Genomic DNA, 114,865 nt, shown 5'->3' on the forward strand with positions numbered 1-114,865 from the left:
CTGGTCTTCCCGAAACTCGCGCTCGGCCTGTCCGGCTTCGAGACCGGAGTCGCGGTCATGCCGCACGTCGAGGGCGAGACCAGCGACACCGAGGAGAAGCCGACCGGGCGGATCCGCGGCGCGAAGAAGCTGCTGACCACCGCCGCCGTGATCATGAGCGTGTTCCTGATCGTCACCAGCTTCATCACCACCGTGCTGATCCCGCCGAAGGAGTTCCAGCCGGGCGGCCAGGCCAACGGCCGCGCCCTCGCCTACCTGGCCCACGAGTACCTCGGCAACGCCTTCGGCACGGTCTACGACGTCTCCACCATCTGCATCCTGTGGTTCGCCGGCGCCTCCGCCATGGCCGGGCTCCTCAACCTCATGCCGCGCTATCTCCCGCGCTACGGCATGGCCCCGCACTGGGCGCGGGCCGTCCGCCCCATGGTGATCGTCTTCACCCTGATCGCGTTCCTGGTCACCTGGATCTTCGACGCCGACGTCGACGCGCAGGGCGGCGCGTACGCGACCGGTGTCCTCGTCCTGATCAGCTCCGCCGCCATCGCCGTCACCATCGCCGCCCGCAAGGCCGGCCAGAAGCACTGGACCATCGGCTTCGCCGTCATCTCGGCCGTCTTCCTCTACACGACCGTCGTCAACGTCATCGAGCGCCCCGACGGTGTGAAGATCGGCGCCTGCTTCATCGCCGGCATCATCCTGGTCTCCCTGCTCTCCCGGCTCGCCCGCGCCTTCGAGCTGCGGGTGACCAGCATGGCCATGGACGACATGGCCGAACGGTTCGTACGGGACATCGCCAGCCGGCGGATCCGGTTCGTCGCCAACGAACCCGACAAGCGCGACGTCGCCGAGTACCGCGAGAAGATCGAGCAGATCCGCGCCGACCACGACCTCCCGGTCCAGGAGGACGTCGTCTTCCTTGAGGTCACCGTGCGCGACCCCTCGGAGTTCGAGTCGGTGATGAACGTACGCGGAGAGGTCCTGCACGGCCGCTACCGCGTCCTCACCCTGGAGTCCGCCTCCATCCCCAACGCCCTCGCCGCCCTGCTGCTGTACGTCCGCGACAGCACGGGCCGTATCCCGCACATCTACTTCGAGTGGACCGAGGGCAACCCCTTCACCAACTTCCTGCGCTTCTTCCTCTTCGGCCAGGGCGAGGTGGCGCCGGTCACCCGGGAGGTCCTGCGCGAGGCCGAGCCCGACCGGGCACGACGGCCGCGGGTGCACGTCGGCTGAGCCGCGCCGCGACAGCGCCGGGACCTTTGGGGCACGTCCGACACACCGGAAAGGGGTGAGAGGCCGGTAAGAAGGCCGTTCGTGGACCCGCTCACCAGGTCGCATGCCGCCAACGGCTTGGCAGACTGGTCGGGTGCCCCAGAACGTACTGCTCGCCGAGGACGACCGCGCCATCCGCCATGCTCTGGAAAGGGCACTGACACTGGAGGGCTACGAGGTGACGGCCGTGGCCGACGGGGTGGAAGCGCTCGCCCAGGCCCACCGCACACCACCGGACGTCCTCCTCCTGGACGTCATGATGCCCGGCATCGACGGCCTCCAGGTGTGCCGCGTGCTGCGCGCCGAGGGCAACCGCACCCCGATCCTGATGCTCACCGCGCTCGTCGAGACCGCCGACCGCATCGCGGGCCTCGACGCGGGCGCCGACGACTACGTGGTCAAGCCGTTCGACGTCGAGGAGGTCTTCGCCCGGCTGCGCGCCCTGCTGCGCCGCACCGGGACCGGAGCCGACGACGACGCGGCGGCGCCGCCCGCGCCCCGGGAGCCCCAGACCTCCAGCGGTCAGGTCTCCGCGGCCGGGCTGCGCATGGACATCCAGGCACGCCGGGCCTGGCGCGGGCAGCGCGAGCTGGAACTGACCCGGACCGAGTTCGAGCTGCTCGAACTGCTCGTCCGCAACGCGGGCATCGTCCTCGACCACTCCACGATCTACGACCGGATCTGGGGCTACGACTTCGGCCCCGGCTCCAAGAACCTCGCCGTCTACGTGGGCTACCTGCGGCGCAAGCTCGACGAGCCGGGCGCACCGGCGCTGATCCACACCGTTCGGGGCGTGGGATACGTCCTGAGGGAGGACTGAGTGCGAAGACGGCTGCGGCAGGTGTCCTCCCTGCGGACCACCTTCACCGTGTCCTTCGCGGCCGTCGCCGCCGCCGTCACGGTCCTGGTCGGATTCCTGAGCTACGACGCCGCCGCCCGGCTGGTGCGGGTCGACCAGCAGACGGTCTTCGCCGAGGTGGTGCAGGACCTGCGCGACCAGGTGCGTGAGGACGCCCTGCAGACAAGCGACTTCGCCTCCTCCGACCCCGACCACGACGGACCCCTCGACGACATCATCCGGCCCAGCCGCACCGACGTTCAGGTGCTCGGGCCCAAGGGCGCGATCGTCGACCGCGGTGTTCCGCCGCTGCCCGTGGACAGCCACGACCGGGCGATCGCCGACGACCGCACCGCGGGCAAGGTGGAGGAGCACAAGGACGTCAGCGTCGCCGACGACCGCTACCGGCTGGCGACCGTCTCGCTCGGCGGCGGACGGGGCGCGGTGCAGGTCGCCCAGCAGTTCAGCGACACGGAGGATCTGCTCCGGGTGCTCCAGCGGCGGACCGTCCTGCTCGTCGGGGCCGTCGTGATCGCCGCGGGGCTGTTCGGCTGGTGGCTGGCCCGGCGCATCACCCGGCGTCTGGTCCGGCTCGCCGGGGCCGCCGAGGACGTGGCGCGCACCGGTCGCCTCGGCATCCAGGTGCCGGTCACCGGGTACGACGAGGTGGCCCGGCTCGGCCGGTCCTTCGACCGGATGCTCGGGCGCCTCGCCCAGTCCGAGGAGGACCAGCGCCGCCTGGTCCAGGACGCCGGACACGAACTCCGCACGCCGCTGACCTCGCTGCGTACGAACATCTCGATGCTCCGGCGGATCGACGAACTGCCGCCCGACGCCCGTGAGGAGATCGTCGCCGATCTGGCCCTGGAGTCCCGGGAGCTGACCGACCTGGTCAACGAACTCGTCGCCCTCGCGGCCGGCCAGTCGGACACCGAGCCGGTACGGCGGCTCGATCTCGCCGATCTGGCCGAGGACGTCGCGATCGTCGCCCGCCGCCGCACCGGCCGGGAGATCACCGTCCACGCCGTCGGCGACACCGAGGTCGACGGCCGCCCCAGCGCCCTCCAGCGGGCGGTCTCCAACCTGGTGGAGAACGCCACCAAGTTCGACCGGGGCGGAACGGAGCCGATCGAGGTCGTGGTGACGGGGCCCGCCCCGCAGGCCGGCGCGGGGCACTCCGGCGACACCGGTGCCGGCACGGGCTCGGGCCCTCGCCGGGGGCCGGTGCGCGTCGAGGTGCTCGACCGCGGCCCCGGAATCGGCGACGACGACCTCGTCCGCGTCTTCGACCGCTTCTACCGCGCCGCCGACGCCCGCAGTCTCCCCGGTTCGGGCCTCGGCCTGTCGATCGTCCGCGAGGTCTCCACGGCCCACGGCGGCACCCCGTTCGCGTACCCCCGGAAGGGCGGCGGCACGGTGATCGGCTTCACGGTGGAGAGCTGAGGGCCGATTCCAGCCCCTCCGTCGGCTTCCCGGCCGCGGGCCGGAGTTCAGCCCCTCCGCCCCGCCCTTCGACCGCAGGGGCAGGATTCAGCCCCTCCGGCGTTCGAGGAACGGGGTCCGGGGCGGAGCCCCCGGGTACGGGAAGGGCAGGGGCGGCGGGGGCGAGAAACCCCGCCTATACCCGCAGCGCCGCGAGCTGTTCCTCGAACGGGACCACCTGGAAACCGTCCGCCCGACCGGGCACGGCCTGGGCCGGGACAGCCGCCTCGGGCGCAGCCTGGACCGGAGTCGAGGTCGCAGCCGGAGCCGGAACCTGGGCCGAGGCCGGGGAACCGGACGGCGAGGGACCGGAGAGGGCGGCCATCAATGCCGCCAACTCACCCGCCGCCCGCTCCACACGGGCGGCCAGCCCCTCCGCTCCCCAGTCCTCCGACGCCGCGTACACCCCGGTAGGCACGATCACCGCCCGCAGATACGCGAACAGCGGCCGCAGCGCGTGTTCGAGGACCAGCGAGTGCCGCCCGGTCCCCCCGGTCGCCGCGATCAGCACGGGCTTGCCCGCCAGGGCGTCCTTGTCGAGCACGTCGAAGAAGGACTTGAACAGCCCGCTGTACGAGGCGGAGAACACCGGGGTGACGACGATCAGCCCGTCCGCGGACGTCACGTCGTCGATCGCGGCGGACAGCGCCCGCCCGGGGAAGCCGTTGGTGAAGTTGTGCGCGATCTCGACGGCGAGGTCGCGCAGTTCGACGACGCGGACGTCGACGGGACCGGGCGCCCGGCCGGCGGTCGCGGCCGCCAGCCGGTCGGCCAGCAGCCGCGTGGACGACGGGACGCTCAGCCCCGCCGAGACGACGACGAGCTTCATACGGCGGTCACCTCCTCCTTGGCGGCGGCCACCCGGGCCGCGTGGGTCGGCGCGTCCGGCACGTCGGCCGGCCGCCCCTTGGCGAACTCCTCGCGCAGCACCGGCACGACCTGTTCGCCGAGCAGATCGAGCTGTTCCAGGACGGTCTTGAGCGGCAGCCCGGCGTGGTCCATCAGGAACAACTGGCGCTGGTAGTCACCGGCGTACTCGCGGAACGCCAGCGTCTTCTCGATGACCTGCTGCGGCGAGCCGACGGTCAGCGGGGTCTGCTCGGTGAAGTCCTCCAGCGACGGGCCGTGCCCGTAGACCGGCGCGTTGTCGAAGTACGGCCTGAACTCCCGTACGGCGTCCTGCGAGTTGGGCCGCACGAAGACCTGGCCGCCGAGGCCGACGATCGCCTGCTCGGCCGTGCCGTGCCCGTAGTGCGCGTACCGCTCGCGGTAGAGCTCGACCATCTTCCTGGTGTGGTCGGCGGGCCAGAAGATGTTGTTGTGGAAGAAGCCGTCGCCGTAGTACGCGGCCTGCTCGGCGATCTCCGGCGAGCGGATGGAGCCGTGCCAGACGAAGGGCGCGACCCCGTCCAGCGGGCGCGGCGTCGCCGTGAACGACTGGAGCGGCGTACGGAACTTGCCCTCCCACGTCACCACGTCCTCGCGCCACAGGCGGTGCAGCAGCGCGTAGTTCTCGACGGCGAGGTTGATGCCCTGCCGGATGTCCTGCCCGAACCAGGGGTAGACGGGCCCGGTGTTGCCGCGCCCCATCATCAGGTCGACCCGGCCGTCCGCGAGATGCTGGAGCATCGCGAAGTCCTCGGCGATCTTCACCGGGTCGTTGGTGGTGATCAGGGTCGTGGACGTGGACAGGACCAGCTTCTCGGTGCGCGCCGCGATGTAGCCGAGCATGGTGGTCGGGGACGACGGCACGAACGGCGGGTTGTGGTGCTCGCCGGTCGCGAAGACGTCGAGGCCGACCTCCTCGGCCTTCAGCGCGATGGCGACCATGGCCTTGATGCGCTCGTGCTCACTCGGCTCCCGGCCCGTGGTCGGGTCCGGAGTCACATCGCCGACGCTGAAGATCCCGAACTGCATGGTCGCTCACCCTCCATTTTGTTGACTGTTCAACTATACCCTCGAACCACCACCTCCCTCCAGGTATTCCGCGCCCACCCGAGCCGGCCCCGCGACACCGGGAAGACCCGCCCCCGGGACGACCCCGGTCACCCACGCCGTCACCGCCGGCGAATCCCGCTTGACCGGGCCGCACTCCATGCCCGACATTTATCTGCGTGACACAGACACTGCATGACACACATGAAACGGGGCACCCTTCCGCCCGCATCCGCTGGGCGATCCTCGCCGTCGTCCTCGCCGCCGACGTCCTGGACCTCCTCGACGGCACCATCACGAACATCGCCGCCCCGACCATCGCCCACGACCTCGGCGGCGGCACCGCCCTCATCCAGTGGCTCGGCGCGTCCTACGCCCTCGCGCTCGGCGTCCTGCTCGTCCTCGGCGGACGGCTCGGCGACACGTACGGCCGCCGCCGGCTCTTCCTGACCGGCCTCGCCGGCTTCACCGCCGCCTCCCTCGCCTGCGGCCTCGCCCCGACGCCGGGAACCCTCGTCGCCGCCCGCCTGGCCCAGGGCGCCTTCGGAGCGCTCGTCATCCCCCAGGGCTTCGGCATCATCGGCGCGACCTGGCCGAGAGACCAGATCGGCAAGGCCTACAGCCTGTTCGGGCCGGTCATGGGCCTGTCCGCCGTCGGCGGCCCGATACTCGCCGGACTCCTCATCGACGCCGACCTCGGCGGTCTCGGCTGGCGCCCGATGTTCCTCGTCAACATCGTCCTCGGCGGCGCCGCGCTCCTCGCCGCCGTCCGACTGCTCCCCCGCGACACCGGCGACCGCACGACCACCGTCGACATCCCCGGCTCCGCCCTCCTCGGCGCCACCATGCTCGCCCTGCTCGCCGGCCTCATCCAGGGCTCGGCCCACGGCTGGGGCGCGCTTCCCGTCCTCCTCCTGCTCACCGGCCTCGCGTTCTTCGCCGCGTTCTGCCACCGCCAGCGCACCGCGCCCAGCCCGCTGATCCGGCCCTCCCTCCTGCACAACCGCGGCTTCACCTCGGGACTGGTCCTCGGCATCGTCTTCTTCGCCGCGGTCGCCGGCCTCCTGTACGTCGTCTCCCTCTTCCTCCAGCAGGGTCTCGGCCGCTCCCCCGCCGCCGCCGCGCTCGCCCTGACACCCCTGTCGGCGGGCATCGTCATCGCCTCGATCGCCTGCTACCGCCTGATCGGCCGCCTGGGCCGCCGCCTCGTCCTCGTCGGCTTCCTCGTCACCCTCGCCGGGACGGCCCACCTCCTGGCCCTGATCACCGTCTCCGGCACGGACACCGGGGGCTGGGCCCTCGTCCCCCCGCTGTTCGTCGTCGGCCTCGGCATGGGCGCCTGCTTCGGCTCGCTCTACGACGTCACCATCGGCGACATCACACCCGCGGAGGCCGGCAGCGCGGGCGGCTCACTCGGCGCGGTCCAGCAACTCGCCAACGCGATCGGCGCCGCCGCCGTCACCACCGTCTACTTCCGGACCGACGGCGGCACGGCCCACGCCACCACCGTGAGCCTCACCGTGGTGGCCGCCCTCACCCTCCTGTGCTGCCCCCTCGTACGGCTGCTGCCGCTCAAGGCACCGGAGCAGCACCACTAAGGGCACCCGAGCCGCCCGCTCACCGCCCCCGAGGACCGGGCGGAGCACGCCGTCGAGAGAGGACGGAGGAGGAGGTCCCGCCACGGACCGCGTGCGCTACGGCCCGGCGTCCGGGGCTTCCCGGAAGTCCCCGGACCGCAGCCGTGCGATCTGCTCGGCGCTGAAGTCGACCGTGCGGCGCATATGCCCGATGATCAGGGTGACCTCGGCGTCGTCGAGCCCGTCGAACAGGCCGTACCAGCCGCCGCCCAGCCGCTCCCACATCCGCCCGAACTCGGCGATCTTCTCCGGCACCGTCGACACCAGCACCCGCCGGCGGTCGACCGCATCGCGCTCCCGCACGACATAGCCGGCCTTCTCCAGCCGGTCCACCAGCCGCGTCGCCGACCCGGTCGTCAGCCCGGTCATCCCGGCGATCCGCCCGGTGGTCACCGGCCCCGCCTCCAGGCTGAGCAGGTTCACGCACTGCACATCCGTCGGATGCAGCCCGACGTGGTCGGCGAGGGCCTGGTTGAACAGCGCGTACGAAGCCATGTACCGCCGCGACACGACCGCCAGCTCCGCCAGCAGCCGCTCCCGCGCTTCCCCAGCCATACCGGCCCCTTCCACCGCGCCAACAGAAATCGTACGGCCCCACCTATCCTTGCCCCAGACACCCCAGACACCCCAGACACCCCAGACACCCCAGGCACCGCCAAGGAGCAGCCGTATGACCCCCGCCGCCGCGTCCCGTATCGCCGTCATCACCGGTGCAAGCAGCGGAATCGGCGCCGCGACGGCCCGGCAGCTCGCGGCCGAGGGCTACCGCGTCGTCCTCACCGCCCGCCGCAAGGACCGCATCGAGGCGCTGGCCGAGGAGATCACCGCGGCCGGCGGCCAGGCGACCGCGTACGCCCTGGACGTCACCGACCGCACCGCGGTCGACGAGTTCGCGACGGCGTTCAGGACGATCGGTGTGCTGGTCAACAACGCGGGCGGCGCGCTCGGCGCCGACCCGGTCGCGACGGCGGACCCGGCCCAGTGGCGCCAGATGTACGAGACGAACGTCATCGGCACCCTGAACGTCACCCAGGCCCTCCTCCCGGCGCTCACCGCCGGCGGCGACGGCACGATCGTCGTCCTCTCCTCCACGGCGGGCCACGGCACGTACGAGGGTGGCGGCGGCTATGTCGCCGCCAAGCACGCAGAGCACGTCCTCGCGGAGACCCTGCGCCTGGAGATCGTCGGCACGCCCGTCCGGGTCATCGAGGTCGCCCCCGGCATGGTCAGGACCGACGAGTTCGCCCTGACCCGCTTCGGCGGCGACGCCGAGAAGGCCGCCAAGGTCTACGCGGGCGTGGCCCAGCCCCTCACCGCCGACGACGTCGCCGAGACCATCACCTGGGCCGTCACCCGCCCCAGCCACGTGAACATCGACCTCCTCGTCGTCCGCCCCCGCGCCCAGGCGTCGAACACGAAGATCCACCGAGAGCTGTGACACCCGATCCGGCGTCACCCCCGGAGCGGCCGACGCCCCCGGACGGCGAACAGGCCCGCCTCGCCCTGGAGAAGAAGCGCGAACGGTACGTCTGGTACTACCTCGCCTACTTCCTCTTCGGCATCCACATCGTGGCCTTCGTCATGATCTACGCGGTCCTGCACGCGAAGTGACCGCACCGGGCGGCGGGCGGTTCCGCGCAGCGCTCGTCGGCACCCACGCGAAAGGGTCCGAGCCGTCAACGGCTCGGACCCTTCGGGCGGTTCAGGACCTCGCGCGCGTCAGCCCTTCACGCAGACGACCTGCTTCAGCTTCGCCACGACCTCCACGAGGTCACGCTGCTGCTCGATGACCTGCTCGATCGGCTTGTAGGCGCCCGGGATCTCGTCCACGACGCCGGAGTCCTTGCGGCACTCCACGCCCCGCGTCTGGTCCTCCAGGTCCTTCGTCGAGAAACGCCGCTTCGCCGCGTTGCGGCTCATGCGCCGACCCGCGCCGTGCGAGGCCGAGTTGAAGGACATCTCGTTGCCGAGGCCCTTCACGATGTACGACCCGGTCCCCATCGAGCCCGGGATGATGCCGAACTCCCCGGCCCGCGCGCTGATGGCGCCCTTGCGCGTGACGAGCAGGTCCATTCCGTCGTAGCGCTCGATGTTGACGTAGTTGTGATGGCAGCTGACCTCCGGCTCGAAGGTCGGCTTCGCCTTCCTGAACTCCTTGCGGACCACGTCCTTCAGGAGCGCCATCATGAGCGTGCGGTTGTGCTTCGCGTACTCCTGGGCCCAGAACAGGTCGTTGCGGTACGCCGCCATCTGGGGTGTGTCCGCGACGAAGACGGCGAGGTCACGGTCGACCAGGCCCTGGTTGTGCGGGAGCTTCTGGGCGACACCGATGTGGTGCTCGGCCAGTTCCTTGCCGATGTTCCGCGAACCGGAGTGCAGCATCAGCCAGATGGAACCGGTCGTATCCGTGCAAACTTCTACGAAATGATTTCCGGATCCGAGCGTTCCCATCTGCTTAATGGCCCGGTCCTGACGGAACTTGACCGCTTCGGCCACCCCGTCGAACCGTCCCCAGAAGTCGTCCCACCCGGCGGTGGCCAGGCCGTGGAAGCCGTCCGGGGTGACCGGGGAGTCGTGCATCCCGCGGCCCACCGGGATCGCCTCCTCGATCTTCGAGCGGAGCCGCGAGAGGTCGCCCGGCAGGTCGTTGGCGGTCAGCGAGGTGCGGACCGCGGACATCCCGCAGCCGATGTCGACACCGACCGCGGCCGGGCACACCGCGTCCCGCATCGCGATGACCGAGCCGACCGTCGCGCCCTTGCCGTAGTGGACGTCCGGCATGACGGCCAGCCCCTTGATCCACGGCAGGGTCGCCACGTTCTGGAGCTGACGGAGGGCGACGTCCTCGACCGAGGCCGGGTCGGCCCACATGCGGATGGGAACCTTCGCCCCCGGCACCTCTACGTACGACATATCGTCCTCTATCCCCAGAAAACCAACAGAAGTCTTAAATCGCAAAACCGGCGCCTAGGTCGACGTATGGGACAACGGACCGGCGTCCACGGCTGTGCGTGCGATACACATTGTCTCCAGGGGTCGCCCCCGTGCGGCAACCCAATAACCACAGGACACCCGGGCCGAAGCGCCGTCGGGACCGTCGAGAGGAGCCTGACCGTGCAGCGGAAGGCGTACGTTTCGGGCGCCGCCGTGCTCCTCGCGGCATTGCTGGCGGGCTGCACGGGCGGTACGGGCGTGGGGAGTTCGGCTCCGGACTCCAAGGGTGGCGACACCGGCACCACGGCCCCGGCCGCCCAGCCGGGCAAGTACCGCACCCTCCCGGAGGCGTGCGGCGCGGCCGATCACGACACGCTCGACGAGCTGCTGCCGGGCATCCGGCAGACCTCCGACGAGACGCAGCAGGAGAAGGAGTACGCGGGCGACGCCACGCTCACGTACGACACGGACCGGCGCGACGGGTGCAACTGGAAGGTGGATTCCGCCTCGGCCACCGATCACCTCTTCGTCGACTTCGAGCGCGTGGTCTCGTACGACAGCGCGGTGAGCGACGAGAGCAAGGCCGAGGAGCTGTACGGCGCCAAGCAGACGACGGCCGACCTTCCGGCGCCCGCCGCGTCCGCCACCGGCGAGGCCGGTCCGAGTCCGAGTCCGAGCGGCAGCGCCACCACTCCGGGAGACGACAACACCGGTGCCGGCGGCGACAACGGAGACGCCTCGGGCGACCCGGGCGCCCCGTCCGCCTCCGCCTCGCAGACTCCGGCCGAACTCCAGCCGCGCGTCCTGGACGGTCTCGGCGACCAGGCGTTCATCGACGACAAGCTGAGCACCGGCTCGTCGACCGGCCGGCAGCGCACGGTGACTGTGGTGTTCCGCACGTCGAACGTCATCGTGACGATCGAATACGCCGAGCAGCCGACGGCTTCCGCCGAGGCCCCGGACAGCAAGGAAATGCAGGACAGGGCGTGGAAACTGGCCCGGAAGCTGGCCGACAAGCTCAACGGCTAGCGGCCCGACGGCCCCTGGGGCGCCCCGGCGCAAACCCCCCGAACGGGAACCGCCCGGATGCCTCACCGCGTACCGTGGCCCCTCGGACCCGACCGGCCGCACGCCCCATGTGCGGTCGTACCACGAGCCACGAGCGAAGGAACCATGCACCGACCAGTACAGCGAGTAGGCCGAGAACCGCGACTCACCCGCATCCTTGTCAGCGCAGCAGCCGTCCCGGTGATGCTCGTCGCCGCGGGCTGTTCCTCGGACTCCGGCTCCGGTGGCGACGCACAGCAGAGCGCGAGCGCGGCCCCCGGTGCGACGGTGTCCGCGAGCGCCTCGGCCGACGCCGTCCAGCCCGCCCGCTACGCGGCGCTTCCCAAGGCCTGCTCGGTGCTGTCGAAGAAGACACTGGACGAACTGGTCCCGAAGGCCCCCAATTCGGGCAAGTCGGGAAAGTTGGACGACCCGGCGCAGCGCGGCAACTGCAACTGGAGCAGCCTCGACAACAACGGGGTGAAGGGCTCCCAGTTCCGCTGGCTGAACGTGGCGCTGCTGCGTTTCGACTCGGACGCGCGGAGTGAGGGCAACTCGCAGGCGCACACGTACTTCGAGAAGCAGGTGGCGGGCGCGCAGTCGGTGGCGGGCGCGGTGGGCGCCAAGTCGGAGCCGGTCGCCGGGACGGGCGCCGAGGCGACGGCCGTACGGTACGGCCTGAAGAAGAAGGAAGGCGCCTTCAAGCAGCAGACGATCGTGGCGCGCGTGGAGAACGTGGTCGTCACGGTCGACTACAACGGTGCCGGTCTCGCGGGTGAGAAGACCCCGGACACGGCCGGCCTGCTGAAGGCGGCCGAGAAGGCCACGAAGGAAGCGGTGGCGGCGGTGTCCACCACGAACGGCGACGCTGGTGCGGCGAAGGGGGCCTCGCCGGATCCGGGGTCCTCGTCGAAGGCGCCGTCCCGCTCCGCGTCGCCGTCGGCCTCACCGTCGAAGAGCGCCGCCAAGAGCGCGTCCAAGGCCGGCTCCGGGACGGATCCCGAGGCCGGCACCGGCAGCGCCTCGCCGTCGCAGTCCGCGGCGAAGAGGAGCTGACCCGGTCATATCGGGATCCGGGGCTCAACTCGCCGCCCCGGAAGGACAGTTACTGGGGCTCGGTCCTCTCGGGGACCGGGCTCCGCCCATACCGCGCATCCGTACGCCACACACATGTGCCACTCTGTTGCGCGCAACAACAAGCAAGGGGAGGGGAGTACAGGTGGCCGCGCCCATACAGCTGACACGGATGCACAAAATTCTCATCGGCGTGGTCGTCGCCGGTGCGCTGGTCATCGCCGGGATCGGCTTCGCCGGTTCGTACGCGGCGGTCCGTGAGCTGGCGATCAAGAAGGGCTTCGGGAACTTCTCGTACGTGTTCCCGATCGGCATCGACGCGGGTATCTGCGTCCTGCTCGCTCTGGACCTGCTGCTGACCTGGATCCGCATCCCGTTCCCCCTGCTGCGCCAGACGGCGTGGCTGCTGACGGTGGCGACGATCGCCTTCAACGGCGCGGCGGCCTGGCCGGACCCGCTGGGTGTCGGCATGCACGCCGTCATCCCGATCCTGTTCGTGGTCTCCGTCGAGGCGGCCCGCCACGCGACCGGCCGCATAGCCGACATCACCGCCGACAAGCACATGGAAGGCGTCCGCCTCACCCGCTGGCTGCTTTCCCCGGTCCCCACGTTCCTGCTGTGGCGCCGGATGAAGCTGTGGGAGCTGCGCTCCTACGAGCAGGTCATCAAGCTGGAGCAGGAACGTCTCGTCTACCAGGCCCGCCTGAACTCCCGCTTCGGCCGCGCCTGGCGCCGCAAGGCCCCCGTGGAGTCCCTGATGCCGCTGCGCCTGGCGCGCTACGGCATACCCCTCTCGGAGACGGCCCCGGCAGGTCTGGCGGCGGCGGGCATCGAGCCCGCACTCCTGCCCCCGGCACCCGCACCGGTCCAGGCGCCCGTTCCGGCCGCCACCGGCCCGGCGCCCGAGCACCTGGAGCTGGAGTCGAACGGCACCGCCGGTCAGCAGCAGCCCCAGTACGGCCGGCAGGGCGGTCCGTACGAGGAGCAGTACGAGGACCGGCGCCGGGGCCAGTACCCGGGGCAGGCGGAGGAGCCGGTCAGGAGCCCGTGGTTCGCCGCGCCCGACCCCCAGGAGATCCCGTACGACGGCGGCTACGACCCGTCTTTCGCGCAGGAGGAGCAGTACCAGCAGTGGTACGCCGAGCAGGAGTCGCAGGCGTACGAGCCCGGTCCGGAGGAGACGGGCACTTTCCCTATCCCGGCGGGACCCGGCCGCACGCGCCAGCTGGGTGAGGGCGGCGGCCCGGAGCAGCTGCCCATCCCGTCCCCGCGCGAGGAGCAGTCCCCGCTGGCCGACGAGAAGTCCCGCGAGGAGAGCTTCTACCAGGTGTTCCGCCAGTCGATAATGCCCGGCCAGGGGCTGCCGACGAAGGGTGAGTTCGGCGGCAACGTCGAGGCCACCTACGGGGTGACGCTCACGGACAGCGAGCTGAGGCGCTACATGAACCGCTTCCAGAACCGTTTCAACACGGAGCTGGAGGAGGACCACATCGCGTAGGGCACGTCGGCGCGCGATTGTCCCGGCGGGTGAATGTCCCGCCGCGTGAGTGTGCCGACGTATGAGGTCGTGAGGTTGTACGAGGAAGGGGCCCCCGGTAGTCACCGGGGGCCCCTTCCTCGTACTCCGTAAAACGGTGTGCGGTTACGCGCTGAGCAGCTTGCGCACCCGGTCCTGTCCGACGGCGAGCAGCAGCGTGGGCAGGCGCGGCCCGGTGTCGCGGCCGACGAGCAGGTGGTAGAGCCGGGCGAAGAAGGTGCGCTGGGCGACCTTGATCTCGGCGGGGAGTTCCTTGGCGGTGGCGTCGGCGGGGAAGCCCGCCTGGACCTTGGGAACTCCGTAGACGAGGTGGGTGAGGCCGTCCAGGGACCAGTTCGCCTCCAGTCCTTCGAGGAGCAGGCGCAGCGACTCGCGGCCCTGGTCGTCGAGGGACTTCAGGAGCTCGACGTCGGGTTCGCCGCGCACGACGGTGCGCTCCTCGGCGGGGACCTGGGTGTTGATCCAGGTCTCGGCCTTGTCGAGGCGGGGGCGGACCTCGTCGAGGGAGGCGAGCGGGTTCTCGGGGTCGAGCTCGCTCAGGATGCGCAGCGTCTGGTCCTCGGCGCCGGCGGTGATGTCGGCGACGGAGGCGAGGGTGCGGTACGCCATCGGGCGGGGGGTCCTGGGCAGGTCCCCGGCGGCGGTGCCGACGGCACGGGTGTACGCGGCGGCGTCGGCCGGGAGGACCGAGCCCTCGGCCACCTTGCCGGCGAGCTTGTCCCACTCGTCGTAGAGCCGCTGGATCTCCTGGTCGAAGGCGATCTTGAACGACTGGTTGGGGCGGCGGCGGGCGTACAGCCAGCGCAGCAGTTGCGGCTCCATGATCTGGAGCGCGTCGGCCGGGGTGGGGACCCCGCCCTTGCTGCTGGACATCTTGGCCATGCCGGAGATGCCGACGAAGGCGTACATCGGTCCGATGGGCTGCTTGCCGCCGAAGAGTCCGACGATCTGGCCGCCGACCTGGAAGGAGGATCCCGGGGAGGAGTGGTCGACACCGCTCGGCTCGAAGACGACGCCCTCGTAGGCCCAGCGCATGGGCCAGTCGACCTTCCAGACCAGCTTGCCGCGGTTGAACTCGCTGAGCAGGACGGTCTCGGCGAAGCCGCAGGCGGAGCAGGTGTAGGACAGCTCCGTCGTCGTGTCGTCGTAGCCCGTGACGGTGGTCAGGTCCTTCTCGCACTGCCCGCAGTAGGGCTTGTACGGGTAGTACCCGGAGGCGGAGCTGCCGTCGTCCTCGGCGGCGGCGCCCGATCCCTCGGCCGCTTCGAGCTCGGCCTCGTCGACCGGCTTCTGGCCCTGCTGCTTCTTGGCGGGGGCCTTCTTGGTGCGGTACTGGTCGAGGATCGCGTCGATGTCACCGCGGTGCTTCATCGCGAACAGGACCTGCTCGCGGTAGGTGCCCGCGGTGTACTGCTCGGTCTGGCTGATCCCGTCGTACTCGACGCCGAGCTCGGCGAGCGCCGCGGTCATGGCGGCCTTGAAGTGCTCGGACCAGTTCGGGTACGCCGAGCCGACGGGCGCCGGGACGGAGGTCAGCGGCTTGCCGATGTGCTCGGCCCACGACTCGTCGACGCCCGGGATGCCGGCCGGAACCTTGCGGTAGCGGTCGTAGTCGTCCCAGGAGATCAGGTGGCGCACGGTGTGCCCGCGGCGGCGGATCTCGTCGGCGACGAGGTGCGGGGTCATGACCTCGCGGAGGTTGCCGAGGTGGATCGGACCGGACGGGGAGAGCCCGGACGCGACGACAACAGGTTTGCCCGGGGCCCGACGCTCCGACTCCTCGATGACCTCATCCGCGAAACGGGAGACCCAGTCGGTGGTCTCGGTGCTCTGAGCCACGATGCGCACGTCCTTCTTCCTCAATACGCCGGTACGGCTGACGCGACCATTCTCCCAGCTCGGGCCTCAACCGCGAAAACGGCTTTTCACCGCGTGGGATACTGGCTTTCCTTGTACTCAGAGTCTCCGTATTCAGAGTCTCCGGAACCCGAGCAGAAACGGCAGCCACTCCATGGCCTCGGTCACGTCCCTCACCGCTTCCGTCCATCAGCGCCTCGCGGACGCCCTCTCGGCAGCTCTGCCCGAGGCCGGTTCCGCTGACCCGCTGCTGCGCCGAAGCGACCGGGCCGATTTCCAGGCCAACGGGATCCTGGCCCTCGCCAAGAAGGCGAAGGCGAACCCGCGCGAGCTGGCGACGCAGGTCGTGTCCCGGGTCGAGTCGGGTGACGTGATCCAGGACATCGAGGTCTCCGGGCCCGGCTTCCTGAACATCACGATCACCGACCGGGCGATCGTGTCGAACCTGGCGGAGCGGTACGCGGACGGTGAGCGCCTCGGGGTGCCCCTCGCGGCGAACCCCGGCACGACGGTGATCGACTACGCGCAGCCGAACGTGGCCAAGGAGATGCACGTCGGGCATCTGCGGTCCGCGGTGATCGGTGACGCGGTGGTGCAGATCCTGGAGTTCACGGGCGAGTCCGTCGTGCGCCGGCACCACATCGGCGACTGGGGCACGCAGTTCGGCATGCTCATCCAGTATCTGATCGAGCACCCGCACGAGCTGGACCACAAGGGCGGCGAGGTCTCCGGCGAGGAGGCCATGTCGAACCTGAACCGGCTCTACAAGGCGGCGCGGACCGTCTTCGACTCCGACGAGGAGTTCAAGACGCGGGCGCGGCGCCGGGTGGTGGACCTCCAGGCGGGTGAGCCCGAGACGCTGGCCATGTGGCAGAGGTTCGTGGACGAGTCGAAGATCTACTTCTACTCGGTCTTCGACAAGCTGGACATGGAGATCCACGACGCCGACGTGGTGGGCGAGTCCGGCTACAACGACATGCTGGACGAGACGTGCCGGCTCCTGGAGGAGTCGGGCGTGGCGGTCCGTTCGGACGGCGCGCTGTGCGTGTTCTTCGACGACGTGAAGGGCCCGGACGGCAACCCGGTGCCGCTCATCGTGAAGAAGTCGGACGGCGGCTACGGCTACGCGGCGACCGACCTCTCCGCGATCCGTGACCGCGTCGTCAACCTGAAGGCCGACAGCCTGATCTACGTGGTGGACGCCCGGCAGTCCCTGCACTTCAAGATGGTCTTCGAGACCGCGCGCAGGGCCGGCTGGCTGAACGACGACGTCAAGGCCCACCAGCTCGCGTTCGGCACGGTGTTGGGCAAGGACGGCAAGCCGTTCAAGACGCGTGAGGGCGAGACGGTCCGGCTGGTCGACCTCCTCGACGAGGCGATCGACCGGGCGACGGCCGTCGTGCGGGAGAAGGCCGAGAAGGTGGGCCTGAGCGAGCGGGAGATCGAGGAGAACGGCCGGTACGTCGGCATCGGCGCCGTGAAGTACGCGGACCTGTCCACCTCGGCCGTGCGGGACTACAAGTTCGACCTGGACCAGATGGTCTCGCTGAACGGTGACACGTCCGTGTACCTCCAGTACGCGTACGCCCGTATCCGGTCGATCTTCGGCAAGGCCGGCGACCGTGCGCCGCTGGCCCACCCGGAGCTCGAACTGGCCCCCGCGGAGCGGGCGTTGGGTCTGCACCTGGACCGGTTCGGCGAGACGCTGGAGGAGGTCGCCGCCGAGTACGCCCCGCACAAGCTGGCGGCGTACCTGTACCAACTGGCCTCGCTCTACACGACGTTCTACGACCAGTGCCCGGTCATCAAGCCGGCTCCGGCGCAGGAGGTCGCGGAGAACCGGCTGTTCCTCTGCGACCTGACGGCCCGCACGCTGCACCAGGGCATGGCCCTGCTGGGCATCAGGACGCCCGAGCGGCTCTGATCACGGCTTTCGTGAAGAGCCCCGCACCCAGGATCACCGGGGTGCGGGGCTCTTCGCCGTCCGGGGGCGCTCCCGCGGTGCCTCCCGGGTGAACGCGCACCACAACAACGCCTCGCCACCCCCTCCATGTCTCGCCGGAGGCCCGGGCCGTGTTCCCCGGAACCCGGTGGGAAGCGGGCCGCCCGTTGTCAGTGGTGGCCCCTACAGTCACCGGCATGGCGACTCTTCCCAATCCGCTGCCGCGGCTGGCGGCAGACCCGACCGGGCGCACGCTCGGGCTTCAGCTCCCCGCGGGGAGACTCATCGACACGACCCATGACGGGACGTGGCACGAGCCCCTGCTGTGGCACGCCGAGGAGCGGCCCGCCCCGGGGGACCGGACCGCGTTGAGTCCCGCGCGGGCGTCGGGCCTGCTGCCCGTACTCCTGGACGTCGGTGGCGCGCAGCAGGGCCCCGAGGAATGGGAGTTGATGCCCGACGAGATGTCGTACGCCGGGGACCACGACGCCGACGAGGTGCTGGCCGACTTCTGGGAGCAGTACGCGGCGGACGAACTCGACGGCGACAAGGAGTACGCGAGCAGGGAGGTCGTGGAGAGTCTCTTCGGCAAGCCGGACCCCTACGACGCGACCGTCGCGCCGTACGGCCCCACGTGGCCGGGACTCGCCGCCGCCACACCGCTGGAGGCCGATCCGGAAGCCCGCGCGGCGGAGATCTCCGACGCCCTCGCGGACCGCGGCTCGTGGCTGAAGGAGCCGCGCCTGGCCCTCGTTCCGGCGCGCCGCAGCGCGGACATCCCTGCCGCGCTCGGCTGGACGGGCCCGCTGAACCACGAGAACGACGTGGCGCGCCTGTGCGCCGTCCTCCGCTCCTGGGAGGACCGCTTCGGGATACGCGTGGTGGCGCTGACCTTCGACCAGTTGGTGGTGTCCGTCGCGGCGCCGCCGACGACCATGGCGGAAGCCGAGGCCGTCGCCGCCGAGCACTTCGCCTTCTGCCCGGACAACATCACCCAGGGCCACCACCCGACCCTGCGCGCGTACGCCGAGCGGGAGGTGCTGAACGAACGGCTGTGGACCTTCTGGTGGGACTGACCTCTTCGTCCGGCCTCCCGGACTGAGCCCTTCGACCGGCCTCCCGGACTGAGCCCTTCGTCCGGCCGCCGGGACTGAGACCTTCGTCCGGGCGCCGGGACTGAGACCTTCGTCCGGGCGCCGGAAAACTCGTCGGCCCGAAGCGGGAACTCGAAAGCGGGCTTCGGCGGACAACGGGTGACCCTGCCCCCGTCTTCGAGGAGATCCATGCGACCGAGAGGCGACCGATGACCGTCTCACCGAGCGTCGGAGTCCACAGTCCCCCCACCGCCGCTGCCGCCGCCGGTTCGGACAGCGGTGTCGGAGCGGGCGAGGACGGTGACTCCGACGCCTCGGTGATCGAACGGTCCTGGGACGAACCCGACGTGTTCGCCGAGCTGTTCCACCGCTACGCCGACGACATCCACCGGTACGCGGCCAGGCGGCTCGGCACGGAGGCGGCCGACGATCTGATGGCCGAGACCTTCGTGATCGCCTTCCAGCGGCGGCGCCGTTACGACCTGTCGAGGCCGCACGCGCGCCCTTGGCTGTACGGCATCGTCACGCGTCTGATCGGCGGCCACCGGCGGGCCGAGTCGCGGCGTCTGCGGGCGATGACGCGAGTCGCCTCCGCGGCTCCCGCCGACGGGGGCGGCGGCGAGCCGCTGGCGGAGCGGGTGGCCGCACGGATCAGTGCCGAGAGCACCCGCGGCGCCCTTTGGGCGGCCCTGGCGAAACTGCCCGCGCGCCACCGTGACGTCCTGCTGGTCGTCGCCTGGGGAGACCTTGAGTACGCGGAGGCCGCCGAGGCCCTGGGCATACCCCTGGGCACGGTGCGCTCGCGGCTGCACCGGGCCCGGAAGAAGCTGCGCGAAGCCCTGGGCGGGTCGGATCCGACAGCCTTTCGAGAGGACCAGGAGGAACCCCGCCGTGGATGACCTCACCCTTGTACGCGACCTCGGGGGCGACCAGCCCTCGCCGACCGACCGGGCGCGCGCCGTCGCCTTCGCCCGGCTGCGGAACGCCATCGGCGAGGAGACCCGCGCCGGGGGCAAGGCACTCGACCTGCAGCCGCCCCTCACGCGGCGGCTGCTGTTCCGTGCGGCGATCGCGGCCACCGGCACCGCGGCGGTGGCCGGCACGACCGTCCTCGCCGTCCGCGCCGGGGGACCGCGGTTGACCACGCTCAACGCCGCCCAGGTACTGCGCAGGGCCGCGGACCGGTCGCGTGCGGATGACAACGGTATGCCGATCCCTCGCGACGACCAGTACATGTACTCGAAGGAGATCACCCATCGGACCTACGACCGGGGCGGGCGCAAGATGCGGCTCGTCGACGAGTGCTGGTTGTCGGTGGACGGCTCCAAGACCACCCGCTACATCTACAACGGCAGGATTCAGGACGACCCACCACTGGGCAAGCACGAGGTGCAGTCGATCCCCCTCCAGTACGCGAAGCTGAAGAAGTGGCCGACCGACCCGGACGAGCTTCTCAAGTGGTTCCGGGGCGGCGGGGCCCCTGCGAAGGATCCGCAGCTGGACATGGGGGCGTACTTTGAAGCGTGCATGTTCCTGCGGGGTCCCCGGGTCCTGCCTCCGGGATTGCGGGCCGCCGCGTTCGAGGCCCTCTCGAAGATGCCCGCCATCAGGATCGACCATGACCGGGTGAACGCGCTCGGCCGGCACGGCATAGGGATCTCCTACCCCAAGACGTCGATGGGTTTCCTCTTCGACTCGAAGACCTACGCCTACCTCGGGATATTCGAGCGGGGACACTCGGACAAGAACGGGGGGTTCTCACAGGTCAGAGGCGTCGTGGTGCAAGGAGTGGTGGACAGGATCGGCCAGCGGCCGACCGTCCGGGACACGGTCCGGACAACTCCATCCACCTCAACCTCCGCGTCTCCGTCTCCGTCTCCGTCTCCGTCACCGAGCGACGCGACCCCGTCCGCATCCACGTCCCCCGGCTCCGCGACCCCGTCTCCTGCCTCCCCGTCCCCGTCGCCCACCTCCGCGACCCCGACCCCGTCCGCTACTTCCCCAACCCCTTCCCCAGCCTCCGCAGCCCCTCGGCGATCTCCTCCGGCGTCTGGGTGACGAAGCACAGGCGCAGGGTCGACGTCTCCGGTGTGCCCGCGTAGAAGGGCGCGCCGGGCACGTAGGCCACGCCCTGGTCCACCACCGGGCGGAGCAGGGCCGTGGTGTCGTACCCCTCCGGCAGTCGCGCCCAGAGGAACATGCCGCCTTCCGGACGGGTCCAGGTCGACCCGTCCGGGAGGGCGCCGCCGATGCCCGCGAGCATGGCGTCCCGGCGTTCGCGGTAGACGGCCGCGACCTGGGCCACGTGGGAGTCCAGGTCGCGGTCGGCCAGATAGCGGGCGGCGGCGAGCTGGTTGACGGTCGGGGTGTGCAGATCGGCGGCCTGCTTGGCGACGGCGCACGCGCGCCGCAGTGCCGCGGGCGCCCGCAGCCAGCCCAGCCGCATGCCGGGTGCCATCACCTTGGAGAAGGAACCGAGCAGCACGGTCCGGTCCCCGGCGCCCTCGTGGGAGGCGATCCACGGGACCCGCTCACCCTCGAAGCGCAGCTCTCCGTACGGGTCGTCCTCGACGATCCACAGTCCGCGCGCGGCGGCGACGCGGGCGACGGCGGCCCGGCGCTCGGCCGGCAGGGTGCGCCCGGTCGGATTCTGGAACGTGGGAACGGTGTAGAGCAGCTTCGGGCGTTCCCGGGCCACCAGTTCGTCGAGCGCCTCGGGGTCGATTCCGTCGTCGTCGCCGGGCACGGCCAGCACCCGCGCTCCGGCGAAGGCGAACGCCTGAAGTGCCGCCAGATAGCAGGGACTTTCGACGAGGACGGTGTCGCCCGGTTCCAGCAGGGCCGTGGCGAGCAGCGACAGCGCCTGTTGCGAGCCGGTGGTGACGAGGATGTCGTCGGGCCCGGTCGGCAGTCCGCGCGCGCCGGTCCGCCCGGCGAGGGCCGCCCGCAGCGACGGTTCGCCCTCGGTCGTCGAGTACTGAAGGGCCCGTTCGGGTTCCTCGGCGAGGACGTCGCGGTACGCGGCCGCGATACCGGTCGCGTCGAACAGTTCCGGGGCGGGCAGCCCGCCCGCGAAGTTGATCACCTCGGGGCGGGCCGTGACCGCGAGGATGTCCCGTACCGGCGAACCCCCGATCGCGGCGGCCCTCGCGGCGAGCGGGGGCACGGGGGCGGTCGCGGCTGCGCGGTCGGTGACGGTCACGGTGACGGCTCCTTGTCCTTCTGTCCTTGCGGACGGCCCGTCCGGCCGGGGCCGGCTCGTGCCCGCACCCTAGGCCGACGCCTGTCGTCCACACCCGTCAATTCCGGTATACGGACGGGCAGTCCGGGCGGGAGTCGACCGTGCCCGATCACCCGGTGGCGGCCACCTCCCACTCGCTGCTGCCCAGGGGATGGTCGTACGCCGGTCTGCCCGTGTTCCCGCTCGTGCGGAACGCCTTACCGTGGTCGTCGACGCGTACCGTGCCGCTCTTCGTCCCGCTGGACCAGTCGAGTTCCAGGTACCAGCTCACGTCGTGCGCCCGCGCGTCAGCGACCACGTAGAAGACCTCGGGGTCGGACTCGCTTACCTTGTACGGGAAATCCCGTTGCCCGTTCTTGAGCGCGGTCACGGGCTGCCCCGCGTCGAGGTCCACGCTGAACGCCTTCGTCTGCACCCCGCTGCCGCAGCCCACGCCCATCGCGTAGTCGTTCCAGGCGAGCGGCACGCCCTTCTGCACCACCCGCACGTGCAGCGCCTCCAGGACGACGGTCGCCCTGCCCGTGCCCTGCACGGTCAGCGCGACCATCTGATCCCCGCTCGCGACCCCGCCGAGCGCGGTGACCCAGCCCCGCGCGTCCGACTCGTTCGGCGGCGGCGGGGGCACCTGCGCGGCGTCCCGGTTCACCAAGTAGTGCTGGCCGCACGGGCCGTCCCACTTGTACCCGTCGGCCACGACGGCCGGTGCGCCGGCGCCGTCCTCGGCCGTGCCCGCGCCTGAAGTGCCGTGCCCGGTCGGGGTGTTCTGGGGGACGGGTCCGCCGATCGACGAGACGGACACCTTGGGTCCGCCGCCCGGGGAGGCGGACGCCGAGGCCGACCCGTGGTGGGCACCGGCCGTCGCCTCGGCGCCCCGCGTGCCTGCGGAGTTCTGGATACCGAGGGCCACGGCCTCCCCCTTGGAGTCGTCCCCTCCGCCGGACCCGAAGTGCAGGGCCAGCGTGGTGGACACGATCGCGGTCACCACGACGGCGACGGCACCGGCGAGCAGCAGAGTCCGTCGGCTCCGCTTCACCGGCTCCCGCGCCGAGACGGATTCCGAAACCGGCACCGACTCGGACTCGGACTCGGACTGCGGCAGTCGCGCAGGCTCCGGCTCCAACTCAGGTACGGACACCGATTCCGGGTCCGGGGCCGAAGCGGGAGACGGGGTCGGGTCCGGATCCCCGGCCGGGACCGAATCCGAGGTCGAATCCGCGGCCGTTGCGGGGGCCGTTGCGGGTGCCGGGGCCGTTGCTGGTGCCGGGGCCGGAATCACGGCCCTCTGCAACTGCCCCTCCCCCGGCACGGAACCCGTCGGGCTCCCGGCCGCCGCCCCGTCACCCGGGGCGGCGTCCGCCCCCGTGGCCGTGTCCGGCCGGGGCCCCGCGACCGGGGTCTTCTGCCTCCGCAGCGCGTCCGCGAGGACCCAGCTCCGGTGCAGTTCGATCAGCTCCTCCGGAGTCGCCCGGCACACGCGCGCGAGACGCTCCACGGGGGCGTAATCCGTCGGTACGGCATCCCCGTTGACGTACCGGTGCAACGTGGACGTACTCACGTGCAGCCGTTTGGCGAGCACCCCGTAGCTGAGCCCGGACCGGGCCTTCAACTCCCGCATGAGCGCCGCGAACTCGTCCCCCACCACCGTTCCTCCATCCCCCGTGTCCCGGAACGCGTTCCAGGGCGACACTGTTTTCCCAGCTCAGACCCTGTGCGAACGTTCCGGCGTCCCGAACACCCCGGCGATGGTGGCGGCCGGGACGCAACACCGCACAAGCTTCGGTCATCCAAGCACGCCGCTCCCGCCGTCCGGTCGAGCGGCCGACCCACCAGCGACATCCCAGGGGGATCACTCATGTCCGCACGCACCGCCCGCACCACCCGGACCGCCCGCACCCGCTTCCTCGCCGCCACGACGCTCGCACTCGCCGCGCTCACCCTCACGGCGTGCAACGACGGCAACGGCGTACGCGGCGAGGGTCCGTCCGACACCTCCGTGTCCTCGGCGCGGCCGACCGCACCGGCGACCGACGCGGGCACGACGGCGAAGCCCGCGGGCAGCGGCACCACGGGCTCGACGGGCAGTTCGACGGGCGGCTCGAAGGGCACGTCCACCGCCGCCGCCTCCACGCAGGGCTCCGGCAAGAAGAACGGCACCGGCTCCAAGACCGGCTCCACCGGGCAGACCGGCACCAGGAACGTCGCCTGCGACGGTTCCACGACGAAGACCACCGCGACCGCGGTGTCCCGTCCGCTCAACCACCTGCTGCTCACCGTCACCAACACCGGTACGCGGAACTGCGACCTGACGGGCTATCCGATCGCCCGCTTCGGCGAGGCCCAGTCCGTCCCGCCGGTCGCGGAGCAGACCCACCCGCAGGCGGTCGTGACCCTCGCTCCCGGCGAGTCCGGCTACGCGGGCGTGCTGCTCTCGGCCGCCGACGGCAGCGGGGGCAACGGCTACACGGCCAAGACCCTGGAGATCGGCTTCGGCAAGGGCCGCGGCGCGACCCCGGCCCTGCCCGCGAAGGGCGTCTACGTGGACGACAAGCTCACGGTGACGTACTGGCAGCAGGACCTGGACGCGGCGCTCGCGTACTGAGCGCGACGCGTACGCGGACCTCGCCGCGGACGGGGGCGCGTGGCCGTCGACCGCTTCCTGCGCTGACCGGCCCGGTCGGCGCACCCCCGGCAGCCGGTCCGAGTCACCACCCCGGCCGGCTGCCGGGACCGGCACGGGCGCCGGGACCGGGACCGGTGCCGACGGTTCCTCCGGGCCGGGCGCTAGCGGAGGTTGCGGGCGACCTCGGTCGCCCAGTACGTGAGGATGTTCTGGGCGCCGGCCCGCTTGATGCCGGTCAGGGTCTCCAGGATCGCCTTGTCCCGGTCGATCCAGCCCTTCTCGGCGGCGGCCTCGATCATCGAGTACTCACCGGAGATCTGGTAGGCGGCGACCGGCACGTCCACCGCGTCGGCGACCCGGGCGAGGATGTCGAGGTAGGGGCCCGCGGGCTTCACCATCACCATGTCGGCGCCCTCCTCCAGGTCCAGCGCCAGCTCCCGCAGGGACTCCCGGGCGTTCGCCGGGTCCTGCTGGTACGTCTTGCGGTCGCCCTTCAGCGAGGAGCCGACGGCCTCCCGGAAGGGGCCGTAGAAGGCGGAGGAGTACTTGGCCGTGTACGCCAGGACGGCCACGTCCTCGCGGCCGATCTGGTCGAGGGCGTCACGGATGACACCGATCTGCCCGTCCATCATCCCGCTGGGGCCCACGACATGGGCGCCCGCGTCGGCCTGCACCTGGGCCATCTCGGCGTACCGCTCCAGGGTCGCGTCGTTGTCGACCCGCCCCTGGTCGTCGAGCACACCGCAGTGCCCGTGGTCGGTGGTCTCGTCGAGGCACAGGTCGGACATGACGAGCAGTTCGTCGCCGACCTCGGCGCGGACGTCGCGCAGGGCGACCTGCAGAATCCCGTCCGGGTCGGTGCCGGGCGTCCCGACGGCGTCCTTCTTCGCCTCCTCGGGAACCCCGAACAGCATGATCCCGGAGACCCCGGCCTCCAGCGCCTCCACGGCCGCCTTCTTCAGGCTGTCCCGCGTGTGCTGCACGACCCCGGGCATCGAGGAGATCGGCACCGGCTCGCTCACACCCTCGCGGACGAACGCCGGGAGGATGAAGTCGGCCGGGTGCAGCCGGGTCTCGGCGACCATCCGGCGCATGGCGGGCGTCGTACGCAGCCGCCGCGGACGCGTACCGGGAAAGGATCCGTACTTCGTCATACCGTCTACGCTACGCCCGTCACGGGGGCACCTTTACCGACTCGGCGTCGGAGCCCGAGGGGCCTCCGGGGCGGGAAGGCGGTCGGGCGTTCGGGGCACGTCAGTCATGGCTCCAAGGCCGTGGCGTGCAGACATCCCAGGCGAATCGCCGAAGCCGCGCCTGCTCGATGTGGGCGGCCGTGTCTCCGTAGCTCTTGTTGAGATGACGCCCCAGGACCACGACGGCGACGCTCCCGGCGCCGGCTGCTCTGAGCGCGGCGGCAGCGGACTGTGCATGGTTTCCGGTGACCCAGGTGTCGTCGATCAGCAGCACGTTCTCACCCCACAGCGCTGACGAAGCGTAACGCGCGAGCGATACCTCGCGGCCGAGAGCAGCGGCCTTCGGTGCCGGTACGAGAAGGTCGCGGTAGCGCTCGCGCGTGACACCGACCATGTCTGCGGCCATGTCGCGCAGGGGATGATCCGCTCGGTCGCTCGTGCTGGGCACTGTCGTGACGGTGTCGAAGCCAGGGACCCGGCATTGATGGGCGATACAGCGTTCGTGCCGGGAGAGGAAGCGCCACAGAACAGCCGCGAGTCCCGTACGGAAGTACCGCTGTTGGGCGCCCGGAGCGTTTTTGTAGCGCCAGAGTTCGTTGGCGTACTGCTCCCCCTTCAAGGCCAAGCTGATCGGGACCACGGTGTCGGCGACGCCCACCCCGAGCACCGTGCCCGCCTGGTTGCACCGCCAGCAGGTCGGATATCCGACTCCGGCCGGGCCCCGGCAGATCTGGCACACACCTGGGCCGGGCGGCAGCGGATGAATGAGGAAGTTGGCATAACGGTCCGACAGTCCGACGACGGTCGCCATCCAGGCAGCGCCCCTATGTCCAGGTCAGCTCGCCCGTGACCGGGACGAGGGAGTCCAGTCGACGGAATACGTCCTCGGGACCGTCGATGACGGTGGTATTGGGTCGTGCCGCGTACTCCCTCGCCCATTCGTGGGTCAGGAGGGAACGCATGAGGAAGACCCGACGACCGTGTTCCAGCGCGAGGCGGGCCTGCATTCGGGCGCCACTGCGGTAGGCCGCCTCGATGACGACGGTGGCCAGGCTGTAGCCGCTCATCACCGCGTTCCGCATCGGGAAGGACGTCTTGGACGGGGGTGTGTCCGGCCAGAACTGGGAGATCAGCAGTCCACGCTCGGCGATCTCCTGCTGAAGCCGTGCGTTCTGCGCGGGGTAGGCGTGACGCAGGCCGGTGCCGATGACGGCGACGGTACGCCCGTCCACCGCGAGAGCGGACCCGTGGGCGGCGGTGTCGATTCCGGCGGCAAGACCACTCACCACGGTGACGCCACGCTCGGCAAGGCCACCCGCGATCGCACGAGCGTGGGCGACACCCTCGGGGCTGGGGGTACGGGTTCCGACCACAGCGACCCGCAGGTCCGCTTCGGCAGAATTACCGCGCAGGAACAGGAACGGCGGACGCTGGTGTACCAGTCTGAGATAGAGGGGGTAGTCCTCGTCGAGGATCGTGACCAGCCGCATGCCCTCGCGCTCCCAGGCAGCGATCTCGGCTGCGACCTCGTCCAGATTCGCCGACGGACCAGTGTCGAAGAGTGCGCCCTGCCCCGAGGCGTCCAGCGCGTTCTCCAGCACTTCGAGGGCGCTGCCGACAGTCTCGATCTGATCCGTGAGGTCAGGCCAAGAGCGATCGCCGCGCCGCAGCAGGGCGACGAGGGCGGCGCGCTCCAGCTCCTGGTCCATGCGGCAAGTATAGGAAGGCCGTACGAGCCGGGCGGCTGAACATGAGTTGCCGCTTCGGAAGAGGGCGTTCCCTTGGCGGCCGGTCGCAACCCGGTGTCCTGTCTTCATCACGGAGCCATTTCCTCTCAGGGAGCTCAGACGAGGGCCGGCACGGTCACGGGAGCCACGGGAGCTTCGCCGGGCCGGGCGGCACGGCAGTCACGGCACCACGCTCCTCGGAACGGTGCCCTGAAGGGCCTCTCGCAGCCGCCTTCGCAGTCCGGCATGGCGGATGAACGGGGCGGCTGCTGATTCAGGAGCGGCCCGCCCCCACCGGCCTCCGGAGGGGACGGCAGCGCCGGTGGAAGCAGGTCCAGCAGGCGCTTGCGGAGGAAACCGGCCGGGTGCCGCACATGGAGGGGAAGGCCGTCGGTCAGGGCGTGGATCACCGACGCTCTGCCGAGACCGTTCTCGAACCAGGCGACGACCAGGGGAGCCAGCCGCCGCACCTCCCGCCCGGACAGCGTCAGCCGGATGTCGGTCCGACGCAGCCCGGCGAGCAGCGCTTCGGCCGCGGCGCGGAGCGGCACCGACTCGGCGGGGGCGGCGGTCGTCTCGGGGGGCTCGGCCTCGGTGGTCCGCTCCGCCTCGGCGACAGATCCGCCGACGTGTGCGACCTCGGCTGCAACGACCGGCTCGGACACGGCCTCGAAGGGCGAACCGCCGGAAGGGGTGAGGTCCAGAACGGCGAGGCCCGGGGCCGACGCAGCCGTGATCCTCGGGGATGCCTGCGGCGCCGAGGCTGCCGGGGCGACGGCCGTTTCCGGCTCTCCCTCCCGCCGGGCGCGGGTGAGCGAGGGGGCGTGGTAGGCGTACGTACGCGTGACCACCTGCCCGGAGGGGAGCCGTTCCCGGACCCGCTCGACATAGCCGCGCGCCTCCAACTCCCGCAGCGCGCAGCCGATTCGGGCGCGCCCCTCGGGGAAGCGCTCGGCGAGGCTGCGGATGTCGACCCTCGCGCCCTCGGGCAGCGACAGGATGTGCACGGCGATCCCGATCGCGGTCGCGGAGAGGCCTCGGTGCTGGGCGAGATGGTTGCCGACGATCGTGTACCGGTCGGGCTGGTACTCACGTACGTGCGTGACACCGGAGCGGGTGTCGTTGCGCCGTACTCCCTGACTCGGGAGCAGGGCATCGATAAGCTTGGTGACAGCCATGGGGAAGAGGTCTACTTCCTCGTTGGTCAGGCCCTCGCACTGGGATTGCCGTCCCGGCGGGGGCCGAAGCATGTGTGGGGACGTGGAGTTGTGGACGTTGCCTGCGGTGAGCGTGCACGTCCGGACCGGCCGCGCGCCACCCGCACCGGCCCGATTCACCCGCCCGTGTGACATGAGCCGGGTTTGGTTGGTTGGTCGGTTTTTCCCCCGGGTTCTTAGGTCTTTTACCGTCCGCCGCCCCGAAGCACCCGCCACCGAAGTACCCCTCACCGGGCTCCGGTTCGGGCGTCACCGGCCAGGCCCGAGATCGAGTTCCGCCCACACTGCCTTGCACGGCACCGGCCCCTGCCGCACACCCCAGCGGTCCGCGAACTCCCCGACGAGCAGCAGCCCGTAGCCGGACTCGGCCGGACCTCCGGCGGTGGCCCTCACCCGAGTGGGCCACCGTTCGCCCCTGGCGTCGGCGACCTCCACGCGCAGCGTCCGGGGAGCGAGGACGGACAGCGTGAGACGGAAACTCCGGCCGGGGACGCGGCCGTGCAGGACTGCGTTCGCGGCGAGTTCGGCGACGACGAGCCGGGCCGGGTCCAACGGCAGCCCCCAGGCGTGCAGTTGCTCGGCGGCGAGCAGTCGAGCAAGGCGGGCGCCCCGCCGGGAGGTTCAGATCCTGGACATTCGCTATGGAATCATCCGGGCACAGGCTCTCGCCCCTCGGGATTCAGTGGCCTTCATCGAAACGGTGCTGGGAGACATGACCCGCAAACCTGCACAGGAAAACGGACCGGCTCTGGAGTGGATAAAGAGCAGCTACAGCACTCCTGACGGCCCCGACTGCGTCGAAGTGGCCTGGAGGAAGAGCAGCTACAGCACGGCTGATGGTCCCGACTGCGTCGAGGTGGCCGCGGCCCACGTCCGCATCCTCATCCGTGACTCGAAGAACCCCGCCGGCCCCCGCCTCGCCCTCACCCCGACCGCCTGGGCGGCCTTCCTGCCGTCCGTCTGACCGGGCGTACGACGAAGAACGCCCCGCCGTCTCCCGTAGGAGGCGGCGGGGCGTGCTCACCTGTTTCAGGTGGTCCGGCGCCTGCGCGATCCCGGACGCCGCTCGCTCGGCCGGGTGACCGGGTCCCCGGCGTCCAGCGCGGCGGCGCGGCGGCGCAGACCGAAGTCCGCCAGGGCCTCCGCCAGCTTGTGCACGGAAGGTTCCGGAGCCATCACGTCGACCCGCAGCCCGTGCTCCTCGGCCGTCTTGGCCGTCGCGGGGCCGATACAGGCGATCACCGTCACGTTGTGCGGCTTGCCCGCGATGCCGACCAGGTTGCGGACCGTGGACGACGAGGTGAAGAGCACCGCGTCGAAGCCGCCGCCCTTGATCGCCTCGCGGGTGTCCGCCGGCGGCGGCGACGCGCGCACGGTGCGGTACGCCGTGACGTCGTCGACCTCCCAGCCCAGCTCGATGAGCCCGGCGACGAGGGTCTCCGTGGCGATGTCGGCCCGGGGCAGGAAGACACGGTCGATCGGGTCGAAGACCGGGTCGTACGGAGGCCAGTCGTCCAGGAGGCCCGCGGCCGACTGCTCGCCGCTCGGCACCAGGTCCGGCTTCACGCCGAAGGCGATGAGCGCCTTCGCGGTCGACTCGCCGACCGCCGCGACCTTGATGCCCGCGAAGGCACGGGCGTCGAGCCCGTACTCCTCGAACTTCTCCCGCACGGCCTTGACCGCGTTCACCGAGGTGAAGGCGATCCACTCGTAGCGGCCCGTCACCAGACCCTTGACCGCGCGCTCCATCTGCTGGGGCGTGCGCGGAGGCTCGACGGCGATCGTCGGCACCTCGTACGGCACGGCCCCGTACGACCGAAGCTGGTCGGAGAGCGACGCCGCCTGCTCCTTCGTACGCGGCACGAGCACCTTCCAGCCGAACAGCGGCTTGGACTCGAACCACGACAACTGGTCGCGCTGGGCGGCGGAGGAACGCTCACCGACCACGGCTATCACCGGGCGGCCACCGTCCGGGGACGGCAGCACCTTCGCCTGCTTCAGCGTCTGCGCGATCGTGCCGAGCGTGGCCGACCAGGTGCGCTGGCGGGTCGTCGTACCGGCGATCGTCACCGACATCGGGGTGTCGGGCTTGCGGCCGGAGGCCACCAGCTCGCCCGCGGCCGCGGCCACGGAGTCGAGCGTCGCCGACACCACGACGGTGCCGTCGGAGGCGCCGACCTCGGTCCAGCAGCGGTTCGAGGCGGTCCGCGCGTCGACGAACCGTACGTCCGCACCCTGCGCGTCCCGCAGCGGCACACCCGCATAGGCGGGCACACCGACGGCGGCCGCGATACCGGGCACCACCTCGAACGGAACGCCCGCGGCGGCGCAGGCCAGCATCTCCTCGGCCGCGTACGTGTCGAGCCCGGGGTCACCGGACACGGCACGCACGACCCGCTTGCCGCCCCGCGCGGCCGTCATGACAAGATTGGCAGCGTCCCTCGACGCGGGGTCACCAACGGTTGTTGACGTGCTGTCAACAACCGTCAGCTGAGGCGTGCCTGTGCTCTGGTACGGAACCGGCGAAGTGCCCGGATCCGTGTTCAGGACGGCGACGCCTTGTCTGGCGTGAACGCGCACCACGTCGAGCACCTCGTGCTCGGCGACGAGGACGTCCGCGTTCGCCAGCGCCTCCACGGCGCGCAGTGTCAGCAGCCCTGGATCTCCGGGTCCGGCACCCAGGAAGGTGACGTGCCCGTGGACCGGACCGGCGGGAAAGTTGGTGGGGCTCACAGTGCTCGCTCCCCCATCAGACCGGCCGCGCCCTTGGCAAGCATCTCGGCGGCGAGTTCACGGCCGAGCGTCATCGCTTGGTCATGTGTCTCGGGCACGGGACCGGTGGTGGACAGCTGCACCAGCGTCGAGCCGTCGGTCGTACCGACGACGCCGCGCAGGCGCATCTCCTTGACAACCTGCCCGTCGGCCAGAAGGTCGGCGAACGCACCCACAGGTGCGCTGCAACCGGCCTCCAGGGCGGCAAGCAGGGATCGCTCGGCGGTCACGGCGGCCCGGGTGAACGGGTCGTCGAGCTCTCCGAGCGCGGCGACGAGGTCCGCGTTGGACGCGGCACACTCGATCGCCAGTGCCCCCTGGCCGGGGGCGGGCAAAACGGTGTCGACCGACAGGAAGTCGGTGACCTCGTCGATCCGGCCGATCCGGTTGAGTCCGGCGGCGGCGAGCACGACGGCGTCGAGCTCCCCGGCGTGGACGTACCCGATGCGGGTGTCGACGTTCCCCCGGATGGCGACCGTCTCGATCGTCATGCCGTGGTTGCGCGCGTACGCGTTCAGCTGGGCCATACGGCGCGGCGAGCCGGTGCCGACGCGGGCGCCGTCCGGCAGCTCCTCGAAGGTCAGCCCGTCGCGGGCGACGAGTACGTCGCGCGCGTCCTCGCGTACCGGCACGGCGGCCAGCGCGAGGCCCTCCGGCTGCGCGGTCGGCAGATCCTTGAGGGAGTGCACGGCGAAGTCGACCTCCCCGCGCAACAATGCCTCCCGCAGCGCGGTCACGAAGACGCCCGTGCCGCCGATCTGCGCGAGGTTCTCGCGGGAAACGTCGCCGTACGTCGTGATCTCAACGAGCTCGACGGGCCGTCCGGTCACCTTGCTCACGGCATCCGCCACCTGCCCGGACTGGGCCATGGCGAGTTTGCTGCGCCTGGTCCCGAGCCTCAAAGCCTGCTCACTCATGCTCGCCCTCGGTTCTTGGCGTTCTCGGTGTTGTTCTCGGCCCGCGAGACGGCGGCGACCGTCTCCGGGTCCAGGTCGAACAGGGTCCGCAGCGCGTCCGCGTACCCGGCACCGCCGGGCTCGGCGGCGAGTTGCTTGACCCGTACGGTCGGCGCGTGCAGCAGCTTGTCGACGACGCGCCGCACGGTCTGGGTGATCTCGCCGCGCTGCTTGTCGTCGAGGTCCGGCATCCGTCCGTCCAGCCGGGCGATCTCGTTCGCGACGACGTCGGCGGCCATGGCGCGCAGCGCCACGACGGTGGGGGTGATGTGCGCGGCCCGCTGGGCGGCGCCGAACGCGGCCACCTCGTCGGAGACGATCCGGCGCACCTGGTCCACGTCGGCGGCCATCGGCGCGTCCGCGGAGGCCCCGGCCAGCGTCTCCAGGTCGACGAGCCGCACACCGAGCAGCCGGTGCACGGCCGCGTCGATGTCACGGGGCATCGCCAGGTCGAGCAGCGCGAGCACCGGCGCGGGGCGGGGTGCCTCGACGACGGGTTCGGGCCGGCGGCGCTCGGGGATGCGGCCGACCGTGGCGACGGTGGCGGCCAGCGCGGTGATCAGGTCGGCGTCGGCCTCGGCGTCCTCGTCGGGCGTACGACGGCTGTCGCGGCGCTCGACGGTTCCGGTGCCCTTGTCCACCCAGGCGGCGTGCTGCTCCAGGGTGGCGGCGTCCATGCCGGCGACGGCGGCCTCGCCCATGACGGAGAAGCCGGTGGCGCCCTGCACGGCGGACAGGTCCAGCGGGCAGGCGTCCTCGGCGCCGGCGGGCGCGAGGTGACCGGCCGGTCCGGCCGAGGTCTCGCGCAGGGCCGCGGGTGTTCCCGTACGGCCTTCGACGGAGGCCGCGACGGTCTCGGCCGTCAGGACGATCCCGGTCGCTCCGGTGCAGGAGACGGCGATGTCGGCACGTGTCAGCTCGACCGGCACCGATGCCATCGGTACCGCGCGGGCCAGCACGTCCGTGTCGTCGCCGCCGTTGAGGATCTCGGCGAGGCGCTCGGCGCGGTCGGGGGTGCGGTTGGCGATCACGATCTCGCCGACGCCGACACGCGCGAGCGTCGCGGCGGCCAGCGAGGACATCGAGCCCGCGCCGATGACGAGGGCCTTCTTGCCCTTGGCCCAGGCCTCGACGGCCCGCCCGGCGGACAGTTGCTCCAGGCCGAAGGTGACCAGGGACTGTCCGGCGCGGTCGATACCGGTCTCGGAGTGGGCGCGCTTGCCGACCCGCAGTGCCTGCTGGAAGAGATCGTTGAGGAGGCGGCCCGCGGTGTGCAGTTCCTGCGCGGTGGCGAGCGCGTCCTTGATCTGGCCGAGGATCTGGCCCTCGCCGACGACCATCGAGTCCAGGCCGCAGGCCACCGAGAAGAGGTGGTGGACGGCCCGGTCCTCGTAGTGCACGTACAGATGGGGAGTGAGCTCTTCCAGGCCGACCCCGCTGTGCTGGGCGAGGAGCGTGGACAGCTCGGCGACGCCCGCGTGGAACTTGTCCACGTCGGCGTACAGCTCGATGCGGTTGCAGGTGGCGAGCACCGCGCCCTCGGTGGCCGGCTCGGCGGCGAGGGTGTCCTGGAGCAGCTTGACCTGGGCGTCCGGGGACAGCGCGGCGCGCTCCAGGATGCTGACCGGGGCGCTGCGGTGGCTCAGTCCGACGACGAGGAGACTCATGCCGGCATCACGGCGGGAACATCCCCGTCGGGCCCTTTGCCATTGTTCTCCCGCTCGGCCGGGGCGGCGGCACCGGCCTGCGCCTCGGCCTCCTCGCCGGCCTTGCGCTGCTCGTGGAAGGCGAGGATCTGGAGCTCGATGGAGAGATCGACCTTGCGCACGTCGACGCCGTCCGGGACGGTCAGGACGGTCGGCGCGAAGTTCAGGATGGAGGTGACCCCGGCGGCCACCAGGCGGTCGCAGACCTGCTGGGCGGCTCCGGCCGGGGTGGCGATGACACCGATCGAGACACCGTTCTCGTCGATGATCTTTTCCAGCTCGTCCGTGTGCTGGACGGGGATGCCGGCGACGGGCTTCCCGGCCATCGCGGGATCGGCGTCGATGAGCGCCGCCACCCGGAATCCGCGGGAGGCGAACCCTCCGTAATTGGCCAGTGCCGCACCGAGGTTGCCGATACCGACGATCACGACCGGCCAGTCCTGGGTCAGGCCCAGTTCGCGGGAGATCTGGTACACGAGATACTCGACGTCGTAGCCCACACCACGGGTCCCGTAGGAGCCGAGGTAGGAGAAGTCCTTGCGCAGCTTCGCGGAGTTGACCCCCGCCGCAGCCGCGAGTTCCTCGGATGAGACCGTGGGTACCGAGCGCTCCGACAGTGCGGTGAGGGCTCGGAGGTACAGCGGAAGCCGGGCGACGGTGGCCTCGGGAATTCCTCGGCTGCGGGTCGCCGGTCGGTGAGTTCGGCCAGTTGCCACGGTGCTCCTGCGGGTAGAGCGGGGCTGCAGGCGGTCACACGTTCCCAGACCGCCCCGTCGAATGCAGGCTATGTCTTTGTGAACGCGTGCACAAAGACGGTGTCCGATTTGCCCGGCCAACGTGACCGGGGTCACGCATGCCCGGCGCGCCCGTATGGAACCGGCGCGCGGACCGCTTAGTTCCGCACTTGAAGGGGGCAAAACCGCACACTCTCCTCAACGAATCCCGCCCCCGAGACCAATCGCCGTCGATCCTAGGCGACTTTCCCGGCCACCCGGGCTGCTCCGTCAGGTCACAAGTCGGGACACATCACGGGTGCGGTGGGCGTCCCGACGCACAACTCACCGTGCGAGGGCTTTGCGAAGGCGTTCCTCGTCCACGCGCCAGAACGTGTGCTGCGCGCCGTCCACCAGCACGACCGGGATCTGCTCCCAGTACTCACGGTGCAGTTCCTCGTCCTCGGTGATGTCCTTCCCCTCCCAGGGGACCCCGAGATCGGCACACACCTTCTCGATCACTACCTGTGCGTCATCACACAGATGGCACCCGGGCTTCCTGATCAGTGTGACCAGACGCTCCTCGGGCGCCCTGCTCTCCGTACGGCGGTCGCTGCGCCGGAACATGGGACTCATATGCGCCATTCTCCCGCCCCGGACGCCCGGGTGGGCACCGCTCCTCGCTTTACGCGACGACGGGCCCTCGCGCGGTGCCGACGCGCCGCGGCGCGGGCGAATCGGCCGGTCCTTTAACGGCGTGGTCGCGGAGAGTTCACAGCGCCGAATCCTCTCGACTCCGGAAGCACCGAACAGACTGGCTATGCTCACGACATGGCCGCTCTCGGATGGCTCACTCCCCGTAGGCGCTCCGCCACCGCGCGGAGCGTGTTGGCAGGCGAGGCCTCGGCAGAGGCAGCGCGCAAGTCCTCGCAGGAACTGCAGGAACTGGAAGAACTGGCGCCTCCGGACGCCGTGGAGGAACCCGACTTCCCGGTGCTCGGCGACGACAGGGCCGCCGCGTTCTTCGATCTCGACAACACCGTGATGCAAGGTGCTGCCCTCTTCCACTTCGGACGCGGGCTGTACAAGCGGAAGTTCTTCGAGACCCGCGACCTCGCACGGTTCGCCTGGCAGCAGGCGTGGTTCAGGCTCGCCGGTGTCGAGGACCCGGAACACATGCAGGAGGCGCGCGACTCCGCGCTGTCGATCGTGAAGGGCCACCGGGTCTCCGAGCTGATGTCGATCGGCGAGGAGATCTACGACGAGTACATGGCCGAACGGATCTGGCCCGGCACCCGCGCGCTCGCCCAGGCGCACCTGGACGCCGGCCAGAAGGTGTGGCTCGTCACGGCGGCGCCGGTGGAGATCGCCACGGTGATCGCCCGGCGGCTCGGCCTCACGGGCGCCCTGGGCACGGTCGCGGAATCGGTGGACGGGATCTACACCGGCAAGCTGGTCGGCGAACCCCTGCACGGTCCGGCGAAGGCGGAGGCTGTACGGGCGCTGGCGGCCGCGGAGAGCCTGGACCTGTCCCGCTGCGCCGCGTACAGCGACTCGCACAACGACATCCCGATGCTCTCGCTGGTCGGGCACCCGTACGCGATCAACCCGGACTCGAAACTGCGCAAGCACGCGCGGGACTTCGACTGGCGGCTGCGGGACTACCGCACGGCGCGCAAGGCCGCGAAGGTCGGGATTCCCGCCGCGGCCGGCGTGGGCGCGGTGGCCGGCGGCACGGCCGCCGCGATCGCGCTGCACCGGCGTCGCCGGTAGTTCACCTCCGGCCTTCGCGGGTCCGGGCTCCGGCCTTCGCCGGTCCGGGCTCCGGCCTTCGCCGGTCCGGACGGTGGGCTTCGCCGGTCCGGGCTCCGGCCTTCGTCGGTCCGGACGGTGGGCTTCGCCGGTCCGGACGGTGGGTGGGGCGGGGCCGTGCCGGTACATCCGCCCGCATCCGAACGGATCCCACCGGCGTTGCGACGTGGGCGTCGGTGATGATCCGTCCGGCCTGCGGGCATTTGATGTACCGGCACGGCCCCTTCCGTGCGTACCCGGCCGCGGGCGCATCGTGGCGGCCCACCATTTCCCCCGGCCGGGGAAATTCAGCCGCTCCGGCGTTCGAGGAGCGGGGTCCGGGGCGGAGCCCCGGGTACGGGTCGGGTAGGGGCGGAGGGGGCGAAAACCTGTCCGGACCTGGGACGGGAGCGCGGCTCCGCGAGGCAATCACATGGTCCTACCCACGCCGTGGGCGACTCAGTCACGCCCTCCGCAGGCGGGCACAACACGCTCTGCACTCAGACGGAACATGAACCGATCTGATCAACAAGCGGTCACCGTGCGGCACTTGAACAGGCATCGATTCGTCTCAGAAGCGACGTAATCGATGATTTTAGCAACTGGGTGTAGCGCTGCCTGTACGAAGCGTTATTCTCCTCAGACGCAAACCGGTACCCCTCCGTCGTCACGACGGGTGAAAGGTCCCGCACTGCACGTGATGGAAGCTCTGCCTCTGGGAGTCCCGTGTACTCACACGTCGGGGTTGACGCCTCGGGCCTGGCTACGCTGCGCGCAACGGTCCTGGACCGTCTGCGCGGCTTCGTCCCCACCGCGTACGCCGTCCCCGCCTTCGCCCTCCCCGCGCCCGTCGGACCTTGCTATGCCCTGGCCGACGGCAACGCGGCGGTCGGCAGGCGGGGCCGCTCAGGCTCGGCCACCACCGCACGCCGTCCGGCCGCGGACAGTGACAGCGCCCGGATGATGGATCTCGTGGAGCGCGCCCAGGCCGGCGAGGCCGACGCCTTCGGACGGCTCTACGACCAGTACAGCGACACCGTGTACCGCTACATCTACTACCGGGTTGGAGGTAAGGCGACCGCCGAGGACCTCACCAGCGAGACCTTCCTGCGGGCGCTGCGACGGATCGGCACCTTCACCTGGCAGGGGCGCGACTTCGGCGCCTGGCTCGTGACCATCGCCCGGAACCTGGTCGCCGATCATTTCAAGTCCAGCCGCTTCCGGCTGGAAGTGACCACCGGCGAGATGCTCGACGCCAATGAGGTCGAGCGCTCCCCCGAGGACTCCGTCCTGGAGTCCCTCTCGAACGCCGCTCTGCTGGACGCCGTGCGACGGCTCAACCCTCAGCAGCAGGAGTGCGTGACACTCCGCTTCCTCCAGGGGCTCTCGGTCGCCGAGACCGCCCGGGTGATGGGCAAGAACGAGGGGGCGATCAAGACCCTCCAATACCGGGCCGTACGCACCCTGGCCCGGCTCCTGCCCGACGACGTCCGCTGAATCCGCTTCCACCCGCAATGATCCGGCACAGTCAGCGACGCCCAACTCACCTTCTGTAAAAGTCTGTTGACTTCGCGGTCCGATCATCCGTCGTCCGTAACCCAAGTGCCGTGACGCTCGTTGTGCGGGATACAGGCTCCCTGTGGTCACGCCTTGGCCATCACCGATCACCCGATCGCGTGGATACGGCCAGGGGGTGCAACCCTCAGGACCCCCTGGGGAGTCGACCGTCATGACGAGAGGAGGTGCCGCCAGTGATCGCGAACGTATCGGCCCACCGGCGGGCGGACGCCTTCGCCCAGGCCCTGGAGGAGTTCGACCAGGGCACGGCGGCCGAGCAGCCCGATGGGTCGGCACCGTCCCGGGCTGCTGCGGAACAGACCGGGCAAGGGCTGCTGTTGGCCCTCGCCACCGGTCTCGGCGAGCTGCCCAAACCGGAGCTGGACCCCGAGGTCAAGATCGTGCAGCGAGCCCAGCTCGTCGCCGCGATGGAGGCCATGCTGCTGGAAGGCACCGCCGCCGGAGGCGAGGGTCCGGACCGTGCTCTGCCCGAGCAGCGGTCCCGGGCCAAGGGCACGCACCGGGCGACCGGACTGGGGAAGCTGCGGCCCCGGTCCCGGCTGTCCAAGGGGCTCGCAGCGGGCGGGCTCACCGTCGGCGTGGCCGCCGGCGCCTTCGGCGGTGTCGCCGCCGCGAGCACCGACGCCCTGCCCGGCGACTCGCTCTACGGGCTCAAGCGCGGCATGGAGGACATCAAGCTCGATCTCGCGCACGGCGACAGTGACCGGGGCGAGCTCTATCTCGACCAGGCCTCGACCCGCATGAGCGAGGCCCGCCGACTGATGGAGCGGGGCCGCTCGGGACACCTCGACCACGAGTCCCTGGGCGAGGTCCGCCGCGCCCTGTCCGGTATGCAGCACGACGCCTCCGAGGGCCACCGGCTGCTGCACGAGGCGTACGAACGGGACGGCTCACTGGGCCCCATCCAGGCCCTGTCCGCCTTCGCCCAGTCGCACCGCGAGGCCTGGGGCACACTGCGCGACCGGCTGCCCGTGCAGCTCGGTGACGTCAGTGACCAGGTCTCGTCCGTGTTCGAGGCCATAGACCAAGAGGTCGATCCGCTGCGCTCACTGCTGCCGAGGACGCCGGCCCCCGAGGGCACCGGCCGTCACCGGGGCCGGAGCGAGGAGTCCACCGGTTCCCCGGGCACGGACTCACCGGAGCCCAGCGCCACCAGCGGCTCCGCGAGCGGGAGCCACAGCGGCGCGAGCAGCGGCAAGCCGAAGCCCTCCAGCTCGGGCAGCAGCGGCGAAGGCCTGCTCGGTGGCAACACCGGCGGTCTCCTCGACCCGCCGAAGGACGACACCAGTTCCTCGCCGTCCAGCAGCGGGAGCAGCGCCACGAGCAAACCCGACGTCACACTGCCGCCCCTGCTGCCCGGCCTCCTGCCGGGCCTCGGGATCGACACCGAGAACAGCGACTGACCAGGCCACCGCGGTACGTCGATGGGGGCGCCCTCCTCGGGAAGGGCGCCCCCATCGACGTACGGGCATATCAGGACATGATCAGCAGAACCGTAACTGCATGATCAGAAGAAAACGGACCTGCGCTGGACCAGCAGCTTGTACAGGGTGTGCTGGATCTGCTCCCTGACCTGGTCGGTCAGGTTGAACATCAGCATCGGGTCCTCGGCCGCCTCCGGCGGATAGCCGTCCGTGCGGATCGGCTCGCCGAACTGGATCGTCCACTTGGTGGGCAGCGGGATCGCGCCGAGCGGGCCCAGCCACGGGAACGTCGGGGTGATCGGGAAGTACGGGAACCCGAGCAGCCGCGCGAGGGTCTTCGCGTTGCCGATCATCGGGTAGATCTCCTCCGCGCCGACGATCGAGCACGGAATGATCGGGGTGCCCGCGCGCAGCGCCGTCGAGACGAAACCGCCCCGGCCGAACCGCTGGAGCTTGTAGCGCTCGCTGAAGGGCTTTCCGATGCCCTTGAACCCCTCCGGCATCACGCCGACCAGTTCACCGCGCTCCAGCAGCCGCTCGGCGTCCTCCGCACAGGCCAGGGTGTGACCGGCCTTGCGTGCCAGCTCGTTGACGACCGGCAGCATGAAGACCAGGTCGGCGGCGAGCAGGCGCAGGTGCCTGTTCTCGGGGTGGTTGTCGTGGACGGCGACCTGCATCATCAGGCCGTCCAGCGGAAGGGTGCCCGAGTGGTTGGCGACGATCAGGGCGCCCCCCTCGGAGGGGATGTTCTCGATGCCCTTCACCTCGACGCGGAAGTACTTCTCGTACAGCGGCCGGATCAGCGACATCAGGACCTGGTCGGTCAGCTCCTGGTCGTACCCGAACTCGTCGATCTCGTAGTCGCCCGTGAGCCGGCGGCGCAGGAAGGCCAGGCCGCCCGCGATGCGCTGCTCCAGGCCCGTACCGCCCTGCTGGGGCCCTCGGGACGGCTGTTCCTCATGTGTCACAGGAACATCATCCTGCGGGACGGTCCGTCCCGGCAGGGGCTGGACCTCGCGTACCACCACGGGCTCGCCCTTGCGCCGGCTCCCCGCGGACCGGCGCCGCGGCGGGCGCTGCACAGCAGCTCCGCGCGAGCGGTCGTCGTCGAACGGAATGACCTTGGCGTCCGCCATCGTTGATGCGCTCCTCAGTTGGCGCTCTGCGTCGGGGGATTGCCGCCGCCCGCAAGAGACAGTGCGGCGATCCGGTCCACGACCCCCGCGACGGCCTCCGGGGGCAGGAGTCCGGGCCCCCTGCTGTGGGCGAAGTCCGCGAAGGTCTCCGCCGTCGTGTACTTCGGCTGGTAGCCCAGGGTTTCGCGCATCTGGACCGTCGCGACCACCCTGCCGTGGGTGAGCAGCCGGAGCTGCTCCGGCGAGAAGTCCGTCACCCCCAGGGTACGCACGGCCGTACCGGCCCAGCTCAGGGCCGGCAGCAGCAGCGGGACCGTGGGCCGGCCGAGCCGCCGCGCGCACTGCGAGAGCAACAGGACGCCGTCCCCGGCGATGTTGAACGTGCCGCTGTTGAGCGTGCCCCGCTGCGGCTCGTGCGAGGCGAGCCGCAGCACCTCGATGACGTCGCCCTCGTGGACGAACTGGAGCCGCGGGTCGTAGCCGAACACCGTCGGCAGCACCGGCAGCGAGAAGTACGAGGCGAGCGGCGAGTCCGCGCTCGGGCCGAGGATGTTGGCGAAACGCAGCACGCACACGGCGACGTCGGGCCTGCGGCGCGCGAAGCCGCGCACATAGCCCTCGACCTCGACCGTGTCCTTCGCGAAGCCGCCGCTGGGCAGCGACTTGGGCGAGGTGGTCTCGGTGAACACGGCCGGGTCGCGGGGCGCCGAGCCGTAGACGTTCGTACTGGACTTCACGACCAGCCGCTTGACCGTCGGGGACTTCTGGCAGGCGCCCAGTAGCTGCATGGTGCCGATGACGTTGGTCTCCTTGACCGTGGTCCGGCTGCCGGAGCCCAGCGCCGTGCCCGTCACGTCCATGTGCACGACCGTGTCGACGGAGTACTCGGCGAGCACCCGCGCGATGGTGGGCTGCCGGATGTCGGCCTGTACGAAGTCGGCGCCACCGATGTGATGCTCGGGAGGCACCGCGTCCACGGCGATCACCCGGTCCACCTGCGGGTCACGCTGGATCCGTCGTACGAACCGGCCCCCAAGCTGTCGGGCCACCCCGGTCACGAGCACGACCTTCCCCAAGATCAGCGCCTTCCTTCCAGAACTGGACGTAACTCCGCTCGTACCTGCCGCGTTCCCCGTGTGCGGCCAACTTAGCGGGTCGATGTTGCGCTGTGATGACCGCCCGATGCACGAAGTGACGACAGCCGTGGGCGTACGACCAGACCAAGCCATTCGGCCTACAGCCGGACACGACGCTCGTGGCCGAACATGTTCGACTTCCGAGCGGTTTTTCGGTGTTGTTCTCCTCGGGTACCACCGGGACCGAGTGTGAACCGAGTGTGTCACCACCGCGTCGGCGCCTCGGCCGGCACTCCCGCCGCCGCCCCTGGTGACCCCTCCGCCGACCCGCCGGACCGTTGCCGACCCGTCGGCCCCGGGCCGTCCGCCCGGCCCCTCGGAGGCCCTCCGGGCGACCTTTCCCCGGGTGGCCCATTCGTGGCCGGATATGCCTGTGGCCCCCCACCTGCTGGTGAGAGGCCACAGTACGCGTTTCCGCGCGTCGCTTACTTCTTGTTACGACGCTGAACGCGAGTGCGCTTGAGCAGCTTGCGGTGCTTCTTCTTCGCCATCCGCTTGCGCCGCTTCTTGATAACAGAGCCCACGACTACCCTCGCTCACTTCTCTTTACTCGGTGCTGGGCTGCATGGGCCCACACGACCTATGAGGGGCCAGCCTACCCGTCCGAGAGCCAGGGTCGTAATCGAGGTGTTTCCGGGAGATCGCGAACGGTCTCCCGGAACGCCGTCAGGCGGTCTCCACCCCCACATAGCTCTCACGGAGGTACTCGTGAACCGCTTGCTCCGGTACCCGGAAGGACCTCCCCACCCGGATCGCCGGCAGATGACCGCTGTGCACCAAGCGGTACACGGTCATCTTCGACACTCGCATCACCGAGGCGACTTCCGCCACGGTAAGGAACTGAACCTCGTTCAGAGGCCTCTCGCCTGCAGCCATGACACACCTGAACCTTCCGCACTCGACGGTCACCGGCTTCCCCTTCCGGTGACTCTTCGTCGTTGCGTGCTCACTCCCCAATGTAGGGGCGGGTGATGCGAGTGGGGAAGAGGGGATGCCATCGGCCGCCTACTGTGACAGACACGCTCGATTGAGTACATAGCGAGTAAGCGGTCGGTAGTAATCAGACCGCACAGCGTCATCAAGCGGAACGACGACGGACACCCGCCCCTCTGCCTCCCCGACGAACAGCGCGGGATCGTCCGTATCGGCGAGACCGATGGCCTCGAACCCCAGCTGACCTGCTCCGCAGACCCATCCGTGGTCTCCGATGACCAGCTCCGGGAGGGGCCCTCCGGACTCGGCCGCGGCCGCCAGAACGGTCCGAACCGGGAGCGGCGAATGGGTGTGTGCGCCGGTCGCACGACCGGCGGGCCCGGTCTCGGGTTCGCGCACCAGCGCGACACCTTGTACGTAGTCGAGGTTGTACGTGCGTAGACCGAACCGGGTCGTTATGTCGATAGAGCTACCCTGCGCGGGGGTGAGGACGGTACATCCCGCCGCCGACAGAGCGTCCGCGAGCGCGGCGTAGAAGGTGATCAGCCGGTGCGGATGACCCGTACCGAGAAGCACAGGGTGACGATGACGGGCGGCCGCGCCGAGCCGTTCCGCGAAGGCGTCGAGAGCGGCCAGCGTCAGCTCCGGGTCGATCACATCATGCCCCGAGGTGTGCGAGGGATCGGCCGAGACCCCGCACTTGTCCGCCATCAACTCGATCAAGTCCCGCTGCCGCCACGTCCATTCGGGATCGAGTCCGAGCAGCAGACGGGGGTCGCGAGCGGCGAAGAGCCGATAGCTGCGCAGACTGTCCTCGCGCGCGGTGGCCACGGGCCCGGCCAGCCGTGCGGCCAGCAGATGTGCACGCAAAGCTCCGGTGCTCAACACGTCAGCGATGCTGACGCATCCGCCGAGACCTTATGCCCAAAATGCCGAATATGCCCCACAGTTGGGCTAAGAGTCCGGCGGACGGTACCGAGACGGGCGCCGGGCAAGGCCCCCGAGGGGCGGTCCCGCGCGCCCGCAGCGGGCTCTACGGCAGCAGCCCGCGCAGCGGGAACACGGCCTTGCGGGTCGCCAGAACCGCCTGGTCGAGGCGGTTCGCCGGGTCGTACCCCGACTCCCAGCCCGTCCAGGACACCGGCCACCGCCCGTCCGTCATCCGCATCGGCGCGGGCTGCCGCGTGCGGGCGAAGACCTCCTGCCGCCAGCTCTCCGGGATCTCCGTCTCCGGCTCGATCGGACGGCCCGCCGCCAGGGCCACGAGATGCGTCCACGAACGCGGTACGACCTCCACCACCGCGTACCCGCCACCCCCCAGCGCGACCCAGCGCCCGTCGGCGTACTCGTGCGCCAGGTCGTGACAGGCCACCTGCACGGCCCGCTGCGCGTCGAGCGAGACGGCGAGGTGCGCGAGCGGGTCCTCGAAGTGGGTGTCCGCGCCGTGCTGGGTGACCAGCACCTGCGGCCGGAAGTCCGCGATCAGCTCGGGCACCACGGAGTGGAAGGCCCGCAGCCAGCCCGCGTCCCCCGTCCCGGCCGGCAGCGCGATATTGGCGGCCGAGCCCTCGGCGCCGCCGCCCCCGGTCTCCTCGGGCCACCCGGTCCCCGGGAACAGGGTCCGCGGATGCTCGTGCAGCGAGATCGTCAGGACCCGCGGGTCCTCCCAGAAGGCCGCCTGGACGCCGTCACCGTGGTGCACGTCGACATCGACGTACGCGACCCGCTCGGCGCCCAGTTCCAGCAGCCGGGCGATCGCCAGCGCTGCGTCGTTGTAGATGCAGAACCCGGAGGCGCCGCCGGGCATCGCGTGGTGCAGACCGCCCGCGAAGTTCACCGCGTGCAGCGCGTCCCCGCGCCACACCGCCTCCGCGGCCCCCACGGACTGCCCGGCGATCATCGCGGACACCTCGTGCATCCCGGCGAACGCGGGGTCGTCCATGGTCCCGAGACCGTACGACGGATCCGCCGACTCCGGATCGGCGGACGCGGCCCTGACCGCCTCCACATAGTCCTCGCGGTGCACCAGCCGAAGGGTCGACTCCCCGGCGGGCTTCGCCGAGACGACGTCGAGGTCCCGGTCGAGCCCGAAGGCGTCGACGAGTCCCCGGGTCAGGGCGAGCCGGACCGGATCCATCGGATGGTCCGGACCGAAGTCATATCCCGTTACTGCCTCGTCCCACATCAGCTGTGCGCGGCCGCTCATGCACGTCACCGTATCGGTCCGGTTCGGGAGCGAACGAACGGGCGTACCCGAGGGTCGCCAGGACCAGCACCATCGGTACGAGCATGGCGCCGCGGTAGTTCCAGGCGTCGCCCAGCGCGCCCACCAAGGGCGACCCGATCAGGAACCCGACGTAGTTGAAGATGTTCAGCCGCGCGATCGCCGTGTCCGACGCCCCCGGGAACAGCCGCCCGGCCGCCGCGAAGGTCTGCGGCACGATCACGCAGAGCCCGAGGCCCAGCAGGGTGAATCCCAGCATGCCCACCCACGCCCCCGGCGCGACAGCCACCACCCCGAACCCGAGCGCGGCGACCACGGCGCCCAGCCGCACCACCGCCACGGCCCCGAACCGCCGCACCCCGAAGTCCCCGACGGCCCGCCCGACCAGCGTCATCACCATGTAGACGTTGTACGGAACGGTCGCCAACTGCTCCGAGCTGCCCAGCACGTCCTGCAGATACTTCGCGCTCCAGTTGGAGACCGTCGAGTCCCCGATGTAAGCGAACGTCATCACCAGGCACAGCGGCAGCAGCAGCTTGAAGACGAGAGGACCGGCACCGGCACCGGCCGCCCCGTCCTCCGCGCCTTCCGTGCCGTCCGCGGCCGCGCCGCCGTCGACGTACCACCGGCTCCCCACCAGAGCTAGCGGCAGCAGGACCAGCACGACCGGCAGATACGACACGAAGAGCGGCAGATGCCAGTGCGCCCCGACCCACGCGAGCGAGGCGCCCACGATCCCGCCCAGGCTGTACGTGGCATGGAAACCGAGCATGATGCTGCGGCCGTACGACCGCTGGAGACTCACCCCGAGCATGTTCATCGAGGCGTCGAGACCGCCGACCGCGAGGCCGAAGGCGGCCAGGGCGACCGCCACCTCGACGAGCTGGTCACCGGCGCCGACACCGAGCAGGGCCAGCAGCACGACCGGCTGCGACCACCGCAGGATGCGGCTGGGGCGTATGCGCTTGACCAGGTGCTCGGTGGTGACGCTGCCCACCCCGGCGAGGATCGGAACGGCCGCCAGGAACGCCGGCAGCAGGGCGTCGGAGATCCCGTAGCGGTCCTGGATGGCCGGGATACGCGTCACGAGCAGCGCGAAGGCGGCACCCTGAGCGAAAAAGCTGAACGCCAAAGAGGCCCTACCGCGCCGCAGCACATCTGTCATGGCGGCGAGCGTAGGGCCCCGGCTTACCGGTGGGTAGATCAAGCCGAAGGTGAATTTTGCTCAGCTCTTCGGAGGGGTGTCGTGGAGAGGGCTGTAGAGGGGGCCGTTCAGCCGTCCGTCCGGGACCCGGCGGCGAGTTCCCGCTCCAGCATCCTCTCCATCGGGACGACCGCGAAGCGCCCGCTGATCAGGAAGGCGAGGACCATCGAGGCGACCATGACGACCGTGCCGAGCCAGACCATGGTCTCGACCGGCAGCGTGTAGGCGCCCACGATCCGCGCGACGCACTCACCGAGCAGTACCGTGCCCCACACCAGTGAGAAGGTCCGCTCGGCCTTCTGGAACCGCTCGTTGCCGGCCGCCAGCCGGTCCCAGGCCGCGCTCCTGGCCGCGTCGCCCTTCACGAGGAACGGCTTCATCCCCGCGGTCATCATCGGCCGCCCGAGCTTCACGGACATCAGGACTCCGATGCCGATCGCGCTGCTGACCCCGCTGTCCTTCGCCAGCATCAGCCGCGGGTCACCGGCGACCAGACTGAGGGCGAGCCCGACCACGTTGACGAAGAGGATCAGCCCGGCCAGGGCGTTGACCCTGCGCTCCTTCACCACGCTCCACACGGTCCGCACGGCCGGCACGACGCTGCTCCAGCCGAGCGCCGCCAGGGTGCTCATCCCGAACCCGTTCTTGAGCAGGTAGTACGACCCGACGGGCACCGCCACGTCCACGATCAGCGGCAGGAAGCTCGGCCGGGGGCCGGCGGTCCCCGCCGGCACGGACGTCGTCGTCACGCCGGCCGCGGCGTCCGTGGCGGTCCGTCCGGTGCTGGTCTCGGTGGCGGTGATGCTCATGATCGGGTCCCCTCGTCGTCACTGTGTACGTCCCGTTTCGATGTACTCAGCTTCGCCGTCGGACCCCGTCCACCGACAGAAACGATCGTCCGGAGCTCGGCATGACAAATGTCAGCGTCCGACGATGCGTGCCGTCATACCAGCAGGTCAGCCAACTCCCCCATGTCGGCGAAGAGTTGGGTGGCACCGGTCAGCCTGTCGGCTGGCGTCATCGCCGTGAACCCGTACACGTCCATCCCGGCGGCGTTGGCCGCCCGCACCCCCAGCGGGCTGTCCTCGACGACGGCACACCGCTCCGGTCGTACGCCCATGCGCTCGGCCGCGTGGAGGAACAGGTCGGGGGCCGGCTTGCCCCGTCCGACGTCCTGCGAGCTGAAGGCGCGGCCCTCGTCGAACCATCGGTCGAGCCCGGTCGTCCGGTGTCCGACCCGGATCCGCTCATGGCTCCCGGAGGAGGCCACGCAGTACGGCACCCCGTCCGCGGCCAGCTTCTCCAGGACCTGCCCGGCCCCGGGAACCGGCTTCAGCTCCCGCTCGAAGGCGGCGAAGACCCGCGCGTGGAACACGTCGTCGAAGTCGTCCGGCAGCCGTCGGCCGGTGCGTTCCAGGACCAGGTCGTGGACGCGGTGCATGGCGGAGCCCATGTAGTCCCGCAGGGAGTCCTCGTACGAGGTGGGATGACCCAACTCGGTGAGGTACGCGGCCAGAAGGGTGTTGGAGATCGGCTCACTGTCCACGAGGACGCCGTCGTTGTCGAAGATAATCAAGTCGTAGCGCATAACAAAGACCCTAAACGCAGAAAACCCCCGTGACCGGTTTCCCGGTACGGGGGTTTTCTTCAAAATTTGTTCGGCGGCGTCCTACTCTCCCACAGGGTCCCCCCTGCAGTACCATCGGCGCTGTGAGGCTTAGCTTCCGGGTTCGGAATGTAACCGGGCGTTTCCCTCACGCTATGACCACCGAAACACTATGAAACTGTCAACCGGAGCCGTGGCATAGCTACGACGGTTGTTCGTGGTTTCAGAACCAACACAGTGGACGCGAGCAACTGAGGACAAGCCCTCGGCCTATTAGTACCAGTCACCTCCAGCGGTTGCCCGCCTTCCAGATCTGGCCTATCAACCCAGTCGTCTACTGGGAGCCTTAACCCCTCAAAGGGGGTGGGAATACTCATCTCGAAGCAGGCTTCCCGCTTAGATGCTTTCAGCGGTTATCCCTCCCGAACGTAGCCAACCAGCCATGCCCTTGGCAGGACAACTGGCACACCAGAGGTTCGTCCGTCCCGGTCCTCTCGTACTAGGGACAGCCCTTCTCAATATTCCTACGCGCACAGCGGATAGGGACCGAACTGTCTCACGACGTTCTAAACCCAGCTCGCGTACCGCTTTAATGGGCGAACAGCCCAACCCTTGGGACCGACTCCAGCCCCAGGATGCGACGAGCCGACATCGAGGTGCCAAACCATCCCGTCGATATGGACTCTTGGGGAAGATCAGCCTGTTATCCCCGGGGTACCTTTTATCCGTTGAGCGACGGCGCTTCCACAAGCCACCGCCGGATCACTAGTCCCGACTTTCGTCCCTGCTCGACCCGTCGGTCTCACAGTCAAGCTCCCTTGTGCACTTACACTCAACACCTGATTGCCAACCAGGCTGAGGGAACCTTTGGGCGCCTCCGTTACTCTTTAGGAGGCAACCGCCCCAGTTAAACTACCCATCAGACACTGTCCCTGATCCGGATCACGGACCCAGGTTAGACATCCAGCACGACCAGAGTGGTATTTCAACGGCGACTCCACACGGGCTGGCGCCCGCACTTCACAGTCTCCCACCTATCCTACACAAGCCGAACCGAACACCAATATCAAACTGTAGTAAAGGTCCCGGGGTCTTTCCGTCCTGCTGCGCGAAACGAGCATCTTTACTCGTAGTGCAATTTCACCGGGCCTATGGTTGAGACAGTCGAGAAGTCGTTACGCCATTCGTGCAGGTCGGAACTTACCCGACAAGGAATTTCGCTACCTTAGGATGGTTATAGTTACCACCGCCGTTTACTGGCGCTTAAGTTCTCAGCTTCGCCACCCCGAAGAGTGACTAACCGGTCCCCTTAACGTTCCAGCACCGGGCAGGCGTCAGTCCGTATACATCGCCTTACGGCTTCGCACGGACCTGTGTTTTTAGTAAACAGTCGCTTCTCGCTGGTCTCTGCGGCCACCCCCAGCTCACCGAGTAAATCGGATCACCAGTGATGGCCCCCCTTCTCCCGAAGTTACGGGGGCATTTTGCCGAGTTCCTTAACCATAGTTCACCCGAACGCCTCGGTATTCTCTACCTGACCACCTGAGTCGGTTTAGGGTACGGGCCGCCATGAAACTCGCTAGAGGCTTTTCTCGACAGCATAGGATCATCCACTTCACCACAATCGGCTCGGCATCAGGTCTCAGCCTTAATGTGTGACGGATTTGCCTATCACACGGCCTACACCCTTACCCCGGGACAACCACCGCCCGGGATGGACTACCTTCCTGCGTCACCCCATCACTCACCTACTACAGGTCTGGACCGTCGGCTCCACCACTCCCCCTTGCCCGAAGGCTCCGGGGCGGCTTCACGGACTTAGCATCGCCTGGTTCAATGTTTGACGCTTCACAGCGGGTACCGGAATATCAACCGGTTATCCATCGACTACGCCTGTCGGCCTCGCCTTAGGTCCCGACTTACCCTGGGCAGATCAGCTTGACCCAGGAACCCTTAGTCAATCGGCGCACACGTTTCTCACGTGTGTATCGCTACTCATGCCTGCATTCTCACTCGTGAACCGTCCACCACTGCCTTCCGGCGCGGCTTCACCCGGCACACGACGCTCCCCTACCCATCACAGCGGGCGTTGGCCCTATTGCTGCAATGACACGACTTCGGCGGTACGCTTGAGCCCCGCTACATTGTCGGCGCGGAATCACTAGACCAGTGAGCTATTACGCACTCTTTCAAGGGTGGCTGCTTCTAAGCCAACCTCCTGGTTGTCTGTGCGACTCCACATCCTTTCCCACTTAGCGTACGCTTAGGGGCCTTAGTCGATGCTCTGGGCTGTTTCCCTCTCGACCATGGAGCTTATCCCCCACAGTCTCACTGCCGCGCTCTCACTTACCGGCATTCGGAGTTTGGCTAAGGTCAGTAACCCGGTAGGGCCCATCGCCTATCCAGTGCTCTACCTCCGGCAAGAAACACACGACGCTGCACCTAAATGCATTTCGGGGAGAACCAGCTATCACGGAGTTTGATTGGCCTTTCACCCCTAACCACAGGTCATCCCCCAGGTTTTCAACCCTGGTGGGTTCGGTCCTCCACGACCTCTTACAGCCGCTTCAACCTGCCCATGGCTAGATCACTCCGCTTCGGGTCTTGAGCGCGCTACTGAATCGCCCTATTCGGACTCGCTTTCGCTACGGCTTCCCCACACGGGTTAACCTCGCAACGCACCGCAAACTCGCAGGCTCATTCTTCAAAAGGCACGCAGTCACGACGCACTGAGTAAACTCAATGCGCGACGCTCCCACGGCTTGTAGGCACACGGTTTCAGGTACTATTTCACTCCGCTCCCGCGGTACTTTTCACCATTCCCTCACGGTACTATCCGCTATCGGTCACCAGGGAATATTTAGGCTTAGCGGGTGGTCCCGCCAGATTCACACGGGATTTCTCGGGCCCCGTGCTACTTGGGTGTCTCTCAAACGAGCCGTTGATGTTTCGACTACGGGGGTCTTACCCTCTACGCCGGACCTTTCGCATGTCCTTCGCCTACATCAACGGTTTCTGACTCGTCTCACAGCCGGCAGACTGTGAAAGAGAGATCCCACAACCCCTTGCATGCAACCCCTGCCGGGTCTCACACATACAAGGTTTGGCCTCATCCGGTTTCGCTCGCCACTACTCCCGGAATCACGGTTGTTTTCTCTTCCTGCGGGTACTGAGATGTTTCACTTCCCCGCGTTCCCTCCACATACCCTATGTGTTCAGGTATGGGTGACAGCCCATGACGACTGCCGGGTTTCCCCATTCGGAAACCCCCGGATCAAAGCCTGGTTGACGGCTCCCCGGGGACTATCGTGGCCTCCCACGTCCTTCATCGGTTCCTGGTGCCAAGGCATCCACCGTGCGCCCTTAAAAACTTGGCCACAGATGCTCGCGTCCACTGTGCAGTTCTCAAACAACGACCAACCACCCATCACCCCGAACCAGTAGTTCGAGTGCACTGGGGCCGGCACTGAAGGCAGCCTTTCGGCCGTACCTTCAGACACCCAACAGCGTGCCCGACCCTCTTCCCGCTTCCCTCATTCTTTCCACGCCCCGAAGGACAGTACTGGAAGGAGAAGACAGTCAAGAGTGCCGAATAATCAACGTTCCACCCATGAGCAACCACCGTCGAACGTGTGCCGACGTAATGGCCCTGGACCACCAAGCAAGCTTGGCGGCCTAGATGCTCCTTAGAAAGGAGGTGATCCAGCCGCACCTTCCGGTACGGCTACCTTGTTACGACTTCGTCCCAATCGCCAGTCCCACCTTCGACAGCTCCCTCCCACAAGGGGTTGGGCCACCGGCTTCGGGTGTTACCGACTTTCGTGACGTGACGGGCGGTGTGTACAAGGCCCGGGAACGTATTCACCGCAGCAATGCTGATCTGCGATTACTAGCAACTCCGACTTCATGGGGTCGAGTTGCAGACCCCAATCCGAACTGAGACAGGCTTTTTGAGATTCGCTCCGCCTCGCGGCTTCGCAGCTCTTTGTACCTGCCATTGTAGCACGTGTGCAGCCCAAGACATAAGGGGCATGATGACTTGACGTCGTCCCCACCTTCCTCCGAGTTGACCCCGGCAGTCTCCTGTGAGTCCCCATCACCCCGAAGGGCATGCTGGCAACACAGAACAAGGGTTGCGCTCGTTGCGGGACTTAACCCAACATCTCACGACACGAGCTGACGACAGCCATGCACCACCTGTACACCGACCACAAGGGGGGCACTATCTCTAATGCTTTCCGGTGTATGTCAAGCCTTGGTAAGGTTCTTCGCGTTGCGTCGAATTAAGCCACATGCTCCGCTGCTTGTGCGGGCCCCCGTCAATTCCTTTGAGTTTTAGCCTTGCGGCCGTACTCCCCAGGCGGGGAACTTAATGCGTTAGCTGCGGCACCGACGACGTGGAATGTCGCCAACACCTAGTTCCCACCGTTTACGGCGTGGACTACCAGGGTATCTAATCCTGTTCGCTCCCCACGCTTTCGCTCCTCAGCGTCAGTAATGGCCCAGAGATCCGCCTTCGCCACCGGTGTTCCTCCTGATATCTGCGCATTTCACCGCTACACCAGGAATTCCGATCTCCCCTACCACACTCTAGCTAGCCCGTATCGAATGCAGACCCGGGGTTAAGCCCCGGGCTTTCACACCCGACGTGACAAGCCGCCTACGAGCTCTTTACGCCCAATAATTCCGGACAACGCTTGCGCCCTACGTATTACCGCGGCTGCTGGCACGTAGTTAGCCGGCGCTTCTTCTGCAGGTACCGTCACTTTCGCTTCTTCCCTGCTGAAAGAGGTTTACAACCCGAAGGCCGTCATCCCTCACGCGGCGTCGCTGCATCAGGCTTTCGCCCATTGTGCAATATTCCCCACTGCTGCCTCCCGTAGGAGTCTGGGCCGTGTCTCAGTCCCAGTGTGGCCGGTCGCCCTCTCAGGCCGGCTACCCGTCGTCGCCTTGGTGAGCCACTACCTCACCAACAAGCTGATAGGCCGCGGGCTCATCCTTCACCGCCGGAGCTTTTAACCCCCGCCCATGCAGGCAGGAGTGTTATCCGGTATTAGACCCCGTTTCCAGGGCTTGTCCCAGAGTGAAGGGCAGATTGCCCACGTGTTACTCACCCGTTCGCCACTAATCCCCACCGAAGTGGTTCATCGTTCGACTTGCATGTGTTAAGCACGCCGCCAGCGTTCGTCCTGAGCCAGGATCAAACTCTCCGTGAATGTTTACCGGTAATCCGGTGAAACATCATGAGAGCGGAACCGGAGGGAGGAATAATCCCTTCGGTTCACAGCGTCCTCGCTGATGCGCCTACCGGAACAATGCCCGGCAGGACTTTTTCAAAGGAACCTCGTCCCGACCGATCGGCCGGAGACGGGGTATCAACAAATCTGGCGTTGATTTTTGGCACGCTGTTGAGTTCTCAAGGAACGGACGCTTCCTTTGTACTCACCCTCTCGGGCTTTCCTCCGGGCGCTTCCCTTCGGTCTTGCGTTTCCGACTCTATCAGACCGTTTCCGTATCCGATTTCCTCGGCGCTTTCCAGGTTCCCGCTTCCGCGTTTCCCTTTCCGGCGATTCCGACTCTATCAGATCCTTTCGGGCCTGACTCCCAGTCAGCGGGGTTTGTCTTCCCGGCTGTTGGGCCGTTCCGACGAGTGAGACATTAGCGGATTCCTGGCTCCCGAGCTAATCGGGGTGGCGTTCTTTCGAACGCGGAATCCTCATTTCGCAAACACGCATGAAAACGAGCCGACGACGAGTCGTCGATCGTTGAATGGTGGTGCGGAATGGCTGTCCGGGGACCGACCGGAGTCGACGCTCACGTCGGACAACTCGGAGAACACTACGGATGGGCAGGAGTCGTGTCAACTTGGGTCCGGACGGGCCACCCCAGGCGTACGGTGAGTCCATGACTACCCATACGTGCACCCAACTGTGGTGGGCCGCCTGACGGCGGCCGTACACACGTATGTACCCAACGGCCGCCGCCCTCGGCGGCCGTTTTTGTGTCTCCCCCTGGGGGCCGGCCGGTGGGCGCGGCGGTCTCGACCAGGAGGTGGAGAGATGACGCGGATCTTCAGTGGGGTCAAGCCGACCGGGCATCTGACGCTCGGGAACTATCTGGGAGCAGTACGCCGCTGGGCGGACGTCGATCAGCACCGGGCCGAGGCCCTGTTCTGTGTGGTCGATCTGCACGCACTGACCGTGGACCACGATCCGGGGCGGGTTCGCAGGCTCAGCAGGCAGGCGGCGACGTTGCTGCTGGCCTCGGGGCTCGATCCCGAGCTGTGCACCGTGTTCGTACAGAGTCATGTGGACGAGCACGCGCGGCTGTCGTATCTGCTGGAGTGCGTCGCGACCGACGGGGAGATGCGGCGGATGATCCAGTACAAGGAGAAGGCCGCGCTGGAGCGCAAGCGCGGGGGAAGCGTGCGGCTGTCGCTGCTGACGTATCCCGTGCTGATGGCGGCCGACATCCTGGCGTACGGGAGCGACGAGGTGCCGGTCGGGGACGACCAGACGCAGCATGTCGAGCTGACCCGGGATCTGGCGGTGCGGTTCAACCAGCGTTACGGCCATACGTTCGTAGTGCCTCGGGCGACTCGTCCCGAGATCGCGGCGCGGGTCATGAATCTGCAGGAGCCGACGTCGAAGATGGGGAAGAGCGACGACGTCGGACCGGGCGTCATCTATTTGCTCGATGAGCCGGACACCGTGCGGAAGAAGATCATGCGGGCCGTGACGGACAGCGGGCAGGACGTCGAGTACGACCCGAAGGGACGGCCCGGGGTCTCGAATCTCCTGGAGATCCTCGCCGCGTGCGAGGGCGCGGACCCCGAAGCCCTGAGCGGTGTCTACGAGTCGTACGGCGCTTTGAAGAAGGACACCGCCGAAGCCGTGGTCGAACTCCTCAGGCCCCTGCAGGAGAGGCACAAGCATTTGTGCGCGGATCCTGTGTATGTGGAGGGGGTGTTGCGGGACGGTGCGCGGAAGGCCAGAGAGATGGCGCGACCGACCGTGGACGCGGCCTATGGGGCGATCGGGTTGCTGCCGCCCGCGGCTTGATGATCGGGGCTGACACCGAGCGGGTGGAGTGAGCCGCTGGGAGTGAGGACCGACGGTCGTCCTCGGTCCCGGTCGGCCCTCGGTGTCGAGGGCCGACCGGGGCGGGCGCGGGTCAGCTGTTGCCGGAGGCGAGTTCGCGGCTGCGGTCGCGGGCTGCTTCCAGAGCGGCGATGAGCGCCGCGCGGACACCGTGGTTCTCCAGTTCGCGGATCGCGTTGATCGTGGTGCCCGCGGGAGAGGTGACGTTCTCACGGAGCTTCACGGGGTGCTCGCCGCTGTCGCGGAGCATCACGGCGGCGCCGATCGCGGACTGGACGATCAGGTCGTGGGCCTTGTCCCGGGGCAGGCCGAGCAGGATGCCCGCGTCCGTCATGGCTTCGACCAGGTAGAAGAAGTACGCCGGTCCCGAACCGGACAGGGCGGTGCAGGCGTCCTGCTGGGACTCGGGGACGAGGAGGGTCTTGCCGACGGCGCCGAAGATCTCCTCGGCGTACGCGACGTGCTCGGCGGTGGCGTGGCTGCCCGCGGAGATGACGGACATCGCCTCGTCGACGAGGGCGGGGGTGTTCGTCATGACACGGACGACTGGGGTGCCGGCCGCCAGTCGCTCCTCGAAGAAGGAGGTGGGGATGCCTGCCGCGCCGCTGATGATCAGGCGGTCGGCGGGGATGTGCGGGGCGAGTTCGTCGAGGAGGGTGCCCATGTCCTGGGGCTTGACGGTGAGGATCAGCGTGTCGGCGGTCTTGGCCGCTTCCGCGTTGCCGACCGGGGTGACTCCGTGGCGTTCCTGGAGTTCCTTGGCCCGCTCCGGCCGACGGGCGGTGACCAGGAGATCCGCGGGGGCCCAGCCTGCTCGGATCATTCCGCTGAGCAGGGCTTCGCCGATCTTGCCGGTGCCGAGGACTGCGACTTTCTGAGGCATGGTTGCGGGTGCCCTCCGGGGGTTGAGTCGTCCGCGTTCATCCTCCCACCGGGGTCATGGGGCCGGGCGCGGTGTCCGGTGGGCGGACGGCCTGAGCAGTCGTGCCGTACGGAGTCCTACGGCGTCCTCCGTCGGACGGCGTCCTACGGCGTCCTCCGTCGCAGAGTCGCCGCTCCGAGTCCCAGGACCAGCAGCGCGCTTCCGGCGACGATCAGTGTGTCGCGTACGAAGGTCGCGGTCATGTCGGTGTGCTGGAGGACCTCGTTCATGGCGTCGACCGCGTAGGACATGGGGAGGACGTCGGAGATGGCTTCCAGGACGGGGTGCATGTCGGAGCGCGGGGTGAACAGACCGCAGAGGAGCAGTTGCGGGAAGATCACCGCCGGCATGAACTGGACGGCCTGGAACTCGGAGGCGGCGAACGCCGACACGAAGAGGCCGAGGGCCGTTCCGAGGAGGGCGTCGAGGAGGGCGACCAGGAGCAGGAGCCAGGGGGAGCCCGTGACGTCCAGGCCGAGGCCCCAGACCGCGAGTCCGGTGGCCAGCGCCGACTGGATGATGGCGAGCGCGCCGAAGGCGAGGGCGTAGCCGGCGATCAGGTCGCCCTTGCCCAGGGGCATGGCGAGGAGCCGTTCGAGGGTGCCGGAGGTGCGCTCGCGCAGGGTGGCGATCGAGGTCACCAGGAACATCGTGATCAGCGGGAAGATCCCGAGGAGTGATGCGCCGATGGAGTCGAACGTGTGAGGGCTGCCGTCGAAGACGTAGCGGAGCAGGAACAGCATCAGGCACGGGACGAGGATCATCAGCGCGATGGTGCGCGGGTCGTGCCGGAGCTGGCGCAGGACGCGTGCCGCGGTCGCCGTGGTGCGGGAGACGTTCAGCGCGCTCGGGCGTGGGGCCGGTGCCGGCTGCCCGGGTGTGCCCGTGCTCGCGGCCGCGGTCGGCGGAGTGGGGCTCGTGGGTGCGGTGGGGCTCATCGTGCGGTCTCCTCGCGCGAGTGGGAACCGGCGGACCGGGCCTCGTCGCCGGAATCCGGGAGCTCGGAGGCGGGGGGCTCCGTGGCAGGGGGCTCCGTGACAGGGACTGGTGACTCCGGGGCTGCCGGGGCTTCGGGGGCGGCGGGGTTCCGCGGTGAGTTCGTGACGGTGGTGGTGGTACTGGTCGTGGTGGTGGTCGTGGGCTGGTGCGCGACAGCGACCGCCTCGTCCACGAGGTGCAGGAAGGCCGCTTCGACGGTGTCGGACCCGGTCCGTTCGCGGAGGGCTTCGGGGGTGTCGTCGGCGAGGATCCCGCCTTCGCGCATCAGGAGGAGCCGGTGGCAGCGCTCGGCTTCGTCCATGACGTGGGAGGAGATCAGGAGGGTCGTGCCGCGTTCCTCGGCGATGGCGTGGAAGAGGTTCCACAGGTCCCGGCGCAGAACCGGGTCGAGGCCGACGGTCGGTTCGTCGAGGACGAGGAGTTCGGGGGTGCCGAGGAGGGCGACGGCCAGGGAGACGCGGCTGCGCTGGCCGCCCGAGAGGTTGCCGGCGAGGGAGTCGGCGTGGGAGGCGAGGTCGACGTCCGCGATGGCCCGGGTGACGTCGGCGTGGCGGCGTTCGGAGGCGGCCCGGCCAGGGTCGAGGATCGCGGCGAAGTAGTCGAGGTTCTGGCGGACGGTCAGGTCGTCGTAGACGGAGGGCGCCTGGGTGACGTAACCGATGCGGGAACGGAGTGCGGAGTCGCCTGCGGGGAGGCCGAGTACTTCCAGGGTGCCGCCGACTTTGGCCTGCGTGCCGACGGTCGCGCGCATGAGGGTGGACTTTCCGCAGCCGGAGGGGCCCAGTAGGCCGGTGATCTGGCCGCGCGGCACGGTGAAGCCGAGTCCGTGCAGGACGGTGCGGGTGCCGCGGACGACGGTGAGGCCTTGGGCGCGGACTGCGGGCGGGGCAAGGGGCACGGGAGTTCCTGTGTGGTCGGGTGGACGTGGGCGAATAATCATCACTCGATGAATATTCCTCTCGTGAGGTGCGCCGGTCAAGAGTCATGGCGTGCCGGCGGGGTACGGGAGCGGCGGCCGTCGGGGGCGCGGCGGGGGCGCGGGTACGGCGGGGGCGCGAGGGCGCGAGGGCGCGGCGACAGCATGGGTGGGCGGCGACGCGGGGGCGGGCGTACTCCAGTCGGGAACTGGGCGGGCCCGGCATGGCGATCCGTGCGCGGCGGCGCGGGCGGGCGACGGGCGTACTTCCGCCGGGAACCGGGCGGGCGGCGGCTCGGCGATCCGCGTGCGCGGCCGCGGCGCGGGCGGGCGACGGGCGCACTTCCGCCGGGAACCGGGCGAGCCCGGCACGGCAATCCGCGTACGCGGCGGCGGCGCGGGCGCGCGGCGGGCGCACTTCCGCCGGGAACCGGGCGAGCCCGGCACGGCAATCCGCGTGCGCGGCGGCGGCGCGGGCGCGCGGCGGGCGTACTTCCGCCGGGAACCGGGCGGGCTGCGGCATGGCGGTCCGCGTGTGCGGCGGCCCTCGACGCGGGGGCCGCCGCGGGATCACGAGCTGATCGCCACCAGCAGCTCCACGACGTAGGTCTCCTCCACGAACCCGTCCGGGAACGCCTGCAGAAGGTGGTTCCGCTCCTCTGCGAAGAACGGACCGGTGGCCTCCTCGCCGAGGACCAGGAACTGCGAGTGGCTGCCGACACTGGCCAGCCGGGTCCCGATCGGGATACGCCGGCTCCAGCGGACCTGGCGGCGGTCGAAGGAGAGACGGCCGCTGGGGTCGGCGGACTCGAACTGGGCGGCGCGGGCGGCACCGGCGCTCTTCTCGGCCTCCGGGTCCCAGCCGAGGAAGCGCGCGCCACGCCGGGCCGCCGCCTCGATCCACGGGACGTCGAGCGCCTCGGTGTTCCACCAAAGGGTCAGCGCCCCGCCGGGACGCAGCACGCGCAACGCCTCCGGCACCGAACGGCTCGGGTCGGTCCAGTGCCAGGACTGGGCGTAGGTGAGGAAGTCCGCGGAGTCGGCGGCGAGGGGCAGGGCGTCGCCGCTGCCCCTGACGATCGGGATACGGGGGTGGGCGCGACGGAACTCGGCGGCCATGCCGGGACCCGGTTCCACGGCGAGGACGTCCGCGCCACGCGCGTGGAGGAGCCCGGTCGAGATCCCGGTGCCCGCGCCCACGTCGACGACCTTGGCACCGGCCAGTGGGCGGGCCGCGAGGGCTTCGACGGTGTCGAACAGGGCCGGCGGATACGACGGCCTGTTCGCGGCGTACTGCGCCGCGGCGGCGTTGAAGGAGTGCGCTCGCGCGGAATGCTCGGGGGCGCCGGGAGAGGGGGCGGCGAAGGAGGAAGGGGGCATGAGTTCATCGTCGCGGGTGGCGCGGGCCGGGGTAGGAGATTTTCCTGCCGCGTACGCGACGTTCTGCTTGCTTTCCCGCACGCCGTCCCGCACGCCTTCCTGCGTGCCTTGCTGCGTGCCTTGCTGCGTGCCTTGCTGCGTGCAGCCACACCTACAGGGCTCGGGACCGTGGAGCCGTCGGGGTCAGGAGGGGCGGCGTTTCTTCGAGGGGTTGCCGGCGCGGCGGGCGGTGCGGCGGGTGTACTGGTCCTTCGCCACCTCGTACTCCTCGCGGTGGAGCTTCTCGCCCGGGGCCTCGGTGAGGGAACGGAAGCAGTAGGCGAGGAGGGAACCGACGAAGCCGATGGCGAGCAGACCCCTGAGGGATGCCTGGCGGTCGGGGTCGGGGCGCTTGGTGAACGCCTCCGAGGTGTGGCGGAACGCGAGGGCGCTGCACACCGCGAACATCACCACGACCAGTACGCTCACGGGCGTACCGACATCCGCGATGACCAGGCCCTGATAGGCGAAGCGGAGCACGAAACTGGCGGCCACCGCGGCGGCCAGGGAGCCGACGGCCACGCCGATCCGACGGCCGGTGTAGCCGCCGTCGTGCTCCACCCAGGTCGTCCCGAAGAAACGCAGGGGCTCGGGCTGGGGCCCCGCGGGGGTACCGGTTCCGGTGCTGGTCTCGTCGCTCACCCGACGATTATCGCTCCGGTCCCGGCTCCTCCGGCCGCCGCGGGTGCCCTGGGGCCGTGGCGTCGGTCAGGAGCACGCCGGAGCGACATAGCCGTCGCTGCCCGTATGCACGTACGCGTCCGACACGAACTGGCCGTTCGAGATGTTGTCCCAGATGTTCGTGGTCCCGTAGTAGCCGCTGACTGTGTCCCCGGGGCACTGACAGTAGATGGGGACACTCGAGCCCTCGGGCAGATCGCGGACAATGCTGAAGTGCACACCCGGGCCGCTGCGGACATGCAGAATCGCACCCGGCGCGATGGGGTACGTACGCAACGTTGCCGAGGCCTGGGACGTGGCCCCTGCCACCATCAGAAGCGCCGCGGTGGCCCCTCCGACCAGCATGGCCCGTCTGGCCGACACGATCTTCACAGTCATTCCCCTTTGTCGTCAGGAGCACTTGACGGCGACGTAGCCGTCGCTTCCCGTATGCACGTACGCGTCCGACACGAACTGCGCGTTGGCGATGTTGTCCCAGATCGTCGAGGTCCCGTACGGGCCGGTGACGGACTCTCCCTGGCACTGGCAGCGGATGGGGACACTCGAACCGGCCGACAGCGTGCGGACGATCGGATAGTGAGTGCCCGGGCCGCTGCGGACGTTGACGTTGTGGCCTGGTGCGAGCGGGTAGGTGAGGAGCGCCTCGGCCGACAGCGGCTCGGCTTCCGCCGACTCCGTCGAGCCTGTGATGGCGACGTCTTCCACGGCCATATCGATCTCCCCCGTTGATTGGTTCACGCCAAAAATATGCTGCGCGCCGAGGCTAGCAAGCCGTCGAGGTTTCGCACGAAGGATCGACTAGGCTCTGCGCGTCGCGCATGCGGTCGATCCCACGGGGGTGAGTGATGCCGCCACAGCGCAGCACCGGTACGGACTCGGAAGCGGAACATCCGCGCTACGCCGGGCAGTACCTGCTGGAGGCGAGACTGGGCTCCGGTGGCATGGGAATCGTGCATCTGGCGCGGTCCGCCTCCGGGTTGCGGCTGGCCGTCAAGGTCGTGCACGCCGAGTTCTCGCAAGACCCCGAGTTCCGGGGGCGGTTCCGTCAGGAGGTCGCGGCCGCGCGTCGGGTCAGCGGTGCCTTCACCGCGCCCGTGGTGGACGCCGATCCCGAGGACGAACGCCCTTGGATGGCAACCCTGTTCATACCCGGGCCGACACTCGCCGAACACGTGAAGCGGAACGGCGCGCTGTCCTCGGCCCGGTTGCGCCATCTGATGGCCGGACTCGCCGAGGCCCTGAGGGACATCCACCGGGCCGGGGTCGTCCACCGTGACCTCAAGCCCAGCAATGTCCTGCTGGCGGAGGACGGGCCGAAGGTCATCGACTTCGGCATCTCCCGTCCGTCCGACAGCGAACTCCGCACGGAGACCGGCAAATTGATCGGCACTCCGCCGTTCATGGCACCGGAGCAGTTCAGCAGGCCACGGCATGTCGGGCCGGCCGCCGACGTGTTCGCCCTCGGCTCGGTGATCGTGCACGCGGCCACCGGGAGCGGGCCGTTCGATTCGGACAGCCCCTATCTGGTCGCCTATCAAGTCGTCCACCACGAACCGGACTTGACCGGCGTGCCGGAGGACCTGGTCGACCTCGTGTCGCGCTGCCTCGCCAAGGAGCCCGAGGACCGGCCCACGCCGGACGAGCTGATGACCGCGCTGCGTTCGGTCTCGGCCTCTTACGACACCCGGGCCTTCATTCCCGAACAACGCACCGGGGAAAGGAAGTCGGCGCCGCCTGCGCGGAAAGTGGCGCTGCGGCCACGCCACGAGCGTCCGGAAGGCGCCGAGGACCTCACCCACGTGGCCGCCCGGACGAGAGGCGGACGGCGATGGCGGCTGCCCGCCGTCCTTGCCCTGACGGGACTCGCCGCCGCTGTCGTCGCCGCGGGCGCCTTCGTACGGTTCGGCGGGACGGAGACTCCCGCGGCGGAGAAGCGCGTGGTGCAACCGTCGAAGAGCGACGGCTTCGCGCCCTGGGACGTGAAGCTGACCGCCGTAGGCGCCAAGGCCACCGGCCAGCCGCGATGCGCCTACGGTGCACACCGGTTGTACTGCGCCCGGCCCGGCGCGCTGGCCATCGCGGTCGATCCCGCGAACGGCAAGGTTCTCTGGTCGCGACCGGACCCGGGATGGCGGAGCGACGACGTACCGAGCGCACCGGTCCTGTCCGGCGGGCTGCTCCAGATCCTCAGCAAGGGCGGGCACCGGCTGACAGCGCTGGATCCGGCCACGGGAAAGACCCGCTGGGACCGTGACACGACGCGCTACGACGGCGGGATCGCCCACGTCGGTGCCGTCGTCCTGCTCACCGGCCACGACTCCGAAGTCACCGCTCTCGACGCCACGACCGGCAAGAAGTTGTGGCAACACGCCCTCCCTGGACAGTCGTTGCCGAGATTCTCGTCGTACGGGGACGGAGTCGCTTACGCCGTCTCACCGGACGGGAGCCGGACCCGGGTGACGGCGGTCGATCCCGAGACCGGCGTCGTGAGCTGGCAACGGCGCCTGGACCAGGCGCTGAACCTCGTGCACGCCCGTGCCGGGGTGCTCTGGTTCACTTCCACGAACAGCCACCAGTACACCGACGCCGTCGTGCGCTACGACGTCACCCACCGGACGGCCAAGCGCGTCAGGCTGCCCCTGCCGCTGCCCGGAGCGCAAGCAGTCGTCCACGGGGACACGGCGTATCTGCTGGCCGACGGCGGAGCACTGGTGGCGGTGAACACCCGGACCTCGGCCCAGTCGTGGCGGGTGGAGACCTCCGTGAGCTGGTCGTCGGCCCCCACCGTGTCCGGCGACCGCCTCTACCTGAGTGCCGCCGACGGACGGCTCCTGGCGGTCGACACCGCCCATGGCGCGCTGCTCGGTCAGACCAGGGCGCGCCTCGGCGGCGAGCGGGGTTCGCTGGTCAACGCCCTCCCGTCCCCCGTCACCGCCGACAACCACATCTACGCCACCGCCCCCGACGGCACCCTCTTCGCGGTCGACGGGCGGGATCCCTCGGGCTGGTGAGACGTGAAGGGGCCGCCCCGGCAGGGACGGCCCCTTCACACAGCTTCACCGGCCCGGGGCCGGGCGACCTAGCCCAGCTTCGAGACGTCCCGGACCGCGCCCTTGTCCGCGCTCGTCGCCATCGCGGCGTACGCGCGAAGGGCGGCGGAGACCTTGCGCTCGCGGTTCGCGGGGGCGTAGACGCCGTTCAGGGCCTCGCGACGGGTGGCCAACTCCTCGTCGGAAACGAGGAGTTCGACCGAGCGGTTCGGGATGTCGATGCGGATGCGGTCGCCGTCCCGGACGAGGGCGATCGTGCCGCCGGACGCGGCCTCCGGGGACGCGTGGCCGATCGACAGGCCCGAAGTCCCGCCGGAGAAGCGGCCGTCGGTGATCAGGGCGCAGGTCTTGCCGAGGCCGCGGCCCTTGAGGAACGAGGTCGGGTAGAGCATCTCCTGCATACCGGGGCCGCCCTTGGGGCCCTCGTAGCGGATGACCACGACGTCGCCGTGCGTGATCTGCTTCTTGAGGATCTTGTCGACGGCCTCGTCCTGGGACTCGCAGACGACCGCGGGGCCCTCGAAGGTCCAGATGGACTCGTCGACGCCCGCCGTCTTCACGACACAGCCGTCGACGGCCAGGTTGCCCTTGAGGACCGCGAGTCCGCCGTCCTTGGAGTAGGCGTGCTCGGAGGAGCGGATGCAGCCGCCCTCGGCGTCCTCGTCCAGCGCCTCCCAGCGCTCGGACTGGGAGAAGGCCTCGGACGAGCGGACGCAGCCGGGGGCCGCGTGCCACAGTTCGATCGCCTCGGGGGACGGGGAGCCCGCGCGCACGTCCCACGTCTTCAGCCAGTCGGACAGGGACGGGCTGTGGACGGAGTGCACGTCCTCGTTGAGCAGGCCCGCGCGGTGCAGCTCGCCGAGCAGGGCGGGGATGCCGCCGGCTCGGTGCACGTCCTCCATGTAGTACGTGCGGTCCTTGGCGACGTTCGGGGCGACCTTGGCGAGGCACGGCACGCGGCGCGAGACGGCGTTGATCTCGTCCAGACCGAACGGGACGCCCGCCTCCTGGGCGGCGGCCAGCAGGTGCAGGATCGTGTTGGTGGAGCCACCCATGGCGATGTCGAGGGCCATGGCGTTCTCGAACGCCGCGTGCGTCGCGATGTTGCGCGGCAGGACCGACTCGTCGTCCTGGTCGTAGTAGCGCCGCGTGATGTCGACGACCGTGCGGGCCGCGTCCTCGTACAGGCCCTTGCGGGCGGTGTGGGTGGCGAGGACCGAGCCGTTGCCGGGCAGGCTCAGGCCGATGGCCTCGGTCAGGCAGTTCATCGAGTTGGCGGTGAACATGCCGGAACAGGAGCCGCAGGTCGGACAGGCGTTCTCCTCGATACGGAGGATGTCCTCGTCCGAGATCTTGTCGTTCACGGCGTCGGAGATCGCGTCGACCAGGTCGAGCGTACGGACCGTGCCGTCGACCAGGGTGGCGCGGCCGGACTCCATGGGGCCGCCGGAGACGAACACCGTCGGGATGTTGAGGCGCAGGGCAGCCATCAGCATGCCGGGCGTGATCTTGTCGCAGTTCGAGATGCAGATCAGGGCGTCGGCGCAGTGCGCCTCGACCATGTACTCCACCGAGTCGGCGATCAGATCGCGGGACGGCAGGGAGTACAGCATGCCGCCGTGTCCCATCGCGATGCCGTCGTCGACCGCGATCGTGTTGAACTCGCGGGCGATGCCGCCGGCCGCCGTGATGGCCTCGCTGACGATCCGGCCGACCGGCTGGAGGTGGGTGTGGCCCGGCACGAACTCGGTGAAGGAGTTGGCGACCGCGATGATCGGCTTCCGTCCGATGTCCGCGCCCGGTACACCGGAGGCGCGCATCAGGGCGCGTGCGCCCGCCATATTGCGGCCATGGGTGACTGTGCGGGACCTCAGCTCGGGCATCGTCGCTCGCTCCTTCGGGGAGGTATGAGGAGGGTTATGACTGAAGTCGAGCGTACGCCGGTGCTCCAGGATCCGGACAGGCCGTCCGCATCTCGGGAAACTTATCTCGACCAGCGACCACCCTCGCATGACATACGAGCAGGTCAGCGGCCTTGAGGGCCGACGGGACCGCGTCGACGACGAGCCCGCTCGCTCATGGGTTCGCCGGGTTCGTCACAGGTTCACCGGGTTCGCCACGGACTCGCCCTGGTTCTCCCGGGTTCGCCGATCTCCTCCCGGGTTCTCAGGGTCTCAGGGTCTCAGGAGTCGCCGATCTCCTGGGGCTCTCGGAGTTCTCGGAGTTCGCAGGGGCTCAGGAAACCGCCGAGCTCCTCACGGGTTCGTCAGGTGTCCCTGCACCACGGGCGCCACCCCGGCCACGACACGTTCCAGGTCCACGGAGGCCAGCGGCTCGACCTTGATCACATAGCGCAGCATCGCGACCCCGACCAGTTGGGCCGCCGCCAGCTCCGCGCGCAGTTCCGCGTCGGGGGCGTCGAGCCGGGCCGCGATCCGGCGGAGCAGCTGCGCGGCGACGAGCCTGCGGAAGACGGCGGCGGCGGTGTCGTTGTTCACCGCCGAGCGGACGATCGCCAGCAGCGGCGTACGGCTCGTGGGGTTCTCCCAGACTCCGAGGAAGAAGCGGGTCAGGCGCTCCCCGACTCCGCCGAGAGGCCCCTCGACGATCGTGTCGATCGTGTCGGGGGCGCCGATGGCGGGGGCCATGGCTCCCTCGACGGCCGCCTCGAAGACCTGCTCCTTGGTGCCGAAGTAGTGGTGCACGAGCGCTGAGTCGACCCCCGCGGACTTGGCGATACCGCGGACCGACGTCTTCTCGTACCCGCGCTCGGAGAACTCCTCGCGGGCCGCCTCCAGGATGCGGTCGCGGGTGGCGGGGCCCGCCTCCGTCTGCGTACGGGTCGGGCGTCCCCGGCCGCGACGGGGGGCGGCGTCCGTCACCTGCGGGGCACCTTCACGGCGGAGGCGAGGTGGAGCCGGGTGAAGGCGAGCGCCTCCGCCAGGTCGGCCTCGCGCTCGGCACTCGACATCGCGCGGCGGGTGTTGACCTCGATGACGACATGGCCGTCGAAGCCGGACAGGGCGAGCCGGTCGAGCAGTTCGGCGCAGGGCTGGGTGCCGCGGCCCGGGACCAGGTGCTCGTCCTTGTTGGAACCGTTCCCGTCGGCGAGGTGGACGTGTCCGAGACGGTCGCCCATGCGGTCGATCATCTGCAGGGCGTCGGTGCGGGCGGTCGCGGTGTGGCTGAGGTCGATCGTGAAGTGCCGGTAGTCGTCCTTCGTCACGTCCCAGTCCGGGGCGTACGCGAGCATCTCGCGGTCGCGGTACCGCCACGGGTACATGTTCTCGACGGCGAACCGGACGTCCGTCTCGTCGGCCATGCGCCAGATCCCGGTCACGAAGTCACGGGAGTACTGGCGCTGCCAGCGGAACGGGGGGTGGACCACGACCGTGCTCGCGCCGAGCTTCTCGGCTGCCGCACGGGCACGCTGGAGCTTGATCCACGGGTCGGTGGACCAGACCCGCTGGGTGATCAGCAGACAAGGGGCGTGGACGGCGAGGATCGGCATCCGGTGGTAGTCGCTGAGGCGGCGCAGTGCGTCGATGTCCTGGCTGACGGGATCGGTCCACACCATGACCTCGACGCCGTCGTACCCGAGGCGCGCGGCGATCTCGAAGGCCGTCGCGGTCGACTCCGGGTACACGGAGGCCGTGGACAGGGCGACCTTCGCATCCGGGATGCGCACCACTGGTTCTGCCACGAGGGACAGCGTACGGGGTGCTTCCGGCGGTTGGGGGACGGGCGGTGAGCCCGGCCGAGGGGCTCCCGCGGGGCCGTCGGAGAGGCTGGGGCGGCCTCTGGCCTGGACCGAGTTGGCCCTCCGGCGCGGGTCCGGCCCGCGGGGTGTCGGGCCCGGCCGGAACGCCGCCGTGATCGATGCCACAGCCGCCCCGGGTTCGGGGGCCCATGGTCGGCAGCCCGTTCGCGCGAGCGCCCGTCGCGACCGCCGGCCGGGGCCGCGCGTGGTCGGCGCCGCGCGTAGTCGGCGCCGCGCGTAGTCGGCGCCGCGCGTAGTCGGCGCCGCGCGTAGTCGGCGCCGCGCGTAGTCGGCGCCGCGCGTAGTCGGCGCCGCGCGTAGTCGGCGCCGCGCGTAGTCGGCGCCGCGCGTAGTCGGCGCCGCGCGTGCTCGGCGCCGCGCGTGCTCGGCGCCGCGCGTGCTCGGCAGGGGCGCGTGCTCGGCAGGGGCGCCGAGTGATCGACGGCGGGGCTCTCCCATCGCGGGAGGCCGTCGAGAGGAGGCCTGCCACCGCGGGAGGATCCGCCTTCGGCGACCGGCCCGCGGTGGGGCCGGGTCCGTCGTTCGGCGGCCGGCCCACGTGGGGCCAGGGCAGTCGCCGCCCCCCGCACCCCTTGACCGCGTCCCCCAGGACCCCTACCCGTCGCCGCCCGAGCGGGCAGCCCACCACCGCCGGACGAGCCGCCGCCCGGCGACCGGCCCACGTGGGGCCAGGGCAGCCGCTCCCCGCACCCTTGGCCGGGTCCTCCCAGGACCCCTACCCGTCGGGGTCCTCCCAGGACCCCTACCCGTCGCCGCCCGGTCGGATCCCGCGTTACTCCGACGCCATCTGGTCCAGGCGGCGCAGGATGACGCCTTCGCGCAGGGCCCAGGGGCAGATCTCCAGGGTCTCCACGCCGAAGAGGTCCATGGCGCCCTCGGCGACCAGGGCGCCGGCGAGGAGCTGGCCGGAGCGGCCCGGGGAGACGCCCGGCAGTTCGCCCCGCTCCTCGTTCGTCATGGACGTGAGACGCGGGACCCAGTCCTCCAGGGAGCGGCGCTTGAGCTCGCGCTGGACGTACAGGCCGTCCGTGGAGCGTGCGGCGCCGGCGATCCGCGCGAGCTGCTTGAACGTCTTGGAGGTCGCGACCACGTGGTCCGGAGCGCCGAAGCGGCTGAACTCCCCGACCGTCCGGGCGATCTGGGCCCGTACATGCCGGCGCAGGGCCCGCACGTCCGCCGGATCGGCCGGGTCGGTGGGCAGCCAGCCCGCGGTCAGCCGGCCGGCCCCGAGCGGCAGCGACACCGCCGCGTCCGGCTCCTCGTCCATGCCGTACGCGATCTCCAGGGAGCCGCCGCCGATGTCGAGGACGAGCAGCTTGCCCGCCGACCAGCCGAACCAGCGGCGGGCCGCCAGGAAGGTGAGCCGGGCCTCCTCCGCGCCGGTGAGGACCTGCAGCTCGACATCCGTCTCGGCCTGCACCCGGGCGAGAACCTCGTCGGCGTTGGTGGCCTCGCGCACGGCCGAGGTCGCGAACGGCAGCAGGGCCTCGACTCCCTTGTCCTCGGCGGCCTCCAGTGCGTCCTGGACCGTCTCGATCAGCTTGTCCACGCCTTCGGGGCCGATCGCCCCGCTCGCGTCGAGCAGTTGGGCGAGCCGCAGATCGGCCTTGTGCGAATGCGCGGGCAGCGGCCGGGCGCCGGGGTGGGCGTCCACCACCAGCAGATGCACCGTGTTCGAACCCACGTCGAGGACACCGAGTCTCATGTACGGAACGCTACTGCCCCCACGGCGATTCACGTGGGGCGGGGCGAAAGCCCACGTGGAAGGCCGCTCTCCGGGAAGCCGCCGGAGCGTCCTCGGAACGGGCGGAAGCGACTTACCCTGGACGCGTGCCAAAGACGAAAAAGGCGAAGCCAGACAAATCAGCCGCGGGTCCTTCGCAGGCGAAGGCCACCAAGTCCAAGAAGCCCGTGAAGAAAAGCGACGAGAAGGGGCTCGACTTCGCTCGCGCGTGGGTGGAGTTCCCTGATCCGGCCGATGACGAGCAGGTCTTCCGGTGCGATCTGACGTGGCTGACCTCTCGCTGGAACTGCATCTTCGGAAGCGGCTGCCAGGGCATCCAGGCGGGTCGCGCCGACGACGGGTGCTGCACGCTGGGGGCCCACTTCTCCGACGAGGACGACGAGAAGCGGGTGGCCGGGCATGTGGCCCGGCTGACGCCGGAGATCTGGCAGCACCATGACGTGGGGGTGGAGACGGGCTGGGTGTCCAAGGACGAGGACGGCGACCGCCAGACCCGCCCGTACGAGGGCTCCTGCATCTTCCAGAACCGTCCCGGCTTCGCCGGTGGAGCGGGCTGCTCGCTGCACATCCTGGCGATCAAGGAGGGACGCGAGCCGCTGGAGACCAAGCCCGACGTCTGCTGGCAGCTTCCCGTGCGGCGTACGTACGAGTGGATCGACCGGCCCGACGACACCCGGGTGCTCCAGGTCTCCATCGGCGAGTACGACCGCCGCGGCTGGGGGTCGGGCGGCCACGACCTGCACTGGTGGTGCACGTCGGCGACCTCGGCGCACGGCGCGGGCGACCCGGTCTACGTCTCGTACCGCCCGGAGCTGATCGAGCTGATGGGTAAGGCGGGGTACGACCGGCTGGTCCAGCTCTGCGAGGAGCGGCTGGCCGCACAGCTGCCGCTGCTGGCACCGCATCCCGCGGACCCGGTGGACTGACCGCGTCCGCGACGTACGGCGGGCGCTCCGGGTTCCTACGAGCCGGCGAGCGCTCCAGGTTCCTGCGAACCGGCGAGCCCTCCGGGTTCCTACGAGCCGGCGAGCCCTCTGGGTTCCTACGAGCCGGCGAGCGCTCCTGGTTCCTACGAGCCGTCCGGGTCGTCGCTGGCGTCCGGCGGCGGGGACGAGCCGCCCGGGTCCGAGGAGGACGGGTCGGTGTCCGTGGGTGTCGGGGTCGGGTCGGTGGGTGACGGGTCCGGGCCGGTCGGGGTCGTCGTCGGGGCCGCGGTGGACCCGGACCCCGAGGGGCTCGGGCCGGTCGCGGTGGGGTCGGGGTGACCGCCGGGCCGGGGCGAGCCCGCCGTCCCGTACCCGGCGATGGTCACCACCGCGCCCGCCGGGGCGATCGCCACCCGGGCGGTCCAGCCGCCCACCGGCTCGCGAAGATGATCGACGTACACCTTGACCGTCACCGACCCGCCCGGTTCCAGCGTTCCCGAGGACCGGCTGAGGTAGAGCCAGGACGCCCCGGTGCGCGCGGACCACTGGACCGGTGAGCTGCCGGACGCGGTCAGCGTGACCAGGGTCGTGTCGCCGCTGGTTCCGGCCGTCACCGCCAGGTGCCCCGGGGTGCTTCCGCGAGCGCTGACGACCTCCACGGAGACATCGGGCGAACGGCTGCCCCCGGTGGCGTGGGAGCCCGGTCCGGCACTGGCGTTGCCGGCGTTCTCGTAGCCGCCGGCCTGCCCGCCGTCCAGCCCCTCGGAGTCCTGGGCCTCGCTCGTGCTGGCCGGACGGCCGCCCACACCCTCCCCGGTCAGGGGCGCGCCCCGGTAGGCCGCCCAGAGGGCGAGCACGGGCGCGGCGACGACGGTGGCGACGATCGTGGTCGTGACGGCACGCGCCCGGATACGGTCCCTTCGGGCGGCGTGGTCCTTGGGGTCCATCGGGAAACCGCGCCGGTCGAAGCGCGGAGCGCTGCCCCGCGCGCGCGGGGCGTGTGCCATGGCGACGCGCAGGGCCGCGTGCGGGGCCTCCAGGACGGGAAGCGCCGCCGGCGTGACGCTGGTGCCGGGCCAGGCGCCGGGGACCGCGCGCTCGGCGGTACGGCGGCAGCGCGGGCAGTCGTCGACATGCCGGACCAGTTCGCCGCGCAGGGTGGTGCTCAGCACCAGCCTGCTGTCGCCGGTGAGCCGGGCGACGCCGGGGCAGGCACCGGTCTCCACGACGGCGAGGGCCGCCCGGGTGCGTTCGACCTCGCAGGCGGCGGAGGCGAGCAGTTCGCGCGCGGCGGCGAGGTCCATGCCGAGGACCGCGGCGACCTCGTGGGCGGCGAGCTGGTGGCGCACGGCCAGTTCGAGCGCCTCGCGCTGCTCCGGAGTGGTTCCGGCGGCCTCCGGCCAGGCCAGCAGGGAGAGTTGGCGACGGCGGTCGTCCTGGGCCTCCTCGGACACGGGGGTGGCGCTCAGCGCCTCCGCCGCGCGCCGGTCGGCGGCGGCCTTGTGCGCTCGGGTGAGGGCGGCCTCTCCTCGGGGGCCCTCGGCGCCGCTCTGCGGGTCGCTCCTGTGCGGTGCCTGTCGTCCGGAGGCGTGCGCGGCCTGCCGCTTGCGCCGGGCTTCGGTGAGCTTGCGCAGACAGGACCAGCGGGCGAGCGCGTAGAGCCAGGCCCTGCGGTCGCCGGCGGACTCCGGTCCGCGCGGGCCCCGTCTCTCGGCCAGGGCGAGGGCGTCTCCGAGGGCGGCGGTGGCCGCGTCGTGGTCGCACAGCACGGACAGGCAGTAGGTGAACAGGCCGTCCAGATAGGGCTCGTAACGCGCGGGGGGACGCTGGACGAGGGTGTGGGGGCTCGCGCCACGGGGCGCGGCCGCCCGCTTGCGCGCGGCTCCGTGCGCCCGGTGTGCGCCGGTGGTGTGCGTGGAGGTCTCCGGACTGCTGCTCATCACCCGTGCGACCGTAGGTGCCCGGGGCCAGCCCCTTCCTCCCCCTTGAGCACATTTAATCCGTACGGGTGAAACGATCCCTCATAAGGGGACAGGAACCCCCGACCTCTGGCCTGGGCTTTCACCGGCGGCGATGGCAGGCCGTGGCAGATGGGGCGGCGGGCGCTCCGTGGTGGGTCCGGTCGCGCGGGGGTGGGAACGGTGCACGGGGGTCGCGGCACGGGCTCCGGGAAGGAATCGGAGTCCTTCGCTCCGGCGGCCCGGACACGGCACGGACACGGGTCACGGAGGCCCGGGGCACACCGTGCGGTCGCCCCGGAGCGCGGGTGGATCCGGGCCCGGCGCGGCGGGATCGGGGCGGGCCGCACCGGCGCGTGCCGGGTTGTCAGTGGCTCCCGCTACGGTTCGGTCATGGCTGCCCGTACGAAAACCGCGAAGGACCGTCCGTCCTACCGCTGCACCGAGTGCGGCTGGCAGACGGCCAAGTGGCTCGGCCGCTGCCCCGAATGCCAGGCATGGGGGACGGTCGAGGAGTACGGCACGCCCGCCGTCCGCACGACGGCACCGGGCCGGGTCACCACGTCCGCGGTGCCCATCGGCCAGGTCGACGGCCGTCAGGCCACCGCCCGCAGCACCGGCGTGCCCGAGCTGGACCGTGTCCTCGGCGGGGGTCTCGTGCCCGGGGCGGTCGTCCTGGTCGCGGGCGAGCCGGGCGTCGGCAAGTCCACCCTCCTGCTGGACGTGGCGGCCAAGTCGGCGAGTGACGAACACCGCACCCTGTACGTGACGGGTGAGGAGTCGGCCAGCCAGGTGCGGCTGCGCGCGGACCGCATCAAGGCGATCCACGACCACCTCTATCTCGCGGCGGAGACCGATCTGGCGGCCGTCCTCGGCCACTTGGACGCCGTGAAGCCGTCGCTGCTCATCCTGGACTCCGTCCAGACCATCGCCTCCCCGGAGATCGACGGCGCGCCCGGCGGCATGGCGCAGGTCCGGGAGGTCGCGGGCGCGCTCATCCGCGCCTCCAAGGAGCGCGGCATGTCCACCCTGCTCGTGGGCCATGTCACCAAGGACGGCGCCATCGCCGGTCCCCGGCTGCTCGAACACCTCGTGGACGTCGTCCTGTCCTTCGAGGGCGACCGGCACGCGCGCCTGAGGCTCGTCCGAGGCGTCAAGAACCGCTACGGGACGACGGACGAGGTCGGCTGCTTCGAGCTGCACGACGAGGGCATCACCGGCCTCACCGACCCCTCCGGCCTCTTCCTGACGCGCCGCACCGAGCCCGTTCCCGGCACCTGCCTGACCGTCACGCTGGAGGGCCGCCGCCCGCTGGTCGCCGAAGTGCAGGCGCTCACGGTGGACTCGCAGATCCCCTCCCCGCGCCGTACGACCTCGGGTCTGGAGACCTCCCGCGTCTCGATGATGCTCGCCGTCCTGGAGCAGCGCGGCAAGATCAGCGCCCTCGGAAAGAGGGACATCTACTCGGCGACGGTCGGCGGCGTGAAGCTCTCCGAGCCCGCCGCCGACCTCGCCATCGCGCTCGCCCTGGCGTCCGCGGCGAGTGACACCCCGCTGCCCAAGAACCTCGTGGCGATCGGCGAAGTGGGGCTCGCGGGCGAGGTCAGACGGGTCACGGGGGTCCAGCGCAGGCTGTCCGAGGCACACCGTCTGGGCTTCACCCACGCTCTCGTACCGACCGATCCGGGCAAGATCCCGGACGGCATGAAGGTCCTGGAAGTGGCGGACATCGGCGCGGCGCTGAGTGTCCTTCCGCGCTCGCGTCGCAGAGAGGCCCCACGGGACGAGGAACAGCGCCGGTAGACTTTGCCCTGGTCTCGCCCGTCCGTACGAACCGAGGGCGGCCGGAAACCTTCGACCGGAGGAGTGCAGTGGCAGCCAACGACCGGGCAGCAGCTCCCGGAAAGTCCGGTGGGAGCTCCGGTGCCGATGGCCTGATGCGCGCCGCACTGAGCGCCGTGGCACCCGGCACGGCGCTGCGCGACGGGCTTGAACGGATCCTCCGCGGCAACACGGGCGGACTCATCGTGCTCGGCTCCGACAAGACCGTCGAAGCGATGTGTACGGGCGGGTTCGTCCTGGATGTGGAGTTCACCGCGACCCGTCTGCGTGAACTGTGCAAGCTCGACGGCGGCATCGTGCTCGACAAGGACATCACCAAGATCCTCCGGGCGGGCGTGCAACTGGTGCCCGACCCGACCATCCCGACGGAGGAGACGGGCACGCGGCACCGCACCGCGGACCGGGTGAGCAAGCAGGTCGGCTACCCCATCGTCTCGGTCTCCCAGTCGATGCGTCTGATCGCGCTGTACGTCGACGGTCAGCGCCGCGTCCTGGAGGACTCCGCCGCGATCCTCTCGCGCGCCAACCAGGCCCTCGCCACGCTGGAGCGCTACAAGCTCCGCCTGGACGAGGTCGCGGGAACGCTGTCGGCGCTGGAGATCGAGGACCTGGTCACCGTCCGGGACGTCTCCGCGGTCGCGCAGCGTCTGGAGATGGTGCGCCGCATCGCCACCGAGATCGCCGAGTACGTCGTCGAACTGGGCACGGACGGACGCCTGCTGACCCTCCAGCTCGACGAGCTGATCGCCGGCGTCGAGCCCGATCGCGAACTGGTCGTCCGGGACTACGTGCCCGAGCCGACCGCCAAGCGTTCCCGCACGGTCGACGAGGCGCTGTCCGAGCTGGACGCGCTCGCCCACGCCGAGTTGCTCGAACTCTCCACGGTGGCAAAGGCGTTGGGCTACACCGGCTCTCCCGAGGCGCTCGACTCCGCGGTGTCCCCGCGCGGTTTCCGGCTCCTCGCCAAGGTGCCGCGGCTGCCCGGCGCGATCATCGACCGGCTCGTGGAGCACTTCGGCGGGCTCCAGAAGCTTCTCGCCGCGAGCGTGGACGACCTCCAGACCGTCGACGGCGTGGGCGAGGCGCGGGCGCGCAGTGTCCGCGAGGGGCTGTCCCGGCTGGCGGAGTCGTCGATCCTGGAGCGCTACGTCTAGGGGCTCCCGTAGGCCGCGGCCCGTCCGCCGGGGCCTCTGGTCCGGGCCCGGCCCATCCGGGCCGGCCGATCCGACCCGCCCGAGCCGGGCCGTCCGGGTCCGGACGGCCCGGGGTCCTCAGTCGCCGGCCCTCGGTCGCCGGCCCTGGTCACATGGACGACCCGGGACGAGCGGCTAGTCCTTGGACAGGACGAACGACACCTGGGCCTTCGCCAGGCCCGGAACCTTCGCCTCGACCAGGTAGGTGCCCGCGGGGGCCGAACCCGAAGGCGGCGTCGCACACGCGGGGGCGCCGGGCTTGCGGTCCCACTTCACGGTGTGGACGACCTGGCTGCCGGCCGGTACGCGATAGAGGACTCCCGCGGCGTTCTTCGGGCAGTCGTCCGAGGCCCAGATGTCCTTGTCGTCGCCCGCCTGAGTGATCGTCAGGACGGTTCCCTTCGGGCCGAGATCGACCTTGCAGTCGCTGCCCGAGGTGTTCCTCACGACGAGCTGGATCGCCGGCTGCTCCCCGGGGGCGTACGCGTTGTGCACGCTCTTGAGCGTCAACTTGACGTTTTTCGGGGTGCAGTTGGGGAGAGTGGAGCCGGCCGGGAGCTGATCGGCCGAGCCGCCGCCGTTCTTGGCCCCGTCGTCCGAACTGTCGCCGCTCGCGCCGGAGCCCGTCGAACCGTCGCCGGAACCGCCGCCGGAGCCCCCGTCACCGGAACCCCCGTCACCGCCGCTCCCGCTCCCGCCGGTGCCGCCGCCGCTGTCGCCCCCGATGCTCGACTCGTCGCGTCCGCCCGGGTGTTGGCTGATCGCGGGACCCGAGCCCGACGGGCCCGGCGTGATCGAGGTCGCGGGGTTCTTGCCGTTCGAACCACCGGACTCGTTGTTGCCGCCCCCGCCGCCGGTACTGACCACCCAGACGGTCAGCAGCGCCAACAGCCCTACTACGGACAGCAGAACGGCCCTCCGACGCCAGTAGATGGTGGAGGGGAGCGGGCCGACCGGATTGCGCAGAGATCCCACGGCGCAAACTGTACGAGAGATCGGCCGCGCGACTCGCCCCACCCGCCGCCCCGGTCTCAACTTTTCCGGATCATCATTCCGGCGATCACGCCTTTCCGGCGCCGGACGGCCTCCGCGTACGGTCTTTCACCACCGCCCGCCCCGGAGTCGTCCCCGCATCCCCACCACCGCATGGCAGGATCGATACCGCCATGACTGCACCCACCAAACCCACCGAGCCCACCCGGAACACTCCCGGCGACAACCTCCACACCCCCGTCATCGCCTGGTTCGACGAGCACGCCCGCGATCTGCCCTGGCGGCACCCCGATGCCGGCCCCTGGGCCGTGATGGTCAGCGAGTTCATGCTCCAGCAGACCCCGGTCAACCGCGTCCTGCCCGTGTACGAGCAGTGGCTGGCCCGCTGGCCGCGCCCCGCCGATCTGGCGAAGGACGCCCCGGGCGAGGCCGTCCGGGCCTGGGGACGGCTCGGCTACCCGCGCCGCGCCCTGCGTCTGCACGGCGCGGCGGTCGCCATAACGGAGCGGCACGGCGGTGACGTACCGACGGAGCACGCGCAACTGCTGGCGCTGCCCGGCATCGGGGAGTACACGGCGGCGGCGGTCGCGTCGTTCGCGTACGGCCAGCGGCATCCCGTCCTGGACACGAACGTCCGCAGGGTCTTCGCCCGCGCCGTCACGGGCGTGCAGTACCCGCCGAACGCCACCACCGCCGCAGAACGCAAGCTCGCCCGCGCCCTGCTGCCCGAGAGCGAGAGCACGGCGGCACGCTGGGCCGCCGCGTCCATGGAGCTCGGCGCTCTCCTCTGTACGGCGAAGAACGAGACGTGCCACCCCTGCCCGATCGCCTCGCAGTGCGCGTGGCGGCTGGCCGGCAAGCCGGAGCACGAGGGGCCGCCGCGCAAGGGGCAGACCTACGCGGGCACGGACCGCCAGGTGCGCGGCAAGCTGCTGGCCGTCCTGCGGGAAGCGCATGTGCCGGTTCCGCAGAGCGCTCTGGACCGGGTGTGGGACGAACCCGTCCAGCGGGGCCGGTCGCTCGACGGACTCGTCGCCGACGGGCTCGTGGAACCCCTCCCCGGCGGTCTGTATCGGCTGCCTCTGACATAGCGGCGACACCAAATCCGGATCAACCCGGACGTACGACCATCTCCCTTTACCCCGCACCTACGACCGTTACACAACCGACGGACAGCCGAGTGCTGGCCGAAGGCTGTCTCGGACAACCCCGTGACAACCCCTCCGTAGCTTCAGTGCCGTACCGCAGGAACGGCCGCAACAAGCGGCCGCAGAGCGGCGGTTCGCAGGAAACGGGACAACCGGCAGCAGGCGGGTCGGAAACGGGGATGGAGGCGGTTGATCATGGCGCACGGCGAGGTGCTCGAATTCGAGGAGTACGTCCGCACTCGGCAGGACGCGCTGCTGCGCAGTGCCCGCCGCCTGGTTCCCGACCCGGTCGACGCCCAGGACCTGCTCCAGACCGCCCTCGTACGGACGTACGGCCGCTGGGAGGGCATCGCGGACAAACGCCTCGCCGACGCCTACCTGCGCCGCGTCATGATCAACACGCGCACCGAGTGGTGGCGGGCCCGCAAGCTCGAAGAGGTGCCCACCGAGCAGTTGCCGGACGCGTGTGTGGAGGATGCCACCGAGCAGCACGCCGACCGCGCGCTGCTGATGGACATCATGAAGGTGCTGGCACCCAAGCAGCGCAGTGTCGTGGTGCTGCGACACTGGGAGCAGATGTCCACGGAGGAGACGGCCGCCGCACTCGGTATGTCGGCCGGAACGGTCAAGAGCACGCTGCACCGGGCGCTGGCCCGGCTCCGCGAGGAGCTGGAGAACCGCGACCTGGACGCCCGCGCGCTCGAACGTGAGGAGCGGGAGCGTTGCGCGGCCTAGGAGTTCGGGCCAGAGGTGCCCTGAAGGCGGGGAGTTCGGCGGCGGCCGGGCTCACCGCCCTCGGCCTTTTCGTGACCGCGTGCGCCACCGGCGGCACCGGTGCCCGCGACGAGGGCCCGGCGGGCACCGACGCGGTCGCCAAGGGCACCATCACGCCGGTCGTCTCCGGCTCGCCCTCCAAGACTCCCAAGCGCGTGGACGCGGTCAAGATCGTCAAGGACGACCCGGCGGTCAGCGCGGCGGTCAAGCGTGACCTGAAGCCGTGCGTCGCCGACGAGTACCCGGTCGACGTGTCGTACGGGGACCTGACCGGGGGATCCTCGAACGACATAGTGATCAACGTGATGACCTGTGCCGATGCCGTCGGCGTCGGCTCGTACGTCTATCGCGTGGAGAACGGCAGGTACCAGAATGTCTTCAAGGCCGAGGAGCCGCCGGTCTACGCCGAGATCGACCGGGGCGACCTGGTGGTCACCCAGCAGCTGTACGAGAAGGGCGACCCGGTGTCGTACCCCTCCAGCGAGGAAGTGATCACCTACAACTGGTCCGCGACGCGATTCGTCGAGCAGTCCCGGATCCACAACGACTACAGCAATGCGGTGGGCGGCGGCAGTTCGCCCGCCCCCGACGGGAACTGAGAGCGGGCGGAGCAGCCGGATGGCAGAGCAGACCCACGTCCTGTTCGTCGAGGACGACGACGTCATCCGCGAGGCCACGCAACTCGCCCTGGAGCGCGACGGCTTCGCGGTCACGGCCATGCCCGACGGGCTCTCGGGCCTGGAGGCGTTCCGCGCCGACCGTCCCGACATCGCGCTGCTGGACGTGATGGTCCCCGGGCTCGACGGGGTCTCGCTGTGCCGCCGTATCCGCGACGAGTCGACCGTGCCGGTCATCATGCTGTCCGCGCGGGCCGACTCGATCGACGTCGTGCTCGGCCTGGAGGCCGGTGCCGACGACTACGTGACCAAGCCGTTCGACGGAGCCGTGCTGGTCGCCCGGATCCGCGCGGTGCTGCGCCGCTTCGGGCACGCGAGCGGCGGCGCGGGAACGGCGGCCGAGGGGGCCGCCCCGGTGGACGGCGGGGTACTCGCCTTCGGTGACCTGGAGATCGACACCGAGGGCATGGAGGTCCTGCGGAACGGTACGCCGGTGGCCCTGACGCCCACCGAGATGCGGCTGCTCCTGGAGTTCTCGTCCGCGCCCGGGACGGTGCTGAGCCGCGACAAACTGCTCGAACGGGTGTGGGACTACGGCTGGGGCGGGGACACCCGGGTGGTCGATGTCCATGTGCAGCGGCTGCGTACGAAGATCGGCCAGGACCGTATCGAGACGGTCCGCGGCTTCGGCTACAAGTTGAAGGCCTGAGCAGGGGTATGCGGGGGATATTTCAGCGCTCGGCTCCGGGGAAGCCCCCGGTTCCGGGACAGCGACCGGTTCCGGGAAGACGCGCGCACGCGGGCGGCGCCATGGACACGGGCGGGCGCGACGGCGTCGGCGGGGACACCGGCAGGGGCGAGGTGCTGGGCCGGGACACCGGCAGGGGCAGAAGCATCGGCATAGGCATCCACCGGGGCACGGATTCGGGCACGAGCATCCGTACGGGCATCCGCTGGAAACTCAGCACGGCGATCGCCCTGGTCGGCGCGCTCGTCGCCATCGCGCTGAGCCTGGTCGTGCACAACGCGGCCCGCGTCTCGATGCTGGACAACTCGCGCGACCTGGCCGACGAGCGCATCCAGCTCGCCGAGCGCATGTACGGGCCGGGCCGGCCGCCGCCCTTCGGGGCGAAGATAGACGATCCCTCCATCCCCTCGGACCTGATGGTGAAGGTCTCGGAGGGACGACGGGCGACCTATGTCTCCGACAGCCCCAACGGCGTGCCGGACATCTGGGCCGCCGTACCGCTCAGGAACGGCCAGGTGCTGTCCTGGCACGAGCGCTTCACGGACCGCAACGCGGACGTGATGAAGGACCTCGACCAGGCGCTGATCATCGGCTCCATCGCGGTCGTCTTCGGCGGCAGCGCGCTCGGTGTGCTCATCGGCGGCCAGCTCTCGCGCAGGCTGCGCAAGGCGGCGGCCGCCGCGAACCGGGTCGCCAAGGGCGAGCGGGACGTCCGGGTGCGGGACGCGATCGGCGGTGTCGTGCTCGACGAGACCGACGACCTCGCACGGGCGGTGGACGCGATGGCCGACGCGCTCCAGCAGCGCATCGAGGCCGAGCGCCGGGTGACCGCCGACATCGCCCACGAACTGCGCACCCCGGTGACCGGGCTGCTGACGGCGGCCGAGCTCCTGCCGCCGGGCCGCCCCACCGAGCTGGTACGGGACCGGGCGCAGGCCATGCGAACGCTCGTCGAGGACGTCCTGGAGGTCGCCCGGCTGGACGGCGCCTCGGAGCGGGCCGAACTGCAGGACATCATGCTCGGCGAGTTCGTGGCCCGCCGGGTCGCCGCCAAGGGAGCGGACGTCGAGGTGCGGGTGGTGCACGAGTCGGAGGTCACGACGGACCCGCGCCGCCTGGAGCGCGTCCTGCTGAACCTCCTCGCGAACGCCGCCCGGCACGGCAGGCCACCGATCGAGGTCACCGTCGAGGGCCGCGTCATCCGGGTCCGCGACCACGGACCCGGCTTCCCCGAGAAGCTCCTCGCCGAGGGGCCGAGCCGCTTCCGCACCGGCAGCACCGACCGCGCGGGCGACGGCCACGGACTCGGGCTCACGATCGCCGCGGGCCAGGCACGGGTGCTCGGCGCGCGGCTGACCTTCCGCAACGTGCGGCCCGCCGGGGCACCGGACGACGTGCCCTCCGAGGGGGCGGTCGCGGTGCTGTGGCTGCCGGAACACGCGCCGACGAGCACGGGGAGCTACCCGATACTGCCGCCGTCCGGGAAGTAGCCGCGGGGCCGGAGGCCGGCGGAAGCCCCGGGCCCAGCGGCTCCGGGCCTGGCCGCTCCGGTGCCGGCCGCGGCCCTGGCCGCTCCGGTCCTAGCGGCTCCAGTCCTTCTCCAGGTCGAGTTCGCCCTCGCGGTGCTGGGTGAAGGAGAACCAGTTCCCCGAGTCGTCGCGGAACAGCGCCTCCGTGCCGTACGGGCGCTCCTGCGGTTCCTGGAGGAACTCCACCCCGCGGTCCTTGAGCTTCTTGTAGTCGCCGTGGATGTCGTCGGTCCGCAGCACGCCCGCGCCGAGCACGCCCTTGGCGATCAGCTTCTTCAGCATCTCCGCGGACTCGGGGTCCATGGCGTGCGGTCCGGGCACCATGAGCGTCAGCTCGACCCCGGGCTGATCCGGGGCGCCGACGGTGAGCCAGCGCATGCCGCCCTCGCCCATCGTCATGTCCGTACGGACTTCGAGCCCGAGCTTCTCGGTGTAGAACTCCTTGGCCCGGTCCTGGTCGAGGACCCAGACGGTCGAGATGGCGAGTCCTTTGATCATGGTGTGCTCCAGGTGTGCGGGATCGGGGTGCGCGCGGCCGGGCCGGGTCGCCGTCCGCTGGGGGCGCCCTGCCACGGTAGGCGGCCTCCGCTTCAGGGCGCTTCTCCGGAATTGCGCTCTCCCGCGCCGGTGCCGGTACGGGGTCCCGCCTCCGGCGCGTCCGTGCCGGTACGGGATTCCCCGCCCGGCCCGGTCCGGAAGCCGCCGGCCCAGAGCATCGCGTAGCAGCCGGGTATGAGCGCCGCGCCCCGCCCGACGTGCCTCGCCCGGTACTCGCTCGGGGTCAGCCCGGTCCAGGTCTTGAAGCGCGCGGAGAAGGTGCCGAGGCTGCTGAAGCCGACCAGATGGCAGATCTCGGTCACCGAGAGGTTCGCGGTGCGCAGCAGGTCCTCCGCCCGGTCGATGCGCCGGTGCGTCAGATACCGGCCCGGGGTGTCGCCGTACGCCGCTTTGAAGGCCCGTATGAAGTGATAGCGCGAGTATCCGGCGCGCGCGGCCAGCGCGTCGAGATCGGTGCCGGGCTCGGCCCAGTCCCGATCGATGACGTCCTTGGCGATCCGTAGCTGCCGCATCCGGTCCACGTTCCGATGGTGGCACGCGGCACTGACAGTGACCCGGCGCGGAGAACAGCCCGCGTGGGAGGGGCCCGCGCAGGAGAGGCGCGCACAGGAGAAGGCCCCCGGGGCGGACAACGCCGGGGGCCTTCGTTTCGAGGAGTTCAGGGGCCGTCGGAAGGACCGGCCCCGCGATCAGGTCAGACCGGCTCGGCGATGTGGATCTGGGGTGCCTCGTCCGGGGCGCCGTCCGTGCCGGGCTTGGGCGCGCCGGCTCCCTTGAGGGCGACCTCCTTGACGAACACCGACGAGATCATCACGACCACGGCCACCGACGCGCCCAGCAGGAAGGCCGTGTGCGTACCGGCCGACACCGCGTGCTGGTAGGCCTCGCGCGCCACCGCCGGCAGCTTCGCCAGGCTCGCCGCGTCGAGCTGCGGGGACTGCTCGGTGATCTTCGAACCCAGCGCGCCGGCCTTCTCGGCCATGACGTCCTTGACGCGGCTGTTGAACAGCGCGCCCATGACGGCGACACCGAACGACGAGCCGAGCGTACGGAACAGGGTGGTGGAGGAGGACGCGACGCCCATGTCCTTCATCTCCACGCTGTTCTGCGCCACCAGCATGGTGACCTGCATCAGGCAGCCCATGCCCAGGCCGAGGACGGCCATGTAGACGCCGGACATGAAACGGGTGGTGTCCGTGTCCATCGTCGACAGCAGGTAGAGGCCGATCACCATCAGCACACCGCCGATGACGGGGAAGATCTTGTAGCGGCCGGTGGCGGTGGTGACCCGCCCGGCGACCATCGACGTCACGAGCATCGCGCCCAGCATGGGCAGCAGCAGCAGACCGGAGTTGGTCGCGGACGCGCCCTGCACCGCCTGCTGGTACAGCGGCAGGAACAGCGTGGCGCCGAACATGGCGAAGCCGGTGACGAAGCCGATGATCGACATCAGGGTGAAGTTGCGGCTGCGGAAGATGTGCAGCGGCACGATCGGCTCGGCGGCCTTGGTCTGCCAGAAGACGAACCCGACCAGCGCGGCGACGCCGAGACCGATGAGCTCCATGATCCGCGCGGACGACCAGGCGTACTCCGTGCCGCCCCAGGTGGTGACGAGGACGATGGAGGTGATGCCGACGGTCAGCAGAGCGGCACCGAGGTAGTCGATGCGCGTCTCGGACCGCTTCTTCGGCAGGTGCAGGACGATGCTGATCGCGGCGAGCGCGACCGCGCCGAGCGGCAGGTTGATGTAGAAGGACCAGCGCCAGCCCCAGTTGTCGGTGATGGTGCCGCCGATCAGCGGACCGCCGATCATCGCGAGCGCCATGATGCCGGCCATCATGCCCTGGTACTTGCCGCGCTCACGGGGCGGGATCAGGTCACCGATGATCGCCATGACGCCGACCATGAGACCGCCTGCGCCGAGACCCTGAATGGCCCGGAATCCGATCAGCTCGCCCATGTTCTGGGCCATGCCGCTCAGCGCGGAGCCGATCAGGAAGATCACGATCGACGTCATGAAGGCGCCCTTGCGCCCGTACATGTCGCCGAGCTTGCCCCAGATCGGGGTGGAGGCCGCGGTGGCGAGGGTGTACGCCGTCACGACCCAGGAAAGGTGCTCGAGTCCGCCGAGGTCACCCACGATGGTCGGCATGGCCGTGCCGACGATCATGTTGTCGAGCATCGCCAGCATCATCGTGAGCATCAGCGCGAGCAAAACCACGCGCACGCTGCGCTGTCGCTTCCCGCCCTCTGCCGCCGGCTGGCCGTCGGCCCCTGGCCCGGCCTGCTCCGCGGCCGGTTCGGCCGCTTTCGTCTTGTCCGCCATCGTTCTTCCCACTCCCCTAGTACTTCTGCCGCCGTCCGGCTACTTACTTGCCGACCGGCAAGCTGACTACACTCAGGGAAAATAGCCTCGCAACTAGCCGGGCGTCAAGTAAGTTTGACTAGTTTTACCAGCCGGTCGACAGGTAAGTTTCAGGGAGCGCGAGGAAATACGAGGATGGGCGGCACGATGGACGGCACCAAGCGGCAGCGCCGGGGCGACACGCGGCAGCGCATCCAGGACGTGGCCCTCGAACTCTTCTCCGAGCAGGGCTACGAGAAGACCTCGCTGCGCGAGATCGCCGAGCACCTCGATGTCACCAAGGCGGCGCTCTACTACCACTTCAAGACCAAGGAAGAGATCCTCATCAGCCTCTTCGAGGATCTGACGAGGCCGCTCGACGAGCTGATCGAGTGGGGCAGACAGCAGCCGCACACCCTGGAGACCAAGCAGGAGGTGCTGCGCCGGTACAGCGACGCCCTCGGCGGCGCGTCCCCGCTCTTCCGCTTCATGCAGGAGAACCAGGCGACGGTGCGCGAGCTGAGCATCGGCGAGACCTTCAAGGACCGCATGATCAGCATGCTGGAGATCATCAAGGAGCCCGAGTCGCCGCTGACCGACCAGGTCCGCTGCATCAGCGCGCTCTTCACGATGCACGCCGGCATGTTCGTCCTCAAGGACGTCGAAGGCGACCCCGAGGACAAGCGCAAGGCCGTCCTGGAGGTCGCGATCGATCTGGTGACACAGGCCCACGGGGGCGGAGCGGCCCACGGAGGCGGAGCTTTCTAGCGCCGCTTCCCGACGCCGGGGCTCCGCCTCGGGCTCTGCTCCGGCACACCCCGCCGGGCTCCGCGCCGGGTCACCGGCGCGGGTGGATCAGACCTTCACACCCATGCCGTGCAGGAACACGACGGGGTTGATGGCCGAGCCGTAGTTCGGGGTCGTACGGATCTCGAAGTGCAGGTGCGGGCCACTGGAGTTACCGGTGTTGCCGGACAGGGCTATGTGCTGACCGGTGGCGACGACCTGGCCGACGCGCACGTCGATGCGCGACAGGTGGGCGTACTGCGAGTACTTGCCGTTGGCGTGCTTGATGACGATGGCGTTGCCGTACGCCGGACCGTCACCGGCGCCGTTGCCGCCCGCCTTGACGACGGTGCCGCCGTGCGCGGCCATGACGTTGGTGCCCTGCGGCACGGCGAAGTCCTGGCCGGAGTGCTTGTGGGCCCACATGCCGCCGGCCTGGTCGAAGGTGGCGGACAGGGTGTACTTCGCCACCGGGTCGATCCAGGAGGCGGCCTTCTTGGCGACAGCCTTCTTCGCGACGGCGGCCTTGTTGGCGGCCGCGGCCTTCTTCACCGCGGCGGCCTTGGCCTGAGCGGCGGCCTGCGTCTGTACGGCGTTGGCCGCGGTGACGGTCGCGCTGGTGTTGACGCCCGTTTCGGCGGCGGTCGCGACCCCTGCACCCAGTACGGCCGTGGCGCCCAGGCCGACGGCCAGGACGGCCGCCCGAGTGCGAACCAGCGACGTGAGGGACTTGCGGGACGTGACGCGCTTCGACATGAATACCTCGCGGAGACGGGGACAAGGGACTGAACAACCACTGCGGCGCGGTGCCTGCCGCCGAGTGGGCCATTCATTGGTAACCCGCACCCCCAGGGGGGCACAAACACCCCATCTACGGTGCGAAGTAGTACTTCATCCCCAAACTTCCCGAACCTTGACACCCCGGACACATGGCGAGGGATCTTGCCCCTTTGGCCCGGAAAGCAGGGTTTAACCCCACTTCAGACCTGCGCATCCCTTGCCAAACCTGTCCCCGGCCCGTCCGCCCGGACCGTCCGCCGACAGTCCTCCCCACCCCGGGCCAAAGGTCCTTTATGTCCGTTTTCGCGTAGCTACTACTCGCTCTAGTACCGGACAAAACGCCTGTGCCTCAAGTCACCGGGGCACCGGATCCGGGACCCCCGGAATGTGACGCGGGCTACGCCGCCGGCCCCTGTTCTCAAGGGTCTTGGGGGCGTTGGCGGACCCTTCACGGGTGCCTCCGGAGGTTCCGGAGTCTCTGCGCCGATCGACTGTCAGAACATACGGTTGTCCTTCTGGCTCAACGCTCTCCCGGGGGATCGTCATGGACCCAGTAACCGTCGGCACGCGCCTGGCCTCCAGCGTGGCCGCACCGCTGGTCAGGAAGCTCTTCGTGGCCGAGGGCCCCGGAGCGGGCCTCGTGGACAAGCCCGTACGCATCTCGGCGTTCGTCTCGTTCAAGGGCGAGAAACGGGTCGTCGGAGAGAGGGAACTGGCCGGTCTTTCGGCCACCCTGGTCGGGCGGGCGCTGCGCGGCGGGGAGCGCCCCTTCCCCGCCGACGAGGAACCGGCCGTCGTCCACGCCCTCGCCACGACCCTGCACTCCTTGGGCGACCTGACCATGACGGACGTCCAGGCCGTGGAACTCGGCCACCGGGCACTCGCCCAGCGGCTGCGCGAGGCCGCCGGCAACCCCGACCGGGAGCTGTCCTCCGACGCGACCCTGTTCTACGAGGGCCTGCTCGACACGGCCTGCCTGCACATCCTGCACTTCTTCACCCAGCGCTCCGCCTTTGTCCCCCGCACGCTCGTGGAGCAGGCCCGCAGACAGCGCGAGCTGATCGCCAAGGTGGACGCGCTGATCGCGCGCACCCCCATGACGGGCGGTACCGACGAGGCCTTCGAGCAGCGCTACCTGGCCCATGTCGGCACCCGGCACAGCCACCTCACCATCTACGGCATCGACCTCGTCGACTCCCCGGAACGCTGGCCCCTGGACGCCGCGTATCTCAGCCTCCAGGCCCTGCTTCCCGTGGAGGACGAGGAGACCGCCTCCTCGGAGGGCGTGCCCATCGCCGCGGCCGGCACCTCGCTCCCCGCCGAGCAGGCGCTGTCGGAACAGGATCTGGTGCTCCTGCGCGGGGTGGCCGGTTCCGGCAAGACCACGCTCGTGCAGTGGCTGGCGGTGACCGCGGCACGCGGGGAGCGGGGCGACCGCATCCCCTTCGTCCTCCCCCTGCGCACCCTCGTCCGGCGCCCCGACGGGCTTCCGGCCCCCGACGCGTTCCTCTCCGCCGTCCGCGTCCCCTTCCACGCGACCCAGCCGGACGGCTGGACCGACAGGGTGCTCGGCCACGGCCGCGGTCTGCTGCTCGTCGACGGCCTCGACGAGATCCCCGAACGCGACCGCGAACACACCCGGCGCTGGCTGCGCGACCTCCTCGACGCCTACCCCGGCAACCAGTGGCTGGTCACGTCCCGCCCCTCGGCCGTCCGGGAGGACTGGCTCACCCCCGACGGATTCACCGAACTCGTCCTCTCACCGATGACCGGCGACGACGTGACCGCGTTCATCCGCCGCTGGCACACCGCGGCCCGCCTGGACCTCCCGGACACGGACCGCCTCGACGGCTACGAGCGTTCCCTCCTCGACGCCGTACGGACCAAGCCGGACCTCGGCCGGCTCGCCACCAATCCCCTGATGTGCGGTCTGATCTGCGCGCTGCACCGTGACCGACGGGGCTATCTTCCGCACGGCAGACAGGAGTTGTACGACGCCGCGCTCTCCATGCTGCTGTCGCGCCGCGACGAGGAGCGCGACATGTTCGTACGGGGAGGCGGACACGACGGCATCCACCTCACGGAACTCCCGCAGATCCAGCTGCTGCAACGGCTCGCCTACTGGCTGATCCGCAACAACCGGGCGGAGATGGACCGCGACCGCGCCGAACGCATCGTCGCCGACGTGCTTCCCTCGCTCCCGGCCGCCGCCCAGCAGGGCGACGCCGCGCGGATCCTGCGCCATCTGCTCGTCCGCAGCGGCCTTCTCCGTGAACCCACCCTCGGCACCGTCGAGTTCGTCCACCGCACCTTCCAGGACTATCTGGGCGCCAAGGCCGCCGTGGAGGACGGCGACTTCGGGCTGCTGGTGCGCAACGCCGGGGAATCCCAGTGGGCTGATGTGGTCCGGATGGCCGTCGCCCACGCCCGGCCGCGGGAACGGGCCGAGCTGCTGGGCTCCATGACCGGCGCCGCGGCCCGGCTGGACGGGCCGTCCGCGACCCGCGTACGGCTTCTCGCCCTCGCCTCGCTGGAACACGCCACCCAGCTCGCGCCCGAGGTGCGGGCCGCCGTGGAGAGCGACGCGGCCGCGCTCATCCCGCCGAGGACGGCCGCGGAGGCCCGCGCCCTGGCCGAGGCCGGCCCCCTCGTACTGGAGCTGCTGCCCGGACCGGACGGCCTGACCGACGCCGAGGCCCGAGGAGTCGTGGTCACCGCCTCCCTCATCGGCACCGACGCGGCCGTCCCCGTACTGGCCCGCTTCCGCTCGCACCCGGCCCTGTCCGTACGGGCCCAACTCACCTGGGGATGGCACCGGTTCGACACCGGGCGCTACGCGTCCGAGGTCATCGCCCGGCTGGATCCGGAGGGCCTGTACTTCACCGCGCACTCGGCGGACCAGCTCCGCGTCCTGCGCGAGCTGGGCGGCCGGCCCAGGCTGCAGATCGTCGGGGACATCGACTCGGCGGAGCTGCGTTCCTGTCTGCCGCCCGGCCAGGTGACGCGGCTGGCGCTGCGCTACAACAACCGGCTGCGGGGCCTGGACTTCCTGACGGCCCAGCGGCGGCTGGAGGAGCTCAGCCTCGACCAGTGCCCGGAGCTCGTGGACCTCGCGCCGCTCGGGGAACTGGCGCTGCGGAAGCTGTCCCTGCTGTCGTCCAGGGGCCGGACGCCGGCCCCCGGTGGTCTGACGGCCCTGACCTCACTGCGGGAACTGAACGTCGGACACCGGCTCGCGGGCCGGTCACTGACCGAGACCCTCCCGCTCGACTCGCCGCTGGAGGTCATCTCCTTCGGGATGGACGTGCTGCGCGACACCGGACTGCGCGGACTGCGTCACTGGGAGTCCCTGCACACGCTGTGGCTCAGCCGGGTGCCCGGCGAGCTCTCCCGCGACGACTGGTCGGAGGTCGCCGCGCTGCCCGGACTCAAGGAGCTGCGGGTCCACCGGGCCGCCCTGGAATCCCTGGGGTCGGCGCCGCCGCTGCCGGCCGTCGAGCACCTGGAGCTCAGGAAACTCGCGGGGAACGAGGACCTGTCCGGACTCCGGCCGATGCTGCCGAATCTGCGGACGGTCAATTTCGTCCTCAATTCGGACACCGGCACCGTGCCGGAACGTCTCGCGGGTCAGCTGCCGGGCGAACACACGACGACCACGACCCACAACGTCCTGTGACTCCCGCCCGGTGGAAAGGGCTGCTTCGGGACATGGACAAGGGGCTGCCCCGGGACCGAGGTCCCGGGGCAGCCCCTTGTCAGGCGGACCCGGAGGTCACGCCTCCTTGCTCAGGTTGGGACCGGCGCCGCCGGCGGCCTGCTCGATCGGCGGGACGTCGGGGAGCGCCGACTTCTCCTCACCGCGGAAGGTGAAGGCCTTGGCCTCGCCCTCGCCATCGGTGTCGACGACCACGATGTGGCCGGGACGGAGCTCGCCGAAGAGGATCTTCTCCGAGAGGATGTCCTCGATCTCGCGCTGGATGGTCCGGCGCAGCGGCCGGGCGCCCAGCACGGGGTCGTAACCCTTCTTCGCGAGGAGGGACTTGGCGCTCGGGCTGAGCTCGATGCCCATGTCCCGGTCCTTCAGACGCTCGTCCACCTTCGCGACCATGAGGTCGACGATCTGGATGATGTCTTCCTCGGTCAGCTGGTGGAAGACCACCGTGTCGTCGACACGGTTCAGGAACTCGGGGCGGAAGTGCTGCTTCAGCTCCTCGTTGACCTTGGCCTTCATCCGGTCGTAGTTGGACTTGACGTCGCCCACGGCCGCGAAGCCGAGGTTGAAGCCCTTGGAGATGTCCCGGGTGCCGAGGTTGGTCGTCATGATGATGACCGTGTTCTTGAAGTCCACGACCCGGCCCTGGGAGTCGGTCAGGCGACCGTCCTCCAGGATCTGCAGCAGCGAGTTGAAGATGTCCGGGTGGGCCTTCTCGACCTCGTCGAAGAGGACGACGGAGAACGGCTTGCGGCGGACCTTCTCCGTGAGCTGGCCGCCCTCTTCGTAGCCCACGTAGCCGGGGGGCGAACCGAAGAGACGCGAGACCGTGTGCTTCTCGCTGAACTCCGACATGTCGAGGGAGATCAGCGCGTCCTCGTCACCGAAGAGGAACTCCGCGAGGGTCTTCGACAGCTCCGTCTTACCGACACCCGAGGGGCCGGCGAAGATGAAGGAACCACCGGGACGCTTCGGGTCCTTCAGACCCGCTCGCGTACGGCGGATCGCCTGCGAGAGCGCCTTGATGGCGTCCTTCTGGCCGATGACCCGCTTGTGGAGCTCGTCCTCCATGCGCAGCAGACGCGAGGACTCCTCCTCGGTCAGCTTGAAGACCGGGATGCCGGTGGCGGTGGCGAGGACCTCGGCGATGAGCTCGCCGTCGACCTCGGCCACGACGTCCATGTCGCCGGCCTTCCACTCCTTCTCGCGCTTGGCCTTCGCCGCCAGCAGCTGCTTCTCCTTGTCGCGGAGAGAGGCCGCCTTCTCGAAGTCCTGGGAGTCGATGGCCGACTCCTTGTCGCGGCGCACGCCCGCGATCTTCTCGTCGAACTCACGGAGGTCCGGCGGTGCGGTCATCCGGCGGATGCGCATCCGGGAGCCCGCCTCGTCGATCAGGTCGATCGCCTTGTCGGGGAGGAAGCGGTCCGAGATGTACCGGTCGGCGAGCGTCGCCGCCTGCACCAGGGCCTCGTCCGTGATGGACACACGGTGGTGGGCCTCGTACCGGTCGCGCAGACCCTTGAGGATCTCGATCGTGTGGGGGAGGGAAGGCTCCGCCACCTGGATCGGCTGGAAGCGGCGCTCAAGGGCCGCGTCCTTCTCAAGGTGCTTGCGGTACTCGTCCAGCGTGGTGGCACCGATGGTCTGGAGCTCACCGCGGGCCAGCATCGGCTTCAGGATGGAAGCGGCGTCGATGGCGCCCTCGGCGGCACCCGCGCCGACGAGCGTGTGCAGCTCGTCGATGAACAGGATGATGTCGCCGCGGGTGCGGATCTCCTTGAGGACCTTCTTCAGGCGCTCCTCGAAGTCACCGCGGTAGCGGGAGCCGGCGACCAGCGCGCCGAGGTCCAGGGTGTAGAGGTGCTTGTCCTTGAGGGTCTCGGGCACCTCGCCCTTGACGATGGCCTGGGCGAGGCCCTCGACGACGGCGGTCTTGCCGACGCCGGGCTCACCGATCAGCACCGGGTTGTTCTTCGTACGGCGGGACAGCACCTGCATGACCCGCTCGATCTCCTTCTCGCGCCCGATGACCGGGTCGAGCTTGGACTCACGAGCGGCCTGGGTGAGGTTCCGGCCGAACTGGTCGAGGACCAGGGACGTGGAGGGGGTGCCCTCGGCAGGACCACCGGCGGTGGCGGTCTCCTTGCCCTGGTAGCCGGAGAGCAGCTGGATCACCTGCTGCCGCACCCGGTTGAGGTCTGCGCCCAGCTTGACCAGGACCTGGGCGGCGACGCCCTCGCCCTCACGGATCAGGCCGAGCAGGATGTGCTCCGTGCCGATGTAGTTGTGGCCCAGCTGAAGGGCCTCGCGGAGCGAGAGCTCCAGGACCTTCTTGGCACGGGGGGTGAAGGGGATGTGGCCGGAGGGGGCCTGCTGGCCCTGCCCGATGATCTCCTCCACCTGCTGGCGGACCGCCTCGAGCGAAATCCCGAGGCTCTCCAGGGCCTTAGCGGCGACACCCTCACCCTCGTGGATCAGGCCCAGGAGGATGTGCTCGGTGCCGATGTAGTTGTGGTTGAGCATCCGGGCTTCTTCCTGAGCCAGGACGACAACCCGCCGCGCGCGGTCGGTGAACCTCTCGAACATCGTTAATCGCTCCTCAGAGCGGTCAGGCAGTAAGGGGACGCTCCCCTCCCTGTCCTTCCGCAGCTTAGTCCCGCAAGCGGGGACCGCTCATTCCAACTGCCGACACCGTCCTTGGCCTCCTGACCCCGAACGCCGACATCTGCTCCAACCTGATGGTGCGAGACGATGTTCCCGCAGGCCAGGCAGATACCCTCTCCCGCTGTACGCCGATGGCGAACGTGAGATGCCCGAGCCCTGCGTGTCGCCCCTCCCACTAGGGATGTCTTACCCGTGCGCACGGACACTCCATGCCGCGCGCACCGTTTCCCTCCGCTACGGGCGAACATCCATGCCCGGCGGAACGCTCCCGCACGCCCCTGTTTCCGGAACTCTGTGCGTTCACGTAAACGCCCAGCGTAACTCCGGGGCACTTCCGGCGGTTGCTCCTTGCATGGTTCCCACCGTCCCTCTCCCCCGTCGGCCGTTCGATCCGGGCGATCCGATCGATCCGGTGCACCAGTGGTACGAGAACGAACTGGAGTGGGCGGCAGTGCCCGGGTCGCCGGTACGGCTCGTCACGGGGCTGCGCTTCGACGTCCTGGAGGTGCCCGCGGAGGCGGGATTCGCGGCGCTCCGGCATCTGGGGCCCGCTTCTCCGGTGGCCCTGCACGGGGAGCGGATGCGGCTGCTGGTGGCCGCGGGGAGCGCGGAGGAGCTGCCGGGGCTGCTCGACTGGCTGGAGTGGGGCGCTCTCGCGCTGGACCTCACGGCGATCGGCGCGGGCGGAAGCATCGAAGCTCCCCCGCCGCCGGATCCCGGCGTCGCACCGGGCCTCGGGGCTCCGGTGCCGTCCGGTCCGGAAACACGGAGGGGCCCACGAGGGGCCGCCCACTGGCTGCAACCCCCGGAGCCCGGCCGCGAGGTGGAGCCGGCACTGCCGACGCTGTCGGCGCTGGGCGGCGGGGCCGCCGGCGGGGGCGTTGGGGGCGCCCCCGATCTCGTACGACTGGTGCAGACAATGGCCACGCAGTGCCACAGGGTGAGGCTGCGGCGGGCGTGCGCTCAGCCGTTGGCCGTCTCGTAGGCCTCGCGAATGGTCGCCGGAACGCGGCCGCGGTCATTGACCTCGTAACCGTTGTCCTTCGCCCAGGCGCGGATCTGCGCGGTGTCCTGGCTGCCACCGGAAGCGACGCGGGCCTTTCCGCGTCCGCCCGAAGCACGGCCTCCGGTACGACGGCCACTCTTCACGTAGGGCTCGAGAAGGCCACGGAGCTTGTCCGCATTGGCGGTCGTGAGATCGATCTCGTACGTCTTGCCGTCCAACGCGAACGTCACGGTCTCGTCCGCCTCGCCACCGTCGAGGTCGTCGACAAGAAGGACCTGAACCTTCTGTGCCACCGGATTTCCTTTCATCGATAACTTCAGGGCAAGGAGGGTCCGCGGCGTCCGCCGTTTCGCCGTCCCTTATATGCAGTACTGCAGTACGTCGGAAAGCAAACCGCTTTTGCTGGAAAAACACAAACCCCTGGCAGGGACTCACGAGCCACTGCCCGCCCGGAAACGTGCGCGTTTCGGACATAGGGAACGCGGGCAGCGCACTCCGCCGGAATAGCCGGCCGCGATCACAGATGCAGAAGCATCCGGCTGTTGCCCAAGGTGTTCGGTTTCACCCGTTCGAGACCGAGGAACTCTGCCACGCCCTCGTCATAGGAACGAAGGAGCTCGGCGTAGACATCGGTGTCGACCGGCGTCTCGCCGATCTCCACGAAGCCGTGCTTGGCGAAGAAGCCGACTTCGAAGGTGAGACAGAAAACGCGTCGAACGCCGAGCCAGCGCGCGGTCTGCAGCAACTTCTCAAGCAACTGATGACCTACACCGAGGCCCTTGACCGCGGGGTTCACCGCGAGAGTGCGGACTTCCGCGAGGTCTTCCCACATCACATGCAGGGCACCGCAGCCGACCACCTCGGCGTTGTCGTCGCGTTCCGCGACCCAGAACTCCTGGATGTCCTCGTAAAGGGTGACCGTGGCTTTGTCGAGCAGGATACGGCGGCGCACGTTCGCGTCAAGGAGTCGGCGTACGGCCGTGACATCGCTGGTCCTGGCCCGCCGGACGGTGATGGCTTTTGCGGTGACTTCGGGATGCTGTGCCGGAAGCTCTGCCGGAACCTCCGCGGGATGCTCTGCTGGCATGAGCGGACGCTATCGCCCGGGGGCGTCCCCGTCCGCGGCGGGGTTCTCCTCGGAGGGTTCGGGCGCCGGTGGCCTTTCGGCGGCTTCGGAACTCGGCGGTTCGGGCCCTTGCACCATGCGTACGGCATCCCGGAGCGCGACCCGCTGTTCCTCGCTCATCATCCCGAAGAAGGCGACGAGGGCGGCTGCCGGGTTGTCGCTCTGCGACCAGGCGTCGTTCATCAGCGCCGCCGAGTAGGCGGCCCGTGTGGAGACGGCCTCATATCGATAGGCCCGGCCTTCCGCCTCCCGACGCACCCAGCCCTTCTGATGGAGATTGTCCAAAACGGTCATCACCGTGGTGTACGCGATGGTCCGTTCCTGTTGAAGGTCTTCCAGGACTTCCCGAACGGTCACCGGGCGGTTCCACTTCCACACCCGCGTCATGACCGCGTCTTCGAGTTCTCCCAATGGGCGAGGCACAGTTCAGAACAATAGTGGGAGATGGCCAACAAAAAGGGCGTACGACTCGAAGAACGTATGAAACGTCCGAGTCGTACGCCGGTGACAGCGTGCTTCGGTGCGCGGCGGCCGTACGCCGAGGGGTGCCCGGCGGGGCCGCGCGGGGGGCCGCCCCGGGCTCAGGCCCCGGCGTCCTTGGGGGCCGAGGCCTGCTGGGCGGCCTCCACGCGCGCGAGGGCGGCGTCGACGACCCCGTCCTCCTTGGCCTTGTTGGCCCCGCCCTGACTCTTCACGATCGTCACGATGAGCCCGATGAAGAACACGGCCATCACTACCGGGGGCACGAGCGCGGAGACGTAGTCCATGCCCCCAGAGTAGCTAGCCCGCCGCGAGCTGCTGCGGGGGGTTCGCCGGAGGGGGTCCGCTCTTGCGCCTCGGCGGGAAGACCTCGCCCGGAGTGGGGATGGGCCGGTCCGGGCGCGGCGTCCCGGCCGGCGGCCGGGACTGCGGTTTCGGCTCGGGCTTCTTCTCCGGATCGTCGGCGGCGCGGCCGCCGGGCAGGGCCAGCAGCCGGGTGCGGGACGCGGGCACCGTGGCGGTCACGCGGCCCGCGAGGCGGGCTCGTACGTCCTGCTCGGCGAGGACCCGGCAGCGGTCCAGGAGCGCCGCGGCGGCCGGATTGCCGCGCAGCGCCCGGAGCGCGGCGAGGTCGTCGGGGTTCGGGCGGTAGCCGGCGCCGAGGACCTCCTCCAGCAGGGCGAGGTAGCCGGCGGCGGTGCCCGGCAGCGCGGCCCGGTAGCGGGCGAGATCGGCCAGCAGGAAGGCCCGGAGCCTGGCTCCCTCGTGGGCCGCGTCGTCGACGGACTCGGCGAGCCGGAGGCAGTCCTGGACGTCCTCGGCCGAGGCGGGACTGGGGTGCAGGGCGAGGGCGAGGGCACGACGGAGCACACGCAGCTCCTCCGCGCCGAACGCCATGCCGCCGTGGGATCCGTAGGGCGTGGGCATGGGGCGACGATACGCGCTAATCAGACAAAATCCGTATAACGGTAGAAATGTGGCGAGTCCTGTTCCCGCGGCTCACCGTCGCCGGGCGCCGTCATCAAGAGCACCGTCACCAAGAGCACCCTCGTCAGAGCGCTGTCACCGGGAGCGCTGGAACCCACGGAATTCCGTGACGGAATCCGCGAGCACCCCGGCCGCCGGACCCGCCGCGCCGGGAACGACGCCGAAGGGGCCCCGCTCTCGCGGGGCCCCTTCGGTACGGCTGCCCGCGTCACGCGGGCGGGGTTCACATGCGCGAGACGTTCCGCTCGTAGACCAGGCGCAGCCCGATCAGCGTCAGCCACGGCTCGTGCTCGTCGATCACCGATGACTCGCCGAGGACCATCGGGGCCAGCCCGCCGGTGGCGATGACGGTGACGTCCTCGGGATCGTCGGCGAGCTCGCGCGTCATCCGGTTCACGACACCGTCGACCTGGCCGGCGAACCCGTAGATGATGCCGGACTGCATCGCCTCGACGGTGTTCTTGCCGATCACCGCGCGCGGCCTGGCCACCTCGATCTTCCTCAGCTGCGCGCCCTTGACGCCGAGCGCCTCGACGGAGATCTCGATGCCGGGAGCGATCACACCGCCGACGTACTCGCCGCGCGCGCTGACCGCGTCGAACGTGGTCGCCGTACCGAAGTCGACGACGATCGCCGGACCCCCGTACAGCTCGACGGCCGCCACGGCGTTGATGATCCGGTCGGCGCCGACCTCCTTGGGATTGTCCGTGAGGATCGGCACGCCCGTCTTGACGCCGGGCTCGACGAGGACGGCGGGGACATCGCCGTAGTAGCGCCGCGTCACCTCGCGCAGCTCGTGCAGCACGGACGGCACGGTGGCGCAGATCGCGATGCCGTCGATTCCGTCGCCGAGCTCCTCGCCGAGCAGCGGGTGCATGCCCATGAGTCCCTGGAGGAGTACGGCGAGTTCGTCGGCGGTGCGGCGCGAGTCGGTGGAGATGCGCCAGTGCTCGACGATCTCCTCCCCGTCGAAGAGGCCGAGGACCGTATGGGTGTTGCCTACGTCGATGGTCAGCAGCATGGTCGCGGTTACTCCGCCGCTCGCAGGTCGAGACCGATGTCGAGGATCGGGGAGGAGTGCGTCAGCGCGCCGACGGCCAGGAAGTCGACGCCGGTCGACGCGTACGCGGCGGCGTCGGCGAGGGTGAGCCGGCCGGACGCCTCCAGGAGGGCCCGGCCCTCGACGACGGCCACCGCCTCCTGGCACTCCGCGGGCGTGAAGTTGTCCAGAAGGATGAGGTCGGCGCCCGCGCCCACGACGTCGCGCAGCTGGTGCAGGGTGTCGACCTCGACCTCGACCGGGACCTCCGGGAACATCTCCCGTACGGCCTTGAAGGCCTGTGCCACACCGCCGGCGGCGACCACGTGGTTGTCCTTGACCAGCGCGGCGTCCGAGAGCGACATGCGGTGGTTGACCCCGCCGCCGCAGCGCACCGCGAACTTCTCCAGGGAGCGCAGGCCCGGCGTCGTCTTGCGGGTGTCCCGCACCCGGGTCTTGGTGCCCTCCAGGGCGTCCGCCCACGCGCGCGTGGCGGTCGCGATACCGGAGAGGCGGCACAGCAGGTTGAGGGCGCTGCGTTCGGCCGTCAGCAGGTCGCGGGTGCGCGTGGTGACGGTCAGCAGCTTCTGGCCGGCCTCGACGCGGTCGCCGTCCTCGACGTGCCGCTCCACCTCGAACTCGTCGGTGCAGATCACGGAGATGACGGCCTCGGCGACCCGCAGACCCGCGACGACGCCCGCGTCCCGGGCGGTGAAGTCGCCGGTGGAGACGGCGTCCTCGGGGATGGTCGCGACCGTCGTCACGTCCACGCCGTTGTCGAGGTCCTCCTGGATCGCCACGTTCGCGATGTCCTCGATCTCCAGGGGGTCGAGACCGGCGTCGGCGAGGAGCTGGGCCAGAGCGGGATCGAGGCCGCACTCCATGTACGCCTCGTCCGTTTCGGCGCCGCAGCCGCAGCCGTCGCCGCAGCCGCCGCTCTGGGCGAGGGGAAGGTCGTGGGTGCTCACTTCGGTCACTGCTCCTGGGGACGGGACTGTGGCGCCGCGTGGGGCTGCCGGGATGTCGGGGGGAAGTCTGCGGTATCGGTGGTGTGAACGGCGAGCGTCCGGTCGGGATTCAGCCGTACGACGATGTGCCGGCGCCACTGGGCGTCGTCCCGGTCGGAGTGGTCCTCGCGCCAGTGGCAGCCCCGGGTCTCGTCGCGCAGGAGGGCGGCGGCGACCAGGACGCGGGCCACGCACAGCAGGTTGGTGGCCTCCCAGGTGTCGACGCCGGGCTCGGAGGTCTTGCCGTTCTCGTCGAGGGCGTCACGGGCGTCGGTGTGCAGCCGCTGGAGCTGGTCGGCCGCGGTCTCCAGGGACTGGGCGGAGCGCAGCACACCGGCGCCCGCGGTCATGATCCGCTGGATCGCGAAGCGGTTCTCGGGGGCGAGGAGCGGGTGCGCGGGCTTCTCGGGGTGCGGGACGGGTACCGGCACGCGCGCGTGCAGACCGTCCCCGGCGTGGCTCGCCACGATGTCGTCGGCGATGCGCTCGGCGTAGACCAGGCCCTCCAGCAGCGAGTTGGAGGCGAGCCGGTTGGCGCCGTGGACACCCGTGCAGGCGACCTCGCCGCACGCGTACAGGCCGGGGACCGTGGTGCGGCCCCGCGCGTCCGTCCGTACGCCTCCGGAGGCGTAGTGGGCGGCCGGGGCGACCGGGACGGGCTCGGTCACCGGGTCGATGCCGTTGGCGCGGCAGGCGGCCAGGATCGTCGGGAAGCGGTGCTCCCACATGTCGGCGCCGAAGTGCCGGGCGTCGAGGAACATGTGCTCGGCGTCCTGCTCCTGCATGCGGCGCGTGATGCCCTTGGCGACGATGTCCCGGGGCGCCAGTTCGGCCAGCTCGTGCTGGCCGACCATGAAGCGCACGCCGTCACCGTCGACCAGATGGGCGCCCTCGCCGCGTACCGCCTCGGAGACCAGCGGCTGCTGGCCCTCCGCGTCCGGTCCGAGGAACAGCACGGTCGGGTGGAACTGCACGAATTCGAGGTCGGAGACCTCGGCGCCCGCGCGCAGGGCGAGGGCCACGCCGTCGCCCGTGGAGACGGAGGGGTTGGTGGTCGCGGAGTAGACCTGTCCCATGCCGCCGGTGGCGAGGACCACGGCGGGGGCGTGGACGGCGCCGACCCCGTCGTGCTGGCCCTCTCCCATGACGTGCAGGGTGACGCCCGCGGTGCGGCCGTCGGCGTCCGTGAGGAGGTCGAGGACGAGCGCGTTCTCGACCGTGCGCAGACCGCGCGCCCGTACCGCCTCGACGAGGGCCCGGGAGATCTCGGCTCCGGTCGCGTCGCCGCCGGCGTGCGCGATGCGGCGGCGGTGGTGGCCGCCCTCTCGGGTGAGTTCGAGTCCGCCCTCGGAGGACTCGTCGAAGTGCGCGCCCGTCTCGATGAGCCGGCGGACGGCGTCGGGGCCCTCCGTGACGAGGATGCGCACGGCCTCCTCGTCGCACAGGCCGACGCCCGCGACCAGGGTGTCGTCGAGGTGCTGCTCTGGGGTGTCGCCGTCACCGAGCGCGGCGGCGACGCCGCCCTGCGCCCAGCGCGTGGAGCCGTCGTCCAGCCGTGCCTTGGTGACGACGACGGTCCGCAGTCCCGCGGCCTCGCAGCGCAGGGCCGCGGTGAGGCCGGCGACGCCGGATCCGACGATCACGACGTCCGCGGTGAGGGCCCAGCCGGGGGCGGGCGCGTGCAGGCGTATGCCGGTGCCAGTGGCGGTGTCTGAACCTGTGCCTTTGCCGGTCACGAGGCGGCTCCGAAGGTGAGGGGGATGTTGTCGATCAGCCGGGTCGTCCCGACCCGGGCGGCGACGGCGAGGACCGCCTCGCCGGTGAAGTCGTCCGGTACCTCCGTGAAATCGGAGGGGTCGACGAGGGCGAGATAGTCCAGGACCAGCGGCGGCTTCATGCGGGCCGCCTCGTCCAGGACCAGCCGGGCCGCCGAGCGGACCCCGCCCGGCCAGCCGGGGACGGCCTTGGCGACGGCGTGCGCGTCGGCTGCGGCCCGGGACTCGCCCAGGGCGCTGAGTGCCTCGGCACGCGCGCGCGTGGCGGGCACCTCCAGGGCCCTCGCGCGCAGCGCCTCCTGCGCGGCGTGCCGGTCGCGGCCCGCGAACAGGGCCTGCGAGAGGGCGAGCGCGGTGCGCCGCTCCGCTGCCGAGAGGTAGCGGTTGCGGCTGGAGAGGGCGAGCCCGTCCTCCTCGCGCACGGTGGGGACACCGGCGATCTCCACGCCGAAGTTCAGGTCGCGTGCCATGCGCCGGATCAGGGCCAGCTGCTGGGCGTCCTTCTGGCCGAACAGCGCCACGTCGGGCCGGGTGAGGTGCAGCAGTTTGGCGACGACGGTGAGCATGCCGTCGAAGTGCCCCGGCCGTACGGAGCCCTCCAGGCGCTCGCCCATCGGTCCCGCGGAGATCCGGACCTGGGGCTCGCCGCCGGGGTAGACCTCGTCGACGGCGGGGGCGAACACGACGTCCGCGCCCGCCTGTTCGGCGATCTTCAGGTCGGCGTCGAGGGTGCGCGGGTAGCGGTCGAGATCCTCGCCCCGACCGAACTGCAGGGGGTTCACGAAGACGGTGACGACCACCTCGCCCGCGTCTCCCGCGATCTCGCGGGCGGTGCGGATCAAGGTGGCATGGCCCTCGTGGAGGGCGCCCATGGTCATCACGACGGCCCGGCGGCCCGCGCGGGCACGCGCGTGCAGTTCGCCGGCGGTGCGCAGCAGGACAGTGGTCATCGGGCGTCTCCCTCGGTCCCCTGGGTCCCGTCCGACCCGTCGGCGAGTACCCCCAGGAGGTCCTCGGCGAGTTCCGGCTTGAGCAGTCCGTGGGCGAGCGCGCGGTCGGCGGTCGCGCGGGCCATCGCCAGATAGCCGGCGACGGTCCCCGGGGCGTGCCGGCGCAGCTCGGCGACGTGCGCGGCGACCGTGCCCGCGTCGCCTCGCGCGACGGGTCCGGTCAGGGCCGCGTCGCCCGATCTGAGGGCGTTGTCCAGGGCGGCCCCGAGCAGCGGGCCCAGCATCCGGTCGGGGGCCTCCACACCCGCGGTGCGCAGCAGCTCCATCGACTCGGCGACCAGGGTCACCAGGTGGTTGGCGCCGAGCGCGAGGGCCGCGTGGTAGAGCGGCCGGGACTCCTCGGCGATCCACTCGGGCTCGCCGCCCATCTCGATCACCAGGGCCTCCGCGGCGAGCCTCAGTGGCTCGGGCGCGGTGACCCCGAAGGAGCATCCGGCGAGCCGCTGGACGTCCACGGGGGTGCCGGTGAACGTCATCGCGGGATGCAGGGCGAGCGGCAGCGCGCCCGCCCTGAGCGCCGGGTCGAGCACCCGTGTGCCGTACCGCCCGGAGGTGTGGACCAGCAACTGGCCGGGCCGGACGGCGCCCGTCTCGGCGAGCCCCTCGACGAGCCCGGGGAGGGCGTCGTCGGGAACGGTCAGCAGCACCAGTTCGGCCCGCTCCAGGACCTGCGCCGGGGACATCAGCGGCACGTCGGGCAGTAGCTGCGCGGCACGCCTCCTGGAGGCGTCGGAGACGCCCGAGACGGCCACCGGGCGATGCCCGGCGAGCTGGAGCGCGGCGGCGAGCGCGGGTCCGACACGGCCGGCGCCGACGACGCCGACGGTCAGCCGCGCTGGGCGGTCCTTCGGCTCTGGCTGGGGAAATGTACTCACTCGACGGCGGCCTTCCGTTCCAGTCCGCTCGGGGTACCGGACGATTTCTCGTCATGTTAACGCGATTGGTTCCGGGGCAGCCCGGCCGTCCACAGCCTGTGGGTTTCCGCAGGCCGCGGGGGCGGGTCGCGCGTAGACCCCGTGGCCGGGATTTCCGCAGGTCACCGGGGTGCGGGAATCGGGGTGGCCTGCCGGGCGGGCTCGGGACATCATCCTGGGATGAGCGATACGGCGGCAGTGAGCGGTACGGAGCCCGCGGGGCGGGCGGGGAACGAGACGGCGGCGCTGTCTCCCGAGGAGCGGTTCGAGCGGCGCGTGGCCGCCTGGAAGAGCGCCGGGCGGGTGCTGTGGCGGCCCGGTTACCAGCAGACGCTCGGTGAGCGCCTGGCCTGGCTGAGCGAGGCCGCCGGTGAGGTGTGCGACCTCGACGGGCGGGTCGACATGTACGGCGACGGCCTCGTCGAGACCCTGGAGGAGCGGGTCGCCGAACTGCTCGGCACGGAGGCGGCGGTCTTCTTCCCGACCGGGACGATGGCCCAGCAGATCGTCCTGCGCTGCTGGGCGGGCCGGACCGGCGACGCGACCGTGGCGCTGCACGCCCTCAGTCACCCCGAAGTCCACGAACGGCAGGCGTTCAGCCAGGTCAGCGGCTTGCGCCCGGTCCGTCTGACGAACGAGCCCCGGATGCCGACCGCCGAGGAGGTACGGGACTTCCCCGAGCCCTTCGGAGCGCTGCTGCTGGAGCTTCCCCTCAGGGACGCCGGTTTCGTCCTGCCCACCTGGGAGGAGCTCACCGAGGTCGTGGAGGCCGCCCGCGAGCGCGACGCGGTGGTCCACTTCGACGGGGCCCGGCTGTGGGAGTGCACCCCGCATTTCGGACGCCCCCTGAAGGAGATCGCGGGCCTCGCGGACAGTGTGTACGTCTCGTTCTACAAGTCGCTGGGCGGTTTCGGGGGTGCCGCGGTCGGGGGGCCGAAGACGCTCGTGGACGAGGCGAAGACCTGGCGGCACCGGTACGGCGGCATGATCATCCAGCAGTTCCCGACCGTCCTGTCCGCGCTGATCGGCCTGGAGCGGGAGCTGCCCCGGCTGCCGGACTACGTCGCCCACGCGCGCGTGGTGGCCGGTGCGCTGCGCGAGGGCTTCACGGAGGCCGGGGTCCCGTGGGTCCGTGTCCACCCCGAGGAGCCGCACACCCACCAGTTCCAGGTCTGGCTCCCGTACGAACCGGACGTGCTCGGTGACGTGGCGCTGAGGCATACCGAGGAGACGGGGACGGGCCTCTTCGCCCAGGGCTGGAACCGGGGTGGCCCCGGACTCGCGTACACCGAGGTGACCGTGGCGGGGCCGGGTCTGGAGTGGACGGCGGCCGACGTGAAGGCGGCGGTGCGGACGTTCGTGGAGCGGCTGCCGGACCGGGGCTCCGAGTAGCAGGGGATCACGCGCCCGCCCGGCCGGCGTGGGCGCGGTCCCGTCGGGCCGGGTACCGGTCTCAGGCGGCCGCCTGGGGCCGGGTACGGGCCGGACACCGGTCTCAGCCGGCCGCCTGGGGCAGGCCGGACTCCGGTCTCAGCCGGCCGCGTGCCGGTGCTGTCCGTGCAGCCACCGGCTCAGGGCGCCGCGTATCCGGCCGTGCGCCGGGTGCCCGGCCACGACGGCCCGGAACTGCCGGTAGTCGCGCAGTTCCCGCGCGGTCTCCCAGTCGTGGCTGCCGGGTGCCGGGGGTGCCGCCTCCCCGTGCTGCGAGGCCCGGTAGGTGTCCAGGAGGTACTGCTGGGTGATGCTCATGACCGATCGCCTCTCGGGACGAGGGATGGGACCGAAGGACCGCAGGAAATGACCCGGATATCCCAGGTTGCGCCTGATCTCCAGGGCTGTCGCGTCGATTGACGGCCGCCGTCAATCGACGGCGGCCCGTTGTCGGTGGCGGGGTGCACCATGGGCGTATGAGCGTGCGCATCGACATCAGCGGGCTGCGGCCGGAGCGGATCGCCGTCGTGCCGTCGCCGCTGGCCGAGCTGGGGATGGCGCTGCACGCGCTGGCGGAGCCGGGACACCACCCCGGGCTCCAGGGCTGGGTGACGGGGGTGACGGCAGGGCTCGACCCGCATCTCGCGGACCGGATGTGCGAGGCGGACTTCCTGTGGCGCACGACGTTCTCGGACCTCTTCCTGCCGTGCGCGGGCGTCCCGGGCGGGCCCTCGCTGCCCGGCGCGACGCTCGCCGAGGACCTTGACCTGCTGGACAAGCTCACGGACGAGCAGTTCGTGGACGCGGCGCTGGAGTTCACCTGCGCGCTGGCCTACGGCACGGAGGGGCCGCACGCCCTGTCCGACCCCGAGGTGCAGCGGCGCGCCGTGGACCTGGCAGCCTCCCGGGGGCCCCAGCAGACGCGGTTCACCGAGCGGCTGCTGGTGGACCCGCCCGGCGTGCGGGCCTGGCTGCGGCAGTTCCTGGAGGACTGCGACGAGGCCTTCTTCGCCGAGACCTGGTCCCGGCTGCGCCACCCGCTCGCCGCGGAGGCCCGCCACAAGACGGATCTGCTCCGGCACAAGGGCCTGGCCGAGGCGCTGGGCTCGGTCTCCTCCGCCCTGTCCCTGGACGAGGCGGCACGGATCATCACGGTGGACAAGCTCACCGAGGGGAGCACGGTCACGGCCGGCGGCGGTCTGCTCCTCGTCCCCACCAGCCTCGGCCGCCCGCACCTGATGGTGCTCCACCGGTACCGGTGGCAGCCGGTGCTGCACTACCCCGTCAGCTCCCCCGAGCTCGCCACCCCGCCCTCCGTGGAACAGCTCACCCTGCGGATGAGCGCCCTGTCCCACCCGGTCCGGATGCGCATCTGCCGCCATCTGGCGCGCAGCGCGTACACCACCGGTGAACTGGCGCAGGTGCACGGCATGACCGCGCCGGAGATATCCCGGCACCTGGGCGTGCTCAAGAAGGCGGGCCTGATCACCACGCGGCGCCGCGGCCGGTACGTGCTGCACCAGCTCGACGTCGGTGTGGTGGCCCGGCTGGGCAGCGACTTCCTGGAGGGGCTCCTGCGCTGAGGCCACGGGGAGAGCATCCGGCCCGCACGGCCGACCCGGCCGAAGCGGTGCCGCGCCTCAGGCCCCGGCCGAAGCGGTGCCTCGCTTCGGGCCCCGGTGGAAGCGGTGCCTCGCCTCAGACCGGTCCAAGCTGTGCCGTGCCTCGGGCCCCGGTGGAAGCGGTGCCTGACCTCAGGCCCGTCGAAGCTGTACCGCGCCTCGGGCCCGTCAAAGCGGAATGGGGGTACGGCCGGTTCAGTCGAGGCGGATGTGGCGCACGCTCGTCCGCGCCCGTCGCAGGCGTCCGCGCAGGACACCGTCCCGGTTCGGCGTGAGCGTCAGACCGGCGAGGACGGCGATGCGGTCGGCGGTCCTGGCGACCGTCGTCTGGTCGGTCCACAGATGCTCGGCGAACTCCGGCTCGCGCAGCCGCTCCAGGCAGTGGTCGAGCTGCCGTACGGCCCAGCTCTCACGCCTCAACGGGGCGTCCTTCCCGGCGACATGCCGCAGAAGCCGCCCGGAGCCGCGCTCGCGCAGTCGGCGCAGTACGGTCTCGCGCTCGGCCAGCAGTGTGAAGTGCCGTACGTCGTGGCCCAGTTCACCCAGCCGTCCGACCGTCTCCGCGAAGTACCGCGGGTCCGTGACCGTCATCGGGGCGATGACCACACCGTCCCGCTTGCCGAGCGCGTGGTCGAGCACCTCGACCACGCCCTGCCGCCAGGACACCAAGTCCTGGAAGTCTCCGCGGAGTTCGGGCGGGAGCATGCGGCGCAGGCCGAAGCCGGCGTGTTCCGGATCGCAGATGACGCTGCCGGGCAGCCGGCGCTGGATCTCGTGTGCGGTCTGTGTCTTGCCGCCCCCGAAGGGGCCGTTGATCCACAGGAGCATGCGCAGACCCTAGTGGGCGCCGGTCACATCCCGGTCACGCCCCCGCCCCGCCGTCGGCCCGTGCGGCCGGCCGCGGGGTCGGCCGCGGGGTCGACCGCGCGCCGGTGGGCGTCAGCCCAGGCCGCCCGCCCGGACGATTCCCGTCTCGTAGGCGAGCACGACCACCTGGACCCGGTCGCGCAGCCCCAGCTTGGTGAGAATCCGTCCGACGTGGGTCTTCACGGTGGCCTCCGAGAGGACGAGGCGGGCCGCGATCTCCCCGTTGGACAGGCCCTGCGCGACGAGGATCATGACCTCGCGCTCACGCTCGGTGAGCCGCTCCAGGCCCTTGTGCTGCGGCTCCTTGCCGGCGTTCGGCAGCAGCGGCGCGAACCGGTCGAGCAGACGCCGGGTGGTGGACGGCGCGACCACGGCGTCACCGCTGTGCACGGATCGGATGGCGGCGAGCAGTTCACCCGGGGGCACGTCCTTGAGCATGAAGCCGGACGCGCCCGCCTTCAGCCCGGAGAAGGCGTACTCGTCGAGGTCGAAGGTGGTGAGGATCAGCACCTTCGGCGGGTTCGGGTCCGAGCAGATGCGGCGGGTGGTCTCCACACCGTCCAGCTTCGGCATGCGCACGTCCATCAGGACCACGTCCACCTCGGTGGCGCGCAGCACCTCCAGGGCCTCGACGCCGTCGCCCGCCTCGGCCACGACCTCCATGTCCGGCTGGGCGGCGAGCACCATCCGGAAGCCGGTGCGCAGCAGCACCTGGTCGTCGACGAGCATCACGCGGATCGCCATCGGGGGCCTTTCACTTCGTAAGGATCATTTTTCGAGGTCGGGTGGGTGCCGGTGCCTGTGCACAGGGCCCGTGCACGGGCGCGTGCGCACCGGTTCCTGTGTACAGGTGTCAGTGGGCCGCTTTGAGCGGCAGCAGGGCGCTGATGCGGAAGCCTCCACCCGGCCGCGGCCCCGCGTCCAGGGTGCCGCCGACCATGCCGACGCGCTCCCGCATGCCGATCAGGCCGTGGCCCTGCCCGTCGGCGCCGCCCTCCTCGTACAGCTCGTGGGGCGCGCCCTTGCCGTCGTCCTCGACGAGCAGGCCGAGGCCGTCGTCGAAGTAGACCAGCCGGACGCTCGCACCCGTGTTCGGGCCTCCGTGCTTGCGGGTGTTGGTGAGCGCCTCCTGGACGATGCGGTACGCCGTGAGCTCGACGCCGCTGGGCAGCGGGCGCGCGGTGCCCTCCACCTTGAAGTCGACCGGCAGGCCGGAGGTGCGGCACTGCTCGATGAGGTCGTCGAGCTGCTCGACGTCGGGCTGCGGCACGTACTCGCCGACCTCCTGGTGCTCACCGGTGCGCAGGACGCCGAGCAGCCGGCGCATCTCGGCGAGGGCCTGCCGGCCGGTCCCCGAGATGGTCTCCAGCGCCTTCCTGGCCTGGTCCGGGGCGGTGTCCATGACGTACGCGGCGCCGTCGGCCTGGACCACCATCACGGAGACGTTGTGCGCGACGACGTCGTGCAGCTCGCGCGCGATCCGGGCGCGCTCGGCGGCGACCGCCACCTTGGCCTGCGCCTCGCGCTCCTTCTCCAGGCGGGCGGCGCGCTCCTCCAGTTGCGCCAGATAGGCGCGGCGGGTGCGGATCGAGTCGCCGAGGACCCAGGCGAGCGCGAACGGGACGGTCTGGAATATCGCTATGAGGACGCCGCCGAGACCGCCCGTCTCGTGCGTGGGCCAGCGCATCTGCGAGAGCGTGCCCGCGCACAGCCCGCCGACCAGCGCGAACCGGGAGGCCCAGCGGGCGCCGTCCGCCGCGACCGTGTAGATGATCACCAGCATCGCGAAGTCCTCGGGCGCCGACGGGACGTCCAGGACGAGCTGTGCGAGGCCTGCCGCCACGGCCAGGATCAGCATCTTCTCGGGCATACGGCGGCGCAGCGCGACGACCAGGCTCATGATGACGGCGATCGGGAGCGCCGCGGCGACCGACCCTCGCTGGTCCGCGGCGCCGTTGACATTGCTGATGCTCACGCCGGAGATCCCGAGCAGGGCGACGGCCCAGAAGCTGTCGACCCATGTCGGGTGCCTGCGGAGAAAGTCATAGAGGCGCTGCACGTAACCCAGAGTAGGGAAGCGTGCAGTGTGCAGGGGTCAACCCGAGGACCGATCCGGGAGGGCCCCTCGTACTCCCCAAGGTGGAGGCCTCCCGCTCCGGGACGCTTAGCCTGGCCCGGTGGAACGTGCGGCGGCGGGCGAGTGGCGTGGGTGGCGCGAGGCGACGGAGGAGGCGCTGTACGGCCCTTCGGGCTTCTACCGCAGGCCCGAGGGACCGGCCGGGCACTTCCGGACCTCGGTGCACGCCTCCCCGCTGTTCGCGGGCGCCGTGGCACGGCTGCTGTGCCGGGTCGACGCGGCGCTCGGCCGTCCGGACGCGCTGGCGTTCGTCGACATGGCGGCCGGCCGCGGCGAGCTGGTGACCGGCGTCCTCGCCGCCCTCCCCGCCGATGTGGCCCGTCGCACGCGCGGGTACGCGGTCGAGCGCGCGGAGCGCCCCACCGGCCTCGATGACCGGATCGTCTGGCTCGGCGAGCCCCCGCGGGGGATCACCGGGCTGCTGTTCGCCAACGAGTGGCTGGACAACGTTCCCGTGGACGTCGCCGAGGTCGACGCGGACGGCGTGCCGCGTCTGGTCCTCGTCCGAGGCGACGGAACCGAACGCCTCGGGGAGCCCGTCGCCGGAGCGGAGGCGGAGTGGCTGCGGAGCTGGTGGTGGCCGCCGGCCGGCCCCGGTCCGGACCGGGCACCCCCACCGGCCGCGGCAGCCTCCCGCACGTCCGCTCCGGGCGCGACGCCGGACCGCACACCCCCACCGGGCGCGACGCCGGACCACGCGCCCGCACCGGGTACGACGCCGGTGCGCACACCCCCGCACGGGGCACCGCGGCGACATGAAGCACCGCACCTCCAGGGAGCGCGCGCGGCTCCCGAGGAGCCCTCCCCGCCCGCCGAGGGCGCCCGTGCCGAGATCGGGCTTCCCCGGGACCTCGCCTGGGCCTCAGCGGTGTCCGCGCTCGACCGGGGTCTCGCCGTCGCCGTCGACTACGCGCACTTCGCGGGCGGACGGCCGCCCTTCGGAACGCTCACCGGATTCCGGGAGGGCCGCGAGACGCCGCCGGTGCCGGACGGGTCGTGCGACATCACCGCGCACGTGGCGCTCGACGCGTGCACGCTGCCCGGGGGACGCGTGGTGACCCAGCGAGCGGCACTGCGCGCGCTGGGCGTGAGCGGCGCGCGTCCCCCGCTCGCCCTGGCGTCGACCGACCCGGCGGCCTATGTGCGCGCCCTCGCCGGCGCGGGCGCGGCGGCGGAGCTCACCGCGCCCGGCGGGCTGGGCGGCTTCGGCTGGCTGCTCCAGTCCGTCGGCATCCCGGAGGCGCTACTTGTCGATGTCCCCGACGACGAAGAACAGTGACCCGAGGATCGCCACCATGTCCGCGACCAGCGTCCCCGGCAGCAGTTCGGCGAGCGCCTGGATGTTGTTGAAGGACGCGGAGCGCAGCTTCAGCCGGTACGGGGTCTTCTCGCCCTTGCTGACGAGGTAGTAGCCGTTGATCCCGAGGGGGTTCTCGGTCCACGCGTACGTGTGCCCCTCGGGCGCCTTCAGGACCTTCGGCAGGCGCTGGTTGATCGGGCCGGGCGGCAGCTCGGCGAGCCGGTCGAGGCAGGCGTCCGCGAGGTCCAGGGAGACGTGCGTCTGCTCCAGGAGGCATTCGAAGCGGGCCAGACAGTCGCCCTCCTGGCGCGTGACGACCCTCAGGGTGTCCTGGAGCTCGCCGTACGCGAGGTAGGGCTCGTCGCGGCGCAGGTCGAAGTCGACGCCGGAGGCGCGCGCGATGGGCCCGCTCACCCCGTACGCGTGCACGGCCTCCGGTGCGAGGACGCCCACCCCGCGGGTACGCCCACGGAAGATCTCGTTGCCGAGCACCAGTTCGTCGTAGACGCCCATACGGGAGCGCAGCGCGGCGACGCAGGCACGCGCGCGTGTGGCCCATCCGGCCGGCAGGTCCTCCTTGAGGCCCCCGACGCGGTTGAACATGTAGTGCATGCGCCCGCCGGAGATCTCCTCCATGACGTGCTGGAGTTCCTCGCGCTCCGTGAAAGCGTAGAAGATCGGGGTGATCCCGCCCAGCTCCAGGGGATAGGAGCCGAGGAACATCAGGTGGTTGAGGACACGGTTGAGCTCCGCGAGGAGCGTGCGCGTCCACACCGCGCGCGGGGGGACCTCCATGCCGAGCATCCGCTCCACGGCCAGGACGACACCCAGCTCGTTCGAGAACGCGGACAGCCAGTCGTGGCGGTTGGCGAGCATGATGATCTGGCGGTAGTCGCGCGCTTCGAAGAGCTTCTCCGCGCCGCGGTGCATGTAGCCGATCACCGGCTCCGCGTGCTGGATGCGCTCACCGTCGAGCACGAGCCGCAGTCGCAGCACGCCATGGGTCGAGGGGTGCTGGGGGCCGATGTTGAGCACCATGTCGGTGCTCTCGGCAGCGCCGCCGATGCCGACCATGGTCTCCGTCGTAGGAGTCATGGGCACAGTCTCTCGTACGTACGCTTGCGCCATGGATACGGGGAGCGCGCCGACCGACGAGAGCGTGATGCCGGAGCCGGTCTGGACCGGACTGCCTCCAGGGCTGCTGCGGATGCGACGACTGTTGCTGGTGGTGTGGCTGGGCCTTCTGACGATCGCGGTCGGACTGCCACTCGCCCTGTTCGCCGGTCCGGGCTGGGCGGCCTTCGCCCTGCTGCCGCTCTCCATGATCGCCTGGGGCTGGCGCATGCTCGGCCGCAACTGGCGCTCCTGGCGGTACGCCGAACGCGCGGACGACCTGCTCATCAGCCGCGGGGTGCTGTGGCGTGAGGAGACCGTGGTGCCGTACGGACGCATGCAACTGGTCGAGGTGACCTCCGGGCCCCTCGAACGGCACTTCGGGCTCGCCGGCGTGCAGCTTCACACGGCCGCCGCGGCGACCGACGCGCGCATCCCGGGTCTCGACCCGGCCGAGGCCGAGCGGCTGCGGGACCGGCTGACCGAACTGGGCGAAGCACGATCGGCGGGACTGTGAGCACGGATTCCCCGGCCTCCCCGGACTCCTCGGGGCACACCGCCGCCGCGCCCGGCGGTGCCTCCGGCACGACGGGCCTGCCGGGGCTCCCGGAGCTGCCGGAGCTGCCGGAGCTGCCGGGCGACGACACGAAGGGCGTGCCGGGCGACGACGACTCCGTACGGGGTGAAAAGCCTCTGGCCGAACGGCGGTTGCACCCCGTGACCCCGTTCCGGCGCGCCTGGGCGCCGGTCGCCGTGCTCGCCGGCTGGGCCGTCCACGACCCCAACCAGGCGCAGGAGCAGCTCACCCGGCTCACCACGACCGCGCTGCTCCTCGGACTCGCCGTGATCGTCCCGGGCGCCGCCCTCTACGGCTTCCTCAGCTGGTGGTTCACCCATTTCGCGGTGACCGAGACCGAACTGCGCATCCGCACCGGCCTGTTGTTCCGCCGCACCGCGCACATCCGGCTCGAACGGCTCCAGGCCGTCGACATCACCCAGCCGCTGCTGGCCCGCGTCGCGGGCGTCGCCAAGCTCAAGCTCGATGTCGTCGGGACGGACAAGAAGGACGAGTTGGCCTACCTGGGTGAGGGCGAGGCCCGGCGGCTGCGCGCCGAACTCCTGGCCCGCGCCGCCGGGTTCGCGCCCGAGTCCGCCGGCGAGGTCGGCGAGGCGCCGGTCCGGCTGCTGCTGCACGTCCCGCCCGGAGTCCTCGCCGCCTCCCTCGCGCTCACCGGCGCCACGTGGGGCTCGCTGGCCGCCGCGCTCCTCGTCCCCACGCTGCTGTGGCTCGCCACGCACAGCGTGTGGACGGTCCTCGCGACCGCGCTTCCGCTGCTCGGCGCGGCGGGCGCGAGCAGCGTGGGACGGTTCGTCGCCGAGTACGACTGGACGGTGGGCGAGTCGCCCGACGGACTCCGTATCGACCACGGGCTGCTCGACCGTACGCACGAGACGGTCCCGCCCGGACGCGTACAGACCGTACGGATCGTCGAACCCCTGTTGTGGCGCGGCAGATGGGTACGCGTCGAGCTGGACGTGGCCGGGTCGTCGAACTCGGTCCTCGTGCCCGTCGCCCCGCGCGAGGTCGCCGAGGCGGTGATCGCCGCGGTGCTGCCCGGGGTGACCGTCCCCGCGTCCCTGGGACGGCCCCCGCGACGGGCCCGCTGGTGCGTGCCGTTCTGGTGGCGCGGATACGGACTCGCCGTCACCGACACCGTCTTCGCCGCGCGCCACGGGCTGTTGCGGCGCAGGCTCTCCCTGGTCCCGCACGCGAAGGCGCAGAGCGTACGGCTGACCCAGGGGCCCTGGGAGCGCTTCAAGGGGCTCGCCGACATCCACCTCGACACCGGCGCCGGGAAGACCGTGACGGCCCGGCTGCGGGACGCCGGGGAGGCGACGGAGCTTCTCCAGGCACAGGCGGACCGGTCCCGCACAGGGCGCAGGGAAGCCCGCCCCGACCGGTGGATGGCCTGAGGACGAACACCGGCGTGAAGCCGCGCGGGGTGTGCCCCTGAGACCGGGACGGAGTGAGGGCAGTGGCGTGGCGCCACTGCCCTCACTGTGTTCCGTACGCCTGCTCGGCGGGCGGGCGGGCGGCTCAGGAAGCCGCGGTCCGCAGCCCCGTCATGTTGATGTGCTCGGTCTCGTCGTGCGCGGTCAGGTCGATGACCTGGCGGTCGGCACCGCCGGCATCCTCGCTCGCGGGCTTGAACCCGGACTCGGCCTCGGCCTTGTGCAGGGCGAGCGCCTCCTGGCCGACCACATCGGCCAGGTCCTCGTTCTGCACGGCCTCCATCGCGGCGGCGTCGGACTCCTCCGTCTGCGTACCGAAGAAGTCGAACCCTCCCTCGGCCGACGGAGGCCGCACCGGCGCGGTGTGCGGGACGACGGCCACCGCCGTCGGCACGGTGAAGTGCCCGGTCCGCTGGGCGGGCTTGGCGTGCTGCGACGCCCGCGCCTGCTGTGCCGCCTCGGCCTGAGGGGACGGAGCGGTCCGAGCGGACGCGGCGGGCTGCGACGGGTGAGCCTCGGCGGCCGCGCGCTGATGCTCGCCGACCGCCTCGGGCTTCCCCTGCGCCCCACCCGCTTCCGCGACGGAGTCCGCGGAGGGACCCGTCCCGGTGGCCGATGCGCCCGTCGGGGCCTCCCCGTTCACGGCCGCGTCGTTCGTCGCGACCGTGTCCTTCGCCGCGACCGCCTCCGTGGTCACGAGAGCGTCCTTGGCCGCGGCCGCGCCCTTCCGCATCGCCGCGCGCCGCTTCGCCGCCGCGTCCCTCTTGACGGCCGCGTCCAGCGCGGACTCGCCGCGGGCGGGCACGCCGGTCGCGGACTCGGCCGTCGCCGGTTCGGCCTCCTGGCCGGCATCCGCAACGACATCGACCGAACCGGGGTCCGCGCCGGGGTCCCTGTCCGGCAGCGCCAGGGCCACGGAGCCGGAGATCGTACGGACCTCGGCACCGCTCGTGATCCGGCTCAGCGCCGCGCCGGCCCGAAGGAACAGCGACGACCCGGCCGGAGAGAAGACCTCGGGAGACTCGCCGGTCCCGGTCCCGGTCCCGGTCCCGTTCTCGACCTCGGCCGACGCCTCCGAGTCCGCGCCCGCGTCCACATCTGCGTCCACGTCCGCGTCAAAAGGAGCTGTGTCGTCATCGGGCGCCGTGAAGGCCTCGATGGCGTCCATCCCGCTCCCGCGCACGGCCACCGCGCCCCCGGGCTCCCCCGGCTTCTCGAACGTCCCCGATTCCGCGGAGCCGTCGGAGCCCCCGAAGTCCTCCGAAGTCTCCGATCCGTCCGGTTCCCCGGAGGTCTCGACCGACTCGTTCACGTCCGGCGAATCCACCGTGTCGACGACGTCCGCCGTGTCCGGGGACTCCGGCGTGCCGGACGGCTCCGTGGTCTCCGCCGCGTCGGGGGCCGTCCGCGCCGCAGGAAGGGCGCGGACCGGGACCGAGGCCTCTATGGCGAGCTGCCGACGCCCCTCCAGGGCGGTCGCGCGCTCGGTCTCCGCCGTGGCGTACCGCCGCAGCAGCGCCGCGTGTTCATTGCGCAGGCCGGCCAGCTCGGTGCGCTTGGCGCGCAGCTTCTGCTCCAGCTTGACGCGCAGTTCGCGCGACTCGTCGAGGTCCGTCTCCAGCTCGGCGACGCGCTCCTCATGACGCCACTCGTCGCTCGCCCGCGCGCGCGTGAGGTCGGCGACACGTTTGCCCGCGGCGCTGTCCCAGCGGCGCATGACGACCGCACCGGCGACCGCCGTCACCGCGGCACCCGCGGCCAGGACACGGAGCGCGAACGCCTCCGTGAACAGCCAGGGCCCTGCGGCGCAGACGAGCGACACGCCGGCGATCGCCGAAGGAGGCAGCACCCTGTGCAAGGGCGGGGAATGGCGGTGGCGTCCACGTGGCATGGCCAGAAACTTACCGCGCGTAGGCGAATCTTGGTGCCCCGCACGGTAAAAACACAGTCACCCCGGAACCTTTGTCCTGTACCGAGCGTCGGCAGGACACACCGCTTGTCCCATAAGGCCCGGCACGCCCCCCGGTCGGACCCGCTTCTCGATCAATTCCACCGGCTCCGGACGGTTCACCGAATCGGAATCTTCGGGCACGATATTTCCCCGGGCGACGACATTCCTCCGCGTCCGGCACCGAATTCGTCCGAACGGCACAGCGCTGCCCGACGCCGCCCGACGTGAGACGGGAACGGGACGGCGCGATGAGGAGAAAGAACCGGTCCGGAGCGTCTCGGCGGTCACTGGGGCCCCGGCCGGCACGTCTCAACGGTCGCTCAGCCGCCCGCTGATCCATTGCAGCGTCCCCGGGATCTCCCGCCGCCACGTGTTGAAGTTGTGGCCGCCGCTGTCGAGGATGATCGACGAGATCCTGGTACGCCCCTTGGACTTCACCAGGTCTATGAAGTTCAGCGTGGCCTTGTAGTTGGATTCGCCCGACCTGCTGCTGGTGACGAGGAGCGAGGTGTCGGGCGCGGGCCGGTTCTTCAGGTACCAGCGCAGGTCGGCACCATTGCGCAAGGCCTTGTCTCCGCGGAAGAGATCGCCCGTCGTACGGTCGATCGGCGCCTTGTAGTACGGCGACAGGCCGGCCCCGGCGGCGTACACCCCGGGATGACGGACGGCGAGCTTCAGCGCGCAGTAGCCGCCCGTCGAATCGCCGATGACGCCCCAGCTCCCGGGCGTTCGGCCCACCCTGTAGTGGGCAGACACGGCCTCGGGGAGGTCATTGGCGAAGAAGGACTCGGTCTGCGGACCGCCGGGGATGTCCACGCACTCGGTGTCCCTCGGCGGGGCGACGGTCGGCCGCAGCATGACCAGGATCATCGGCTGGATCCTGCCGTTCTTGGCCAGACGATTCGCCGTCTGCGGGAAGTGCAGGGCCTTGATGAGCGCCTGGGCGGTACCGGGGTAGCCGGTCAGCACGGTGACGGCGGGGAACGTCCGGGTGCGGTACTGCCGCTGGAAGTACTCCGGCGGCAGGTAGACGTACGCCGGTGTGGCGATGCGGGTCGTACGGCCGACGATGTCGATCTTCTGGATCTGGCCGCCCGTCTGCGGCCGGGCCCCGCCGGAGACGGCCACCTGCTGCGTGTCCACCACCTGGAGGGGGCCGCCGTTCGGACCACCCGCGCCGTTGTGGTCGACGACCACACCCTCGCCGCTCTCTCTGCCGAGGAGGTCCGCCCAGCTCGCGTAGAACCCGAACGCCTGGTTGGCGGACAGTCCGATCGAGGCGAAGAGCATGACCTGGGTGGCCAGCAGCAGCCCCACACGGCCGCTGACGGACCACCAGGTGCGCCGGGCGAGCCGCGGCCACCACCACACCGTGCCGATGAACAGCAGCACGGCGAGCAGGATCACCAATGCCAGCACCTTGTTGCTCGTGAGACCCATGGGTTGCTCCGCCTGCGCTTTCCGTCCGGGTCCGTCCCGCACATTGGCGAGCCCTTGCCCTGGACTTTCCTTGCCTTTTGAACCGGCTTTCCTGAAGGGAGTGAACCTGTCTCCCCAAGACACCGTCCTAGAGGGCGCAATGTCGCCGGATGCCGGAATGGCACCGGATTCAAGGTCTCTCGCAGAACCACGGGATGCGATGTCTGTCAGGATAGATGGGGAATTGTCGGGTGGGGTTCCAGACCGAACAGGCCGAACGCGGCGCATACTCCGCGGTCCGAGCCCGGAGGTCGTCCCCGCCCTGGTCGCCAGGGCCTGCACACTCGTAGGTCTCCTGGACATCGCCGCGGGCGTCTTCCCGCGCTTCCGTCACAGCCGTATGCACGCCCTGGCCGAGGTGCTGCCCGGCGCGTTCGGACCGTTCGCCGCGGCGCTGTCGCTGAGCGCCGGCGTGCTCCTGCTGCTGCTCGCCCACGGGCTGCGCCGCCGCAAACGGCGGGCGTGGCGCGCCGCGGTCCTGCTGCTCCCGGCGGGTGCCGCCGCGCAGTTCGCGTACCGCCACTCGATCATCGGCGTGGTCATCTCGGCGGCGCTGCTCGCACCGCTGCTGCGCAACCGGGACGAGTTCGCCGCGCTG

At 70.4% G+C, this 114,865-nt stretch carries 96 protein-coding genes, 3 rRNA genes and 2 pseudogenes (2 of these 101 only partly in view); 37 read left to right on the top strand and 64 right to left on the bottom strand.

The window, feature by feature from the left end; translation table 11 throughout:
• From OHT01_RS17885 to OHT01_RS17895, 3 genes are all read left to right on the top strand, one after another.
• Nucleotides 1-1,233, top strand: the 3' portion of a protein-coding gene (locus tag OHT01_RS17885; RefSeq protein ID WP_328554141.1) for an amino acid transporter. 726 nt of this gene lie to the left of the window's left edge; the window shows 1,233 of its 1,959 coding nt (coding positions 727-1,959); its start codon lies off the left edge, out of view; it ends in the stop codon at nt 1,231-1,233.
• 103 nt (nt 1,234-1,336) lie between these two features.
• Nucleotides 1,337-2,092: a response regulator transcription factor gene (locus OHT01_RS17890; protein ID WP_328554142.1), complete on the top strand. Its 756-nt coding sequence runs from the start codon at nt 1,337-1,339 to the stop codon at nt 2,090-2,092.
• Nucleotides 2,093-3,553: a sensor histidine kinase gene (locus tag OHT01_RS17895; RefSeq protein ID WP_328554143.1), complete on the top strand. Its 1,461-nt coding sequence runs from the start codon at nt 2,093-2,095 to the stop codon at nt 3,551-3,553.
• 175 nt (nt 3,554-3,728) lie between these two features.
• On the opposite strand, the gene OHT01_RS17900 is transcribed toward OHT01_RS17895, so the two are convergent.
• Nucleotides 3,729-4,421 (bottom strand): FMN reductase, encoded by a 693-nt coding sequence (locus OHT01_RS17900; RefSeq protein ID WP_328554144.1) that lies wholly within the window; start codon nt 4,419-4,421, stop codon nt 3,729-3,731.
• Nucleotides 4,418-5,509 (bottom strand): LLM class flavin-dependent oxidoreductase, encoded by a 1,092-nt coding sequence (locus tag OHT01_RS17905; protein WP_328554145.1) that lies wholly within the window; start codon nt 5,507-5,509, stop codon nt 4,418-4,420. The genes OHT01_RS17900 and OHT01_RS17905 overlap by 4 nt, the downstream gene beginning before the upstream one ends.
• Nucleotides 5,510-5,706: 197 nt before the next feature.
• Between OHT01_RS17905 and OHT01_RS17910 the strand changes: the two genes are divergently transcribed.
• Nucleotides 5,707-7,125, top strand: coding sequence for an MFS transporter (locus tag OHT01_RS17910; protein WP_328554146.1), 1,419 nt, complete (start codon nt 5,707-5,709; stop codon nt 7,123-7,125).
• Nucleotides 7,126-7,221: 96 nt separating this feature from the next.
• Here the strand turns inward: OHT01_RS17910 and OHT01_RS17915 are convergent, their stop codons facing one another.
• Nucleotides 7,222-7,719, bottom strand: a complete 498-nt coding sequence (locus OHT01_RS17915) for a MarR family winged helix-turn-helix transcriptional regulator (protein WP_328554147.1) — start codon at nt 7,717-7,719, stop codon at nt 7,222-7,224.
• A 115-nt stretch (nt 7,720-7,834) separates the two neighbouring features.
• Between OHT01_RS17915 and OHT01_RS17920 the strand changes: the two genes are divergently transcribed.
• Both OHT01_RS17920 and OHT01_RS17925 read left to right on the top strand, forming a co-directional pair.
• Nucleotides 7,835-8,602 (top strand): SDR family NAD(P)-dependent oxidoreductase, encoded by a 768-nt coding sequence (locus tag OHT01_RS17920; protein WP_328554148.1) that lies wholly within the window; start codon nt 7,835-7,837, stop codon nt 8,600-8,602.
• Nucleotides 8,599-8,775 (top strand): hypothetical protein, encoded by a 177-nt coding sequence (locus OHT01_RS17925; RefSeq protein WP_328554149.1) that lies wholly within the window; start codon nt 8,599-8,601, stop codon nt 8,773-8,775. The genes OHT01_RS17920 and OHT01_RS17925 overlap by 4 nt, the downstream gene beginning before the upstream one ends.
• A 108-nt stretch (nt 8,776-8,883) precedes the next feature.
• Here OHT01_RS17925 and OHT01_RS17930 read toward each other — a convergent pair whose 3' ends face one another.
• The gene (locus OHT01_RS17930) at nt 8,884-10,077 is read right to left on the bottom strand and encodes an RtcB family protein (RefSeq protein ID WP_328554150.1); all 1,194 of its coding nucleotides are present in this window, start codon (nt 10,075-10,077) and stop codon (nt 8,884-8,886) included.
• Between the two features lie 201 nt (nt 10,078-10,278).
• Between OHT01_RS17930 and OHT01_RS17935 the strand changes: the two genes are divergently transcribed.
• From OHT01_RS17935 to OHT01_RS17945, 3 genes are all read left to right on the top strand, one after another.
• A complete protein-coding gene (locus tag OHT01_RS17935; RefSeq protein WP_328554151.1) occupies nt 10,279-11,127 on the top strand; it encodes a DUF3558 domain-containing protein in 849 nt (282 codons plus the stop codon).
• 144 nt (nt 11,128-11,271) lie between these two features.
• Nucleotides 11,272-12,201: a DUF3558 domain-containing protein gene (locus OHT01_RS17940; RefSeq protein WP_328554152.1), complete on the top strand. Its 930-nt coding sequence runs from the start codon at nt 11,272-11,274 to the stop codon at nt 12,199-12,201.
• Between the two features lie 163 nt (nt 12,202-12,364).
• Nucleotides 12,365-13,717: a DUF2637 domain-containing protein gene (locus OHT01_RS17945; RefSeq protein ID WP_328554153.1), complete on the top strand. Its 1,353-nt coding sequence runs from the start codon at nt 12,365-12,367 to the stop codon at nt 13,715-13,717.
• Between the two features lie 144 nt (nt 13,718-13,861).
• Here the strand turns inward: OHT01_RS17945 and lysS are convergent, their stop codons facing one another.
• A complete protein-coding gene (gene lysS / locus OHT01_RS17950) occupies nt 13,862-15,604 on the bottom strand; it encodes a lysine--tRNA ligase (protein WP_328554154.1) in 1,743 nt (580 codons plus the stop codon).
• 163 nt (nt 15,605-15,767) lie between these two features.
• Here lysS and argS point away from each other — a divergent pair, with 163 nt between their 5' ends.
• The 4 genes from argS (at nt 15,768) to OHT01_RS17970 (ending at nt 20,707) form a co-directional block, all read left to right on the top strand.
• Nucleotides 15,768-17,537 (top strand): arginine--tRNA ligase, encoded by a 1,770-nt coding sequence (gene argS / locus OHT01_RS17955; RefSeq protein WP_328554155.1) that lies wholly within the window; start codon nt 15,768-15,770, stop codon nt 17,535-17,537.
• Nucleotides 17,538-17,752: 215 nt separating this feature from the next.
• Complete coding sequence (locus OHT01_RS17960) at nt 17,753-18,631, top strand: DUF4253 domain-containing protein (protein WP_328554156.1); 879 nt, start codon at nt 17,753-17,755, stop codon at nt 18,629-18,631.
• A gap of 227 nt (nt 18,632-18,858) precedes the next feature.
• The gene (locus OHT01_RS17965; protein WP_328554157.1) at nt 18,859-19,548 is read left to right on the top strand and encodes an RNA polymerase sigma factor; all 690 of its coding nucleotides are present in this window, start codon (nt 18,859-18,861) and stop codon (nt 19,546-19,548) included.
• Nucleotides 19,541-20,707 carry a CU044_5270 family protein gene (locus OHT01_RS17970; RefSeq protein ID WP_328554158.1) on the top strand — a complete coding sequence of 389 codons (1,167 nt, stop codon included), beginning with the start codon at nt 19,541-19,543 and terminating at the stop codon, nt 20,705-20,707. Before OHT01_RS17965 ends, OHT01_RS17970 begins: the two co-directional genes overlap by 8 nt.
• Here the strand turns inward: OHT01_RS17970 and OHT01_RS17975 are convergent.
• Nucleotides 20,643-21,851, bottom strand: coding sequence for an aminotransferase-like domain-containing protein (locus OHT01_RS17975; RefSeq protein ID WP_328554159.1), 1,209 nt, complete (start codon nt 21,849-21,851; stop codon nt 20,643-20,645). The two genes, OHT01_RS17970 and OHT01_RS17975, sit on opposite strands and share 65 nt — an antisense overlap.
• A gap of 148 nt (nt 21,852-21,999) precedes the next feature.
• On the bottom strand, nt 22,000-23,505 hold the full coding sequence (locus OHT01_RS17980) for a helix-turn-helix domain-containing protein (protein ID WP_443043534.1): 1,506 nt from the start codon (nt 23,503-23,505) through the stop codon (nt 22,000-22,002).
• A 237-nt stretch (nt 23,506-23,742) separates the two neighbouring features.
• Between OHT01_RS17980 and OHT01_RS17985 the strand changes: the two genes are divergently transcribed.
• Nucleotides 23,743-24,489 (top strand): DUF4232 domain-containing protein, encoded by a 747-nt coding sequence (locus OHT01_RS17985; RefSeq protein WP_328554161.1) that lies wholly within the window; start codon nt 23,743-23,745, stop codon nt 24,487-24,489.
• Nucleotides 24,490-24,671: 182 nt separating this feature from the next.
• Here OHT01_RS17985 and hemB read toward each other — a convergent pair whose 3' ends face one another.
• The 5 genes and pseudogenes from hemB to OHT01_RS18010 all read right to left on the bottom strand — a co-directional run.
• On the bottom strand, nt 24,672-25,664 hold the full coding sequence (hemB, locus tag OHT01_RS17990) for a porphobilinogen synthase (RefSeq protein WP_328554162.1): 993 nt from the start codon (nt 25,662-25,664) through the stop codon (nt 24,672-24,674).
• 100 nt (nt 25,665-25,764) lie between these two features.
• A complete protein-coding gene (locus OHT01_RS17995) occupies nt 25,765-26,514 on the bottom strand; it encodes a hypothetical protein (RefSeq protein ID WP_328554163.1) in 750 nt (249 codons plus the stop codon).
• 13 nt (nt 26,515-26,527) lie between these two features.
• Entirely contained in the window at nt 26,528-27,412 is an 885-nt protein-coding gene (dprA, locus tag OHT01_RS18000) for a DNA-processing protein DprA (protein WP_328554164.1), read from the bottom strand.
• 134 nt (nt 27,413-27,546) lie between these two features.
• Complete coding sequence (locus OHT01_RS18005) at nt 27,547-28,608, bottom strand: helix-turn-helix domain-containing protein (protein WP_328554165.1); 1,062 nt, start codon at nt 28,606-28,608, stop codon at nt 27,547-27,549.
• Between the two features lie 288 nt (nt 28,609-28,896).
• Nucleotides 28,897-29,265 (bottom strand): annotated as a pseudogene (locus OHT01_RS18010) (ATP-binding protein); the annotation flags it as partial.
• A 94-nt stretch (nt 29,266-29,359) separates the two neighbouring features.
• Between OHT01_RS18010 and OHT01_RS18015 the strand changes: the two are divergent.
• Complete coding sequence (locus OHT01_RS18015) at nt 29,360-29,611, top strand: DUF397 domain-containing protein (protein WP_328554166.1); 252 nt, start codon at nt 29,360-29,362, stop codon at nt 29,609-29,611.
• A 65-nt stretch (nt 29,612-29,676) separates the two neighbouring features.
• Here the strand turns inward: OHT01_RS18015 and OHT01_RS18020 are convergent, their stop codons facing one another.
• The 5 genes from OHT01_RS18020 to OHT01_RS18040 form a co-directional block, all read right to left on the bottom strand.
• Complete coding sequence (locus OHT01_RS18020; RefSeq protein ID WP_328554167.1) at nt 29,677-31,380, bottom strand: bifunctional uroporphyrinogen-III C-methyltransferase/uroporphyrinogen-III synthase; 1,704 nt, start codon at nt 31,378-31,380, stop codon at nt 29,677-29,679.
• Entirely contained in the window at nt 31,377-32,336 is a 960-nt protein-coding gene (hemC, locus tag OHT01_RS18025) for a hydroxymethylbilane synthase (protein ID WP_328554168.1), read from the bottom strand. The genes OHT01_RS18020 and hemC overlap by 4 nt, the downstream gene beginning before the upstream one ends.
• Nucleotides 32,333-34,042, bottom strand: a complete 1,710-nt coding sequence (locus OHT01_RS18030) for a glutamyl-tRNA reductase (RefSeq protein WP_328554169.1) — start codon at nt 34,040-34,042, stop codon at nt 32,333-32,335. Before OHT01_RS18030 ends, hemC begins: the two co-directional genes overlap by 4 nt.
• On the bottom strand, nt 34,039-34,797 hold the full coding sequence (locus OHT01_RS18035; RefSeq protein ID WP_328554170.1) for a redox-sensing transcriptional repressor Rex: 759 nt from the start codon (nt 34,795-34,797) through the stop codon (nt 34,039-34,041). The genes OHT01_RS18030 and OHT01_RS18035 overlap by 4 nt, the downstream gene beginning before the upstream one ends.
• A 342-nt stretch (nt 34,798-35,139) precedes the next feature.
• The gene (locus OHT01_RS18040) at nt 35,140-35,439 is read right to left on the bottom strand and encodes a glutaredoxin family protein (RefSeq protein WP_328554171.1); all 300 of its coding nucleotides are present in this window, start codon (nt 35,437-35,439) and stop codon (nt 35,140-35,142) included.
• A gap of 186 nt (nt 35,440-35,625) precedes the next feature.
• On the opposite strand from OHT01_RS18040, the gene OHT01_RS18045 reads away from it, so the two are divergent.
• The 3 genes from OHT01_RS18045 to OHT01_RS18055 all read left to right on the top strand — a co-directional run bounded on the left by OHT01_RS18045 (nt 35,626) and on the right by OHT01_RS18055 (nt 39,566).
• Nucleotides 35,626-36,567, top strand: a complete 942-nt coding sequence (locus OHT01_RS18045) for an HAD family hydrolase (protein ID WP_328554172.1) — start codon at nt 35,626-35,628, stop codon at nt 36,565-36,567.
• A 744-nt stretch (nt 36,568-37,311) separates the two neighbouring features.
• Nucleotides 37,312-38,082 carry an ECF subfamily RNA polymerase sigma factor, BldN family gene (locus OHT01_RS18050; RefSeq protein ID WP_037627370.1) on the top strand — a complete coding sequence of 257 codons (771 nt, stop codon included), beginning with the start codon at nt 37,312-37,314 and terminating at the stop codon, nt 38,080-38,082.
• A gap of 254 nt (nt 38,083-38,336) precedes the next feature.
• Nucleotides 38,337-39,566: a DUF5667 domain-containing protein gene (locus tag OHT01_RS18055; RefSeq protein ID WP_328554173.1), complete on the top strand. Its 1,230-nt coding sequence runs from the start codon at nt 38,337-38,339 to the stop codon at nt 39,564-39,566.
• Nucleotides 39,567-39,670: 104 nt separating this feature from the next.
• Here the strand turns inward: OHT01_RS18055 and OHT01_RS18060 are convergent, their stop codons facing one another.
• The 12 genes from OHT01_RS18060 to OHT01_RS18115 all read right to left on the bottom strand — a co-directional run bounded on the left by OHT01_RS18060 (nt 39,671) and on the right by OHT01_RS18115 (nt 53,042).
• The gene (locus OHT01_RS18060) at nt 39,671-40,723 is read right to left on the bottom strand and encodes a lysophospholipid acyltransferase family protein (protein ID WP_328554174.1); all 1,053 of its coding nucleotides are present in this window, start codon (nt 40,721-40,723) and stop codon (nt 39,671-39,673) included.
• Nucleotides 40,724-40,737: 14 nt separating this feature from the next.
• Nucleotides 40,738-41,799: an NAD-dependent epimerase/dehydratase family protein gene (locus OHT01_RS18065; RefSeq protein WP_328554175.1), complete on the bottom strand. Its 1,062-nt coding sequence runs from the start codon at nt 41,797-41,799 to the stop codon at nt 40,738-40,740.
• A gap of 485 nt (nt 41,800-42,284) precedes the next feature.
• Nucleotides 42,285-42,383, bottom strand: coding sequence for a 30S ribosomal protein bS22 (locus OHT01_RS18070; protein WP_003948845.1), 99 nt, complete (start codon nt 42,381-42,383; stop codon nt 42,285-42,287).
• Nucleotides 42,384-42,525: 142 nt separating this feature from the next.
• Complete coding sequence (locus tag OHT01_RS18075; protein WP_093781815.1) at nt 42,526-42,735, bottom strand: helix-turn-helix domain-containing protein; 210 nt, start codon at nt 42,733-42,735, stop codon at nt 42,526-42,528.
• A 129-nt stretch (nt 42,736-42,864) separates the two neighbouring features.
• Nucleotides 42,865-43,680: a phosphatase gene (locus OHT01_RS18080; RefSeq protein WP_328554176.1), complete on the bottom strand. Its 816-nt coding sequence runs from the start codon at nt 43,678-43,680 to the stop codon at nt 42,865-42,867.
• 145 nt (nt 43,681-43,825) lie between these two features.
• Nucleotides 43,826-44,998, bottom strand: a complete 1,173-nt coding sequence (locus OHT01_RS18085; RefSeq protein ID WP_328554177.1) for an acetoin utilization protein AcuC — start codon at nt 44,996-44,998, stop codon at nt 43,826-43,828.
• The gene (locus OHT01_RS18090; RefSeq protein ID WP_328554178.1) at nt 44,949-46,181 is read right to left on the bottom strand and encodes an MFS transporter; all 1,233 of its coding nucleotides are present in this window, start codon (nt 46,179-46,181) and stop codon (nt 44,949-44,951) included. Before OHT01_RS18090 ends, OHT01_RS18085 begins: the two co-directional genes overlap by 50 nt.
• A 107-nt stretch (nt 46,182-46,288) precedes the next feature.
• Nucleotides 46,289-47,029, bottom strand: a complete 741-nt coding sequence (locus OHT01_RS18095) for a VC0807 family protein (RefSeq protein ID WP_328554179.1) — start codon at nt 47,027-47,029, stop codon at nt 46,289-46,291.
• 134 nt (nt 47,030-47,163) lie between these two features.
• The gene (locus tag OHT01_RS18100; RefSeq protein ID WP_328554180.1) at nt 47,164-47,808 is read right to left on the bottom strand and encodes an HAD family hydrolase; all 645 of its coding nucleotides are present in this window, start codon (nt 47,806-47,808) and stop codon (nt 47,164-47,166) included.
• 68 nt (nt 47,809-47,876) lie between these two features.
• Nucleotides 47,877-47,993 (bottom strand): 5S ribosomal RNA (rrf, locus tag OHT01_RS18105).
• A gap of 86 nt (nt 47,994-48,079) precedes the next feature.
• A 23S ribosomal RNA gene (locus OHT01_RS18110) occupies nt 48,080-51,203 on the bottom strand.
• A 313-nt stretch (nt 51,204-51,516) separates the two neighbouring features.
• A 16S ribosomal RNA gene (locus OHT01_RS18115) occupies nt 51,517-53,042 on the bottom strand.
• The 16S, 23S and 5S rRNA genes sit together here, the layout of an rRNA operon.
• A gap of 843 nt (nt 53,043-53,885) precedes the next feature.
• On the opposite strand from OHT01_RS18115, the gene trpS reads away from it, so the two are divergent.
• Complete coding sequence (trpS, locus tag OHT01_RS18120; RefSeq protein ID WP_328554181.1) at nt 53,886-54,887, top strand: tryptophan--tRNA ligase; 1,002 nt, start codon at nt 53,886-53,888, stop codon at nt 54,885-54,887.
• Nucleotides 54,888-54,999: 112 nt separating this feature from the next.
• Here trpS and proC read toward each other — a convergent pair whose 3' ends face one another.
• The 7 genes and pseudogenes from proC to OHT01_RS18155 form a co-directional block, all read right to left on the bottom strand.
• On the bottom strand, nt 55,000-55,809 hold the full coding sequence (gene proC / locus OHT01_RS18125) for a pyrroline-5-carboxylate reductase (RefSeq protein WP_328554182.1): 810 nt from the start codon (nt 55,807-55,809) through the stop codon (nt 55,000-55,002).
• Nucleotides 55,810-55,952: 143 nt separating this feature from the next.
• Complete coding sequence (locus OHT01_RS18130) at nt 55,953-56,786, bottom strand: ABC transporter permease (protein WP_328554183.1); 834 nt, start codon at nt 56,784-56,786, stop codon at nt 55,953-55,955.
• 191 nt (nt 56,787-56,977) lie between these two features.
• Nucleotides 56,978-57,787 (bottom strand): annotated as a pseudogene (locus OHT01_RS18135) (ABC transporter ATP-binding protein); the annotation flags it as partial.
• A gap of 546 nt (nt 57,788-58,333) precedes the next feature.
• On the bottom strand, nt 58,334-59,143 hold the full coding sequence (locus OHT01_RS18140; protein ID WP_328554184.1) for a class I SAM-dependent methyltransferase: 810 nt from the start codon (nt 59,141-59,143) through the stop codon (nt 58,334-58,336).
• Nucleotides 59,144-59,326: 183 nt separating this feature from the next.
• Nucleotides 59,327-59,824, bottom strand: a complete 498-nt coding sequence (locus OHT01_RS18145) for an EamA/RhaT family transporter (protein ID WP_328554185.1) — start codon at nt 59,822-59,824, stop codon at nt 59,327-59,329.
• Between the two features lie 66 nt (nt 59,825-59,890).
• The gene (locus OHT01_RS18150; RefSeq protein WP_328558158.1) at nt 59,891-60,175 is read right to left on the bottom strand and encodes a peptidase; all 285 of its coding nucleotides are present in this window, start codon (nt 60,173-60,175) and stop codon (nt 59,891-59,893) included.
• Between the two features lie 78 nt (nt 60,176-60,253).
• Entirely contained in the window at nt 60,254-60,574 is a 321-nt protein-coding gene (locus OHT01_RS18155) for a peptidase (protein ID WP_328554186.1), read from the bottom strand.
• Nucleotides 60,575-60,708: 134 nt separating this feature from the next.
• Here OHT01_RS18155 and OHT01_RS18160 point away from each other — a divergent pair, with 134 nt between their 5' ends.
• Nucleotides 60,709-62,874, top strand: a complete 2,166-nt coding sequence (locus tag OHT01_RS18160) for a serine/threonine-protein kinase (RefSeq protein WP_328554187.1) — start codon at nt 60,709-60,711, stop codon at nt 62,872-62,874.
• Between the two features lie 68 nt (nt 62,875-62,942).
• On the opposite strand, the gene ilvD is transcribed toward OHT01_RS18160, so the two are convergent.
• The 4 genes from ilvD to OHT01_RS18180 all read right to left on the bottom strand — a co-directional run bounded on the left by ilvD (nt 62,943) and on the right by OHT01_RS18180 (nt 68,399).
• On the bottom strand, nt 62,943-64,796 hold the full coding sequence (ilvD, locus tag OHT01_RS18165; protein WP_328554188.1) for a dihydroxy-acid dehydratase: 1,854 nt from the start codon (nt 64,794-64,796) through the stop codon (nt 62,943-62,945).
• Nucleotides 64,797-65,168: 372 nt separating this feature from the next.
• Entirely contained in the window at nt 65,169-65,795 is a 627-nt protein-coding gene (locus OHT01_RS18170; RefSeq protein WP_328554189.1) for a TetR/AcrR family transcriptional regulator, read from the bottom strand.
• On the bottom strand, nt 65,792-66,616 hold the full coding sequence (locus OHT01_RS18175; RefSeq protein WP_328554190.1) for a sugar phosphate isomerase/epimerase family protein: 825 nt from the start codon (nt 66,614-66,616) through the stop codon (nt 65,792-65,794). The genes OHT01_RS18170 and OHT01_RS18175 overlap by 4 nt, the downstream gene beginning before the upstream one ends.
• An 850-nt stretch (nt 66,617-67,466) precedes the next feature.
• Entirely contained in the window at nt 67,467-68,399 is a 933-nt protein-coding gene (locus OHT01_RS18180; protein ID WP_328554191.1) for a Ppx/GppA phosphatase family protein, read from the bottom strand.
• A gap of 125 nt (nt 68,400-68,524) precedes the next feature.
• Between OHT01_RS18180 and OHT01_RS18185 the strand changes: the two genes are divergently transcribed.
• The gene (locus OHT01_RS18185) at nt 68,525-69,364 is read left to right on the top strand and encodes a hypothetical protein (RefSeq protein WP_328554192.1); all 840 of its coding nucleotides are present in this window, start codon (nt 68,525-68,527) and stop codon (nt 69,362-69,364) included.
• A gap of 143 nt (nt 69,365-69,507) precedes the next feature.
• On the opposite strand, the gene OHT01_RS18190 is transcribed toward OHT01_RS18185, so the two are convergent.
• Nucleotides 69,508-71,304 carry a BACON domain-containing protein gene (locus OHT01_RS18190; RefSeq protein ID WP_328554193.1) on the bottom strand — a complete coding sequence of 599 codons (1,797 nt, stop codon included), beginning with the start codon at nt 71,302-71,304 and terminating at the stop codon, nt 69,508-69,510.
• A 411-nt stretch (nt 71,305-71,715) separates the two neighbouring features.
• On the opposite strand from OHT01_RS18190, the gene radA reads away from it, so the two are divergent.
• On the top strand, nt 71,716-73,125 hold the full coding sequence (radA, locus tag OHT01_RS18195) for a DNA repair protein RadA (RefSeq protein ID WP_328554194.1): 1,410 nt from the start codon (nt 71,716-71,718) through the stop codon (nt 73,123-73,125).
• Between the two features lie 68 nt (nt 73,126-73,193).
• Nucleotides 73,194-74,318, top strand: coding sequence for a DNA integrity scanning diadenylate cyclase DisA (disA, locus tag OHT01_RS18200; protein ID WP_261704645.1), 1,125 nt, complete (start codon nt 73,194-73,196; stop codon nt 74,316-74,318).
• Between the two features lie 174 nt (nt 74,319-74,492).
• Here the strand turns inward: disA and OHT01_RS18205 are convergent, their stop codons facing one another.
• Complete coding sequence (locus tag OHT01_RS18205; protein WP_328554195.1) at nt 74,493-75,332, bottom strand: hypothetical protein; 840 nt, start codon at nt 75,330-75,332, stop codon at nt 74,493-74,495.
• A 191-nt stretch (nt 75,333-75,523) separates the two neighbouring features.
• On the opposite strand from OHT01_RS18205, the gene OHT01_RS18210 reads away from it, so the two are divergent.
• From OHT01_RS18210 to cseC, 5 genes are all read left to right on the top strand, one after another.
• Entirely contained in the window at nt 75,524-76,441 is a 918-nt protein-coding gene (locus tag OHT01_RS18210; protein WP_328554196.1) for an A/G-specific adenine glycosylase, read from the top strand.
• A 252-nt stretch (nt 76,442-76,693) separates the two neighbouring features.
• Complete coding sequence (locus OHT01_RS18215) at nt 76,694-77,233, top strand: SigE family RNA polymerase sigma factor (protein WP_328554197.1); 540 nt, start codon at nt 76,694-76,696, stop codon at nt 77,231-77,233.
• Nucleotides 77,221-77,871 carry a hypothetical protein gene (locus tag OHT01_RS18220; protein ID WP_328554198.1) on the top strand — a complete coding sequence of 217 codons (651 nt, stop codon included), beginning with the start codon at nt 77,221-77,223 and terminating at the stop codon, nt 77,869-77,871. Before OHT01_RS18215 ends, OHT01_RS18220 begins: the two co-directional genes overlap by 13 nt.
• A 19-nt stretch (nt 77,872-77,890) precedes the next feature.
• Nucleotides 77,891-78,598, top strand: coding sequence for a two-component system response regulator CseB (cseB, locus tag OHT01_RS18225; RefSeq protein ID WP_328554199.1), 708 nt, complete (start codon nt 77,891-77,893; stop codon nt 78,596-78,598).
• Between the two features lie 8 nt (nt 78,599-78,606).
• Entirely contained in the window at nt 78,607-80,127 is a 1,521-nt protein-coding gene (gene cseC, locus OHT01_RS18230; protein WP_328554200.1) for a two-component system sensor histidine kinase CseC, read from the top strand.
• 90 nt (nt 80,128-80,217) lie between these two features.
• Here the strand turns inward: cseC and OHT01_RS18235 are convergent, their stop codons facing one another.
• The 3 genes from OHT01_RS18235 to OHT01_RS18245 form a co-directional block, all read right to left on the bottom strand.
• On the bottom strand, nt 80,218-80,664 hold the full coding sequence (locus tag OHT01_RS18235; RefSeq protein ID WP_328558159.1) for a VOC family protein: 447 nt from the start codon (nt 80,662-80,664) through the stop codon (nt 80,218-80,220).
• Nucleotides 80,665-80,756: 92 nt separating this feature from the next.
• Nucleotides 80,757-81,236, bottom strand: a complete 480-nt coding sequence (locus OHT01_RS18240; RefSeq protein ID WP_328558160.1) for a helix-turn-helix transcriptional regulator — start codon at nt 81,234-81,236, stop codon at nt 80,757-80,759.
• Nucleotides 81,237-81,418: 182 nt separating this feature from the next.
• Entirely contained in the window at nt 81,419-83,050 is a 1,632-nt protein-coding gene (locus OHT01_RS18245; protein WP_328554201.1) for an MDR family MFS transporter, read from the bottom strand.
• A gap of 174 nt (nt 83,051-83,224) precedes the next feature.
• On the opposite strand from OHT01_RS18245, the gene OHT01_RS18250 reads away from it, so the two are divergent.
• Nucleotides 83,225-83,836, top strand: coding sequence for a TetR/AcrR family transcriptional regulator (locus OHT01_RS18250; RefSeq protein WP_328554202.1), 612 nt, complete (start codon nt 83,225-83,227; stop codon nt 83,834-83,836).
• Between the two features lie 87 nt (nt 83,837-83,923).
• Here the strand turns inward: OHT01_RS18250 and OHT01_RS18255 are convergent, their stop codons facing one another.
• A complete protein-coding gene (locus OHT01_RS18255; RefSeq protein ID WP_328554203.1) occupies nt 83,924-84,610 on the bottom strand; it encodes a M23 family metallopeptidase in 687 nt (228 codons plus the stop codon).
• Nucleotides 84,611-85,178: 568 nt separating this feature from the next.
• On the opposite strand from OHT01_RS18255, the gene OHT01_RS18260 reads away from it, so the two are divergent.
• Complete coding sequence (locus OHT01_RS18260) at nt 85,179-88,310, top strand: NACHT domain-containing protein (RefSeq protein ID WP_328554204.1); 3,132 nt, start codon at nt 85,179-85,181, stop codon at nt 88,308-88,310.
• A gap of 96 nt (nt 88,311-88,406) precedes the next feature.
• Here OHT01_RS18260 and OHT01_RS18265 read toward each other — a convergent pair whose 3' ends face one another.
• Nucleotides 88,407-90,932, bottom strand: a complete 2,526-nt coding sequence (locus OHT01_RS18265) for an ATP-dependent Clp protease ATP-binding subunit (protein ID WP_328554205.1) — start codon at nt 90,930-90,932, stop codon at nt 88,407-88,409.
• 430 nt (nt 90,933-91,362) lie between these two features.
• On the opposite strand from OHT01_RS18265, the gene OHT01_RS18270 reads away from it, so the two are divergent.
• Entirely contained in the window at nt 91,363-91,995 is a 633-nt protein-coding gene (locus OHT01_RS18270) for an SCO3374 family protein (protein ID WP_328554206.1), read from the top strand.
• Here OHT01_RS18270 and OHT01_RS18275 read toward each other — a convergent pair.
• The 10 genes from OHT01_RS18275 to OHT01_RS18320 all read right to left on the bottom strand — a co-directional run bounded on the left by OHT01_RS18275 (nt 91,974) and on the right by OHT01_RS18320 (nt 100,315).
• Entirely contained in the window at nt 91,974-92,309 is a 336-nt protein-coding gene (locus OHT01_RS18275; RefSeq protein ID WP_328554207.1) for a histone-like nucleoid-structuring protein Lsr2, read from the bottom strand. The two genes, OHT01_RS18270 and OHT01_RS18275, sit on opposite strands and share 22 nt — an antisense overlap.
• A 224-nt stretch (nt 92,310-92,533) precedes the next feature.
• The gene (locus OHT01_RS18280; RefSeq protein ID WP_328554208.1) at nt 92,534-93,103 is read right to left on the bottom strand and encodes an amino-acid N-acetyltransferase; all 570 of its coding nucleotides are present in this window, start codon (nt 93,101-93,103) and stop codon (nt 92,534-92,536) included.
• Between the two features lie 9 nt (nt 93,104-93,112).
• A complete protein-coding gene (locus tag OHT01_RS18285; protein ID WP_405918469.1) occupies nt 93,113-93,529 on the bottom strand; it encodes a BlaI/MecI/CopY family transcriptional regulator in 417 nt (138 codons plus the stop codon).
• A gap of 194 nt (nt 93,530-93,723) precedes the next feature.
• Nucleotides 93,724-93,909: a hypothetical protein gene (locus OHT01_RS18290; RefSeq protein WP_328554209.1), complete on the bottom strand. Its 186-nt coding sequence runs from the start codon at nt 93,907-93,909 to the stop codon at nt 93,724-93,726.
• Nucleotides 93,910-93,922: 13 nt separating this feature from the next.
• On the bottom strand, nt 93,923-94,519 hold the full coding sequence (locus OHT01_RS18295) for a hypothetical protein (RefSeq protein ID WP_328558162.1): 597 nt from the start codon (nt 94,517-94,519) through the stop codon (nt 93,923-93,925).
• Between the two features lie 313 nt (nt 94,520-94,832).
• Nucleotides 94,833-95,630, bottom strand: a complete 798-nt coding sequence (locus OHT01_RS18300; RefSeq protein WP_328554210.1) for a type III pantothenate kinase — start codon at nt 95,628-95,630, stop codon at nt 94,833-94,835.
• An 8-nt stretch (nt 95,631-95,638) separates the two neighbouring features.
• Nucleotides 95,639-96,616 carry a carboxylating nicotinate-nucleotide diphosphorylase gene (gene nadC, locus OHT01_RS18305; protein WP_328554211.1) on the bottom strand — a complete coding sequence of 326 codons (978 nt, stop codon included), beginning with the start codon at nt 96,614-96,616 and terminating at the stop codon, nt 95,639-95,641.
• 5 nt (nt 96,617-96,621) lie between these two features.
• Nucleotides 96,622-98,391, bottom strand: coding sequence for an L-aspartate oxidase (locus OHT01_RS18310; RefSeq protein WP_328554212.1), 1,770 nt, complete (start codon nt 98,389-98,391; stop codon nt 96,622-96,624).
• Nucleotides 98,388-99,380, bottom strand: a complete 993-nt coding sequence (gene panC, locus OHT01_RS18315; protein WP_328554213.1) for a pantoate--beta-alanine ligase — start codon at nt 99,378-99,380, stop codon at nt 98,388-98,390. Before panC ends, OHT01_RS18310 begins: the two co-directional genes overlap by 4 nt.
• Nucleotides 99,377-100,315, bottom strand: coding sequence for a Rossmann-like and DUF2520 domain-containing protein (locus OHT01_RS18320; RefSeq protein ID WP_328554214.1), 939 nt, complete (start codon nt 100,313-100,315; stop codon nt 99,377-99,379). The genes panC and OHT01_RS18320 overlap by 4 nt, the downstream gene beginning before the upstream one ends.
• A gap of 219 nt (nt 100,316-100,534) precedes the next feature.
• On the opposite strand from OHT01_RS18320, the gene OHT01_RS18325 reads away from it, so the two are divergent.
• Nucleotides 100,535-101,746 carry a threonine aldolase family protein gene (locus OHT01_RS18325; protein ID WP_328554215.1) on the top strand — a complete coding sequence of 404 codons (1,212 nt, stop codon included), beginning with the start codon at nt 100,535-100,537 and terminating at the stop codon, nt 101,744-101,746.
• Nucleotides 101,747-101,884: 138 nt separating this feature from the next.
• On the opposite strand, the gene OHT01_RS18330 is transcribed toward OHT01_RS18325, so the two are convergent.
• A complete protein-coding gene (locus tag OHT01_RS18330) occupies nt 101,885-102,103 on the bottom strand; it encodes a hypothetical protein (RefSeq protein WP_328554216.1) in 219 nt (72 codons plus the stop codon).
• Between the two features lie 158 nt (nt 102,104-102,261).
• Between OHT01_RS18330 and OHT01_RS18335 the strand changes: the two genes are divergently transcribed.
• Entirely contained in the window at nt 102,262-103,368 is a 1,107-nt protein-coding gene (locus OHT01_RS18335; RefSeq protein WP_328554217.1) for a DUF5937 family protein, read from the top strand.
• 234 nt (nt 103,369-103,602) lie between these two features.
• On the opposite strand, the gene OHT01_RS18340 is transcribed toward OHT01_RS18335, so the two are convergent.
• The 3 genes from OHT01_RS18340 to OHT01_RS18350 all read right to left on the bottom strand — a co-directional run bounded on the left by OHT01_RS18340 (nt 103,603) and on the right by OHT01_RS18350 (nt 106,333).
• A complete protein-coding gene (locus tag OHT01_RS18340) occupies nt 103,603-104,235 on the bottom strand; it encodes an AAA family ATPase (RefSeq protein WP_328554218.1) in 633 nt (210 codons plus the stop codon).
• 111 nt (nt 104,236-104,346) lie between these two features.
• A complete protein-coding gene (locus OHT01_RS18345) occupies nt 104,347-105,018 on the bottom strand; it encodes a response regulator transcription factor (protein ID WP_328554219.1) in 672 nt (223 codons plus the stop codon).
• A gap of 109 nt (nt 105,019-105,127) precedes the next feature.
• Complete coding sequence (locus OHT01_RS18350) at nt 105,128-106,333, bottom strand: sensor histidine kinase (protein ID WP_328554220.1); 1,206 nt, start codon at nt 106,331-106,333, stop codon at nt 105,128-105,130.
• Between the two features lie 118 nt (nt 106,334-106,451).
• Between OHT01_RS18350 and OHT01_RS18355 the strand changes: the two genes are divergently transcribed.
• The gene (locus OHT01_RS18355) at nt 106,452-107,690 is read left to right on the top strand and encodes an SAM-dependent methyltransferase (RefSeq protein ID WP_328554221.1); all 1,239 of its coding nucleotides are present in this window, start codon (nt 106,452-106,454) and stop codon (nt 107,688-107,690) included.
• Here OHT01_RS18355 and OHT01_RS18360 read toward each other — a convergent pair.
• Nucleotides 107,655-108,806: an NADH-quinone oxidoreductase subunit D gene (locus tag OHT01_RS18360; RefSeq protein ID WP_328554222.1), complete on the bottom strand. Its 1,152-nt coding sequence runs from the start codon at nt 108,804-108,806 to the stop codon at nt 107,655-107,657. The genes OHT01_RS18355 and OHT01_RS18360 overlap by 36 nt on opposite strands.
• 31 nt (nt 108,807-108,837) lie before the next feature.
• Between OHT01_RS18360 and OHT01_RS18365 the strand changes: the two genes are divergently transcribed.
• Both OHT01_RS18365 and OHT01_RS18370 read left to right on the top strand, forming a co-directional pair.
• The gene (locus OHT01_RS18365) at nt 108,838-109,341 is read left to right on the top strand and encodes a PH domain-containing protein (RefSeq protein ID WP_328554223.1); all 504 of its coding nucleotides are present in this window, start codon (nt 108,838-108,840) and stop codon (nt 109,339-109,341) included.
• Between the two features lie 137 nt (nt 109,342-109,478).
• Nucleotides 109,479-110,798: a PH domain-containing protein gene (locus OHT01_RS18370; protein ID WP_328558163.1), complete on the top strand. Its 1,320-nt coding sequence runs from the start codon at nt 109,479-109,481 to the stop codon at nt 110,796-110,798.
• Between the two features lie 124 nt (nt 110,799-110,922).
• Here OHT01_RS18370 and OHT01_RS18375 read toward each other — a convergent pair whose 3' ends face one another.
• Together OHT01_RS18375 and OHT01_RS18380 are read right to left on the bottom strand one after the other, a co-directional pair.
• Complete coding sequence (locus OHT01_RS18375; RefSeq protein WP_328554224.1) at nt 110,923-112,728, bottom strand: hypothetical protein; 1,806 nt, start codon at nt 112,726-112,728, stop codon at nt 110,923-110,925.
• Between the two features lie 369 nt (nt 112,729-113,097).
• Nucleotides 113,098-114,228 carry an alpha/beta hydrolase gene (locus OHT01_RS18380; protein WP_328554225.1) on the bottom strand — a complete coding sequence of 377 codons (1,131 nt, stop codon included), beginning with the start codon at nt 114,226-114,228 and terminating at the stop codon, nt 113,098-113,100.
• A gap of 199 nt (nt 114,229-114,427) precedes the next feature.
• On the opposite strand from OHT01_RS18380, the gene OHT01_RS18385 reads away from it, so the two are divergent.
• A protein-coding gene (locus OHT01_RS18385; protein ID WP_443043410.1) for a phosphatidylglycerol lysyltransferase domain-containing protein crosses the window boundary here: on the top strand, nt 114,428-114,865 show its beginning. It continues 1,392 nt past the right edge of the window; the window shows 438 of its 1,830 coding nt (coding positions 1-438); the start codon lies at nt 114,428-114,430; its stop codon lies beyond the right edge, outside the window.

Source organism: Streptomyces sp. NBC_00358, assembly GCF_036099295.1.
GTDB lineage: Bacteria > Actinomycetota > Actinomycetes > Streptomycetales > Streptomycetaceae > Streptomyces.

What these genes read in the sequence shown, in the direction of transcription:
- OHT01_RS17890 (WP_328554142.1), top strand. Translation starts at nt 1,337, where the DNA reads ATGCCGCCAACGGCTTGGCAGACTGGTCGGGTGCCCCAGAACGTACTG.
- OHT01_RS17900 (WP_328554144.1), bottom strand. Translation starts at nt 4,421, where the DNA reads ATGAAGCTCGTCGTCGTCTCGGCGGGGCTGAGCGTCCCGTCGTCCACG.
- OHT01_RS17905 (WP_328554145.1), bottom strand. Translation starts at nt 5,509, where the DNA reads ATGCAGTTCGGGATCTTCAGCGTCGGCGATGTGACTCCGGACCCGACC.
- OHT01_RS17915 (WP_328554147.1), bottom strand. Translation starts at nt 7,719, where the DNA reads ATGGCTGGGGAAGCGCGGGAGCGGCTGCTGGCGGAGCTGGCGGTCGTG.
- OHT01_RS17920 (WP_328554148.1), top strand. Translation starts at nt 7,835, where the DNA reads ATGACCCCCGCCGCCGCGTCCCGTATCGCCGTCATCACCGGTGCAAGC.
- OHT01_RS17930 (WP_328554150.1), bottom strand. Translation starts at nt 10,077, where the DNA reads ATGTCGTACGTAGAGGTGCCGGGGGCGAAGGTTCCCATCCGCATGTGG.
- OHT01_RS17940 (WP_328554152.1), top strand. Translation starts at nt 11,272, where the DNA reads ATGCACCGACCAGTACAGCGAGTAGGCCGAGAACCGCGACTCACCCGC.
- argS (WP_328554155.1), top strand. Translation starts at nt 15,768, where the DNA reads ATGGCCTCGGTCACGTCCCTCACCGCTTCCGTCCATCAGCGCCTCGCG.
- OHT01_RS17960 (WP_328554156.1), top strand. Translation starts at nt 17,753, where the DNA reads ATGGCGACTCTTCCCAATCCGCTGCCGCGGCTGGCGGCAGACCCGACC.
- OHT01_RS17965 (WP_328554157.1), top strand. Translation starts at nt 18,859, where the DNA reads ATGACCGTCTCACCGAGCGTCGGAGTCCACAGTCCCCCCACCGCCGCT.
- OHT01_RS17980 (WP_443043534.1), bottom strand. Translation starts at nt 23,505, where the DNA reads ATGCGGGAGTTGAAGGCCCGGTCCGGGCTCAGCTACGGGGTGCTCGCC.
- OHT01_RS17985 (WP_328554161.1), top strand. Translation starts at nt 23,743, where the DNA reads ATGTCCGCACGCACCGCCCGCACCACCCGGACCGCCCGCACCCGCTTC.
- hemB (WP_328554162.1), bottom strand. Translation starts at nt 25,664, where the DNA reads ATGACGAAGTACGGATCCTTTCCCGGTACGCGTCCGCGGCGGCTGCGT.
- OHT01_RS17995 (WP_328554163.1), bottom strand. Translation starts at nt 26,514, where the DNA reads ATGGCGACCGTCGTCGGACTGTCGGACCGTTATGCCAACTTCCTCATT.
- dprA (WP_328554164.1), bottom strand. Translation starts at nt 27,412, where the DNA reads ATGGACCAGGAGCTGGAGCGCGCCGCCCTCGTCGCCCTGCTGCGGCGC.
- OHT01_RS18005 (WP_328554165.1), bottom strand. Translation starts at nt 28,608, where the DNA reads ATGGCTGTCACCAAGCTTATCGATGCCCTGCTCCCGAGTCAGGGAGTA.
- OHT01_RS18015 (WP_328554166.1), top strand. Translation starts at nt 29,360, where the DNA reads ATGACCCGCAAACCTGCACAGGAAAACGGACCGGCTCTGGAGTGGATA.
- hemC (WP_328554168.1), bottom strand. Translation starts at nt 32,336, where the DNA reads ATGAGTGAGCAGGCTTTGAGGCTCGGGACCAGGCGCAGCAAACTCGCC.
- OHT01_RS18030 (WP_328554169.1), bottom strand. Translation starts at nt 34,042, where the DNA reads ATGAGTCTCCTCGTCGTCGGACTGAGCCACCGCAGCGCCCCGGTCAGC.
- OHT01_RS18040 (WP_328554171.1), bottom strand. Translation starts at nt 35,439, where the DNA reads ATGGCGCATATGAGTCCCATGTTCCGGCGCAGCGACCGCCGTACGGAG.
- OHT01_RS18045 (WP_328554172.1), top strand. Translation starts at nt 35,626, where the DNA reads ATGGCCGCTCTCGGATGGCTCACTCCCCGTAGGCGCTCCGCCACCGCG.
- OHT01_RS18060 (WP_328554174.1), bottom strand. Translation starts at nt 40,723, where the DNA reads ATGGCGGACGCCAAGGTCATTCCGTTCGACGACGACCGCTCGCGCGGA.
- OHT01_RS18075 (WP_093781815.1), bottom strand. Translation starts at nt 42,735, where the DNA reads ATGGCTGCAGGCGAGAGGCCTCTGAACGAGGTTCAGTTCCTTACCGTG.
- OHT01_RS18085 (WP_328554177.1), bottom strand. Translation starts at nt 44,998, where the DNA reads ATGAGCGGCCGCGCACAGCTGATGTGGGACGAGGCAGTAACGGGATAT.
- OHT01_RS18090 (WP_328554178.1), bottom strand. Translation starts at nt 46,181, where the DNA reads ATGACAGATGTGCTGCGGCGCGGTAGGGCCTCTTTGGCGTTCAGCTTT.
- OHT01_RS18095 (WP_328554179.1), bottom strand. Translation starts at nt 47,029, where the DNA reads ATGAGCATCACCGCCACCGAGACCAGCACCGGACGGACCGCCACGGAC.
- OHT01_RS18100 (WP_328554180.1), bottom strand. Translation starts at nt 47,808, where the DNA reads ATGCGCTACGACTTGATTATCTTCGACAACGACGGCGTCCTCGTGGAC.
- trpS (WP_328554181.1), top strand. Translation starts at nt 53,886, where the DNA reads ATGACGCGGATCTTCAGTGGGGTCAAGCCGACCGGGCATCTGACGCTC.
- proC (WP_328554182.1), bottom strand. Translation starts at nt 55,809, where the DNA reads ATGCCTCAGAAAGTCGCAGTCCTCGGCACCGGCAAGATCGGCGAAGCC.
- OHT01_RS18130 (WP_328554183.1), bottom strand. Translation starts at nt 56,786, where the DNA reads ATGAGCCCCACCGCACCCACGAGCCCCACTCCGCCGACCGCGGCCGCG.
- OHT01_RS18140 (WP_328554184.1), bottom strand. Translation starts at nt 59,143, where the DNA reads ATGCCCCCTTCCTCCTTCGCCGCCCCCTCTCCCGGCGCCCCCGAGCAT.
- OHT01_RS18150 (WP_328558158.1), bottom strand. Translation starts at nt 60,175, where the DNA reads ATGGTGGCAGGGGCCACGTCCCAGGCCTCGGCAACGTTGCGTACGTAC.
- OHT01_RS18155 (WP_328554186.1), bottom strand. Translation starts at nt 60,574, where the DNA reads ATGGCCGTGGAAGACGTCGCCATCACAGGCTCGACGGAGTCGGCGGAA.
- OHT01_RS18160 (WP_328554187.1), top strand. Translation starts at nt 60,709, where the DNA reads ATGCCGCCACAGCGCAGCACCGGTACGGACTCGGAAGCGGAACATCCG.
- ilvD (WP_328554188.1), bottom strand. Translation starts at nt 64,796, where the DNA reads ATGCCCGAGCTGAGGTCCCGCACAGTCACCCATGGCCGCAATATGGCG.
- OHT01_RS18180 (WP_328554191.1), bottom strand. Translation starts at nt 68,399, where the DNA reads ATGAGACTCGGTGTCCTCGACGTGGGTTCGAACACGGTGCATCTGCTG.
- OHT01_RS18190 (WP_328554193.1), bottom strand. Translation starts at nt 71,304, where the DNA reads ATGAGCAGCAGTCCGGAGACCTCCACGCACACCACCGGCGCACACCGG.
- radA (WP_328554194.1), top strand. Translation starts at nt 71,716, where the DNA reads ATGGCTGCCCGTACGAAAACCGCGAAGGACCGTCCGTCCTACCGCTGC.
- OHT01_RS18210 (WP_328554196.1), top strand. Translation starts at nt 75,524, where the DNA reads ATGACTGCACCCACCAAACCCACCGAGCCCACCCGGAACACTCCCGGC.
- OHT01_RS18215 (WP_328554197.1), top strand. Translation starts at nt 76,694, where the DNA reads ATGGCGCACGGCGAGGTGCTCGAATTCGAGGAGTACGTCCGCACTCGG.
- cseB (WP_328554199.1), top strand. Translation starts at nt 77,891, where the DNA reads ATGGCAGAGCAGACCCACGTCCTGTTCGTCGAGGACGACGACGTCATC.
- cseC (WP_328554200.1), top strand. Translation starts at nt 78,607, where the DNA reads ATGCGGGGGATATTTCAGCGCTCGGCTCCGGGGAAGCCCCCGGTTCCG.
- OHT01_RS18235 (WP_328558159.1), bottom strand. Translation starts at nt 80,664, where the DNA reads ATGATCAAAGGACTCGCCATCTCGACCGTCTGGGTCCTCGACCAGGAC.
- OHT01_RS18240 (WP_328558160.1), bottom strand. Translation starts at nt 81,236, where the DNA reads ATGCGGCAGCTACGGATCGCCAAGGACGTCATCGATCGGGACTGGGCC.
- OHT01_RS18245 (WP_328554201.1), bottom strand. Translation starts at nt 83,050, where the DNA reads ATGGCGGACAAGACGAAAGCGGCCGAACCGGCCGCGGAGCAGGCCGGG.
- OHT01_RS18250 (WP_328554202.1), top strand. Translation starts at nt 83,225, where the DNA reads ATGGGCGGCACGATGGACGGCACCAAGCGGCAGCGCCGGGGCGACACG.
- OHT01_RS18255 (WP_328554203.1), bottom strand. Translation starts at nt 84,610, where the DNA reads ATGTCGAAGCGCGTCACGTCCCGCAAGTCCCTCACGTCGCTGGTTCGC.
- OHT01_RS18260 (WP_328554204.1), top strand. Translation starts at nt 85,179, where the DNA reads ATGGACCCAGTAACCGTCGGCACGCGCCTGGCCTCCAGCGTGGCCGCA.
- OHT01_RS18265 (WP_328554205.1), bottom strand. Translation starts at nt 90,932, where the DNA reads ATGTTCGAGAGGTTCACCGACCGCGCGCGGCGGGTTGTCGTCCTGGCT.
- OHT01_RS18270 (WP_328554206.1), top strand. Translation starts at nt 91,363, where the DNA reads ATGGTTCCCACCGTCCCTCTCCCCCGTCGGCCGTTCGATCCGGGCGAT.
- OHT01_RS18280 (WP_328554208.1), bottom strand. Translation starts at nt 93,103, where the DNA reads ATGCCAGCAGAGCATCCCGCGGAGGTTCCGGCAGAGCTTCCGGCACAG.
- OHT01_RS18285 (WP_405918469.1), bottom strand. Translation starts at nt 93,529, where the DNA reads ATGACGCGGGTGTGGAAGTGGAACCGCCCGGTGACCGTTCGGGAAGTC.
- OHT01_RS18290 (WP_328554209.1), bottom strand. Translation starts at nt 93,909, where the DNA reads ATGGACTACGTCTCCGCGCTCGTGCCCCCGGTAGTGATGGCCGTGTTC.
- OHT01_RS18295 (WP_328558162.1), bottom strand. Translation starts at nt 94,519, where the DNA reads ATGGCGTTCGGCGCGGAGGAGCTGCGTGTGCTCCGTCGTGCCCTCGCC.
- OHT01_RS18300 (WP_328554210.1), bottom strand. Translation starts at nt 95,630, where the DNA reads ATGCTGCTGACCATCGACGTAGGCAACACCCATACGGTCCTCGGCCTC.
- panC (WP_328554213.1), bottom strand. Translation starts at nt 99,380, where the DNA reads ATGACCACTGTCCTGCTGCGCACCGCCGGCGAACTGCACGCGCGTGCC.
- OHT01_RS18325 (WP_328554215.1), top strand. Translation starts at nt 100,535, where the DNA reads ATGAGCGATACGGCGGCAGTGAGCGGTACGGAGCCCGCGGGGCGGGCG.
- OHT01_RS18330 (WP_328554216.1), bottom strand. Translation starts at nt 102,103, where the DNA reads ATGAGCATCACCCAGCAGTACCTCCTGGACACCTACCGGGCCTCGCAG.
- OHT01_RS18335 (WP_328554217.1), top strand. Translation starts at nt 102,262, where the DNA reads ATGAGCGTGCGCATCGACATCAGCGGGCTGCGGCCGGAGCGGATCGCC.
- OHT01_RS18340 (WP_328554218.1), bottom strand. Translation starts at nt 104,235, where the DNA reads ATGCTCCTGTGGATCAACGGCCCCTTCGGGGGCGGCAAGACACAGACC.
- OHT01_RS18345 (WP_328554219.1), bottom strand. Translation starts at nt 105,018, where the DNA reads ATGGCGATCCGCGTGATGCTCGTCGACGACCAGGTGCTGCTGCGCACC.
- OHT01_RS18360 (WP_328554222.1), bottom strand. Translation starts at nt 108,806, where the DNA reads ATGACTCCTACGACGGAGACCATGGTCGGCATCGGCGGCGCTGCCGAG.
- OHT01_RS18365 (WP_328554223.1), top strand. Translation starts at nt 108,838, where the DNA reads ATGGATACGGGGAGCGCGCCGACCGACGAGAGCGTGATGCCGGAGCCG.
- OHT01_RS18375 (WP_328554224.1), bottom strand. Translation starts at nt 112,728, where the DNA reads ATGCCACGTGGACGCCACCGCCATTCCCCGCCCTTGCACAGGGTGCTG.
- OHT01_RS18380 (WP_328554225.1), bottom strand. Translation starts at nt 114,228, where the DNA reads ATGGGTCTCACGAGCAACAAGGTGCTGGCATTGGTGATCCTGCTCGCC.